This is a genomic window from Alcaligenes faecalis (genome assembly GCF_041521385.1).
Lineage (GTDB): Bacteria > Pseudomonadota > Gammaproteobacteria > Burkholderiales > Burkholderiaceae_B > Alcaligenes > Alcaligenes faecalis_E.
In genome coordinates this window covers 2,113,841-2,227,054 of the sequence record NZ_CP168006.1, presented here as the reverse complement: position 1 = coordinate 2,227,054, position 113,214 = coordinate 2,113,841, and the positions used below count along the sequence as shown (strand labels likewise).

109 protein-coding genes and 1 pseudogene (1 of these 110 running past the window's edge) are annotated in these 113,214 nt (G+C 55.6%); 80 read left to right on the top strand and 30 right to left on the bottom strand.

Annotated features, from left to right (window positions below; genetic code table 11):
* The 14 genes from tuf to rpsQ all read left to right on the top strand — a co-directional run.
* Positions 1-526, top strand: partial view of an elongation factor Tu gene (tuf, locus tag ACDI13_RS10085; protein ID WP_316989522.1) — the final stretch only. It extends 665 nt beyond the left edge of the window; only the last 526 of its 1,191 coding nucleotides appear in the window; its start codon lies off the left edge, out of view; its stop codon occupies positions 524-526.
* Between the two features lie 146 nt (positions 527-672).
* Positions 673-984, top strand: coding sequence for a 30S ribosomal protein S10 (gene rpsJ, locus ACDI13_RS10080; protein WP_003803053.1), 312 nt, complete (start codon positions 673-675; stop codon positions 982-984).
* A gap of 146 nt (positions 985-1,130) precedes the next feature.
* Entirely contained in the window at positions 1,131-3,062 is a 1,932-nt protein-coding gene (locus tag ACDI13_RS10075) for a glycine betaine ABC transporter substrate-binding protein (protein ID WP_372372424.1), read from the top strand.
* The gene (locus ACDI13_RS10070; RefSeq protein WP_316990713.1) at positions 3,059-3,901 is read left to right on the top strand and encodes an ATP-binding cassette domain-containing protein; all 843 of its coding nucleotides are present in this window, start codon (positions 3,059-3,061) and stop codon (positions 3,899-3,901) included. The genes ACDI13_RS10075 and ACDI13_RS10070 overlap by 4 nt, the downstream gene beginning before the upstream one ends.
* A gap of 240 nt (positions 3,902-4,141) precedes the next feature.
* Positions 4,142-4,816 (top strand): 50S ribosomal protein L3, encoded by a 675-nt coding sequence (gene rplC, locus ACDI13_RS10065; protein ID WP_003803046.1) that lies wholly within the window; start codon positions 4,142-4,144, stop codon positions 4,814-4,816.
* A 3-nt stretch (positions 4,817-4,819) separates the two neighbouring features.
* Entirely contained in the window at positions 4,820-5,440 is a 621-nt protein-coding gene (gene rplD / locus ACDI13_RS10060; protein WP_316990714.1) for a 50S ribosomal protein L4, read from the top strand.
* On the top strand, positions 5,437-5,733 hold the full coding sequence (rplW, locus tag ACDI13_RS10055) for a 50S ribosomal protein L23 (protein WP_003803043.1): 297 nt from the start codon (positions 5,437-5,439) through the stop codon (positions 5,731-5,733). The genes rplD and rplW overlap by 4 nt, the downstream gene beginning before the upstream one ends.
* A 1-nt stretch (position 5,734) precedes the next feature.
* Entirely contained in the window at positions 5,735-6,562 is an 828-nt protein-coding gene (rplB, locus tag ACDI13_RS10050) for a 50S ribosomal protein L2 (protein WP_316990715.1), read from the top strand.
* Positions 6,563-6,574: 12 nt separating this feature from the next.
* Positions 6,575-6,850, top strand: coding sequence for a 30S ribosomal protein S19 (gene rpsS / locus ACDI13_RS10045; protein ID WP_003803039.1), 276 nt, complete (start codon positions 6,575-6,577; stop codon positions 6,848-6,850).
* Between the two features lie 3 nt (positions 6,851-6,853).
* Positions 6,854-7,183 (top strand): 50S ribosomal protein L22, encoded by a 330-nt coding sequence (rplV, locus tag ACDI13_RS10040; protein ID WP_009462426.1) that lies wholly within the window; start codon positions 6,854-6,856, stop codon positions 7,181-7,183.
* A 9-nt stretch (positions 7,184-7,192) separates the two neighbouring features.
* On the top strand, positions 7,193-7,966 hold the full coding sequence (gene rpsC, locus ACDI13_RS10035; protein WP_003803035.1) for a 30S ribosomal protein S3: 774 nt from the start codon (positions 7,193-7,195) through the stop codon (positions 7,964-7,966).
* A gap of 3 nt (positions 7,967-7,969) precedes the next feature.
* Complete coding sequence (gene rplP, locus ACDI13_RS10030) at positions 7,970-8,386, top strand: 50S ribosomal protein L16 (protein WP_003803033.1); 417 nt, start codon at positions 7,970-7,972, stop codon at positions 8,384-8,386.
* A 9-nt stretch (positions 8,387-8,395) separates the two neighbouring features.
* Entirely contained in the window at positions 8,396-8,587 is a 192-nt protein-coding gene (rpmC, locus tag ACDI13_RS10025) for a 50S ribosomal protein L29 (protein ID WP_003803032.1), read from the top strand.
* A 1-nt stretch (position 8,588) separates the two neighbouring features.
* The gene (gene rpsQ / locus ACDI13_RS10020; protein WP_003803027.1) at positions 8,589-8,864 is read left to right on the top strand and encodes a 30S ribosomal protein S17; all 276 of its coding nucleotides are present in this window, start codon (positions 8,589-8,591) and stop codon (positions 8,862-8,864) included.
* Positions 8,865-9,169: 305 nt separating this feature from the next.
* On the opposite strand, the gene ACDI13_RS10015 is transcribed toward rpsQ, so the two are convergent.
* On the bottom strand, positions 9,170-10,138 hold the full coding sequence (locus tag ACDI13_RS10015) for an AraC family transcriptional regulator (RefSeq protein WP_316990716.1): 969 nt from the start codon (positions 10,136-10,138) through the stop codon (positions 9,170-9,172).
* A 129-nt stretch (positions 10,139-10,267) separates the two neighbouring features.
* On the opposite strand from ACDI13_RS10015, the gene ACDI13_RS10010 reads away from it, so the two are divergent.
* The 5 genes from ACDI13_RS10010 (at position 10,268) to ACDI13_RS09990 (ending at position 14,744) form a co-directional block, all read left to right on the top strand.
* Positions 10,268-10,828 (top strand): carboxymuconolactone decarboxylase family protein, encoded by a 561-nt coding sequence (locus ACDI13_RS10010; RefSeq protein WP_316990717.1) that lies wholly within the window; start codon positions 10,268-10,270, stop codon positions 10,826-10,828.
* The gene (locus ACDI13_RS10005; protein WP_316990718.1) at positions 10,813-11,904 is read left to right on the top strand and encodes an acyl-CoA dehydrogenase family protein; all 1,092 of its coding nucleotides are present in this window, start codon (positions 10,813-10,815) and stop codon (positions 11,902-11,904) included. Before ACDI13_RS10010 ends, ACDI13_RS10005 begins: the two co-directional genes overlap by 16 nt.
* Positions 11,901-12,710: an ATP-binding cassette domain-containing protein gene (locus tag ACDI13_RS10000; protein ID WP_316990719.1), complete on the top strand. Its 810-nt coding sequence runs from the start codon at positions 11,901-11,903 to the stop codon at positions 12,708-12,710. Before ACDI13_RS10005 ends, ACDI13_RS10000 begins: the two co-directional genes overlap by 4 nt.
* 10 nt (positions 12,711-12,720) lie before the next feature.
* On the top strand, positions 12,721-13,917 hold the full coding sequence (locus ACDI13_RS09995; protein WP_316990720.1) for an ABC transporter substrate-binding protein: 1,197 nt from the start codon (positions 12,721-12,723) through the stop codon (positions 13,915-13,917).
* A gap of 77 nt (positions 13,918-13,994) precedes the next feature.
* Complete coding sequence (locus tag ACDI13_RS09990) at positions 13,995-14,744, top strand: ABC transporter permease (protein ID WP_316990741.1); 750 nt, start codon at positions 13,995-13,997, stop codon at positions 14,742-14,744.
* A gap of 250 nt (positions 14,745-14,994) precedes the next feature.
* On the opposite strand, the gene cysG is transcribed toward ACDI13_RS09990, so the two are convergent.
* The 12 genes from cysG to ACDI13_RS09930 form a co-directional block, all read right to left on the bottom strand.
* Positions 14,995-16,449 (bottom strand): siroheme synthase CysG, encoded by a 1,455-nt coding sequence (cysG, locus tag ACDI13_RS09985; protein WP_316990721.1) that lies wholly within the window; start codon positions 16,447-16,449, stop codon positions 14,995-14,997.
* A 1-nt stretch (position 16,450) separates the two neighbouring features.
* Positions 16,451-18,160: an assimilatory sulfite reductase (NADPH) hemoprotein subunit gene (cysI, locus tag ACDI13_RS09980; RefSeq protein WP_316990722.1), complete on the bottom strand. Its 1,710-nt coding sequence runs from the start codon at positions 18,158-18,160 to the stop codon at positions 16,451-16,453.
* Between the two features lie 11 nt (positions 18,161-18,171).
* A complete protein-coding gene (locus ACDI13_RS09975; RefSeq protein WP_316990723.1) occupies positions 18,172-20,004 on the bottom strand; it encodes an assimilatory sulfite reductase (NADPH) flavoprotein subunit in 1,833 nt (610 codons plus the stop codon).
* Positions 20,005-20,158: 154 nt separating this feature from the next.
* Positions 20,159-21,823 (bottom strand): AMP-binding protein, encoded by a 1,665-nt coding sequence (locus tag ACDI13_RS09970; RefSeq protein ID WP_316990724.1) that lies wholly within the window; start codon positions 21,821-21,823, stop codon positions 20,159-20,161.
* 23 nt (positions 21,824-21,846) lie between these two features.
* Complete coding sequence (locus ACDI13_RS09965; RefSeq protein WP_316990725.1) at positions 21,847-22,419, bottom strand: chalcone isomerase family protein; 573 nt, start codon at positions 22,417-22,419, stop codon at positions 21,847-21,849.
* A gap of 19 nt (positions 22,420-22,438) precedes the next feature.
* Positions 22,439-22,957, bottom strand: a complete 519-nt coding sequence (locus ACDI13_RS09960; RefSeq protein ID WP_316990726.1) for a DUF4442 domain-containing protein — start codon at positions 22,955-22,957, stop codon at positions 22,439-22,441.
* A gap of 9 nt (positions 22,958-22,966) precedes the next feature.
* Entirely contained in the window at positions 22,967-24,292 is a 1,326-nt protein-coding gene (locus tag ACDI13_RS09955; protein WP_316990727.1) for an outer membrane protein transport protein, read from the bottom strand.
* Between the two features lie 125 nt (positions 24,293-24,417).
* A complete protein-coding gene (locus tag ACDI13_RS09950; RefSeq protein WP_316990728.1) occupies positions 24,418-26,361 on the bottom strand; it encodes a 3-hydroxyacyl-CoA dehydrogenase NAD-binding domain-containing protein in 1,944 nt (647 codons plus the stop codon).
* Positions 26,358-27,653: an acetyl-CoA C-acetyltransferase gene (locus ACDI13_RS09945; protein ID WP_316990729.1), complete on the bottom strand. Its 1,296-nt coding sequence runs from the start codon at positions 27,651-27,653 to the stop codon at positions 26,358-26,360. The genes ACDI13_RS09950 and ACDI13_RS09945 overlap by 4 nt, the downstream gene beginning before the upstream one ends.
* Positions 27,650-29,995, bottom strand: coding sequence for an acyl-CoA dehydrogenase (locus ACDI13_RS09940; protein ID WP_316990730.1), 2,346 nt, complete (start codon positions 29,993-29,995; stop codon positions 27,650-27,652). The genes ACDI13_RS09945 and ACDI13_RS09940 overlap by 4 nt, the downstream gene beginning before the upstream one ends.
* Positions 29,996-30,092: 97 nt before the next feature.
* Positions 30,093-30,746, bottom strand: a complete 654-nt coding sequence (locus ACDI13_RS09935; protein ID WP_316990731.1) for a TetR/AcrR family transcriptional regulator — start codon at positions 30,744-30,746, stop codon at positions 30,093-30,095.
* Positions 30,747-30,852: 106 nt separating this feature from the next.
* Complete coding sequence (locus ACDI13_RS09930; protein ID WP_316990732.1) at positions 30,853-32,280, bottom strand: NAD-dependent succinate-semialdehyde dehydrogenase; 1,428 nt, start codon at positions 32,278-32,280, stop codon at positions 30,853-30,855.
* 207 nt (positions 32,281-32,487) lie between these two features.
* Here ACDI13_RS09930 and ACDI13_RS09925 point away from each other — a divergent pair, with 207 nt between their 5' ends.
* The 33 genes from ACDI13_RS09925 to dsbD all read left to right on the top strand — a co-directional run bounded on the left by ACDI13_RS09925 (position 32,488) and on the right by dsbD (position 63,117).
* Positions 32,488-32,778, top strand: coding sequence for a hypothetical protein (locus ACDI13_RS09925; RefSeq protein ID WP_316990733.1), 291 nt, complete (start codon positions 32,488-32,490; stop codon positions 32,776-32,778).
* 367 nt (positions 32,779-33,145) lie between these two features.
* Positions 33,146-33,301, top strand: coding sequence for a hypothetical protein (locus ACDI13_RS09920; RefSeq protein ID WP_316990735.1), 156 nt, complete (start codon positions 33,146-33,148; stop codon positions 33,299-33,301).
* Between the two features lie 821 nt (positions 33,302-34,122).
* Positions 34,123-35,661 carry a TolC family outer membrane protein gene (locus ACDI13_RS09915; RefSeq protein ID WP_316990736.1) on the top strand — a complete coding sequence of 513 codons (1,539 nt, stop codon included), beginning with the start codon at positions 34,123-34,125 and terminating at the stop codon, positions 35,659-35,661.
* Positions 35,662-35,701: 40 nt separating this feature from the next.
* Positions 35,702-35,923: a hypothetical protein gene (locus tag ACDI13_RS09910; protein ID WP_094198149.1), complete on the top strand. Its 222-nt coding sequence runs from the start codon at positions 35,702-35,704 to the stop codon at positions 35,921-35,923.
* On the top strand, positions 35,901-38,090 hold the full coding sequence (locus tag ACDI13_RS09905) for a type I secretion system permease/ATPase (protein ID WP_316990737.1): 2,190 nt from the start codon (positions 35,901-35,903) through the stop codon (positions 38,088-38,090). Before ACDI13_RS09910 ends, ACDI13_RS09905 begins: the two co-directional genes overlap by 23 nt.
* The gene (locus ACDI13_RS09900) at positions 38,087-39,448 is read left to right on the top strand and encodes an HlyD family type I secretion periplasmic adaptor subunit (protein ID WP_316990738.1); all 1,362 of its coding nucleotides are present in this window, start codon (positions 38,087-38,089) and stop codon (positions 39,446-39,448) included. Before ACDI13_RS09905 ends, ACDI13_RS09900 begins: the two co-directional genes overlap by 4 nt.
* Positions 39,449-39,564: 116 nt before the next feature.
* Positions 39,565-40,179 carry a response regulator transcription factor gene (locus tag ACDI13_RS09895; protein WP_316990739.1) on the top strand — a complete coding sequence of 205 codons (615 nt, stop codon included), beginning with the start codon at positions 39,565-39,567 and terminating at the stop codon, positions 40,177-40,179.
* Between the two features lie 175 nt (positions 40,180-40,354).
* On the top strand, positions 40,355-44,989 hold the full coding sequence (locus ACDI13_RS09890) for a retention module-containing protein (RefSeq protein WP_372372421.1): 4,635 nt from the start codon (positions 40,355-40,357) through the stop codon (positions 44,987-44,989).
* Positions 44,990-45,324: 335 nt separating this feature from the next.
* Positions 45,325-45,951, top strand: coding sequence for a transglutaminase-like cysteine peptidase (locus ACDI13_RS09885; RefSeq protein ID WP_372372420.1), 627 nt, complete (start codon positions 45,325-45,327; stop codon positions 45,949-45,951).
* 101 nt (positions 45,952-46,052) lie between these two features.
* Positions 46,053-47,993, top strand: a complete 1,941-nt coding sequence (locus ACDI13_RS09880; protein WP_372372418.1) for a LapD/MoxY N-terminal periplasmic domain-containing protein — start codon at positions 46,053-46,055, stop codon at positions 47,991-47,993.
* A 281-nt stretch (positions 47,994-48,274) separates the two neighbouring features.
* Positions 48,275-48,643, top strand: coding sequence for a 50S ribosomal protein L14 (rplN, locus tag ACDI13_RS09875; protein WP_003805375.1), 369 nt, complete (start codon positions 48,275-48,277; stop codon positions 48,641-48,643).
* Between the two features lie 13 nt (positions 48,644-48,656).
* Positions 48,657-48,977: a 50S ribosomal protein L24 gene (gene rplX, locus ACDI13_RS09870; RefSeq protein WP_003805373.1), complete on the top strand. Its 321-nt coding sequence runs from the start codon at positions 48,657-48,659 to the stop codon at positions 48,975-48,977.
* 12 nt (positions 48,978-48,989) lie between these two features.
* A complete protein-coding gene (gene rplE / locus ACDI13_RS09865) occupies positions 48,990-49,529 on the top strand; it encodes a 50S ribosomal protein L5 (RefSeq protein ID WP_009459981.1) in 540 nt (179 codons plus the stop codon).
* A gap of 10 nt (positions 49,530-49,539) precedes the next feature.
* Positions 49,540-49,845 (top strand): 30S ribosomal protein S14, encoded by a 306-nt coding sequence (rpsN, locus tag ACDI13_RS09860; protein ID WP_042489405.1) that lies wholly within the window; start codon positions 49,540-49,542, stop codon positions 49,843-49,845.
* A gap of 11 nt (positions 49,846-49,856) precedes the next feature.
* The gene (gene rpsH / locus ACDI13_RS09855) at positions 49,857-50,252 is read left to right on the top strand and encodes a 30S ribosomal protein S8 (RefSeq protein ID WP_316990893.1); all 396 of its coding nucleotides are present in this window, start codon (positions 49,857-49,859) and stop codon (positions 50,250-50,252) included.
* Positions 50,253-50,264: 12 nt separating this feature from the next.
* Positions 50,265-50,798 (top strand): 50S ribosomal protein L6, encoded by a 534-nt coding sequence (gene rplF, locus ACDI13_RS09850; RefSeq protein ID WP_316990894.1) that lies wholly within the window; start codon positions 50,265-50,267, stop codon positions 50,796-50,798.
* Positions 50,799-50,819: 21 nt separating this feature from the next.
* Positions 50,820-51,173, top strand: coding sequence for a 50S ribosomal protein L18 (gene rplR, locus ACDI13_RS09845; RefSeq protein ID WP_316990895.1), 354 nt, complete (start codon positions 50,820-50,822; stop codon positions 51,171-51,173).
* A 12-nt stretch (positions 51,174-51,185) separates the two neighbouring features.
* Complete coding sequence (gene rpsE, locus ACDI13_RS09840; protein WP_316990896.1) at positions 51,186-51,707, top strand: 30S ribosomal protein S5; 522 nt, start codon at positions 51,186-51,188, stop codon at positions 51,705-51,707.
* Positions 51,708-51,710: 3 nt separating this feature from the next.
* A complete protein-coding gene (gene rpmD / locus ACDI13_RS09835) occupies positions 51,711-51,896 on the top strand; it encodes a 50S ribosomal protein L30 (RefSeq protein WP_003805366.1) in 186 nt (61 codons plus the stop codon).
* Positions 51,897-51,907: 11 nt separating this feature from the next.
* The gene (gene rplO / locus ACDI13_RS09830; protein ID WP_022983333.1) at positions 51,908-52,348 is read left to right on the top strand and encodes a 50S ribosomal protein L15; all 441 of its coding nucleotides are present in this window, start codon (positions 51,908-51,910) and stop codon (positions 52,346-52,348) included.
* 12 nt (positions 52,349-52,360) lie between these two features.
* Entirely contained in the window at positions 52,361-53,686 is a 1,326-nt protein-coding gene (gene secY, locus ACDI13_RS09825; protein WP_003805363.1) for a preprotein translocase subunit SecY, read from the top strand.
* Positions 53,687-53,695: 9 nt separating this feature from the next.
* On the top strand, positions 53,696-53,914 hold the full coding sequence (gene infA, locus ACDI13_RS09820; RefSeq protein WP_003805361.1) for a translation initiation factor IF-1: 219 nt from the start codon (positions 53,696-53,698) through the stop codon (positions 53,912-53,914).
* 32 nt (positions 53,915-53,946) lie between these two features.
* A complete protein-coding gene (gene rpmJ / locus ACDI13_RS09815) occupies positions 53,947-54,060 on the top strand; it encodes a 50S ribosomal protein L36 (RefSeq protein ID WP_003805360.1) in 114 nt (37 codons plus the stop codon).
* Positions 54,061-54,096: 36 nt separating this feature from the next.
* The gene (gene rpsM / locus ACDI13_RS09810) at positions 54,097-54,462 is read left to right on the top strand and encodes a 30S ribosomal protein S13 (RefSeq protein ID WP_003805346.1); all 366 of its coding nucleotides are present in this window, start codon (positions 54,097-54,099) and stop codon (positions 54,460-54,462) included.
* A 14-nt stretch (positions 54,463-54,476) separates the two neighbouring features.
* Positions 54,477-54,875, top strand: a complete 399-nt coding sequence (gene rpsK / locus ACDI13_RS09805; RefSeq protein ID WP_003805343.1) for a 30S ribosomal protein S11 — start codon at positions 54,477-54,479, stop codon at positions 54,873-54,875.
* 11 nt (positions 54,876-54,886) lie between these two features.
* Positions 54,887-55,510 carry a 30S ribosomal protein S4 gene (rpsD, locus tag ACDI13_RS09800; protein WP_094198138.1) on the top strand — a complete coding sequence of 208 codons (624 nt, stop codon included), beginning with the start codon at positions 54,887-54,889 and terminating at the stop codon, positions 55,508-55,510.
* Between the two features lie 153 nt (positions 55,511-55,663).
* Positions 55,664-56,647, top strand: a complete 984-nt coding sequence (gene rpoA / locus ACDI13_RS09795) for a DNA-directed RNA polymerase subunit alpha (protein ID WP_003805337.1) — start codon at positions 55,664-55,666, stop codon at positions 56,645-56,647.
* Positions 56,648-56,850: 203 nt separating this feature from the next.
* Entirely contained in the window at positions 56,851-57,237 is a 387-nt protein-coding gene (gene rplQ / locus ACDI13_RS09790) for a 50S ribosomal protein L17 (RefSeq protein WP_003805334.1), read from the top strand.
* Positions 57,238-57,863: 626 nt separating this feature from the next.
* Complete coding sequence (locus ACDI13_RS09785) at positions 57,864-58,949, top strand: LLM class flavin-dependent oxidoreductase (protein ID WP_316989356.1); 1,086 nt, start codon at positions 57,864-57,866, stop codon at positions 58,947-58,949.
* Between the two features lie 122 nt (positions 58,950-59,071).
* Positions 59,072-59,617: a flavin reductase family protein gene (locus ACDI13_RS09780; protein WP_316989357.1), complete on the top strand. Its 546-nt coding sequence runs from the start codon at positions 59,072-59,074 to the stop codon at positions 59,615-59,617.
* A gap of 122 nt (positions 59,618-59,739) precedes the next feature.
* The gene (locus ACDI13_RS09775) at positions 59,740-60,714 is read left to right on the top strand and encodes an AraC family transcriptional regulator (RefSeq protein WP_316989358.1); all 975 of its coding nucleotides are present in this window, start codon (positions 59,740-59,742) and stop codon (positions 60,712-60,714) included.
* A gap of 47 nt (positions 60,715-60,761) precedes the next feature.
* Positions 60,762-61,148 carry a divalent-cation tolerance protein CutA gene (gene cutA, locus ACDI13_RS09770; protein ID WP_316989359.1) on the top strand — a complete coding sequence of 129 codons (387 nt, stop codon included), beginning with the start codon at positions 60,762-60,764 and terminating at the stop codon, positions 61,146-61,148.
* Positions 61,149-61,185: 37 nt separating this feature from the next.
* On the top strand, positions 61,186-63,117 hold the full coding sequence (gene dsbD, locus ACDI13_RS09765; RefSeq protein ID WP_316989360.1) for a protein-disulfide reductase DsbD: 1,932 nt from the start codon (positions 61,186-61,188) through the stop codon (positions 63,115-63,117).
* 118 nt (positions 63,118-63,235) lie between these two features.
* Here the strand turns inward: dsbD and hemB are convergent, their stop codons facing one another.
* A complete protein-coding gene (gene hemB, locus ACDI13_RS09760; protein ID WP_316989361.1) occupies positions 63,236-64,255 on the bottom strand; it encodes a porphobilinogen synthase in 1,020 nt (339 codons plus the stop codon).
* Positions 64,252-64,875, bottom strand: a complete 624-nt coding sequence (gene yihA, locus ACDI13_RS09755) for a ribosome biogenesis GTP-binding protein YihA/YsxC (protein ID WP_316989362.1) — start codon at positions 64,873-64,875, stop codon at positions 64,252-64,254. Before yihA ends, hemB begins: the two co-directional genes overlap by 4 nt.
* A 157-nt stretch (positions 64,876-65,032) precedes the next feature.
* Here yihA and ACDI13_RS09750 point away from each other — a divergent pair, with 157 nt between their 5' ends.
* The 3 genes from ACDI13_RS09750 to ccsB all read left to right on the top strand — a co-directional run bounded on the left by ACDI13_RS09750 (position 65,033) and on the right by ccsB (position 69,382).
* Positions 65,033-65,737, top strand: a complete 705-nt coding sequence (locus tag ACDI13_RS09750; protein WP_316989363.1) for a c-type cytochrome — start codon at positions 65,033-65,035, stop codon at positions 65,735-65,737.
* Between the two features lie 228 nt (positions 65,738-65,965).
* Positions 65,966-68,008 (top strand): cytochrome c biogenesis protein ResB, encoded by a 2,043-nt coding sequence (locus ACDI13_RS09745; protein ID WP_316989364.1) that lies wholly within the window; start codon positions 65,966-65,968, stop codon positions 68,006-68,008.
* A gap of 15 nt (positions 68,009-68,023) precedes the next feature.
* A complete protein-coding gene (gene ccsB, locus ACDI13_RS09740; protein ID WP_316989365.1) occupies positions 68,024-69,382 on the top strand; it encodes a c-type cytochrome biogenesis protein CcsB in 1,359 nt (452 codons plus the stop codon).
* Positions 69,383-70,387: 1,005 nt separating this feature from the next.
* Here the strand turns inward: ccsB and ACDI13_RS09735 are convergent.
* From ACDI13_RS09735 to ACDI13_RS09720, 4 genes are all read right to left on the bottom strand, one after another.
* On the bottom strand, positions 70,388-73,300 hold the full coding sequence (locus ACDI13_RS09735; protein ID WP_316989366.1) for an EAL domain-containing protein: 2,913 nt from the start codon (positions 73,298-73,300) through the stop codon (positions 70,388-70,390).
* A 192-nt stretch (positions 73,301-73,492) separates the two neighbouring features.
* A complete protein-coding gene (gene lysA / locus ACDI13_RS09730) occupies positions 73,493-74,761 on the bottom strand; it encodes a diaminopimelate decarboxylase (protein ID WP_316989367.1) in 1,269 nt (422 codons plus the stop codon).
* A gap of 41 nt (positions 74,762-74,802) precedes the next feature.
* Positions 74,803-74,937 (bottom strand): lipoprotein, encoded by a 135-nt coding sequence (locus ACDI13_RS09725; protein ID WP_316989368.1) that lies wholly within the window; start codon positions 74,935-74,937, stop codon positions 74,803-74,805.
* Positions 74,938-75,033: 96 nt separating this feature from the next.
* On the bottom strand, positions 75,034-77,481 hold the full coding sequence (locus tag ACDI13_RS09720) for a PBP1A family penicillin-binding protein (protein ID WP_316989369.1): 2,448 nt from the start codon (positions 77,479-77,481) through the stop codon (positions 75,034-75,036).
* Positions 77,482-77,600: 119 nt separating this feature from the next.
* Here ACDI13_RS09720 and ACDI13_RS09715 point away from each other — a divergent pair, with 119 nt between their 5' ends.
* Genes ACDI13_RS09715 through ACDI13_RS09705 form a run of 3 tightly spaced genes read left to right on the top strand, consistent with a single transcriptional unit; the run spans position 77,601 to position 80,425 of the window.
* On the top strand, positions 77,601-78,206 hold the full coding sequence (locus tag ACDI13_RS09715) for a shikimate kinase (protein WP_316989370.1): 606 nt from the start codon (positions 77,601-77,603) through the stop codon (positions 78,204-78,206).
* Positions 78,207-79,295 carry a 3-dehydroquinate synthase gene (aroB, locus tag ACDI13_RS09710; protein WP_316989371.1) on the top strand — a complete coding sequence of 363 codons (1,089 nt, stop codon included), beginning with the start codon at positions 78,207-78,209 and terminating at the stop codon, positions 79,293-79,295.
* A 5-nt stretch (positions 79,296-79,300) separates the two neighbouring features.
* Positions 79,301-80,425 carry a deoxyguanosinetriphosphate triphosphohydrolase gene (locus tag ACDI13_RS09705; RefSeq protein ID WP_316989372.1) on the top strand — a complete coding sequence of 375 codons (1,125 nt, stop codon included), beginning with the start codon at positions 79,301-79,303 and terminating at the stop codon, positions 80,423-80,425.
* Positions 80,426-80,442: 17 nt separating this feature from the next.
* On the opposite strand, the gene uvrA is transcribed toward ACDI13_RS09705, so the two are convergent.
* Complete coding sequence (uvrA, locus tag ACDI13_RS09700) at positions 80,443-83,406, bottom strand: excinuclease ABC subunit UvrA (protein ID WP_316989373.1); 2,964 nt, start codon at positions 83,404-83,406, stop codon at positions 80,443-80,445.
* Positions 83,407-83,517: 111 nt separating this feature from the next.
* Here uvrA and ACDI13_RS09695 point away from each other — a divergent pair, with 111 nt between their 5' ends.
* Both ACDI13_RS09695 and ssb read left to right on the top strand, forming a co-directional pair.
* On the top strand, positions 83,518-84,729 hold the full coding sequence (locus ACDI13_RS09695; protein ID WP_022983677.1) for an MFS transporter: 1,212 nt from the start codon (positions 83,518-83,520) through the stop codon (positions 84,727-84,729).
* Between the two features lie 259 nt (positions 84,730-84,988).
* Entirely contained in the window at positions 84,989-85,504 is a 516-nt protein-coding gene (gene ssb, locus ACDI13_RS09690) for a single-stranded DNA-binding protein (RefSeq protein ID WP_372372416.1), read from the top strand.
* A 123-nt stretch (positions 85,505-85,627) separates the two neighbouring features.
* Here the strand turns inward: ssb and ACDI13_RS09685 are convergent, their stop codons facing one another.
* Together ACDI13_RS09685 and ACDI13_RS09680 are read right to left on the bottom strand one after the other, a co-directional pair.
* Positions 85,628-86,854 (bottom strand): MFS transporter, encoded by a 1,227-nt coding sequence (locus tag ACDI13_RS09685; protein WP_316990780.1) that lies wholly within the window; start codon positions 86,852-86,854, stop codon positions 85,628-85,630.
* The gene (locus tag ACDI13_RS09680) at positions 86,838-87,380 is read right to left on the bottom strand and encodes a Chromate resistance protein ChrB (RefSeq protein WP_316990749.1); all 543 of its coding nucleotides are present in this window, start codon (positions 87,378-87,380) and stop codon (positions 86,838-86,840) included. The genes ACDI13_RS09685 and ACDI13_RS09680 overlap by 17 nt, the downstream gene beginning before the upstream one ends.
* Before the next feature lie 527 nt (positions 87,381-87,907).
* On the opposite strand from ACDI13_RS09680, the gene ACDI13_RS09675 reads away from it, so the two are divergent.
* The 3 genes from ACDI13_RS09675 to ACDI13_RS09665 all read left to right on the top strand — a co-directional run bounded on the left by ACDI13_RS09675 (position 87,908) and on the right by ACDI13_RS09665 (position 90,533).
* Complete coding sequence (locus tag ACDI13_RS09675) at positions 87,908-88,456, top strand: ferritin-like domain-containing protein (protein ID WP_316990750.1); 549 nt, start codon at positions 87,908-87,910, stop codon at positions 88,454-88,456.
* Positions 88,457-88,638: 182 nt separating this feature from the next.
* On the top strand, positions 88,639-89,874 hold the full coding sequence (locus tag ACDI13_RS09670) for a multidrug effflux MFS transporter (protein ID WP_316990751.1): 1,236 nt from the start codon (positions 88,639-88,641) through the stop codon (positions 89,872-89,874).
* A gap of 68 nt (positions 89,875-89,942) precedes the next feature.
* On the top strand, positions 89,943-90,533 hold the full coding sequence (locus ACDI13_RS09665) for a TetR/AcrR family transcriptional regulator (protein ID WP_316990752.1): 591 nt from the start codon (positions 89,943-89,945) through the stop codon (positions 90,531-90,533).
* Here ACDI13_RS09665 and ACDI13_RS09660 read toward each other — a convergent pair whose 3' ends face one another.
* Both ACDI13_RS09660 and ACDI13_RS09655 read right to left on the bottom strand, forming a co-directional pair.
* Positions 90,534-91,241, bottom strand: coding sequence for a GntR family transcriptional regulator (locus tag ACDI13_RS09660; protein ID WP_316990753.1), 708 nt, complete (start codon positions 91,239-91,241; stop codon positions 90,534-90,536).
* 95 nt (positions 91,242-91,336) lie between these two features.
* Entirely contained in the window at positions 91,337-92,077 is a 741-nt protein-coding gene (locus ACDI13_RS09655) for a sulfite exporter TauE/SafE family protein (RefSeq protein WP_316990754.1), read from the bottom strand.
* Between the two features lie 169 nt (positions 92,078-92,246).
* On the opposite strand from ACDI13_RS09655, the gene ACDI13_RS09650 reads away from it, so the two are divergent.
* The 6 genes from ACDI13_RS09650 (at position 92,247) to ACDI13_RS09625 (ending at position 99,187) form a co-directional block, all read left to right on the top strand.
* Complete coding sequence (locus tag ACDI13_RS09650) at positions 92,247-93,764, top strand: hypothetical protein (protein WP_316990755.1); 1,518 nt, start codon at positions 92,247-92,249, stop codon at positions 93,762-93,764.
* Positions 93,765-93,775: 11 nt separating this feature from the next.
* The gene (locus ACDI13_RS09645) at positions 93,776-95,242 is read left to right on the top strand and encodes a gamma-glutamyltransferase family protein (RefSeq protein WP_372372414.1); all 1,467 of its coding nucleotides are present in this window, start codon (positions 93,776-93,778) and stop codon (positions 95,240-95,242) included.
* A gap of 123 nt (positions 95,243-95,365) precedes the next feature.
* Positions 95,366-96,100 carry an iron-containing redox enzyme family protein gene (locus ACDI13_RS09640; RefSeq protein WP_316990757.1) on the top strand — a complete coding sequence of 245 codons (735 nt, stop codon included), beginning with the start codon at positions 95,366-95,368 and terminating at the stop codon, positions 96,098-96,100.
* Between the two features lie 60 nt (positions 96,101-96,160).
* Positions 96,161-97,621: an aldehyde dehydrogenase family protein gene (locus tag ACDI13_RS09635; RefSeq protein WP_316990758.1), complete on the top strand. Its 1,461-nt coding sequence runs from the start codon at positions 96,161-96,163 to the stop codon at positions 97,619-97,621.
* Between the two features lie 31 nt (positions 97,622-97,652).
* Positions 97,653-98,132, top strand: coding sequence for a heme-binding protein (locus ACDI13_RS09630; protein ID WP_094198108.1), 480 nt, complete (start codon positions 97,653-97,655; stop codon positions 98,130-98,132).
* A gap of 20 nt (positions 98,133-98,152) precedes the next feature.
* Positions 98,153-99,187 carry a 2Fe-2S iron-sulfur cluster-binding protein gene (locus ACDI13_RS09625; RefSeq protein ID WP_316990759.1) on the top strand — a complete coding sequence of 345 codons (1,035 nt, stop codon included), beginning with the start codon at positions 98,153-98,155 and terminating at the stop codon, positions 99,185-99,187.
* On the opposite strand, the gene ACDI13_RS09620 is transcribed toward ACDI13_RS09625, so the two are convergent.
* Positions 99,184-99,375 (bottom strand): hypothetical protein, encoded by a 192-nt coding sequence (locus ACDI13_RS09620; RefSeq protein WP_316990760.1) that lies wholly within the window; start codon positions 99,373-99,375, stop codon positions 99,184-99,186. The genes ACDI13_RS09625 and ACDI13_RS09620 overlap by 4 nt on opposite strands.
* Positions 99,376-99,577: 202 nt before the next feature.
* Between ACDI13_RS09620 and ACDI13_RS09615 the strand changes: the two genes are divergently transcribed.
* The 8 genes from ACDI13_RS09615 to ACDI13_RS09580 all read left to right on the top strand — a co-directional run bounded on the left by ACDI13_RS09615 (position 99,578) and on the right by ACDI13_RS09580 (position 105,697).
* The gene (locus ACDI13_RS09615; protein ID WP_316990761.1) at positions 99,578-99,886 is read left to right on the top strand and encodes a 2Fe-2S iron-sulfur cluster-binding protein; all 309 of its coding nucleotides are present in this window, start codon (positions 99,578-99,580) and stop codon (positions 99,884-99,886) included.
* Positions 99,886-100,218 (top strand): ferredoxin, encoded by a 333-nt coding sequence (locus tag ACDI13_RS09610; protein WP_316990762.1) that lies wholly within the window; start codon positions 99,886-99,888, stop codon positions 100,216-100,218. The genes ACDI13_RS09615 and ACDI13_RS09610 overlap by 1 nt, the downstream gene beginning before the upstream one ends.
* 23 nt (positions 100,219-100,241) lie before the next feature.
* On the top strand, positions 100,242-100,520 hold the full coding sequence (locus ACDI13_RS09605; protein WP_222669144.1) for a 2Fe-2S iron-sulfur cluster-binding protein: 279 nt from the start codon (positions 100,242-100,244) through the stop codon (positions 100,518-100,520).
* A gap of 8 nt (positions 100,521-100,528) precedes the next feature.
* Complete coding sequence (locus ACDI13_RS09600; protein ID WP_316990763.1) at positions 100,529-101,476, top strand: ornithine cyclodeaminase family protein; 948 nt, start codon at positions 100,529-100,531, stop codon at positions 101,474-101,476.
* Positions 101,477-101,515: 39 nt separating this feature from the next.
* Entirely contained in the window at positions 101,516-101,866 is a 351-nt protein-coding gene (locus tag ACDI13_RS09595; protein ID WP_316990764.1) for a DUF2294 domain-containing protein, read from the top strand.
* 248 nt (positions 101,867-102,114) lie between these two features.
* On the top strand, positions 102,115-103,137 hold the full coding sequence (locus ACDI13_RS09590; RefSeq protein ID WP_316990765.1) for a Nif3-like dinuclear metal center hexameric protein: 1,023 nt from the start codon (positions 102,115-102,117) through the stop codon (positions 103,135-103,137).
* A 26-nt stretch (positions 103,138-103,163) separates the two neighbouring features.
* Positions 103,164-104,270, top strand: a complete 1,107-nt coding sequence (locus tag ACDI13_RS09585) for a hypothetical protein (RefSeq protein WP_316990766.1) — start codon at positions 103,164-103,166, stop codon at positions 104,268-104,270.
* Positions 104,271-104,596: 326 nt separating this feature from the next.
* Entirely contained in the window at positions 104,597-105,697 is a 1,101-nt protein-coding gene (locus tag ACDI13_RS09580) for an MBL fold metallo-hydrolase (protein WP_316990767.1), read from the top strand.
* Here the strand turns inward: ACDI13_RS09580 and ACDI13_RS09575 are convergent.
* Positions 105,694-106,566, bottom strand: coding sequence for a tyrosine-protein phosphatase (locus tag ACDI13_RS09575; protein WP_372372413.1), 873 nt, complete (start codon positions 106,564-106,566; stop codon positions 105,694-105,696). The two genes, ACDI13_RS09580 and ACDI13_RS09575, sit on opposite strands and share 4 nt — an antisense overlap.
* Positions 106,567-106,919: 353 nt before the next feature.
* Between ACDI13_RS09575 and ACDI13_RS09570 the strand changes: the two genes are divergently transcribed.
* Positions 106,920-108,113: an amino acid aminotransferase gene (locus tag ACDI13_RS09570; protein WP_316990769.1), complete on the top strand. Its 1,194-nt coding sequence runs from the start codon at positions 106,920-106,922 to the stop codon at positions 108,111-108,113.
* Between the two features lie 339 nt (positions 108,114-108,452).
* Here the strand turns inward: ACDI13_RS09570 and ACDI13_RS09565 are convergent, their stop codons facing one another.
* On the bottom strand, positions 108,453-109,403 hold the full coding sequence (locus ACDI13_RS09565; RefSeq protein WP_316990770.1) for a LysR substrate-binding domain-containing protein: 951 nt from the start codon (positions 109,401-109,403) through the stop codon (positions 108,453-108,455).
* Positions 109,404-109,682: 279 nt separating this feature from the next.
* On the opposite strand from ACDI13_RS09565, the gene ACDI13_RS09560 reads away from it, so the two are divergent.
* The gene (locus ACDI13_RS09560) at positions 109,683-110,726 is read left to right on the top strand and encodes an aromatic ring-hydroxylating dioxygenase subunit alpha (RefSeq protein ID WP_316990771.1); all 1,044 of its coding nucleotides are present in this window, start codon (positions 109,683-109,685) and stop codon (positions 110,724-110,726) included.
* A 5-nt stretch (positions 110,727-110,731) separates the two neighbouring features.
* On the top strand, positions 110,732-111,934 hold the full coding sequence (locus ACDI13_RS09555) for an FAD-binding oxidoreductase (RefSeq protein ID WP_316990772.1): 1,203 nt from the start codon (positions 110,732-110,734) through the stop codon (positions 111,932-111,934).
* Between the two features lie 187 nt (positions 111,935-112,121).
* On the opposite strand, the gene ACDI13_RS09550 is transcribed toward ACDI13_RS09555, so the two are convergent.
* From ACDI13_RS09550 to ACDI13_RS09540, 3 genes and pseudogenes are all read right to left on the bottom strand, one after another.
* Positions 112,122-112,295, bottom strand: a complete 174-nt coding sequence (locus ACDI13_RS09550; protein ID WP_372372412.1) for a hypothetical protein — start codon at positions 112,293-112,295, stop codon at positions 112,122-112,124.
* A pseudogene (locus tag ACDI13_RS09545) lies at positions 112,255-112,524 on the bottom strand (LysR substrate-binding domain-containing protein); the annotation flags it as partial. The gene ACDI13_RS09550 and the pseudogene ACDI13_RS09545, both read right to left, overlap by 41 nt.
* Positions 112,525-112,744: 220 nt before the next feature.
* Positions 112,745-113,011, bottom strand: coding sequence for a helix-turn-helix domain-containing protein (locus tag ACDI13_RS09540; RefSeq protein ID WP_372373111.1), 267 nt, complete (start codon positions 113,009-113,011; stop codon positions 112,745-112,747).
* Positions 113,012-113,214: the final 203 nt, after the last annotated feature.

The window sequence follows — 113,214 nt, the reverse complement described above, 5'->3', positions numbered from 1 at the left end:
GATCTCTGGCCGTGGTACGGTTGTGACCGGTCGTATTGAGCGCGGCATCATCAAGGTTGGCGAAGAAATCGAAATCGTGGGTATCAAAGACACGGTCAAGACCACTTGCACCGGCGTTGAAATGTTCCGCAAACTGCTGGACCAAGGCGAAGCTGGCGATAACGTCGGTCTGTTGCTGCGCGGTACCAAGCGTGAAGACGTGGAGCGTGGTCAGGTTCTGGCCAAGCCCGGTTCGATCATGCCTCATACCGACTTTGACGCCGAGGTGTACATTCTGTCCAAAGAAGAGGGTGGTCGTCACACGCCTTTCTTCAAGGGCTACCGTCCTCAGTTCTACTTCCGTACGACTGACGTGACCGGCACCATCGAGCTGCCCGAAGACAAGGAAATGGTTCTGCCAGGCGACAACATTTCGATGAAAGTGTCCCTGATCGCTCCTATCGCCATGGAAGAAGGTCTGCGCTTTGCGATTCGCGAAGGCGGCCGTACCGTTGGCGCTGGCGTGGTGGCAAAAATCATCAAGTAATAGGCCTTGATCGCGGTGTGAAGGTACCAACTTTCCCACCGCGTCTTTGCTACCCCCAAAAGGGATGCTTTTTAGTCAGAGTTTCTTCGAGTAATCGATAGGCCCAGGTAAAAAGCCCCTACTTATATCGTTCTTTAGGATTACCCATGAAAAACCAGAAAATCCGCATCCGTCTGAAGGCTTACGATTACAAGTTGATCGATCAGTCTGCTGCTGAGATCGTAGAAACCGCCAAGCGCACCGGCGCTGTTGTTCGTGGTCCAGTGCCACTGCCAACACGTATCCGTCGCTACGACATTCTGCGTTCGCCGCACGTCAACAAGACATCGCGCGATCAGTTTGAAATGCGTACCCACCAGCGTTTGATGGACATTGTCGATCCTACCGACAAGACCGTTGATGCTCTGATGCGTCTGGATTTGCCAGCCGGTGTTGACGTCGAAATCGCTCTGCAGTAATTCTGCCTAGCTGTTCGGGATACATCGAAAGAAACGCCATGCAACTGCATGGCGTTTTTTTTTGCCTGTCAGTTTGTTTTTTACGACCAGACACACTTTGACTGGGAAACAAATGCGACGATGGGCGGGGTTAAAGGAGGGCAAGAATGAGAATGCACAGAAATAAGCCGTATCTGGCCTTGTGGTATTTCATGGGCTTGTGGCTATGCCTATGGGGGGCTAGCGCATCCGCACAAGTGTGTGCAGACGGTAAATCCGTACGTTTGGCCGATCTGAGCTGGGAGAGTGCCGCGTTTAGCACCGAGCTGTATCAGCAGATTCTGGAGAAGGCCTACGGTTGCAAGACCGAACGGGTGCCAGGCTCCTCAGCCGCTCTGGAAAGTGCGCTGGCTCAAAACGATATTCAGGTAATTGGCGAGATCTGGTCAGGACGTACTGAGATCATTGAAAAAGCCATTGAAGCCGGTCAGGTTCAGGTGCTGGGCAATACCTTGAAAGGCGGGGCCGAGCAGGGCTGGTATGTGCCGGATTATGTCGTCGATGGCGATCTGGATAAGGGCGTCAAGCCAATTGCCCCGAATTTGCAGACAGTTCAGGATTTGAAACGCTACGCCGCCGTATTTAGGGACCCGGAGCAACCTGATAAGGGCCGCTTCTATAACTGTCCGTCCGGCTGGGTATGTGAAACCTTCAATAGCCGCCTGTTTGATCTCTATGGCCTGGGCGAACACTATCAAAACTTCCGACCTGGTACTGGCGCAGCTCTGGATGCAGCAATCAGTGCCGCCTATGACAGGCGTGTGCCAATTCTGTTCTATTACTGGCAACCTGCTGGCTTGATGGCCAAATACTCCTTCAAGAAGTTGGCCAGTGCCCCTTTCAATGAAAGCTGCTGGAAGGCGGCTGTTTCAGGCAAGGGTGAGATTTGTCCTACGGATTTCATCGTGGCGAATATAGGCGTGGCAGCTTCTACTCCCTTCGTGGAGTCTCACCCCGAGCTGGTGGCTTTGTTTGAGAAGATCCAGCTAGAGCCTGGGCAGATGAATGAGATCATTTTGGGCATGACCGAGGGTGGGCAAAACGCCAGCACGCAGGTACAGAAGTTCCTGAAAGAAAACGAAGAGCAATGGCGCCAGTGGATGCCGCTTGCCCAGGCAGATCGCTTGCAGGCCGCCTTGGAAGATGAAGTAGGAAAGCCAGTCGCCGTACAGTCCCGTTTTTTCCCGGAGTGGTCAGCCGCAGATTGGGTGAACCGTCAGTTGTTGGTTGCCGTGCAAGACTGGGGGACAGGCTTTCGCCAGATCAGTTCGTGGATTCTGACGTATGCCATCTTGCCGGTAGAGCGTGTGTTGCAGCAGGTGCCCGCATGGGCCATCCTGGTGTTGACGGGCTTGTTGGCCTGGTGGGGGCAGCGTCGTTTTCTGCCCGTACTGCTCTATGCGGGGGGCTTGTATCTGATCGGAGCCATGGGCTTGTGGGATAAGTTGATGCAAACCTTTACCCTGGTGTTGGTGGCGACTGTCTTCTCTGTCCTGATTGGTGTCCCGGTGGGTATTCTTAGTGCCCGCAGCCGTCTACTCAGAAAAGTGCTGACGCCGGTGCTGGATGTGATGCAAACCATGCCCAGCTTTGTGTACCTGATTCCGGTGCTGATGCTGTTCGGTCTGGGTAAAGTACCTGCGGTTCTTGCTACCGTTGTCTATGCTGTTCCACCCTTGATTCGCCTGACCAGTTTGGGCTTGCAACAGGTGGACAAGCATGTGATGGAGGCGGCGCAGGCCTACGGAGTCACGCGGTGGCAAATGCTGATGAAGGTTACCTTGCCCTTGGCGCGTCCCAGCATTATGGCGGGCATTAATCAAACCACCATGATGGCGCTGTCCATGGTGGTGGTGGCTTCCATGATTGGTGCTCAAGGCTTGGGTGAGGATGTGTTGGCCGGCATTCAGACACTGGATATAGGGCGTGGTTTGCAGGCAGGGGTCGCGATTGTGATCCTCGCTATTGTTATTGACCGGATTTCTCAATCCTTTGGTCGTTCTCAGCGTCATCGTCGCAAGGTCAGGAGGCAAGCATGAATACCCTATCTACTAGCTCGGGTGATCAGGTCTGCAAGATAGAGCTGCGAGACGTCTATAAGGTCTTTGGCAACCGGGCGACCGAAGCCGTGGACTTGTTGAAGCAGGGAGCCGACAAGTTGGCGGTGCAAAAGCAGACGGACTGCATCGTGGGGCTGGCCGGTGTGAATGCCTGCTTTCCCGCGCAGCAGATATCCTGCGTCATGGGCTTATCCGGTTCGGGTAAATCCACGCTAGTGCGTCACATCAACCGTTTGATCGATCCCAGTGCCGGGCAGGTGTTGGTGGATGGGCAGGACATATTGCAGCTGGACATGGCCAGTTTGCGACAGTTCCGCCGCTATGGAATCAGCATGGTCTTTCAGGCTTTTGGCCTGTTGCCCCATTTAACAGTGGTCGAGAACGTCGCCTTTGGCCTGGAAGTGCGAGGTGATAAACGCATGCAAGCCAGAGAGCAGGCTCGGCAATGGCTGGAGCGCGTGGGCCTGCAGGACTATGCCGATAACTACCCCGATGAATTGTCAGGCGGGATGCAGCAACGGGTTGGTCTGGCCCGAGCCTTGGCCGTTGATGCCGACATCCTGCTGATGGATGAGGCCTTCTCGGCTCTGGACCCTTTGATTCGTTACGAGATGCAGGACGAGCTGCTACGCCTGCAAAGCAGCCTGAACAAAACCATCATTTTTATTACGCACGATATTGATGAGGCTTTGCGGCTGGGTCAGCACATTGTGGTGCTGCGTGAGGGCAGGGTGGAACAAAGCGGTACTCCGGCTCAAATTCGTGATGAACCGGTGAACGAATACGTGGCTCGTTTTGTCAATAAGGCGCACCAATAGAAAATGCGCGGCAGATCAATTTTTCTGATTCAGACTGTGTAGCCAAGCACCCCGAATTCAAAAAAACTGTTGTCAATCAAGCAGTTTAGGGCCAATTTTTGCAGTAAATCTTGCTTGGCTTTACAGCCGCGTGCTATATTTACTAGCTTAGCCAAAAAGTTTTGGCTATGGTCGTCGCGCAAATCATTGCGTGTACTCTCAGTTAGCCCTGACCAATCGTAGTCAGGAATGGAGAAAACGATGTCGAACTCGACACCTACGCCTGCCGCGTGGCGGCTGGGCCTTGTTGGGCGTAAAGTTGGCATGACCCGTGTGTTTACAGAGGAAGGCGAGTCCATCCCTGTGACCGTGCTGGACGTGTCCAACAACCGCATCACCCAGGTCAAGACGCCCGCAGTTGACGGTTACGCCGCTGTACAGGTTGCCTTTGGCACCCGTCGTGCAACACGCGTTACCAAGCCCCAGGCAGGGCACTATGCAAAAGCTGGCGTTGAAGCTGGCAGCATCCTGAAAGAATTCCGCCTCGACCCCGCTGCTATCGCCGAGCTTTCCGCCGGTTCCGTAGTGGCTGTGGAAAGCATTTTCGAAGCGGGTCAGAAGGTTGACGTTACGGGCACCACGATCGGTAAAGGCTTTGCCGGTACCATCAAACGCCACAATTTTGGCGGCCAGCGTAACAGCCACGGTAACTCGCGCTCGCACCGCGTACCCGGTTCCATTGGTCAAGCCCAGGATCCAGGCCGTGTGTTCAAAGGTAAAAAAATGTCGGGCCATATGGGTGACGTTACCCGTACGGTTCAGAATCTTGACGTGATCCGCGTCGACGCCGAGCGTGGCTTGTTGCTGGTCCGGGGCGCTGTCCCAGGTCACAAGAATGCCAATATCGTTGTGCGCCCTGCTGTGAAAGGAGCCTAATCCATGGAACTGAAGCTCCTGAACGAACAAGGCCAAGCTGCAGCCACATTGCAGGCCAACGAAACCGTTTTCGGTCGTGAATTCAACGAAGCTCTGGTTCACCAGATCGTTGTTGCATACCAAGCCAATGCTCGCAGCGGTAACAGCAAGCAATTGACTCGTGCCGAAGTCAACCACAGCACCAAGAAGCCATGGCGCCAGAAAGGCACCGGCCGCGCTCGTGCTGGTATGACATCCTCGCCCGTGTGGCGTGGAGGCGGTCGTGCATTCCCCAACACCGGTGAAGAAAACTACGCACACAAGGTCAACAAGAAGATGTACCGCGCCGGTATCAGCGCGATTCTGTCTCAGTTGGTCCGTGACGAGCGTCTGTTGGTTGTTGATTCCTTCACTCTGGAAGCACCCAAGACCCGTCTGGCAGCCAACAAGCTGAAAGACCTGGGCCTGGAATCCGTGCTGATCATCACCGACGCGTTGGACGAGAACGTGTACCTGGCTACGCGTAACCTGCCTCACGTTGCTGTGGTTGAACCACGCTACGCCGACCCGCTGTCCCTGATCCACTACAAAAAAGTGTTGGTCACCAAAGCGGCTGTCGCTCAGTTTGAGGAGATGTTGGGATGAACGCCGAACGTCTATTGCAAGTCATTCTGGCTCCTGTCGTGACTGAAAAAGCCACGTACGTTGCCGAAAAAAATCAGCAAATCGCTTTCCGCGTCGCTCCTGATGCGACCAAGCCTGAAATCAAAGCTGCCATTGAACTGCTGTTCAAGGTAGAAGTTGAGTCGGTGCAGGTGCTCAATCAGAAGGGCAAAGAAAAGCGCTTTGGCCGTTTCATGGGTCGCCGCCGCAGTGTGCGCAAGGCATATGTCTCGCTCAAGCCCGGTCAGGAACTCGACTTTTCTGAGGTGAACTAATATGGCATTGGTAAAAGTAAAACCAACGTCGCCAGGTCGCCGTGGCATGATCAAAGTAGTTCACCCTGAACTGCACAAAGGCGCTCCTTACGCGGCTTTGCTGGAAAAGAAATCCAGCAGTGCTGGCCGTAACAACAACGGTCACATCACGGTTCGTCACCGTGGCGGCGGTCACAAGCAGCACTACCGTATTGTCGACTTCCGTCGCAACAAAGACGGTATTCCTGCGAAAGTAGAACGTCTGGAATACGACCCTAACCGCAGTGCTCACATCGCATTGGTGTGTTACGCAGACGGCGAACGTCGTTACATCATCGCCCCTCGTGGTCTGGAAGTGGGTGCAACAGTTGTCTCTGGCGCGGAAGCTCCTATCCGTTCCGGCAACACTTTGCCCATCCGCAACATTCCTGTGGGTCAAACCATTCACTGCATCGAGATGATGCCGGGTAAGGGTGCTCAGATCGCTCGTTCCGCTGGTGGTTCCGCTGTGTTGCTGGCTCGTGAAGGCACGTACGCTCAAGTGCGTCTGCGTTCCGGTGAAGTTCGCCGCATTCACATCGACTGCCGCGCCACGATTGGCGAAGTCAGCAACCACGATCACAGCCTGCGTCAAATCGGTAAAGCCGGTGCTGTTCGCTGGCGTGGTATTCGTCCTACCGTTCGCGGTGTGGCGATGAACCCAGTCGATCACCCCCACGGTGGTGGTGAAGGTCGTACGGGTGAAGGCCGTGAGCCAGTCAGCCCATGGGGTACGCCTGCCAAGGGCTACCGCACCCGTCGTAACAAGCGCACAGACAACATGATTGTTTCGCGCCGTAAGCGCAAGTAAGGGGCGAACACTATGTCACGTTCGATTAAAAAAGGCCCATTCGTTGATGCTCACCTGATCAAAAAGGTTGACGCAGCCGTTGTGGGTAACGACAAGCGACCAATCAAAACCTGGTCGCGCCGCTCTACCATCCTGCCCGAGTTCATTGGGCTGACGATTGCCGTTCACAATGGCCGTCAACACATTCCCGTTTACATCAACGAGAACATGGTTGGCCACAAGCTCGGCGAGTTCGCTTTGACCCGTACTTTCAAGGGTCACGCTGCGGACAAAAAGGCCCGGAGATAAGTGATGGAAACTACAGCAATTATTCGTGGAGTCCATATTTCGGCGCAAAAAGCACGTCTGGTTGCGGACATGGTCCGCGGCAAGTCCGTCGCTCACGCTCTGAATACGCTGACTTTCACTCCCAAGAAAGCCGCTGGCATCATCAAGAAAGCTCTGGAATCGGCGATTGCCAACGCTGAGCACAATGACGGCGCCGACATCGACGAACTGAAAGTCACCTCCATTTACGTGGACAAGGCTCAGTCGTTGAAGCGTTTTTCTGCACGAGCCAAAGGCCGCGGTAACCGTATTGAGAAGCAGACTTGCCACATTGTGGTCAAAGTCGGCGCTTAAGGAGTCACAATGGGACAGAAAATCCACCCAATTGGGTTCCGCCTGGCTGTTAACCGTAACTGGAGCTCGCGTTGGTACGCTGACGGTGCTGAGTTCGGTACGATGTTGGCTGACGACATCCGTGTGCGCGAATACCTGAAACGCAAGCTGAAAAGCGCGTCCGTTGGCCGTGTGGTCATCGAACGTCCTGCCAAGAATGCTCGTATCACTATTTACTCGGCTCGTCCTGGTGTAGTGATCGGCAAGCGTGGCGAGGATATCGAAAGCCTGAAGGCTGACCTGCAGCGCCTGTTGGGCGTGCCCGTGCACGTTAACATCGAAGAAATTCGCAAACCTGAAACCGACGCTCAACTGATCGCCGACTCCATTGCTCAGCAATTGGAAAAGCGCATCATGTTCCGTCGTGCGATGAAGCGTTCCATGCAAAACGCCATGCGTCTGGGTGCCCAAGGCATCAAGATCATGAGCTCGGGTCGCTTGAACGGCATCGAAATCGCTCGTACCGAATGGTACCGCGAAGGCCGTGTGCCTCTGCACACCCTGCGCGCTAACATCGATTACGGTACTTCCGAAGCGCACACGACGTACGGGATCATCGGTATCAAGGTCTGGGTCTACAAGGGCGACATGCTGCCTAACGGCGAAATGCCTGTTGACACCGTAGCCCCTGAAGAGCGCCGCCCACGTCGTCCACGTGGTGACCGCCCTGAAAACCGCCGTCCAGGTGGTCGTGGCCGCGGTCCTCGTAAAGACGCTGCTCCTGCTGCGTCCGAAGGAGAATAAAACATGCTGCAACCTTCTCGCAGAAAGTACCGCAAAGAGCACAAAGGCCGTAACACCGGTCTGGCAACTCGCGGTGCGCAAGTTTCGTTTGGCGAATTTGGTCTGAAAGCCACTGACCGTGGCCGTCTGACTGCTCGCCAGATCGAAGCAGCACGTCGTGCAATTAACCGTCACATCAAACGTGGTGGCCGCATCTGGATCCGTATCTTCCCCGATAAGCCAATTTCGCAGAAACCTGCCGAAGTTCGTATGGGTAACGGTAAGGGTAATCCAGAGTTCTGGGTCGCTGAGATTCAACCAGGCAAGGTCCTGTACGAAATGGAAGGTGTTAGCGAAGAGCTGGCACGCGAAGCATTCCGTCTGGCCGCTGCCAAGCTGCCTATCTCGACGACGTTCGTAACGCGTCAGATCGGTGCTTAAGGAGACGTCATGAAAGCCAGCGAACTCCGTACCAAAGATGCCGCCGAGCTCCAAAAAGAGCTCGAGAGCCTGTTGAAAGCACAATTTAACCTGCGCATGCAGCGTGCTACTCAACAGCTTTCCAACACCAGCCAATTGGGCAAAGTACGTCGCGACATCGCGCGCGTCCGTACTGTCATGGCTGAGACCGCAGGAAAGTAAGATGAGCGAAACTCAAACTACCGAAAAACGTCAACGTACCCTGATTGGTCAAGTTGTCAGCAACAAGATGGACAAAACTGTCGTCGTTCTGGTTGAACGCCGCGTTAAACATCCTTTGTATGGCAAGATCATCGTGCGCTCCAATAAATACAAAGCGCATGACGAGACCAACCAGTACAACGAAGGCGATACCGTTGAGATTTCCGAAGGCCGTCCTATCAGCCGCAGCAAGTCCTGGACTGTTGTGCGTCTGATCGAAGCAGCCCGCGTGATCTAAACGCTTGCTCAGATGTCAGGCTTCGGCCTGGCTCTGGTAGGTCAAAAAACCCCGATCTATTTACAGATCGGGGTTTTTTTATGTCCGCTTGTTTATCGACGGGCACTGGAACAGAAGAGTGATCGTATGGTGTGCCTGTTGCCAGCCTGAAGGTTGGAATTAGCGTTTGATTCCGAGTGGCCTGTGGGTTTTATGGCATCTTGCACAGGACATCGGCTATTCCTTATGGCTCGGGCCATTGACCTGCATGGATGATTGGGCTGAAAACAGAGGCTGGTTGCAGTCGTAAGCTGCATACTGGCGACTTAGCCACGTGTTTCCTGTTTGCGCCACTGAGCCGGGCTGACACCCACACTGCGCCTGAAAGCAGCACTGAAGGCGGCGGCGGAGCTATAACCGATACGCTCGGCAATCTGTTCCATGGTCAGCCCTTGTTCCAACTGACGTTTGGCCAACTGCATGCGTAGTTGCAATAGGACCTGAGCCGGTGCCATCCCGCACAGCAAGGTAAAGCGGCGGTGAAAAGCAGCGCGCGACATGTTCAGATAGGCAGCCATATCATCAACCGACCAGGCTTTGGCAGGCTCACGCAGTAGTTGCTCGATCAAGCCTCCAAACGCAGAATCGCTGGCCAGATGAATCAAGCCGGCAGGCAGGGCTCCGTCGGGCGGTGTCTGTCCGATTTGCTGACGTAAGGTATAGAACAACAACAGCTCCACCAGCTTCTCCAGCAGGCTGGAATTCGCTTGTGGCTGACGTCGCATCTCGGCCTGAATCAAGTCCAGTAAGGGACGTCCCGAATCGGCATCCGCCTGAGCACCATCAATCAATAAAACATCCGGCACGGTTGCCAGCAGCAATTCGCTCAAGCCGCGGCCCAGATCCAGAAATCCGCACAGCAAACCTGTGCTTTGCGGTACCTGGGGCTCCAGGTTCTGCATGGTTTGCCGCCGCATTGACACATTCCAGTCTGGCGGCGTGGGTGAAGAACTTAGGCGATGGGGCACATCCCGCAAGAAGAACACCGCGTCACCCGCCTGCAAGGCCCAAGCGTCCTGATGCTGAATATGCAGCCAGCACGGCCCATGCAAGACCACATGAAAGCCTGCCCGTTGATGCCCATGCAGGCTGCTTTCCCATTGGTTGCAGTACTGGCCCAAGTGAAACAGGCTGGCCGAGATCTCCAGCCCGGACAAGAGCAGTTCCTCCACAGGGTGTCCGGTGTCTTTGGAGTCGACAGCACAATGGCTGTCAGGAAGGGCAGAGTCGCTCATGCAAAAAATATGCTTATTTCTTTTCGTGGATATTTTTAATATGAATACCGCTATGTTCGCACATGGAGATAAGGCGTCAGTCAATCGACAATAAAACCTTCTCGGATTAACTAAGGAATTGTCGCCATCATGACCCGCTTAACTTTGCATACTGTGGACTCCGCACCAGAGGCGGTCAAACCAGCCCTTGAAAAAGCGGTGCGTGGTAGCGGCTTTTTGTCCAATTTGCTGGCTATTTTGGCCAATGCACCCGTTGCCCTGCAAGCCTATCAGGATATGTCCGCCCTGAACGCCACCGCCAGCCTGTCGCTGGTCGAGCGCGAGGTGGTGCAACTGGTTGCCGGCACCACTCACGGTTGCCGCTTCTGCGTGGCTGGTCACACTGCCATTGCGACCCATAAAGCCAAGCTGGACCCGGAAATCCTGGCTGCCTTGCGTGCGCGTGGCTTTGATCAGATCAACGACGAGCGCCTGCAAGCATTGGCTTTGTTCAGTCGCGCCGTGATCGATACCCGTGGTCAGGTATCCGACCAAGCCCTGGCTGATTTCCGTGCTGCCGGTTATGGCGACCAGCAGGCTTTGGAAGTGATTACCGGCATCGGCTTGGCGACGATCTGCAACTTTGCCAATAATCTGGCCCGTACGCCGCTCAATAGCCAGCTGGAGGCCTACGCATGGGAAACCCCTTAAAATGCGCTGAGCAGCCTGTGCTGGCCTCAGAGCGCCCTGTTTTGTCGCCCGGCTTGGCTCAGTGGCTGGAAGAGCACGCCCTGTCGCTGGATAGCGATGCCTCCCAGGCGCAGGCCTTGCTGCCTCGCCTGGCGCAAGACGGTTTGTTGAGCCTGGGCTTGAAAGCAGATTTTTCCGACTTTGGCGATGCCGTTCAATCCATCGTGGAAGTGGCTGAGCATTCGCTAGCAGCGGGTTTTGTCCTGTGGAGCCAGCGCACCTTTATTGAATACCTGCGTGACGTGCAGGACTCCGCCATGCGCGAGCGTTATCTACCCGGTTTGCTGGACGGCAGTATTGCCGGTGCGACGGGCCTGTCCAATGCCATCAAGTTTTTGGGTGGCATTGAAGAGTTGCAAGTGCGTGCTCAGCCCGAACAAGGGCAATGGCAGTTTGAAGGCCGCCTGCCCTGGATTACCAATCTGCGCCCCGGCAACTGCCTGGTCGCCATTGTGGCCGCCATGCCCGAGAATCAGGCTGGTATTTGGGTGGCAGAACTGGGTGATCCAGGATTGGAGCGTTCGGCAGACCTGGATCTGGTCGGACTACGTGGCAGCAATACCGCCGCCTTGACGTTCAATGCCGTGCGTCTGGGACAGGAGCGCTTGCTGCATCCCGATGCAGGCCACTTTGTGCGCACGGTACGCCCCCGTTTCATGGCGCTGCAATGCGGCATGACCATGGGCCTGGCGCGCCGTTCCTTGAAACAAGTGCTGGATGCGCCCCGCTGCCAATGGGTACAGGAACAGCCCGCTCGCCGTTTGCTGGATCGTGTACAGGAGTTGTCGGATGTGCTGGTTGATGCCGTACGTAAGCCTGGCTCGGCCACGCCGCCTGACCTGTTCAAAGTGCGTATCGAGCTAAGCAGTCTGGCGTCGCAGGCTGTGGCCTTGGAAAGCTCTGCAATTGGCGGGGCAACCTATATGCAGGGCAAGCATCCGCAACTGTTGCGCCGTTATCGTGAAGCCATGCTGGTGCCTTTGATCTCGCCCACGGTGGCGCAACTGAAAGCCGAACTTGGGCAGGATGCCGTATGAGTTCCGCCGCCCCCTCGCATACCGATTCTGAAGGGGCCGGGCTCTTGTCCGCACGGGGGATCAGTCTGGCCTACGGTGGCCAGACGATCTTGCAGAACCTGGACTTGAACGTGCGCGCGGGCGAGATCGTGGCGTTGCTGGGGCCCAGCGGGGTGGGCAAGTCCTCCTTGTTGCGGGTTCTGGCTGGTTTGCAAGCGCCTACTCAGGGCGAGGTGTCCTTTCTGGGGCAGGCCGTGCGTGGAGTTCATCCCGCTTTGGCCATGGCGTTTCAGGAAGCCATTCTCTTGCCGTGGCTGAACGTGCAGGCCAATACCGGCTTTGGCCTGGGCTTTGCGCGCCAACCTTCCGTATCGGCTGCAGAGCGCCGCCAGCGCGTTGAACAGGCGCTGCGTCAGGTCGGCCTCTATGAAAACCGCCATCAGCGTCCTGGCGCCTTGTCGGGCGGGATGGCACAGCGTGTTGCCATTGCGCGTTGTCTGGCTCGTCGTCCGCAGGTCTTGTTGATGGATGAGCCTTTTGGTGCGCTGGACGAAGTCACCCGTCGGCAGATGCAGGAGCTGATTCTGTCGATACGCGACCAGACTGGCTGCGCCATTGTGCTGGTCACTCACGATATTGATGAAGCCCTCTTGCTGGCGGACCGCGCCCTGCTTCTAGGTGGCCGTCCTGCCGGCTTGCAGCGTGAATGGAGCTGCCCGGCACATCCCCGATCTCATCTGGATAACTGGCTTCAGGCCATACGCCTGGAAATTGTGGCCAGCCTGGAGCAAAGCCTCGCCCAGGCGGTTCACGCTTCTGTTTTGTAAGGTGCACTTCATGATTGAATCTCCTACGTCCCGTACCCGTCGCGACCTGTTGAAACTGGCGTCCTTGTTGACGGTAGCGGGCGCTGCACCCTTGCTGGCCCAAGGGGCAGCCCGTGCACAAAGCGAGTCGAATGCGCCTTTGCGTATCGGCTATTTGCCGATTACCGATGCCACCGCCATGTTGGTCGCGCATCACAATGGATACTTTGAAGAAGCAGGCATTGCGGTGGAAAAGCCTGTGATGGTGCGCAGCTGGGCGCAACTGGTTGAGGCCTTTATCTCCGGTCAGGTCAATTTGGTGCATTTGCTCTCGCCCATGACGGTGTGGGCACGCTACGGCAGCAAAGTACCTGCAAAAGTGGTGGCCTGGAATCACATGAGTGGCTCCGCCATCACGGTGGCGCAGAACATCAGCTCGGCCGAGCAACTGGGCGGGCAGACAGTGGCGATTCCTTTCTGGTACTCGATTCACAATGTGGTGTTGCAGCATGTGCTCAAAGCACATGGCCTGACGCCAGTCGTGAAACACGCCGGTGCGCTGGCACCCAATGAGGTCAATCTGGTGGTGATGGCCCCTGCCGATATGCCTCCGGCCTTGGCTTCGGGTCGAATTGCCGGTTTTACTGTGGCTGAACCTTTCAATGCCTTGGCAGAAACTCAAGGTATGGGCCGCATCCTGCGCTTTACCGGCGACGTTTGGCGCGATCATGCCTGTTGCGTAGCCTTCATGCACGAGCAGGATTTGCAGACTCGACCCCAATGGTCGCAAGGCGTGGTGGATGGCCTGGTCAAGGCACAGATCTGGATACGCAGTAACCGTGCTGAGGCGGCCAAAATTCTGTCGCGCGAAGGGGGTAACCGTTATACCCCGCATACTCAGGAAAATCTGTTGAAAGTGCTGTCCCCGGACCCGGCAGATCGTGCGCAATATGTGAAGTCTGGCGTGATTCGTCATCCGGACTGGGACGACCAGCGTATCGATTTTCAACCTTATCCCTTCCCCAGCTACACCGAGTCTTTGGTGCAAATGCTGCAAGGGACCTTGATCCAGGGCGAACGTGGCTTTCTGGAAGGGCTGTCTCCTGAGCACGTAGCCAGTGATCTGGTGGATGACCGCTTTGTCCGTGCCGCGTTGGAAAAGCAGGGTGGTCTGGCGCAGTTTGGCTTGTCCGAGCAATACAGCCGCAACGAGAGCATTGTTGTATGAGTTTGAGTGTGTCTGCTTCTTCTTCGCCATTGGCGCAGTCCGATCCGCGATCGGCTGCGTCTTTGCGACGTCCAAAATTGAATGCCTGGATTGCCAGCACCCTGTGGGGTCTGGGCGGTTTGTTGACGGGAGTCGTGCTGTGGTACCTGGCCACGGCCTGGTCCAGCAGCGCTTTAATGCAGCAATTCGGTCCTGCAGCCGCGTTTCATAGCTTGCTGGACATACTGGGCTGGTCAGAGACCTGGATGCATGTAGGCGCCAGCTTGCAGCGTATTGTTGTGGGCTTGGCCATTTCATTGGGTGTCGGCGTGCCGGCTGGTTTGCTGCTGGGTTTGTCAGCCCGAGCCCACGCCGCATTGACTCCCTTGTTCCAGTTCTTGCGCATGATCTCGCCCTTGTCCTGGATGCCCATTGCTGTCATGGCCTTCGGGATTGGGGATGCACCGATTTATTTTCTGCTGGGTGTGGCTGGTGTCTGGCCTGTCTTGCTGAATACGGCTTCGGGTGTACGTCATTTGAATCCGCGTTGGCTGATGCTGGGGCGCAGTCTGGCAGCCACCAAGATGGAAACGCTTGTGTATTTGATTCTGCCCGGCATTGTCGGCTCGGTACTGACGGGTAGCCGACTGGCCATCGGTGTCTTGTGGATTGTGCTGGTGCCCTGCGAAATGCTGGGTGTGTCAGCCGGTTTGGGTTACCTGATTCTGGATACGCGTGATCGCATGGCGTATTCCGAGTTGATGGCCGTGATTGTCCTGATTGGTCTGATTGGCTATCTGCTGGATAGTGCGTTGCGAGCCATGTTTGCGGCTTTTGGACAGCGTTAAAAACATACGCTTGCCCTTCGACTTCAAGGGGGGAAGCAGTTGACTGCTCAGTGCTTTCAGGAAGTGCAGGGTAGCGAAAATGAGCACGGAACCCGCCGTTTCACACTTTTGCTGCATCGCTTGGGTGGTGTGCGTGTTTGGCGGTTGTTGCAGAAACACCGGAATACCGACTGGAAAGGCCCTCAACAAGACATGTTGAGGGCCTTTTTATGTTCATCTTGGTGCCGCTATTACTCTGGGGACGGCGGGTTCAGGCTGCGACTAGCGTACTATCCGCATCCTGCTCAATCGCCATACGTGGGCTTAGCTGATCGATCAACTCGCCATACCAGGACAAGGTAGCGCCCAAGGTCGCCACCTGACCAATCACCAAAATGCAGGGGCTGGCAAACTGATATTGCTGGGCATCCTGGGCAATATTTTCCAGTGTGGACAACAAGGTGCGCTGTTCGGGGCGTGAGCCGTTTTCAATCAAGGCGCAGGGCGTAGCGGCACTGCGGCCACGCTGTACCAGCTCATGGCTAAACCCCAGAATTTGCTGCAGGCCCATGTACACAGCTACCGTCTGGCTGGTATCGAGTAGCGGGTTCCAATCCTCGATACCGTGACCACTTTTACGATGTGCCGTCACAAACTGTACGGACTGGGCGTGATCGCGGTGTGTCAGAGGAATGCCGCTATAAGCCGCACAGGCAAGGGCAGCCGTGATGCCGGGCACCACTTCAAAGGCGACACCGTGCTCGGCCAGATATTCCAGCTCTTCACCGCCCCGGCCAAAGATAAAGCCATCGCCGCCTTTCAGGCGCACCACAGTTTGGCCGGCGCGGGCATGTTCAATCATGAGCTGATGAATACGGTTCTGAGTTTGATGATGGTCTTCGCCCAACTGCTTACCGACAAAAATGCGGTGCGCATCGCGACGGGCTAGTTCCATCACCTGATCGGATACCAGCCTATCGTACAGAATCACATCAGCACGGTTCAGTGCGCGCAAGGCATGCAGCGTCAGCAGACCTGGATCGCCTGGGCCGGCGCCCACCAGAATCACACGGCCTTGTGTGGCGCGAGGCGATTCCGGCTGTTGCAGCGCGCTTTCCAGACTAAGGCGTGCCTGTTCATTTTGATGGCTACGTAGTGCCGCCCCCACCGGGCCATCCAGCAGCCAGTCGTAGAAACGGCGGCGCGCACCCAGCTCGGGGCGAGCGCGCCGAATGGCGCTGCGGTATTCCTGCGCCAGACGGCTGATCGCACCCAGGCTGTGGTCCAACATGGTTTCCAATTGCTCCCGTACTCGCCGTGCCAACATGGGAGCTGACCCCGCTGAGGAAATCGCAATAATCAGCGGAGAACGATCCACAATGGCCGGCACCTGAAAACTGGACAATTCGGGGTCGTCCACTACATTGACCAGAATGCGTGCTTCTTGTGCATCCTGGGCAATGACCTGATTCACGTTCCGCTTGTCAGTAGCGGCAATAATCAGCCAGGCCCCTTGCAGATGCTGGGCCTGATAGCACTGCCGAATCAGGGTGATGCGCCCTTGGTTCGCCAGCTCTTGCAGACTGTCCACCACATAGGGGGCGATCAATGTGACCTGGGCACCCGCAGCCAGGACCAGACGCACTTTGCGCTCGGCGATTTCTCCACCACCGATCACTAGTACGGCGCGCTGCTTCAAGTTGGCGAATAAAGGAAAGAGGTTCATATCAGGCTGGTTGTAAAACCAAAGGAATCAATCGGCTTGAAGGTTCGGCAACCACGCCAGCGCGAACCAGGAAATCACCAAAATGTTCGCCCTTCAGACGCTCGGCAGCGAAGCGGCCAAACAGCTCGTCCAGAATGCTCAGAATTTCAGGTTCATCAATATTCTGGCGGTAGATGACGTTCAGGCGTTCGCCGCTGAAGTTCGCACCCAAACGTAGGTCATAGCGACCCAGGGCACGGCCCACCAGGGCAATCTCACCCAGGTACGGACGGGCGCAGCCGTTGGGGCAGCCGGAGATACGCAGCACAATGCGCTCGTCACGCAACTGGTACTTGTCCAGCAGAGTTTCCAGCTTGGGCAGCAAGATGGGGGCGTAGCGTTCACTCTCGGCCATGGCCAGGCCGCAGGTTGGCAGAGAGACACAGGCAATCGTGCTGCTGCGTATGCCGCTTTGTGTCTGGTACACATCCAGCTTGTGGTCGGCAACCAGCTTGTCGATCTTGGCCTTATTCGCTTCAGGTACATCAGCAATGATCAGGTTCTGGTTGCAGGTCAGGCGGAACTGTCCTTGGTGAATCTTGGCAATTTCACGCATACCCGTCAGCCAGGGGCCGACTTCGGTATCCATGATGCGGCCCGAATCGATACGCAGGCTCAGGTGCCAGCGGCCATTGCTGCCCTGGGTCCAACCGAAGCGGTCGCCATTGTGGTCAAAGTGATAGGGGCGCGACGGCTCCAGTGTTTGACCACTGCGGTTTTGGACCTCTTCCAGGAACCAGTCGGCACCCAGCTTATCCACGGTGTATTTCAGACGGGCATGACGGCGCTCGTCGCGGTTGCCGTGGTCTCGTTGTGTGGTGATAACGGCTTCGCAAACAGCCAGCAATTGCTCGGGGCGGACAAAGCCGATTACGCTGCCCAGTCGCGGGTAGGTGGTGTCGTCGCCATGTGTGGCACCCATGCCGCCGCCAATGGCGACGTTAAAGCCCAGCAACTGATTGTTTTCAATAATTGCGATCAGGCCGATGTCCTGCGCAAACACGTCCACATCATTCAAGGGAGGCACGGCAATGCCGATCTTGAATTTGCGGGGCAGGTAAGTCTTGCCGTAAATCGGTTCAAAGTCTTCGCCATCAATCGCGTCTTCGACTTTTTTGCCGTCCAGCCAGATTTCGGCATAGGCGCGAGTTTTGGGCAGGAAGGTTTCGGAAATCTTGTCAGCCCACTCTTGGACCAGACCGTGCTGTTCGGACAGCAAGGGGTTGGTGGCGCTGACCACCTGGCGGTTCACGTCGCCGCAAGTGGCCAATGTCGTGGACATGGCCTTGTTGATGGCTTGCAGGGTGGGCTTTAAAAAGGGCTTGCGCACGCCGTGCCACTGAAAGGTCTGGCGGGTGGTAATGCGCAGGCCAAACTGGGCCCAGTCACAGGCGATCTGGTCAAAGGCCAGCCACTGGGCGGGCGTGACTACGCCGCCGGGCAAGCGGGCACGAATCATGAAGCTGAACGCCGGTTCCAGCTTTTGTTTGCGACGCTCTTCGCGCTGGTCGCGGTCGTCTTGCTGATAGCTGCCGTGAAACTTCAGCAGCTTGTTGTCGTCTTCGCTGATGGCGCCGGTAATCGGGTCAGCCAGACCCTCGGTAATGCCACCGCGCAGATAGCGGCTATCAATTTTTACCTGCTCGATAGCGGCGATTTTCTTTGTTGTCATGTCCTTGCTTCTCAGTAAACGTCGCGGGCGTAGCGGCCCTGCGCCGAGAGTTCCTCCAACCAGCTGCGAGCCTGGTCTGCGTCCAATCCACCTTCCTGGCGGGCAATTTCTTGCAGGGTCTGGTGTACGTCCCTGGCCATCTGCTTGGCATCACCGCACACATAAATGTGGGCGCCGCCCTGAACCCAGGCATAGACCTCGGCTGCTTTTTCCAGCAAGCGGTGCTGGACGTAAACCTTGTTTTCCTGATCGCGCGAGAACGCCAGGTCCAGGTGCTGTAACTGGCCGTCCTGCAAGGCGCGTTGCCATTCGGTCTGGTAGAGAAAATCGGAGTGAAAGTGCGGGTTACCAAAGAACAGCCAATTACGGCCTTCACCACCCTGAACGCTGCGTTCCTGCACAAAGGCACGGAAGGGGGCGACGCCGGTGCCGGGACCAATCATGATCACGTCGCGGTTGGTATCTTCAGGCAGGCGGAAGCGAGTATTGGGGTCGATAAAGACGGGAACCGTATCGCCTTCACTGAGGCGGGCCAGATAGTCGGAAGCCACGCCCCAACGATCCTGCTCGTTGAACTGGTAGCGCACATTAGCCACAGTCAGATGCACTTCTTCGTCCACCTCGGACTGGCTGGAGGCAATGGAGTACATGCGGGGTGCTAGAGGGCGCAGGGCTTGCACCAACTCGGTGGCGCTCCAGGTGGCGGGGAAGCGTTCCAGTACGTCCAGCACTTGATGGGTTTTCAGCAACTCTTGCAGGGTACTCAAACCATCTGGGCCCACAGCCGTTTGCAGCACGGTATCGTTGTTGCGCTTGGCCAGTTCCACCAGGAAAGGCTTGGTCAGTTGTGTCAGCTCACGGTAGTGGCTCAGCCACGCTTGCAGCGTATGCGACTTGTCCTGAAGGGTGACGGTCTCTTGCGGGTCCAGCCTTAAGGTCTGGATAACGGCTTGGACCAGCTTGGCGTTTTGCGTAGGCCAAACACCCAATGCATCACCGGGTTGGTAGTTCAGGCCACTGCCTTCCAGCGACAACTCGTAGTGATAGATATCGCGGGTGCTGTTGCGGCCCGTAATGCTTTGGCTTTGCAGCACGGTGGCTTGGAATGGATTGTCGCGGGTGAAGTTGCTGCGATTCTGGGTTTCCAGCACCGTCACATTGCTGGATTGGGCGGCAGGAACGGTTGACGCGGCGTGGGCCTGGTGATCCGTTTCCAGAAAACCAAAGGCTCTGTCCTGCCAGGGGGCGGCAACCGTATCAATATCCAGATCGGCCAGGCCTGCGTCCAGAATGCGTTGCGCACCCAGAGCCAGCAGACGTTGATCGATCTTTTCCGCGATCCCACAGAACAGGGGGTAGCTGGAATCACCCAAGCCCAGCACACCGAATTTCAGCTCGGGCAGCTTGGGAGCACGGGCACCGGACAGAAACTCGAAAAACGCGATAGAGTCGTCTGGCGGGTCGCCTTCACCCTGGGTGCTGATAATGATGTACAGCAGACGCTCTTCTTTCAGCTCGCGCGTGGGGTAACGGTCGGCGCGCAGCAGGCGCACGGGGATACCGGCGGCTTCGCAGCGTTGGGCAAAGGCTTCGGCGACGCGTTGGGCATTGCCTGTCTGACTGCCAAACACAATGGTGGCGGGTCGTTGGGCGGGTGCAGCGGCGGCGGGCACCAAAGACAGTTCAGGGGAAGCAGGCGCTTGAGCGGGAAGGCCGGTGTGGCGTACTTGCGCGACACCTGCGAGATAGCCGGATAGCCAGTTCAGGGAAAGCGGATCGAGCTCGTCGGTAATGTGGGCAATCGCGGTGCGATTGGCCTCTGAGAGGCGGGACAGGGCGTGCATTCTGACACTCGCTTATATCAATAGTTTGTCCCATTCTAAAGAGCGGTATCAGGGCGACGAACGATCCGATTCTTATTTGTTTATGAATACGTCGGTTAATGAAAAAGGGGCATAAGCCCCTTTCATCCTGGTCTAAGCGTGTGCACCAGACATGCTATGGACGCAGCTCCCGACGCAGGATTTTGCCCACGTTGGTACGCGGTAAATCGTCGCGGAATTCGACACTGCGTGGGGCCTTGTAGCCGGTCAGGTTCTTGCGGCAGAAGGCGATCACGTCTTGTTCCGTCAAATCGGGATTCCGGCTGATGACATACAGTTTGACGACCTCACCTGCTTTTTCATCGGGAACACCGACGGCAGCGGCCTCGACAATATCCGGATGCTGAGCGGCCACGGCTTCGACTTCATTGGGATAGACGTTAAAGCCCGAGACCAGAATCATGTCCTTTTTGCGATCCAGCAGGAAGACATAGCCTTGCTCGTCCATATAGCCGATATCACCCGTGCGTAAAAAGCCATCGCGATCAAAAACCTTGGCGGTTTCATCAGGGCGCTGCCAGTAACCCGGAGTGACTTGCGGGCCACGAATGCACAACTCGCCCGTCTCGCCCAGGGGCAAATCGTTCTGGTCTTCGTCGCGTATGCGTATGTCGGTAGATGGAATGGGCAGACCAATGGAGCCGGTGAACTCTTGTTTATCCAGTGGATTGATGGTCGCGGCGGGGGAGGTTTCAGTCAGGCCATACGCTTGGGCCAAAGGTTTGCCCGTGGCTTGCAGCCAACGCTGGGCGACCACTTCCTGCACTGCCATGCCGCCGCCCAGTGTAAAGCGCAGGGAGGAGAAATCCAGCTTGCGGAACTCGGCATTGTTCAACATGGCATTGAACAGGGTGTTCACCCCGGTAATGGCGGTAAACCGTATTTTGGACATGTCCTTGATCATGGCTGGAATGTCGCGAGCATTGATGATCAGCAGGTTCTCTGCGCCCAGACGCAGAAACACCAGCAGGTTCGCGGTGAAGGCGAAGATATGGTAGAGCGGCAAAGCAGTGACAATGCAGTCAATCTGGCCTTCTTTCAGATTGGGGCGAATCCAGGCCAGCGCCTGGCTCAGGTTGGAGACCAGATTGCCGTGGGTCAGGATGGCCCCTTTGGCCACGCCTGTGGTACCCCCCGTGTATTGCAGGCAGGCAATGTCATCGTGAGTCAGTGTGACGGGGGCGGGTACGCGGCCACGACCTTGGGCCAGTACCGTCTTGAACGAGACGGAGGTAGGCAAAGACCAGGCAGGTACTCCTTTTTTAATGTGGCGCACCACCTGATTGACCAGCCAGCCCTTGAAGCCGCCCAAGCAATCGCCCACGCTGGTCACAATGATTCGCTTGATAGGTGTTTCGTGTAAAACCTCTTGCAGCACGTGAGCAAAATTTTCCGCAATGATGATGGTTTCAGCGCCGCTGTCTTGCAACTGGTGACGCAGCTCACGGGCGGTATACAGCGGGTTGGTATTGATAATCGTGGCCCCGCTGCGCAATACCCCATACAGGCTGATGGGGTATTGCAGCATATTGGGCATCATCAGGGCGACGCGGTCGCCTTTTTTCACACCTTGACTTTGCAGCCAACTGGCCAGGGCCAAGGCATTGTCCGACAGTTCGCGGTAGCTCATGCGTTTGCCCATGCTGATATAGGCCGTGCGCTGCGCGAACTCGGTACAACTTTGTTCAAATACATCCAGCAAGGACGAGTACTGCTGGGCCTGATCTTCGATAGTGGCAGGAATACCAGTGGGGTAGTTTTGCAGCCAGACTTTATCCATGAATCGCTCCAGGGCGAGTAGGTTCAAGACAATCCCAGCAGGGCCTTTTTGAGCGATTCTTGGGCAGGTTTCTTGCCTAGCCAGATTTTCAACAAAGCAGGGGAGAGATCAGGGTGAGAGAGCTGCCCCAAAACCTTGTCGTTAAACAGAATCGTGACCTGGGGGGCATTCATGTTCAGTATGACGATGTCGCCTTCTTTGGCTTGGCCAACCTGTCGCATCAAGTCTTCAAATTGCGTGATCACGGCGGCCAATTCCTGCTTTTCAGGATCCGTCAGGTTGCTGTGAATACCGTCTTTCAGGGCATCGATCAGGGTTTGGGCATCCAGGTCGCGTTTGAGAACCATCCGTACTTGATGTGGGCCGGGAGCCTGAATCAGGGCGTCGGCATCCTGGGAAGGAGACGCGGTATAAAGGGCTGCAACGTACACATCAAAAACAATTTTCTTACGCAGACCTGCCCCATTCAGTTTCAGGCTTTGCTGCTGAACGGTAACCATGTCTGGCACGGTGACAGTGGCAACAGTAGCGGCCTGAGCGGCGGTTAACCCTAGGGACAGACTTAAAATCAGGGCGGCACAGCGGGGGGTAAACATGAAGCGGTCCTCCGACAAATTAGCGTGATTGTGATTTCTGCTGGTAGAAGTGGGCGTCGGCGATATAGATGGTGCGTTCTACCGTGGTGTAGACCTGGCCTTCAGGGTCCTGGATCTGCACGGTAAATGTGGCTTCAGCCTCGTGGTATTGGTCTAGCTGTCCTCGTATGGCGTCCAGTTCATCTGGATTGATTTGAAAGTTGGCATACAGCGTCTGGTAGCCTGGACGGCGATACTGAATCTCTGCATTCTTGTCCCAGACAACAACATGGCGCTGCAAGCCAGCCAGAAGCATGGCGGCGTGTACGCCGTCGGTGATGGCAAACAGGGATCCACCAAATAAAGAGCCATTGATGTTGCGAGTACGTCGACGCAATGGCAGGCGTACGACGATGTGTTGCAAGTTCGCTGAAACTTTGTGGACCCGCCCGCCGGTTGCCCGGAAGGCGGGGTGCCAGTTAAAGCCCAGCTGCAAAAAGCGCGCACGCCATGCGGGGGGAAGGCGTGCGAGCAGCTCCATGCGGCGACTGCGGGCCATAGTCCATCCTTAGAAGCGATAGCTGAACTGCACGCCCAGGATGTCCCCACTGTTTTTGTACGTCCCACGTGTCAAACCACGCGCGCCGACATCGGTGTTGTTGTTCATGTCGGTGTTTTTCAGGAACAAGTGGGTGTAGCCAATATCCCAAGTCGCGTTTTTGCTGGGACGGTACTGGGCACCCAGGGACACCCAGTAACGGTCGCTATCAGGCAGGGCGGTGGGGCGGTAGTTCTTGTCGCGTACGGGCGATTGATCCCACGCTACACCACCCTTGAAGGTCCACTGCTCGTTGTAGTGGTAGTTGGCACCCAGAGCCACGCGCCATGCGTCTTTGAATTTCAGCTCCAGACCGGAATCCTTGGCACCGGGGCCGCTGTTTTCAATGGTCAGGCGTGGAATGCTGCTCCAGCCTGTCCAGGACACATCGGCCAGCAATTGCCAGCGCGAGTTCAGGTCGTGCACCAAGCTGACAATGGCGGTGTCAGGCAGCTTGATGGTGGCTTCTGCATCCCAGTTGATGTTGGGGGCAGGAATGCCGGCGGGGATGTTGCGGTTGCGCAGTTTGGTGTCGCCGTCAGCGGTAACTTTGATTTGCGAGCGATAGGACACACCCAAACGTGTGCTGGGGGTAATTTGATACAGCAAGCCAGCGTTCCAGCCCCAAGCATCGCCTTTCATCTTGACGCGGGTGTTCATGTCCAGTGGCCCCAGCGCGGGATGGTAACCAACGGGTGTTGCCAGACGGTAGTCCGCATCAATGTGCAGCCAGTTCACCCCCACACCGAAGGACAGTTGATCGTTGACTTTGTAAGCCACCGACGGGTTGACGTTGATGGTTTCAATGGCGAACTTTTCGGAGTGGTAACGGCCAACCCAGCCTTCGTCGTATTCAGTTGTCAGGCCAAACGGGACACCAATGCCTAGACCTACCCACCACTTGGGCGAGAGCTGGTGGGACAGATAAATATTGGGAACAGCAGCGACTTTACCGGCATCACCACCCGAGCCACCGGTGGCGGGGCGGCTGGCACCACCTGTCAGGGCCAAGGGGTCGGTACTGCCTTTATCGGAGAACTTGAACGTAGGTTTAATCACGTTCAAACCCGCCGAGAAGTTCGTCTCGGGTAGCAAGGTCATGCCAGCCGGGTTGAAGTAGATCGTGCTGGCATTGTCACCAATGGCGGCCGAGCCTGCGTAGGCATTACCCAGGCCGCTCGCATTTTGCTCCAGCAAGTTAAAACCAGCCGCTTGGGCTTGACCCATTCCCATACTCATTCCCAGAGGAATCAGCAAGGCGGGGATGGTACGCAAAGCTACAACCGTCTTTTTCATGTCTCTTCTCCAAGATATAGGTGCGACGTCTGACAGAGGCTTGGGACAGGTTTTAAAACACCTGTTTGTTTTCTATGGTGCATGACCTAGGCCAATCGGCGTATAGGTGTTTGTGCCAATCCGAACTAATTGCGTTGTTTTTGTGTTGCTTTGTAGTGCAGAGGACCCCCTCTGAATGGGGCAAAGCCGGTGCCGAAAATGACACCTGCATCGGCCAGATCGTCGTCCTGCACAACCCCGATGCGAACCTGCTGTTCGGTCTGCTCGATCAGTGGTTTGATCAAGCGATCAGCCAGACCGCTTGGGACTGTTCCCGCAGGAGATTTTTGGGCTTTGCAATCTTTCCAGGTGTAGAAACCCTGGCCAGTTTTACGGCCCAGTTCCTGACGCTCCAGATGAGTTTTCAGGCAGGCTGGCATAGCCGCCTGCTGGCTAAGTTGCGCGCCTGCATCACGGGCAATATCCAGGCCCACGGTATCGGCCAATTCAAGCGGGCCCATGGGCATGCCGAATTGCAGCATGGCTTTGTCTACGGTGGCCGGGTCCAGTCCTTCATCCACGCAGCGCATGGCTTCCAACATATAGGGAGCCAGGACGGCATTGACCAGAAAGCCGGGGCTGTCTTTAACGGGCAGGGGCAGCTTGCCAATCTGGTTGACAAAGGCATAGGCGACGCTGCGTACGTCCGGGTCCAGGAGTTCGCTTTCCACCACTTCAACCAATGGCATACGAGAGACCGGGTTAAAGAAGTGAATGCCGACCAACCGTTGCGGATTGATCAGGTTCAGGCTGAGTTCGGACAGTGGCAGGCTGGAGGTATTGGTCGCCAGCACGGCACCGGGCTTTAGCATAGGCTCAATGGTGGTGTACAGGCTGCGTTTGGCATCGGCGTTCTCGAAGATCGCTTCCAGGACCAGATCTGCCGAAGGGATGCCGTGGCCGTCCGGGTCCGGGATCAATCGATCCAGTGCGGCTTGTACCAGCCTGCGGTCTTTCAGGCGACGCTGAAACAGCTTGGCGGCACGACCTTGAGCTTGGGCGATACGTTTGCGGTCCTGATCCTGCAGGGTCACACGCATGCCTTTCAATGCACATACGGCAGCAATATCGCCTCCCATGACACCGGCGCCAACCACATGGATATGGCTGATTTCTTGCGTCGATGAGTGTTTGCCCACGCTTTTCAGACGCTCTTGCAGATGGAATACACGCAGCAGATTGGCCGCGGTGTTGGAGCGGGTGATTTGCTCGATCAGCTCGGGAGCTTTCAAGGCGTTGCCGTTGTGTTTTTCCCAGATCTCCAAAATGGCGCGAGGGGCCTGATAGTGTTGATACGGATCGCGCTTTTCCAACTGCTTGCGTACTTGGCCAGCCACCAGGGGGCGCAGCAGCTTGGTATTCATCAAGCGTGGCAGACCTTTGGCACGACGTGGCTTCTTGCCACTGAGTACTTGCTTGACGGCGGCTTGCTTGGCCAGACGGACAGGGACGCAAGCATCGACCATGCCTAGACGGGCGGCCTTGCGGGCATCCACGCTTTTGCCACTGAGCATCAAGTCCATGGCAGCGGCAGGGCCTATATATTCAGGCAGGCGCAACATGCCGCCCCAGCCGGGGAAAATACCCAGCATCACTTCGGGCAGAGCCAGTCGTGTGTCTTTCTGCTCCACCGCCAAGCAGTAGCGGCAGGCCAGGGCCAGTTCCAGACCACCGCCCAAGCAGTGGCCTTGTACCAAGGCCAGTGTGGGGTAGCTTTGTTTCGCTAGCTTGTTGAATACGGTCCAGCCCCGTGTGACTAGTGCCAGCCCTTTCTCTGGGTTGTTACCGTGTTCGGAGAACTCATCGATATCGGCACCGGCAATAAAACCGGTTGCTTTGCCGGAGTAAATGATCAGTGCTTTAGGAGGATGGCTGCCCAGGTAGTCCAGCGCCTGATTCAGTTCCTGTAGAACCGCTGCCGAGAGTCGGTTGACTGAACTGCCCACACAATCGATTTTCAGCCAGGCAATATGCTGATCGTCCGTGTACAGCGTGAAGTTTTGCAGATCCAAGGTAGCGACGGGCATCATGATTCAGTTCCTTGCAGCGATTCGATCAGCATGGCGCCGCCTTGACCGCCGCCAATACAAATAGCGGCCATGCCTAGGCGCAGGTTGCGACGACGCAGGGCGTTCAAGCAATGCAGCACAATTCGGGCGCCGGAGGCACCCACTGGGTGGCCGATCGCAATGGCGCCGCCGTCCACATTGAGCTTGTCCATATCCAGCAGTCCCAACGCATCACGATCCAGGTGTTTTTGGCACCACTCCTGGTCGTCCCATGCAGCACGACATGCTAGGACTTGTGCTGCAAAGGCCTCGTTGATTTCCCACAAATCCGGGCCATTTAAGGCAAGACGGTTGCGCTCCAAAATAGGCGTTGCGGCAAAAACGGGGCCCAGGCCCATGGTGGCTGGGTCCAGGCCGGCCCATTGTGCATCCACAATGCGGCCAATGGGCTTGAGCTGATGTTCCTTGACGGCAGCTTCGCTGGCCAGAATCAGCAGGGCTGCGCCGTCAGTGACCTGCGAGCTGTTGCCGGCTGTGATATTGCCCCAGGGCGGGTCAAAGACTGGGCGCAGCTTGGCCAGTTTTTCGGGGTTGGAGTCTTCGCGTACGCCATCATCTTGCGGGTAGTTATTCCCGCGCGTGTCGCTAAGCGGCACGATTTCCTCAAACGCGTTTTCTTGCTGTGCGCGCAGTGCCAGGCGATGGCTGCGGGCCGCAAATTCGTCCATGTCCTGACGGGTAATGCCAAACTCGTGTGCCAGATTTTCAGCGGTCTGGCCCATGGACAAACCGACCACGGGATCGGTCAACCCTTTGAGCAGGCCGATGACAGGTTTCAAGTAGGACAGGCGTAGACTGCGCAGGGCTTTCAGGCGTGCGCCTACACTGCGGGCCTTGCCCCAGGTGGCCAGCCAGCGCACCATGTCATCGCTGAACAGGATGGGGGCGTGAGACAGCGCATCGACGCCACCGGCCAGCACCAGATCCGAACGGCCGGTTTGAATGGCCTGTACGCCAGAGTCCAGCGCCTGCATGCCCGAGGCGCAGTTTCGCATGACCGTCCAGCCGGGCACTTTGTGACCTGTGCCCAGACGCAGCCCCAAAACCCGGCCAATATTGGTTTCATCGGGCGAGGGGGCGGCGCAGCCCAGAATGACCTCGCTGAGCTGCGGGGCCTCAAAGGGTTGGCGCAGCAGCAGCTCGCGTCCGGTTTGCACGGCCAGATCTCCAGCGGAGAAAGGGCCGGGCGCATTACGCGCTTTCAGAAACGGGCTGCGTGCACCGTCAATAATATAGACCGGTTGAAAACTCATGCCTGGCTCCCACTGGCAGCTTCAGCGGCGGGATTTTCCCGACGCAGATCGAAGGGGAAATCATCTACAGCAATAACGCGGTCACGTACGATGTCCCGAGCCTGAATTTGTTCGTATTCCTGAGCGGTGATGCCACCGGCCTGGAAGACGGCTTCGGCCAGATCGCGCACGTTGGCTTTGGGGTTGTCCTGCAATTGACCACTTTTCTCGAACTGACGGATTTTGGCGTCAATATCGCGAGTGTTCAGCGTCGCCAGCAAGGCAGCTTCAATCGCGCCGACGGGTTCCATATCGTCCTCAGGCAAGTAGGTGTCATACGTCAGGCGATCACGAGTAGCACCGGGCTTGGTTAGCAGTTTGGCAACGGTGTGATCCAGCTTGTCATCCGGACCCAGACGGCGCATACCCAGAGGGAAAACCAGGAAGCGCAGCACGGCCGCCAAAGGACGGTTCGGGAAGTTTTCCAGTACCTTGTCCAGAGCGTGTTGAGCGCGCATCAAGGCATCTTGAGCCGCCCAGTGCGCTAGAGGAGCATCTTCCTGCTGGCGACCTTCGTCCTGGTAACGCTTGAGCACGGCACTCAACATGTACAGTTCGGAGAGCACGTCCCCCAGACGGGAGGACAGACGCTCACGCATTTTCAGGGAGCCGCCCAGAACCAGCATGGAGGCGTCAGCCAGCAAGGAGAAAGCGGCACTGTAGCGGCTGGCCTGGCTGTAATAGGTATGCATGGCCTTGGAGGTGCCGGTGGGGCCACTGAGCAAGCGCCAGCCACCCAGACCCAACCAGAAGGAGCGGCCTGTATTGGCCAGTGTGTAGCGGATGTGCGCCCAGAAAGCCTGGTCAAATTTATGCAAACCGGCTTCACGATCAGGGTCCAGGGCGGCTGTCATCTCTTCAAGGATGAAAGGATGGCAACGGATGGCGCCTTGACCGAAGATGATCAGGCTGCGCGTCAGAATATTGGCGCCTTCCACCGTAATACCGACGGGGATCTGTTGGTAAGCACGGCCCAGGAAGTTTGATGGGCCAAGGCAAATACCTTTACCACCAATCACGTCCATACCGTCGTTCACTACAATGCGCCCACGTTCAGTCACGTGGTATTTGACGATGGCCGAGACTACGGAAGGTTTCTCGCCCAGGTCCACGGCAGCAGCCGTCATGGTGCGGGCGGCATCCATGGCATAGGTATGGCCAGCAATGCGAGCCAGTGCTTCTTCCACACCTTCAAACTTGCTGATGGCGCTGCGAAATTGGGTACGTACAGCGGAGTAACCGCCCACGGCGCGGCTGGTCAGCTTGGCCATGCCGGTAAAGGAGGAGGGCAGGGAGATGGAGCGGCCGGCTGCCAGACATTCCATCAACATGCGCCAGCCTTGGCCGGCCATGTCGGGGCCACCAATGATGAATTCCAGCGGCATGAATACATCTTTGCCACGGGTGGGGCCATTCATGAACATGGCGTTCAAGGGGAAGTGACGACGGCCAGTGTCCACGCCGGGGTGGTCGCTTGGTACCAAGGCGCAGGTAATGCCTATGTCTTTTTCGCCACCCAACAAACCGTCCGGGTCATAAAGGCGGAAGGCCAGACCCAACAAGGTGCACACCGGAGCCAGGGTGATGTAGCGTTTGTCCCAGGTGACGCGCATGCCCAGCACTTCCTGACCTTCCCATTCGCCTTTGCAGACAATTCCTACGTCAGGAATGGAGGCGGCATCGGAACCAGCCCAAGGGCTGGTCAGTGCGAAAGCGGGAATGTCACGGCCATCAGCCAGGCGGGGCAGATAGTGTTGTTTCTGCTCGTCAGTACCGTAGTGCAGCAGCAATTCTGCCGGGCCCAGCGAGTTGGGTACCATCACCGACACGGACAAGGCTGAGTTCCGGGTGGACAGCTTGGCTACAACCGCCGAGTGCGCTTGCGCCGAAAAACCGCGACCACCGTATTCCTTGGGAATAATCAGGCTGAAGAAGCGGTTTTCTTTCAGGTAATTCCAGACCTCGGCAGGCATGTCGAAGTCTTCCTGGCTGACTTGCCAGTCGTCAATCATGGCGCAAGCCACATTGACTTCATTGTCCAGGAACTTGCGCTCTTCATCAGTCAGCCGGTAGGCTGGATAAGAGCTCAGGGTATTCCAGTTGGGTTTGCCGCGAAACAGCTCACTTTCCCACCAGACCGTACCTGCTTCCAGCGCATCGCGCTCGGTTTGGGACATGGCAGGCAGAACGCTGGAAAAAGCGCGGTAAATTGGTCGGCTTAGCCACTTGGTACGTAGATTCCGGTTTTTGAGAACGTAGACGCAGCCAAGCACTAGCACTATCAATAGCAAGGTCACAAACATAGCAACTCCGGACTAGCTCAGAAAAAAAAGAAGGGTGCCCCCACGCAGCGCCTTCGGCTTGGCCTGACGGCCCTCACGGTCAGTCAGGCTGGGCAACTCAGGTGCTGGCGGGTAAAGGCGCTCGTAATCCACCCAGCAGGAAACTCATCAAGCGGTCTTGCAGTTGTTGCTCACTTTCCGGGCTGTCGCTAAGGGGTAATTGCAAGGCCCGACGCAGTGATTGGGTGCCCATTAATGCGTAAGACGTGGCACCCAGCATGAAATGGAATCGCCAGATGATTTCTTCTTCAGGCACGGTAGGCAGGGCTTCATGTAAAGCCTGCTTGAATGGCAGGAAGATGGCGACTTGTTCGTCCCAACAAATGGATTGGATGAAATCTTGCGGTGCTGGGCGGTCCTGCCCTGGCAAAGGAATAAACGAGCGTGGTGTGCCTTTGCCAGAACCCGCCAGGCGGATCAGTGGCCCAAAAAAAGCATCCACCACTTGTGAGGCTTTCAACGGACCTTCACCAGCTTGCTGGCGATACAAAGCCAGCTTTTCCAGGCGCTCTTGATTGATGCTGTTCAGGCGGCGTTGGAACACAGCCTGCGTCAGTCCGTCTTTACTGCCAAAGTGATAATTGACGGCAGACAGGTTGACCTTGGCCTGCGCCGTAATTTGGCGCATGGAGGTGTTTTCGTGTCCATACAGCGCGAAAAGATGTTCGGCTGCATCGAGAATGGCGGACTGTGTCCGATCAGAGCGTTTCACCGTTGTTTCCTAATTTCAAACGAGTGTTTGAATAATGTAACGGGAATGCGTAGTTAGTACAGTAGGGGTTCACCCTAGCCCCGCAAAGCGAGGCCAGGGGCCAGTCTTAGATCTGGGTCACAAATTTGGTGACTAAGTATCCGTCAAAGGTTTCAGCACCCCCTTCGCTCCCTATGCCGCTGTCCTTGACGCCGCCAAAGGGAGTCTCAGGCAAAGAGCTGCCAAAGTGGTTGATATTGACCATACCAGACTCTAGCTCGGTACCCAGTCGATGCGCGTCTTGCAAGGATTGCGTGAAGGCATAGGCCGACAAACCGTAGGGTAGGCTGTTGGCACGGGCGATGGCATCGTCCAGATCGCTGTAGCGAGTCAAGGGGGCGATGGGGCCGAAGGGCTCCTCGGTCATGACCAGGGCATCATCAGGTAAATCCGTCAGCACCGTGGGCGAGAAAAAGAAGCCGTCGCGCTTGATCTGCTCACCGCCCAACAACACTTTGCCGCCCAGAGAACGGGCGTTGTCGACAAACTTTTGCATCATGGGCAGGCGGCGCTCGTGAGCCAAGGGGCCCATCTGCGTATCCGGGTCCAGACCATCACCTACTTTTACATTGGCCAGTTCTTCGGTGAAGCGGTCCACAAACGCCGTGTAAATATCGTTGTGGATATAAAAACGGGTGGGCGAAATGCAAACTTGGCCTGCGTTACGAATCTTGAAACGAGCCAACTGACGAGCAGCCCGGGCTACATCGGCATCTGGCAAGACCAGTACGGGCGAGTGACCGCCCAATTCCATGGTGATGCGCTTCATATGAGCACCGGCTAGTGCAGCCAGTTGCTTGCCTACAGGCACAGATCCGGTAAAGGAGACTTTACGTACGATGGGCGAACGGATCAGGTAGTCCGACACTTCCTGTGGCACACCCCAGACAATGTTCAGCACACCGGGCGGCAGGCCGGCATCGTGGAAGGCTTGGGCAATGGCCATGACGGCGCTGGGAGAGTCCTCGGGACCTTTCAGAATGATGGTGCAGCCAGCACCAATAGCCGCGCAGATTTTACGAATGGCTTGGTTATAGGGGAAATTCCAGGGTGTAAAGGCGGCGCAGACCCCAATGGGCTCACGCAATACCATTTGCTGCACGTTGGGGTTGCGGGCGGGGATGACGCGGCCATAAATACGGCGGCATTCCTCGGCGTGCCAATCTGCATGGTCAGCGCAGGACAGGATTTCGCCTACCGCCTCGGCCAAGGGCTTGCCTTGGTCCAGTGTCAGATTGCGGCCAATTTCCTGGGCGCGTTCACGCGACAGTTCCGCGACCTTGCGCAGAATCGCACTGCGATCCATGGGCGAGCTATGGCGCCAGCTTTTGAACGCGGCTTGGGCGGCATCCAGAGCGGCATCCAGATCTGCCTGGGATGCCAGCGGCAGTTGGCCCAAGGTGCTGCCACTGGCAGGGTTGATGACAGCCTGGGTCTGGCGACCTTGCCCGTCCAGGAATTGGCCATTGATATAGAGGGCCAGATGTTGATACATGTGCTTTTCTCCAGAGTGGACTGTGTAGATATCGAATGCAGGACACCGAAGGGGCAGGGCCAGTCGTGAGTGCTTAATGAACATATGCCGTTTATCATCTGGCTTATGCTCCTACTGTCATGTCGGCTCGTTAAAATAGCAGGATCATCCTGTATGGCCGTCTTTGACTCATAGTAAAACTCTCCTGTCTGAAATCCAATTCCTGTCATGGTCACCACGAAACGTACACGCCGTAGCCCACCCGAGGCAGAGTCTCCTCGCAGCACTCCTCAGGCCATGCTGGCGCGGATTCGGAGTTTGTTACCGACCATGGGGGCGGCTTCGCAGCGCATTGGTGAGTTTGTCATTAACTACCCAGCAGACGTGGTCCATATGTCGGTCAGTGAAGTGGCTGAACGCACACAATGCAGCGAGGGAAGCGTCGTCGGATTTTGCAAACTGCTGGGTGCAACAGGTTTTCAGCAATTGAAAATCTCGCTGGCCCAGCAAATGGTGTAACCCGTCTAGTACATTCAGAGGATCTGGAGTCGAGTGACTCAATTGATCGGGTTGTGAGCAAGATCTTTCACAGCAATATTCAAGCCTTGCAAGAAACAGAGTCGGTGCTTGATCCCGTCGTTTTAGCCAAGGCGGTCGCCTTGATCCGTCAGGCGGATCGGCGCGTGGGGGTAGGCCGACCAATAGATAGGCAATCCTAGGCTGATGGTATTGAATGCATCGGTGACATGCTTAATGGGCAAGCCCGGACGTGGCAAGCCTTCCCTAAACACATTGCTTGCGGCTTACCCAGAATTTCAACCTGCGCCCCAGGGATACAGGCTAATACTGCCTGCAATAACTCGCCTGTTTCCGGAGTGAGTAGGCCTTGAGGACCTGGGTAGATCAGGTCAGCATTACTGATCAGAAGTGTGGCGCCTTGGCCAAGCTCACGGATCACTTGCTGCAAAGTTACATAGTTGAAATGGTGATCTCGCGTCAGCAGGACGATATCGGCATTCCACTGTATCAGGGTCAAACCTAGTCCGATGGCCAGCGCCTGCGAGGCACACCGCAAAAGCGGGCTGTTTATCAGCCCGCTTTCTCGTTTGTAGATTGAGAGTGGCCTAGCTACAAGATGGAGTTGGTTGCGCGTCGACTGTACCTGTTACGCACAGCAGGAAACTCAATGATTGTTATAAGTTTTTGATTGTTAATTTCTTTTTAGATACTGCTTGATGTGGCGGACAGAGGTCATTACAGTGTCATAAGTAAAAGTTACAAATGTGGCATTTACAATAAGCAGGTTAACGAGATGTATGACAAGAAAATTATTTTTATTGCATGTTAAAAATTTTGTTGGCTATTGATGTAACCTAAATGCTTATTAAAGTGAAAGATTTTTGTAGATTCTTACGGAGTAGTCTAGAAGTCGGGCAGGATACCGCTATTACTTGTTAAGCCCCTAACTTCTTAAAATCGTTTAATTTCAGAGTTTTGTTGCCCTTTTTGTCACAGGCTATTTATCATTTTTAACATTGTCATCGACGAAAGCCCTTGTAATCTAAGATACAATTTGTCCCGTGATTTGTGTGATGAATATAGAGTGTCATCGTGTAAAAAGTCACAATTAGACACAAGGTTATGCTCCAAGAATACAGGCCAGAAGCCTGTAGCTCCGCCTTGTCTTGCCCCGGTCCATTATGAACATACTGCTGCGGCTGGCGATGTATTTACCAGCCTTAGATGTAAAGCCCATGTGCAATACATAGGTGTTGGGCCCTCGGGTGGTGTTTCATTCGCTTTGTTTAGGCGGCACACCGAACCCATTCTTCTTTCATTTTTGTACTTAAATTTGATCTGGCAATGCGTTACAACGCTGAGGTGATGTTCTCCGTTGTGGGCGCAGCACAGGATCTTACGGAGGCCGACGTGCGTGGTAAAAAAACTCTAACGGTAAGCTCGCTGCTGACAGCTCTTGTACTGGCTCAGCCAGTTCAGGCGCAGGAAAACAGCTTGAGCTTTAAAGACAGTATCGAGCGGGCAATTATGTCTAACCCTGAACTTGGTGCCCGCTTCCAAGACTTTCAGTCTGCGTTGGAAGGGCAAAATGTCAGCCGTGGCGCGTTATTGCCCGAGGTCAATGCTGAAGGATGGGTAGGTCGGGAGTGGCGCGGCAGCACGTCCAGTGCATCGTCAGTGAACTGGTCTCGCAGTGGCTATAGCCTGCAGTTACGTCAGTTGATTTTTGATGGTTTCTCGTCAATTAATCAAGTGCGCCAGTTGGGCTACGAGAAATTGGCCACATACTATGATTTATTGGCTTCCGTAGACTCTTTGGCGCTGGAGGCGGCGAATGCTCATATTGACGTACTGCGTTACCGCGAAATGGAAAGGCTGGCGCGTGAAAATTACAATCTGCACCTGAATATTCTCAAGCAGATCGAGGAGCGTTCCAACTCTGGTGTCGGGCGTGGTGTCGATTTGGAACAGGCATATGGCCGCCAGTCTTTGGCTCAAAGTAACGTTATGACCGAGTCCGGGAACTTGAATGACGTTTTGCAGCGTTATCGTCGTATCGTTGGGGTGGCGGCTCCCGAAGTGTTGCAGCCCGCTCCTTCCTTGAGCGAATCCCTGCCCACGAAAACCAGCGATTTTTTGCCGTCTTTGCGCAACAGTCCTTCCATCTTGGCTAAACAGGCTCTGTATCAAGCGGCTGAGTATGGCAAGCATGTGGCTCAAGGGCGTATGTCCCCCAAACTGGAGTTCCGTGCGGCAACAGGTAAAGACAAAAATGATCCGCCCGGATCGTCTTACCGTGATGCCCAAAACTCTAATGTGCAGTTAGTGCTGTCCTATAACCTGTTCCGTGGTGGGGCAGATATGGCACGCATCCGCCAGACTACTGCCCAGCAATATGCTGCGCGGGACGTTCGTGACTATACATGCCGTAACGTGCAACAGGACTTGTCCGTGGCGTGGAATAACATTCAACGTTTGCGCGCTCAGTTACCTTTCCTGCAACAACATGAGCTGGCTACGTCTAAAGTTCGTGTGGCCTATATGCAGCAATTCCAGATTGGCCAGCGTTCTTTGCTGGACTTGTTGGATACTGAAAACGAATTGTTTGATGCCCGTCGTGCGTTGGCCAATGCCACCTATGATCTGCAACAGGCCGAGTACAGCTGGCTGATGCTGTCGCACCGTCTGGTATCAGCGGTTGGTTTGGCGCAGCCCTACTCGGAGCAACCTGACGAAGCAGCCAAACTGGATTTCCCGGAAGAGGCCTTTCAAGCATGCATGACACCTGTGCCGGATACCAGCAATTTGACTCCGGTAACCGTTGACTATCGTGACGATATGGCCCCACCGGTCTTGCGTGAAAAAACAGCGGGGCTGAACTAGTTGGTTTTGTCTGAGCGTATTTGAAGGTTAGGGGGGCGATATGAGTCCAGAAGAAGAAGGCTACAAACAAGAGCTGTCAGTCTCGGATGCCAGTTTTATTCGGGTCCTGGAAGACTTGATTGACGCCTTGATTGCGAACGGTGTTCTTCGCATGACTGATTTGCCCCCTGAGGCCTTGGCTAAATTAAACGAGCGCAAACAAACCCGTCAGCGCCTGCGAGATTCGCTGGATTTGATTAATGACGACGAACCACTCATCTGAAAATCCAACACCACAGAGCGAGACATTCAGTATTCCGCCTCATCTGACCCATGATGACCCCTTACTGAATTGTTTGGTAGAGATTACCCGTATTCACGGCAATCCATGTACGGCTCAGCATTTGTCCACTGGTCTGCCCTTGCAGAAAGGGCGTTTGACGCCCGCTCTTTTGAGTCGGGCTGCAGCGCGTGGGCATTGCACCTCGCGTATCTGGCGCCGCTCGTTTGAGGAGCTCAATCCCAATCTGTTGCCAGCCATTTTGCTGCTGAACGATAGCCGGGCTTGTGTTTTGTTGGGCTACGAGGGTGATCGTGTCCTTGTGCATTTTCCAGAAAGCGGCAGCCCCAGTGAAATTGATCTGGAGCAATTGCAGGAGCTGTATTCTGGTTTGCTCGCGATCATACAACCTGACTTTCGGGTCGAGGTACGAGCAACAGAGGGCATAACACCCCTGAAAGGTAAGCATTGGTTCTGGGCGACCGTATCGCAGAACTGGAAGTTATATCGGGATGCGCTCGGAGCGGCATTTCTGATCAACGTGTTTGCCTTGGCTATCCCCCTATACACCATGAATGTGTATGACCGGGTGGTGCCTAACAATGCAATAGAAACCTTGTGGGTGCTGTCTATAGGGATAGGTTTGGTGCTGGTGCTGAACCTTATATTGACCAGCGTACGTGCGTATGTGGTTGATGCGGCCAGCAAGCGGGTGGATGTTCAGTTATCCGCACGCATCATGGAGCGGGTGTTGGATTTGCGCATGGAGAATCGACCGCCTTCGGTGGGCTCTTTTGCCGCTAACTTACGCTCGTTTGAGTCTGTGCGCGACTTTATTGCATCGGCCAGTCTTACGACGCTGGTCGATTTGCCGTTTGTCTTCCTGTTTCTTGCCGTGCTGGCCTGGATATCACCCTGGATGGTAATACCGCCGGTCGTGGCTATCGTGATTGTTCTTGTCGTGTCCTGGTTTGCCCAGGCTCGGATGGAGCGGCTGACCAAGCAAACATTTCAAGCGGCTGCGCAGCGAAATGCCGGCTTGGTGGAATCCTTGGCCGGGCTTGAGACCTTGAAGGTGCTGAATGCGCAGAGCAATGCTCAGCGAGCTTGGGAGCAGTCCACAGAGTATCTGGCTCGACAAGGGGCCAGAATCAAGATGACTTCGGCGGTAACGGTAAGCACCGTGCAGATGTTGACCCAAATGGTCACGATTTGCGTAATTATTATCGGGGTATATCTGATTCAGGACGCGCAGTTGTCGATGGGGGGCATTATTGCCTCCTCCATGATTGCTGGCCGTTGTCTTGCTCCATTGGGGCAAGTAGCCGGGCTGATGATGCAGTATCAGAATGCGCGTACGTCCCTGGATTCAATCGGTATGTATATGGAGCTACCGATCGAACATCCTGATGATCGCAATTTTGTGCCTCGGCCTTATCTCGAAGGTGCCATCGAGTTCCGTGGTGTTAGTTTTGCTTATCCCGGTGCAACGCAGAATGTGCTCAATCAGCTCAGCTTTTCGCTCAAGGCAGGGGAAAAAGTGGCCATTATCGGGCGTATAGGTTCGGGTAAGACCACTTTGTCCAAGCTGATTCTGGGTTTGTATAAACCGACGTCGGGCACGATCGTGTTAGAAGGTATCGATAATCAGCAGATTGACCCGGCGGATGTACGTCGCTCTATGGGGTATGTCTCACAAGATCCGATGCTGTTTTATGGCACCCTGAAACATAATCTGACCATGGGTTCACCCTACGTTACGGATGACCAGATGTTGGCTGCCGCCAAGTTGGCAGGTGTGGATGATTTTGCTCGTCGGCATCCAGATGGTTACGACATGATAATTGGTGAGCGTGGTGATTCGCTCTCTGGTGGTCAACGTCAAGCGGTTGCAGTGGCCCGGGCCTTGATGGGAAATCCCTCTATTCTGTTGCTCGATGAGCCCAGTAGCAACATGGATAATCAAAGTGAGTCTGCTTTGCGCAATAGTTTGCTCACTGAATGTGAGGGCAAGACGGTGGTGTTGGTTACGCATCGTACAGCCCTGCTGGACTTGGTCGATCGTGTGATTGTCATGGATATGGGGCGAATTGTGGCCGATGGTCCCAAGGAGCAGGTTATTACAGCATTGCGTAGTGGGCAGATTGGCAAGGCCCGGAGCGCGACATGACGAAAAAAAGTTTGTTTTCCCGGATACGGGCAAGGCTGAAGGCCGATGCTGGGCCTGCTCCCAGCAGAAGTGTTCTCAAAAATGCAGCTTGGACGGCACGCCAGCAAGAGGTGCGTGGTTCGCGTTTGTTGATCTGGTTGACGTTGTTGGCAATTTGCGTGCTGATTGTTTGGGCAAGCTTGGCCAATATTGATGAGGTTGTGCGTGGAGAAGGGAAGGTGGTGCCTTCTCGGCAGGTGCAGATCGTTCAAAGCCTGGACGGTGGTGTTGTTGAGGAAATTCTTGTCAGGCCCGGGCAATCGGTTGAGCAGGGCGAAGTGCTATTGCGCATTGATCCTACGCGAGCATCGTCTTCTTTGGGTGAGAACGAAGCAGAGTCTTTGTCTTTGTTGGCCAAGGCTGCCCGGCTTGAGGCCATTGCGGCTGATCAAGCTTTAGATATGCCTGCCGAGGTTTTGGAAAAGGCGCCGGATCTTGCTGAAATGGAGCGACGCGTCTGGCAAGCTCGTACAGAAGAGCTGCGCTCCAATATCTCTGTCGCCCAGGAGCAACTTCATCAACGTCAGCAAGAGCTACGAGAAACGCAGGCCAATCGGGATCAGGCGGCATCGAGTTGTGGCCTGACATCGCAAGAATTGAGAATGACGCGGCCTTTGCTGAAAAGCGGTGCTGTCTCTGAAGTGGATTTGCTGCGTTTGCAGCGCGATGTAGCGCGTTATTGCGGAGAGCAACGAGCCGCTACGGCGCAAATAAGCAGGATTGAGGCCTCTATACAAGAGGCGCAAAACAAGATTGGTGACGTCGAAATTACATTTCGCAATCAGGCTCGCACAGAGCTGGCAGAAACTCGCGCCAAACTGGCTTCTTTAGAACAAGGGCAACGCGCCTTGGCGGATCGCGTTCGATTGGCTGAAGTGCGCTCGCCAGTACGTGGAACGATTAAAACTCTTGCCGCGAATACGGTGGGAGGGGTTGTGCAACCTGGCAAGGATATTTTGGAGATCGTGCCAACTGATGACTCCTTGTTGCTGGAGGTGCGTATCCAGCCGCGTGACATCGGATTTCTTCATCCGGGTCAATCTGCTGAAGTTAAGTTTACTGCCTATGACTTTGCGATTTATGGCGGTCTTGCTGGGGTGCTGGAGCAAACCAGTGCCGATACGATTACCGATGAAAAGGGTAATTCATTTTATATAGCGAAAGTGCGCACTGACACCGTTTATGTGGGTGATGATAATCGGCCTATTTTGCCTGGCATGGTGGCAGAGGTTCATATCCTCACGGGTAAACGCACAGTCATGCAGTATTTACTCAAACCTATTCTCAGGGCCCGCTCCAACGCTTTTACAGAGCGTTAAAGCGGCAGGGGTGGCCTGTACGGGGGGAGTAGTGCTGACGATAGAGGATCAATACTCCCACGTCAGCCTCAGAGCTGATGGCGTTTAGCTCGTGTTACCAGTAAGGGAAAAGCGGTATGCGACAAGTAAATTCGGTTTTATTTCTGACGAACGATGAGGCCTTATGGCAGCATTGGAGTCACCAGGATTCCGTAACCTACTTGCCTGCCCGAGGGCGGGGTATGGAGGATTTGTTACGGTGGAAACAGCAACATCGTGAGCTTGTCGTCATGGACAGTGCGCTTGCGTTATGGAATGACCCGCAATGGGCACAAGCAGTAAAAGGGATGAAGGTAGTGGTCGCCAGCCCTAGGCCTGTTGACGCTGAGGGGCAAGCCGTATTGGCCTTGGGTGCCCGAGGTTATATTCACGCGTACAGCTCGTCGGCTCTACTGGAGCAAGCGTTGGAGCACGTAGCCTCGGGTCAGGTGTGGGTGGGCGAGTCTTTGCTAAATCGCCTGCTCAGTGATGTGACTCGTCACTTGGCAATTCGCACAGGTTGGGAAAGCAACTTGACCAGCCGTGAAATCGAGGTGGCGCAACGCGCCTCGTTGGGGCATTCCAATCAGTTGATTGCCCAGGATCTTGGCATCACTGAACGAACAGTGCGCGCCCACCTCCAAGCTATTTTTGAAAAGCTTGGTGTAACTGATCGTTTAATGTTGGCGCTAAAAGTACACGGCATTTCCTAAGCCTGTTTGAGCCGTCCAGTCCTGCATTGTCAACTTGCGTCAAGAATCGCAAGTAAAGCGGCGAACTGGCGGCAGCGCCAATATCCCATAGCAGATCAACTCGCTATTCTCATACCAAAGAAAGTCAATTTCAGATGGTCGCGTTGCGACGGTCTTTTTTAGGAATCAGACAGTTATGGCACTGGATACCGTTTTAGTGACACGCGTTGAGGGTACAGCATGGATGCGTACCAGCGATGGCTCAAAAGTAGCGGTCAAAGAGGGAATGCGTGTTCCCGTAAACGCCGAGATCATTACCGAAACAGGTGCATTTGTCGAGCTCGAGATTCCGGGCGGGCCGCCTATGACCATTTCCGATAATCGGGAATTTTTACTTAGTGACGATGTTGCCCAGACGGATGTTGATCCTGCTGTGGCCGCCCTGACCAATCCTGATGACCCAGCGATTGCTGCCGTATTGGCAGCACTGGAAGCAGGTAATGACCCATTCGAGCAGCTAGATCCTACTGCCGCGGTACTGACTGGTGGCGGAGAAGGTGGCAGTAGCTTTGTGCGTTTGGTCAGTATTGTTGAGACAACCCGACCATTGGCACTGGAATATCCCAAACCAGGCGTGTTGGGCACAGAGTTGCCTCGTTTTGGTGGCGGTGGTGGCGATGAGACGGACCCAACGCTCGTGGCTGGTACATCGACAGTGACATTGGAAACACCAGAGCGAGTCACGGAAGGTGAGCCATTTGAAATCATTGCGCGCGTAGACAACCCAGTTACTGGGCAAGATCTGGTCATCACGCTGACCAATGGCAGCACTATTACGATTCCGGTTGGCAGTACGGAAGGCCGGGTGGTGGTTGATAATCCGTATCCAGATGATGCTTACACCCAAGGCGATCGTCCAGAGGATATTGGTATCAGTACCACAACGGGCGGTAACTACGAGAATCTGGATACGAGCAGTACATCCAGCAGCACTATCACGGACGATGATGATGCTACAAAAATTACTCTGGAAGGCCCCGAGACAGTTGTCGAAGGTGAGGACATCACCATTACCGCAACAGTTGAAAATCCCCCGCAGGGCGGAGACCTGGTGATTAAACTGACTAATGGTCAGGAAATTATCATCAAAGAAGGTCAGACTAGCGGTTCTGTCACGTATCCAGCTCGTCCTGATGATGGAACAGTGCAAGGCAATATCCCAGAAAATGTGGGGATTGAAAGCAGTACGGGCGGTAACTACGAGAAGGTTGAGTACGGCGATCCGGTAACGACTACCGTTGAAGATAACGATGTACCTGCGATTACTGTGTCCGATACGGTTATCAGCGAAGGTGGTTCGGGTACCTTCAGCGTGAATTTTGGTAAACCAGTCGATAACGAGACCACGGTTACGCTGCAATTGGGACATGGCTCCACGGACGATGGCGATATTGCTCTTGATCAGCCCCCAGTTGTGCAATTGCCTAATGGTGATACGGTTCCTGTCACGCAAAATAGTGATGGCACATACAGTTTCACACTGCCTCCCGGTGTCACTGACGTCACAGTAACCGTAGATACTGAAGACGATGATGTTTTTGAAGGTGAAGAAGACTTCACCTTGACTGTTACGCAAGAAGGCGAGACACAGAACGGTACCCCTGTTGATAAAGTCCAGGGTGAAGGTACAGGCACAATTGTTGATGATGGCAGCGGCCCTGGTCCTAACCCTGACAATGACAAGCCAACGCTGTCGGTGACAGGCGGTGGCGTGGTGGACGAGGGCAGTGATGCGCAGTTCACGGTGACGCTGAGCAATCCGACTGAAGCGGATGTGGTGCTGAATCTGGGCATCACGCCAACGGGCACGAACCCGACCGAGGCCGGTGACCTGGGCAAGATGGTGGTGACGTATGTGGATGCCGATGGCAATACCCAGACGCTGACGGTTGACGATCAGGGTAATGTGACGGTTCCTGCTGGCGTGACCGATCTGAATGTGACGGTTCCGACGATTCAGGATGGTGTCTATGAGGGTCAGGAGACCTTCGATCTGGTGGCGACCGACGAGCATGATGTCACGACCAATGGCAGTGCCCAGGCTGGTGCGACCGTGATGGATATGAGCGAAGTTTTCGCGATTATCTCTGTGGACAATACCCAGGTTTCCGAAGGAGGCGAGCTACATTACACCGTTAAATTGGTCGATGGTGCGGGCAATGCAGTCACAGTACCTGCTGGTCAAAGTATTGATGTGACGCTTGATTGGAGTGGCGCTGCCGCGAATGCAGGCGATACAGGCACCTTGCCGGATAGTGTGACTATTCAGGGCGGAACCTCTGAAACTGAATTTACGGTTAACACGGTAGATGACGTTTATAAAGAGCCCAATGAAGGCTTGCAGGTAGAGATTACGGGTGTGGTGGATGCCAATGATGCCTTCGAGCATCTGTCTGTGGGCACTCAGGATTCTGCAAGTACGGTTATTGTGGATGATTTTGACCCAACGTCGGTCAGCATTAAGGCAACGGTCACCAAGACTTCGACCATTGATGTGGGCAATGTTGGCGATACTGACAGCTTTACTGTGACGGCTACAGATAAAAATGGTCAGACTACTAATGTCTCTACAGTGACAGGTACGGACCATGATGGGTTTGGTGTGTCTGGACAGGCCGGAAATGGCGACGATAAAGAGCTTGGCTATGGTGAGACGCTCACGGTTGAGTTCAACAATGAGGTCAAATCCTTTGATGTTCAGTTTGCCTGGAGAGCCAACTCTGAAAAAGCCAAGGTTGAGTTCTTTGATGCGGCTGGTAACTCAGTTGGCTGGGCCATCATTTCTGGTGGTGGTTCCAACACCCAAGCCTTGGTTACGTACTATGACGCGAATGGTGATGTGACCAAGACCGAACGGGTGGCAGGCGGTTCAGACAAAGTCGATTTGGCGTATACCTTTGAGCCAGGTAGTGGACAAAACTTTACGAAAGCAGAGTTCACGGCCCCTGGAGCTACCGATGATTATCTGGTGCATTCCATTTCCTATAAAGAAGTGGTTAATGATGATGCAACCAGTATTCCAGGAATGGAATCCGAAGTTGTATTTGATATCGAGACTTCGAATCCGCCTGATCCTAGCAAGTACGACTTTGAGACTACCTTCCCGACGGCAACGGTAGAAATCGACGGTCAAACGTACGAGGTAACGCTGGACAGGAATGGCAAAGGCTCGGTGACTGTGACAACCGATGGCACTAAGGACCTGACTGCCGAGGTAGTTGCGGTGGACGGAAACTTTGAGGATGTCCAGGTTCCTGTCAGCCTGACGCTGCATCATGGTGAGGTCTATGACGGCGACAACAGTGGTGGCACGCTGCAAGGTAGTCAGGGTGATGACATTATTCTGGCGGATATCGGTGGCACAGTTACGAATGTTGAGCCCGGCAAGAACTACAACATTGCGTTGGTGGTAGATACGTCTGGCAGTATGGGATACGCATCTGGTACTCCAGGTTTGACCCGTATGCAGTTGGCCATCAATGCTTTGAAGAATCTGGCCGAGGATTTGAAGGGTCACGATGGCATCGTCAATGTGGTTTTGGTTGATTTTGATACCACAGCCTCTTCGCCAGTGAAGTTGGATAATCTGTCTTCAGCCAATGTGCAGACATTGATTAATGCACTCAACCGTTTGAGTGCAGGAGGTGGTACCAACTACGAGGCAGCATTTAACCAGGCCGTGACATGGTTTAACGAACAAAGTGCCAAACAGCAGTCCGGCGCCCAGTTCGAAAATCTTACTTACTTCCTGACTGACGGTAACCCGACTTATTACCTCAACAACTCAGGCAGAGTCCGGGGCGATGGTAGCTCTACCGATGACAAAACGATGGAAGAGTCCATTGAGGCGTTTGTAGCTTTGAGTAATACTGGCGCCGTTCATGGTATTGGCATCGGCAGTGGGGTGAGTGAAAACTACCTGCAGTTTTTCGATAACACCCCGTCTACTGGTAACAAGTGGGTTCAAGTCGATGGCGATTGGGTATCCGGCCCTGCTGGTACACCTGACATCGTGCATACCGCTGAAGACTTGGCGGCTGCCTTGCAGGGTGGTTCGAGCAGCAGCGAGTTGCTGGACGTGGGCGATGACACCGTATTGGGTGGTGACGGTAACGACATCATCTTTGGTGATGCGATTAATACCGATGGTGATGTATTGCCATGGTATGAAATCCCAGGTGGTCGTCCTGCTGACCTGCCTGATGGTGCCGGCTTGAAGGCGCTGGCGGTGTTCCTTGAGCTCAAGAATGGGTCTGCTCCAAGCAACACGGACTTGTACGCTTACATCAAGGGAAATCACGAAGCTTTCAATGTGACTGGTGATACTCGTGGCGGTAATGACACGCTGGATGGCGGTAGCGGTAACGACATCTTGTATGGTCAAGGCGGCAACGACACATTGATCGGCGGTGCTGGTGACGACATCCTGTTCGGTGGTGCCGGCAATGATACCTTCCAGTGGAATGCGGGTGACCAGGGCAATGTTGCCAAGCCTGCTGTAGACCATGTGATGGACTTTGGTGTTGCTGGTGAAGACACCCTGGACATTAGCGATCTGTTAAGTGGTTACGACGGTAGTGATGCCAACCTGAGCAAGTACTTGTCAGTGAAAGAGTCGGATAGTGGCAAGATGGAAATCGGTATCAGCACTCAGGGTAATAGCCAGGTTGACCAGAAGATCATTTTGGAAAATGTCGACTTTGATGCGGAAAAAGCAATTCAGATTGCTAATTCGCTGAAAGATGGCACCTTAAAGAGTAGCGATTTTTAAATTGTGCCTTCTTTGAACGTTACGGTAGTTAGTAACGTCTTGAACCCCGCAAGTCCGTAAGGGCTTGTGGGGTTTTATTTGGCCTGTCGTTTCTGCCAATAGCCTCCTGCTGTATTTGTGCCTATGATTTGTTTGTCTGACCGGCTTGGATGTCAACAGGGATCAGGCGGGGGCTGTTGCCCAGGCCTTAGCGGTCAAATACCGTTTATCAAGTGTTTACTAAACAGGCACGCTATAAGGCCGTTATAAGGGTTTGCTTATTTGGAATTGACGTGCTCTTGTCTTTTGCCTGGCTACGCCTTTTTCTTCGATCCAGGGTTGCGCTGCTAGCGTTGATGGCGCTGCTTGTTTTTGTGTGGCTGCCTTTATCGGTGCCAGCCTTGCAGTTCGAGGCAAGCAAGATTCGCCAGACTGCCGTCTCCCGTTTCGGAGCCCGTGCTGGAACTGCCGTGGATCGGTGGATAGCCAACCTGGGCTCTGCCCGCGGTTTAAGCGAGCGCCGCCAACTGGATGTCGTTAATGATTTCTGGAACGCGAATGCGATGGCTGGCGAGGATATTCATATCTGGGGGCAGTTGGATTATTGGGCGACACCGATTGAAACTTTGGGCAAGATGGCGGCCGATTGCGAGGATTTTGTAATCGGCAAATATTTTTCCTTGTTACATCTGGGTGTACCCAATGAAAAATTAAGATTGATTTATGTACGGGCACAAGTGGGCGGCCAGAGTATTGCGCACATGGTGCTGGGCTACTACCCCACACCGCAGTCCGAGCCTTTGTTGCTGGATAATTTAAGCGGTTCGATTCGCCCTGCCAGCCAGCGTCCTGATTTGACTCCGGTGTTCAGCTTCAATTCCCAAGGCGTGTATGTGGGTAACGCTCAGAAGGGTTCGGTAGATAGCATCAGCCGCTGGCGGGGCTTACTGGAAAAAATGCGTAAGGAAGGGTTTGTTCCTTGATGATGTGCCAGCCCCTGGGCTTGAGCCCCGATCAGAAACAGATCTCAGGACACCCTTGTTGGGTGGGCTAGAGCGGAATTTATGGAGTATACGGAAGCGTTATGTCTTTACTTAAACAGCTCCTGCTAAGTGTCTCGTGCGCGATTCTTGCTATCTTGATTGGCACACTGTGGTTCAGTGTCGACTCGGCAAGACAGTATTTGAGCAGTCAGTTGCAGGCTCAAGGTGAGTCGGCGGCCACGTCGCTGGCCTTGACCTTGTCTCAGCCCAGCAACCAGGACCCGGTGACCCAAGAGCTGCTGATCGCTGCTTTGTACGATACCGGGCAATTTGAGCGTATTCGTTTTGTTGATACCTCCGGCACGATCTTGGTGGAGCGGAGTGCTCAGCAAGAAACGCAGATCAGCGGATCTTCGCCTGCGTGGTTCGCCAATTCTTTGCCGATTGATGTACCTGTGGCCTCGGCCCATGTCAGTAATGGCTGGAACCAGATTGGTACGGTCGAAGTAAACCCCGCCGACGAGTACGCCCGCGCCAGTTTGTGGAAAAGTTTTGTGCGCGTCACCTTGTTGGTGCTGGGCGCCGGGATTGCCTGGGGCGTGTTTGTATTGATGGTCATGGCGTGGTTGCGCCGGGCTTTGCGTGAACACGTGCAGTTCGAGCTGCAAAGGATGGATCAAAGCGAGTCTGTGCCCAGCCGCAAGAAAGTGCGCACGATTCCCGAACTGGAAGCGGTCACACATACTTTAAGTACGGTGCAAAAACGCATCCGTGTCAGCAGTCAGGAACAAAATGCCCGAATCGAGCAGTTGCAGCTGGAGTTGAACTGCGACCCGGTGACGGGCCTGGCCAATCGTAAGTACTTTGTGAATATGTTCCGTCAGGTGCTGCAACAGGAAAAGGGCGGCCATGTGCTGTTGTTCCGTCAGCGGGACTTGTTGCCATTGAATACCTCCTTGTCTCGTGACGCGGTGGATGCCTGGCTGAAACTAGTGACTCAGCGTTGTACGGAGCTATTGCAGAAAAATGGTATGGACGCGGGCAATCTGGCGCGCTTGAATGGTTCCGACTTTATCGTGCTGCTCAAGGGCCAGATGGGTCCTCAAGTGATGGGTTTTGCCCAGGAACTGCGTACTGCCTTGCAGGAGCTGCGCCAGCCCCTGCCCGATGGCAGTCTGTGCCGCTGGTCGATGGCAATGACGAACTACGAAGGGCAGGATACGCTTAGCGCCGTGATGACGCGCTTGGACAATGCCTTGATGCGTGCTGAAGGGGCAGGGCACCAGGAGGTGGAGTACCGTCCGTCCGAAGGGGCTCATTCCGAGGCGGGATCGTCCATTGGCGAGCAGGAATGGCATTTACGTATTGAGCGCGGCCTGGAACAAGGTCGGATTGAATTGAATGTGAAACCTGGCGTCGAAGTTTGGGGTAAGGCAGGTCAGATTTACGATGCAACCTTGAATTTGTTGCCCGAGCAACCGGGACAGGCCAGTTTGCCTGCCTATTTGTTCATTCCGGTGGCGGTGCGTCTGGGTTTGTCGTGGCAATGTGACTTGCGTACGATGAAGCTGGCAAGCGACTGGTTAGCCGATAACGAGGGCAGCTTGAGTATCCGCGTCTCCTGGGCATCAGTGATCAAGCCCGGTTTTGCGGATCAGGCGGCTGAAGTTTTGGCCAAGGCCGGGGACAAGGCCCAACGTCTGATTATTGAATTGGATGCGTATTGTCTGAGCGAATACGATGTGGAAACGGTCGCTTTTGTAGATGCATTGCGTCCTTCGGGCGTGCAGTTTGGTCTGCGCCGTGTTCTGGAGCAGCCTGAATCGATTCTGTGGCTGCATATGATGGCGCTCAAATACATCGTTCTGGACGACGAGCGTGTCCAGACTTTGCAGGCCGAGGTTGGCGGCCGACATTTGTTGACGGCCTTTCTACAAAGCCTGCAGGAACTGGGGATTGGTTTGCGTCGGGTGACACGAGTCAGCAATAGTGCCCAGCTAGACGAGTTGTTGCGTGAAAACGCCGTCTCGCCAAGGCCTTAGCAAATAAATCCTTGTTTTTCTGGGGCTTATTTGCTAGTATATGTGGCTTACCTCTTTATTTTGACCGGAGAGGCTTGGTAGTTGCCTATCCGGATTGAAGTTGGTAATACAACGTTTTGTCTCTCGCAAGATTTCAACCTAGGGTTCGGCTTGCCGGACCAGATCGAGATCGGGTTTACGGTATCGAACTGGCTGGATCCGAATCTGACGGGACCAAAACTGGTTGTGTGACCCAGTCATTTTGGCTGGATCGTTGCAATTAAGTTGGAACAGGAAAAATCATGATTCAAATGCAGACCACGCTGGACGTGGCCGACAACACAGGTGCGCGTTCCGTAATGTGCATCAAGGTGCTGGGCGGCTCGAAGCGCCGTTATGCCGCAATTGGTGACATCATCAAAGTTACCGTTAAAGAAGCGGCCCCGCGCGGACGCGTCAAAAAAGGCGAAATCTACAACGCTGTAGTGGTTCGTACCGCTAAGGGCGTGCGCCGTAAAGACGGTTCGCTGATTCGTTTCGGTGGCAATGCCGCCGTATTGCTCAATGCCAAGCTGGAACCCATCGGCACCCGTATCTTCGGACCCGTTACGCGTGAACTGCGTACCGAGAAGTTCATGAAGATCGTGTCCTTGGCTCCCGAAGTGCTGTAAGGAGCGCGAAAAAATGCAAAAAATTCGTAAAGGCGACGAAGTTATTGTGCTGACCGGCCGTGATAAAAAACGCCGTGGCACAGTACTGCAACGCGTCGATGCAGACCACGTCATCGTGGAAGGCATCAACGTAGTCAAAAAACACGTTAAAGCCAATCCTATGGCTGGCACGCAGGGTGGTATCGTCGACAAGACCATGCCTATCCACATCTCGAACGTTGCACTGTTCAACCCAGAAACCGGCAAGGGCGACCGTGTTGGTATCCAGGTGATCGACGGTCAGAAGACGCGTGTTTATCGTTCCAGCGGCAAAGCCGTTGGCGCCAAGGCTTAAGGGGCGGATAACATGGCACGTTTACAAGAGTTCTACCGCGAAAAAGTGGTTGCCGATCTGCAAAAGCAGTTCGAGTACAAGAGCATTATGGAAGTACCCCGCATCACCAAGATCACTCTGAACATGGGTGTCTCGGAAGCGGTTGCTGACAAGAAGATTATCGAGAACGCGGTATCGGACATGACCAAAATTGCTGGTCAGAAGCCCGTTATCACGAAAACCCGCAAAGCTATTGCCGGTTTTAAGATTCGCGAAGATTACCCGATCGGTTGTATGGTGACCCTGCGCGGTCAACGCATGTACGAATTCCTGGATCGTCTGGTCGCTGTGGCTCTGCCACGCGTTCGTGACTTCCGTGGTGTGTCGGGTCGTGCGTTTGACGGCCGTGGCAACTACAACATGGGGGTTAAAGAGCAAATCATTTTCCCCGAAATCGAGTACGACAAAATCGACGCAGTGCGTGGTCTGAACATCAGTATCACTACTTCTGCCAAGACGGACGAAGAGGCCAAGGCGCTGCTTAGCGCGTTCAGCTTCCCGTTCCGCAACTAAGGGGCGCAACGTGGCTAAACTTTCCCTCATCAATCGCGACATCAAGCGCGCCAAGCTGGCTGAGAAATTCGCCGCCAAGCGTGCAGCACTGAAAGCGACTATTGACGACCAGTCCAAGTCTGACGAAGAACGCTACGAGGCTCGTTTGCAGTTGCAACAATTGCCACGCAACGCGAACCCGACCCGTCAACGCAACCGTTGCGTTATCACCGGTCGCCCTCGTGGTGTTTTCAAGAAATTCGGTTTGACTCGCCATAAAGTGCGCGAAATGGCAATGCGCGGCGAGATCCCCGGTATGACCAAGGCCAGCTGGTAGGAGAAATACATATGAGCATGAGCGATCCAATCGCCGATATGTTGACCCGTGTGCGCAACGCGCAAATGGTCAACAAGACATCGGTCAGCATGCCCTCCTCGAAGCTGAAAGCAGCGATTGCTGCTGTGCTGAAAGACGAAGGCTACATCGAAGATTTCCGCATCGTTGGCGAAACAGCCAAGCCAGAGCTGGAAGTTACCCTGAAATACTATGCCGGCCAGCCAGTCATCGAGCGCATCGACCGCGTTTCGCGTCCTGGACTGCGCATCTACAAAGGCAGCACAAATATCCCTCAAGTCATGAACGGCTTGGGTGTTGCCATCGTGTCTACGTCTCGCGGCGTGATGACCGATCGCAAAGCACGTGCAGCTGGCGTCGGTGGCGAAGTGCTGTGCTACGTGGCATAAGGAGAACATCATATGTCACGTATCGCTAAGTATCCCGTTTCCCTGCCCAAGGGCGTAGAAACGACTATTGCCGCTGATCAGATCACGGTCAAAGGCCCTCTGGGCACTTTGGTTCAACCTCTGACTGGCGACGTCACTATTGAACTTCAAGACGGTCAGCTGTCTTTTGCTGCTGCGAACGAAACTCGTCACGCAAACGCAATGTCCGGCACCGTGCGCCAACTGGTCAACAACATGGTTGTTGGCGTGAGCGCCGGTTTCGAGCGCAAGCTGAGTCTGATTGGCGTGGGCTTTCGTGCCTCCGTCCAGGGTAATGCCTTGAAGTTGCAACTGGGTTTCTCGCACGACATCGTGCACGACCTGCCTGAAGGCGTTAAAGCCGAGTGCCCCACTCCGACAGAAGTTGTGATCAAGGGTTCGAACAAGCAGGTGGTTGGTCAGGTTGCCGCTGAAATTCGTGGCTATCGTCCACCAGAGCCTTACAAAGGCAAGGGTGTACGTTACGTCGGCGAACGCGTCATCCTCAAGGAAACCAAGAAGAAATAAGCCCGCAGGCAAGGACGAATCATGGACAAGAAACAATCCCGTATGCGTCGTGCAGTGGCTACTCGCCGCAAGATCGCCGAACTGCGCGTACACCGCCTGTCGGTGCATCGCACGAATACGCATATTTACGCGAGCATCATCTCGCCCGAAGGCGACCGCGTTCTGGTCAGTGCTTCCACTGTCGAGACCGACGTTCGCAAAGAATTGGCCGTTGGCAGCAACGTAGCGGCAGCCAGCCTGGTTGGCAAGCGCGTCGCCGAAAAGGCGAAGGCTGCGGGCATTGAGACGGTTGCTTTTGACCGCTCGGGCTTCCGTTACCATGGCCGCGTGAAAGCGCTGGCCGAGGCCGCGCGTGAAGCCGGCTTGAAATTCTAAAGGAATTATCAAATGGCTAAAGCACAAGGCAGACAGGCTCCAGAGCAAGAGCGCGATGACGGCCTGAAAGAAAAGATGATTGCGGTTAACCGCGTCAGCAAAGTCGTTAAAGGTGGTCGCACCATGAGCTTTGCTTCGCTGGCCGTAGTCGGTGATGGCGATGGTCGTATCGGCATGGGTAAGGGCAAAGCCCGCGAAGTACCCGTTGCTGTTCAAAAGGCAATGGAACAGGCCCGTCGCGGTCTGATCAAAGTGCCTCTGAAAAACGGCACTTTGCATCATACTGTTGTTGGTAAGCACGGTGCATCCACCGTTCTGATCTCGCCCGCCGCTGAAGGTACCGGCGTTATCGCTGGTGGCCCAATGCGCGCTATCTTCGAAGTGATGGGCGTGCGCAACGTCGTAGCCAAGAGCCTGGGTTCCAGCAACCCATACAACATGGTTCGCGCTACATTGAACGGTTTGCGTGCTTGCTCGACACCGGCTGACATTGCTGCCAAGCGCGGCAAGACAGTTGAAGAAATTCTGGGGTAAGTCATGGCACAGAAACAAATCAAAGTTACGTTGGTGCGTTCGGTCATCGGCACAAAGCAAAGCCATCGCGACACCGTTCGCGGCCTGGGTCTGCGCCGAGTCAACACCAGCCGTGTATTGGTTGATACTCCTGAGGTTCGTGGGATGATCCGCAAGGTGGATTATCTGGTTACGGTCTCGGAAGCCTGAAAGGAATCGGGATGTCTGAATTGCAATTGAACAATCTCAAGCCCGCCGCTGGCGCCAAACACGCAGCACGTCGTGTTGGTCGCGGTGTCGGTTCCGGCTTGGGCAAAACCGGCGGACGTGGTCATAAAGGCCAGAAATCCCGCTCGGGTGGTTTTCATAAAGTCGGTTTCGAAGGCGGTCAAATGCCTTTGCAACGTCGTTTGCCCAAGCGTGGTTTCACCACCCTGGACGACCACCTGTACGCAGAAGTACGTCTGTCCGAACTGCAAAAAATGGATGCCGAAGTTATCGACGTCCAGGCACTGAAGCAGGCTGGCGTGGTTGGCCAAATGGTGCGTTACGCTAAAGTCATCAAGTCCGGTGAACTTTCCCGTAAAGTTGCGCTGAAAGGCATTAATGCAACGGCCGGCGCTCGCGCCGCGATCGAAGCAGCCGGCGGCTCGCTGGAATAAAAAGGGGTCACGGTGGCAAAAGCTCAGGCACAGAGTAAGTCGGGTCCGCGCTACGGCGATTTGAAACGTCGTCTCGTTTTCCTGTTGCTCGCCCTGATTGTCTACCGCTTGGGTACGCACATTCCGGTACCAGGCATCAATCCTGATGCCTTGTCCGAACTGTTTACTCAAAACCAGAGTGGTATTCTGGGTTTGTTTAACATGTTCTCCGGTGGTGCTTTAGAGCGATTCTCAGTGTTCGCACTGGGAATCATGCCCTACATCTCTGCGTCCATCATCATGCAATTGATGACCGCTGTGGTGCCCACGCTGGAAGCAATCAAGAAAGAGGGTGAGTCGGGTCGTCGCAAGATCACGCAATACACCCGTTACGGAACGGTCTTTTTGGCTTTGTTCCAGGGAGTTGGGATTTCCATCGCTCTAGAATCGCAGCCCGGTCTGGTTATCGACCCAGGGATGCTGTTTCGCTTCACGACAGTGGTAACACTGGTCACTGGCACCATGTTCGTCATGTGGCTGGGTGAACAGATCACTGAACGTGGATTGGGTAATGGTATTTCCATCCTGATCTTCGCCGGTATCGTAGCGGGTCTGCCTAATGCTTTGGGCGGCATGCTTGATCTGGTGCGTACGGATTCCATGTCGATTCTATCGGCACTGTTTATCCTCGTTTTAGTAGCCGCCGTCACGTACTTCGTCGTCTTTGTCGAGCGTGGTCAGCGTCGTATCACGGTCAACTACGCCAAACGGCAAGTAGGTAACCGTATCTATGGTGGTCAAAGCTCGCATTTGCCGCTGAAACTGAACATGGCTGGTGTGATCCCTCCGATCTTCGCTTCGTCCATCATTCTGTTGCCAGCGACAATTGCTAATTGGTTCTCCAGCACACCCGGTCTGGGTTGGTTGCGTGAAATCGAGGCTGCTTTGTCGCCGCGTCAGCCGCTTTACATTACTTTGTTCTCCGCGCTGATCATCTTGTTCTGCTTTTTCTATACGGCCCTGGTGTTCAACAGCCGCGAAACTGCAGACAACCTGAAAAAGAGTGGAGCCTTCGTACCAGGGATTCGTCCCGGTGATCAGACAGCGCGTTATATCGACAAGATCTTGATGCGTCTGACTTTGGCCGGTGCGATCTACATTACCTTGGTGTGTTTGGTACCAGAGTTCTTGCAAATGCGCTGGAATGTACCGTTCTATTTTGGCGGCACATCCTTGCTGATTATTGTTGTAGTAACCATGGACTTCATGGCGCAGGCCCAGGCCTATGTCATGTCACAACAATACGACTCGCTGCTCAAGAAGGCTAACTTCAAAGGCTCGAGCTTGCCGATGCGGTAATTCACGAAAATGGCAAAGGACGACGTCATTCAAATGCAGGGACAGGTTCTTGAGAACCTTCCCAACGCAACTTTTCGCGTCAAGCTGGAAAATGGTCACGTAGTGCTCGGATACATTTCAGGCAAAATGCGTATGCACTATATCCGGATTCTGCCGGGCGATAAGGTCACTGTGGAGCTCACGCCCTATGATCTATCCCGAGCACGAATTGTGTTCCGCTCCAAATAAGCGGCCGGTTACAGGAAACTAGGAGTCAAACCATGAAGGTAATGGCATCAGTAAAGCGGATCTGCCGCAACTGCAAAATCATTAAACGTCATGGCGTGGTGCGTGTCATCTGCACCGATCCACGTCATAAGCAGCGTCAAGGCTAAGTTGCCGAAACGCAACCGATTTAACAAGGAATAACCATGGCCCGTATTGCCGGCATTAACATCCCGCCGCATCAACACGCCGAAATCGGTCTTACCGCGATTTTCGGCATCGGTCGCACCCGCGCTCGCAAGATTTGCGAAGCATCGGGTATTGAATACTCCAAGAAGGTCAAAGATCTGACCGACGCGGAACTCGAGCGCATTCGCGAACAGATCGGCTTGTTCACTGTAGAAGGTGACCTGCGTCGTGAAGTTCAGCTCTCGATCAAGCGTTTGGCTGACTTGGGAACTTACCGTGGCATGCGTCATCGTCGCGGTCTGCCAGTGCGCGGCCAACGTACACGCACTAACGCTCGCACCCGTAAAGGTCCGCGTCGTGCCGCCGCGTCCCTGAAGAAATAATCGAGGAATAGAAGATGGCCAAAGCTTCTAGCAGCGCTTCACGCGCACGCAAGAAAGTCAAAAAAAGCGTGTCGGACGGGATTGCTCACGTCCACGCTTCTTTTAACAACACGATCATCACCATTACTGACCGTCAGGGCAACGCATTGTCCTGGGCTACGTCGGGTGGCGCGGGCTTTAAAGGCTCTCGTAAATCCACGCCGTTTGCCGCGCAGGTTGCCGCTGAAACAGCCGGCCGTACTGCCATGGAATACGGTATTAAAAATCTTGAAGTTCGCATCAAGGGCCCCGGTCCAGGCCGTGAATCGTCTGTGCGTGCTCTGAATGCTCTGGGTATCAAGATCACCAGCATTGCAGACATCACACCGGTTCCGCATAACGGCTGCCGTCCGCCCAAGCGTCGTCGCATCTAAGGGGAAGCGAAGTGGCTCGTTATATTGGACCAAAATGCAAACTCTCGCGTCGCGAGGGTACCGATCTGTTTTTGAAGAGCGCCCGTCGCTCGCTGGATTCCAAGTGCAAACTGGAATCGCGTCCTGGTCAGCACGGCCGCACCTCCGGTGCTCGTACGTCTGACTTCGGTCTGCAGCTGCGCGAAAAGCAAAAGCTCAAGCGCATGTACGGTGTGCTGGAAAAGCAATTCCGCAAATACTACGTTGAAGCTGACCGCCGCCGTGGCAACACCGGTGAAACGCTGATTCAATTGCTGGAATCGCGTCTGGACAACGTGGTTTACCGCATGGGTTTCGGCTCTACACGTGCTGAAGCTCGCCAACTGGTTAACCACCGTGCTATCGAAGTCAACGGTCACACCGCTGACATCGCTTCCATGCTGATCAAGGCTGGTGACGTCGTTGCCGTCCGCGAAAAAGCTAAATCCCAAGGCCGTATCAAGGAATCCCTGGATCTGGCCACTGGCATTGGTTTGCCTCAGTGGGTGGAAGTGGACGCTGCCAAGCTGTCCGGCGTGTTCAAGCAAGTTCCCGATCGCGCTGACGTCGCTCAAGACGTTAACGAATCGCTGGTTGTTGAGTTGTACTCGCGTTAATTTTGTACGCGAAGACCGCTTACGCAATACAGTAATCGCAGGCCCACTTCCCGGTTTTCGGCAAGTGGGCTTTGCGATACTATCCCGCTGGCTTTGCCAGTTTCCGTCAGCCTTATCGGTGTAACGAGCCGAGGGTATTGAAAAGGAAATCGAATGTCTCAAGGTTTTTTGAAACCCCGTTCCATCGAAGTTGAACCGATCAGCAAAAATCACGCCAAAGTGATCATGGAGCCTTTCGAGCGCGGCTACGGCCACACTCTGGGCAACGCACTGCGTCGTATCTTGCTGTCCTCCATGACTGGCTATGCACCCACTGAAGTGCAGATTACCGGTGTGGTGCACGAGTACTCCACGCTGCCAGGCGTGGGCGAGGACGTGGTTGATATCTTGATGAACCTGAAGGGCGTGGTCTTCAAGCTGCACAGCCGTGAAGAAGTTACCCTGATCCTGCGCAAGGAAGGCGCCGGCCAGGTTTTGGCCAGCGACATCGAATTGCCGCACGACGTTGAAATCATCAACCCCAATCATGTGATTGCCACCTTGACCGACGACGGCAAGCTGGAAATGCAGATCAAGGTTGAGCAAGGCCGTGGCTACGTGCCTGGTAACGTGCGCGCCCTGGCTGATGATCGCACCCACACGATCGGTCGTATCGTGCTGGACGCGTCTTACAGCCCAGTGCGTCGTGTTAGCTACGCGGTCGAAAACGCCCGTGTGGAACAGCGTACTGACCTGGACAAGCTGGTTCTGGACATTGAAACCAACGGCGTGATCTCGCCCGAGGAAGCCGTGCGCCAGTCCGCTCGCATCCTGATGGATCAGATCTCTGTGTTTGCTGCTCTGGAAGGTGTGGGCGATGCCTACGAAGCTCCAGTGCGTGGCGCTCCACAGATCGATCCTGTGTTGCTGCGTCCTGTCGACGATCTGGAACTGACTGTTCGTTCCGCAAACTGCCTGAAAGCCGAAAATATCTACTACATCGGCGATCTGATCCAGCGTACCGAAAACGAACTGTTGAAGACTCCAAACCTGGGCCGCAAGTCCTTGAACGAAATCAAGGAAGTGTTGGCTGCACGTGGTCTGACTTTGGGCATGAAGCTCGAAAACTGGCCACCACTGGGTCTTGAGCGCCCATAAGTAGTCAGCAAGACAGACGTTTCTTAGACGCCGCTTACACTTTTTCGGGTGTTGTACACCTACAAAAAGTGTGAGTGGCGGCTGAAAATGTGCTATTGTTTTGCGCTGTCCATCTGGTCCGCAGCTTAGCTGATAGAAGAACCGGATTTACGCATGTCGCATCAGCGGCGTGCCAATTAGATTCATTATTTAGGAAAATCATCATGCGTCACCGTCACGGTCTACGTAAACTGAATCGTACCAGCAGCCACCGTTTGGCCATGTTCCGCAACATGTCCGTGTCCCTGCTGACCCACGAAGCCATCAAAACCACCCTGCCTAAAGCTAAAGAGCTGCGCCGTGTGGTTGAGCCTCTGATCACTTTGGCTAAAAACCCAACCTTGGCAAACCGTCGTCTGGCTTTCGCCCGTCTGCGCGACCGCGATGCAGTGACCAAGCTGTTTGAAGTTTTTGGCCCACGTTACCAAGAGCGTAACGGCGGCTACACCCGCATCCTGAAAATGGGTTTCCGTCAGGGTGACAACGCTCCTATGGCATTCATGGAGCTGGTGGATCGTCCAGAAGTTCAGGAAGAAGCCGCTGCTGAATAAGCGCCGCTTGTTTCTACCGTAGTATTGAAAACGGACTCTCAGGAGTCCGTTTTTTTATTCCAGCGGTCGTTGCTGCACCAAGGGATGATGCTTTATAGGGTGGCCCTGGGACTGGCTGTTATCCTGGGGCCTGCTTTGACCCTGATTCTCCTCCTTCTACTACTGCTGCTGCTTTGCTTGTTGCCGTGCCAGGCGCTGAGGATCTGGGTGTCTCGCTCCCACCGCTACCTGTTTGCTTCTTCTTGCGCAGCAGCTCCTATTTTAGGCTTTGACGTCGTAGACCCTGCGTGCCCATTCTGGGCTGTGTCTTTCCCTCAGCAAGGCTGCCTGGGATGGATGTCAAATAAGTACACCCGACTGATCTCCACGTTCAGCCTAAAGGCCTGGAGCATTCGCTTTGCAAATAGGAAAAAGTAGCGTTTCATTTGACGTCAACGCATTGTTATATAAGGGTTTCTACTGGATTTTCTGATCTGAATAACTTTATGGTTCAAATAATTGCAGGCAATTGATAAAACCAGCAGTGATCCGATAGTGGACAGTAAAGCCACTCCCTAAAATTTGTGCTATGTCAGCTTCGCCATGGTGGTGAGCTGTAAATAACAACGATTTTCAGGAGACTGGCGATGGCACAGAATACATTGCTTACACACGATAAGTTTCTGCTAGGTACGTTTGCCACTAACTGCGGCGGCGGCATGACGGTATCGACCTTGCCGGATCGCTGGCAAGCTACGTGGGAAAACAATCTGAAGCTGGGCAAGCTGCTGGATGATGCCGGCATCGACTTCATGCTGCCTATCGCCCGTTGGATTGGTTACGGTGGCGAAACCGATTTCCACGGCTATGTTCTGGAAACCGTTACCTGGGCGACCGCTTTGCTGGCTAATACCCGCAATATCAGCGTGTTTGCTACTGTGCACACGGTTGCAAACCACCCTGTGGTGATCGCCAAGCAGATCGCTACCATGGCCCAAATCAGTAGCAACCGGGTCGGTTTGAATATCGTGGCAGGTTGGAACAAGCCCGAGTACGATGCCCTGGGCGTGAAACTGCCGGATGATCACGAAACTCGCTATGGTTACGCGCAGGAATGGTTCGATCTGATCAAGAAGATCTGGCACCACGATGGCCGTTTCGATTGGGATGGCAAGTACTTTCAGGCCAAGGGCGTGTATGGCAATCCTCGCCCTGAGTTTGACCCGCCTATCTTTAACGCTGCGGGTTCCGGCCAAGGCCGTGAGTTTGCCAGCCGCAATGCCAACTTCCTGTTCACGCCCGCCATGGAGCTGGACCGCTCCAGGAAAGAGGTGGCGGAGCTTAAGGCACAAGGCCTCGCGCAAGGCCGCAAGGTTGATGTGATGACCTTCTCGCATGTAGTGTGCCGTCCTACGGAGGCCGAGGCCAAGGCCGAGTGGGAACGCATCATGGGCAATATCGACAATGGTGCCGTGGATAATCTGATGAATTTACAGTTTGCGCATGCCCATTCCTTCCCGCACGAGCTGCTGGAGCAGATCCGCGAGCGCATGGCGGCTGGCCACGGCGGTTTCCCACTGGTGGGGACACCCGAGCAAGTGGCCGACGGTTTGTGTGCGCTGCACGAAGCCGGTTTCCGGGGAACAACCTTGTCCTTTGTGGACTATGTAAAGGAATTCCCTTATTTCCGTGATACTGTGCTGCCTTTGTTGCAGCAGCGTGGAATTCGCTAAGAGCGATCTGTTGGCTATCAGGCAGGCTTTGGTTTGCCCAGGGGGATAGCCAGTTTATGTACGCCACGCAGGCAGCACCGTCCTGATGACTGTGCTGCCCATAAGATTAGAAAAGGTGAATCATGCCTGTGGAATTGGCTTCCTTGCCGACAGACCAAGCGCCACACGCGCCTGGGGTTTCTGCCGAGCAATTCAAATTTGCTATGCGCCATCTGGGTGGCACGGCCAATGTAATTACGGTCGAACACCAGGGCCAGCGCAGCGGCCTGACCGCGACCTCGGTCACTTCAGTCGCCGCCGATCCGGCAGAGCTGCTGGTCTGTGTGAATCAAAGCTCCTCGTCCTGGCCCTTGATGCGTGACAGCGGTCTGTTTGGGGTGAATATCCTGGGTATTGAGCAGGCGGGTATGGCTTTGCAGTTTGCCGGCTTTAAAGGCGAGCAAGGTGATGCGCGTTATGCAGGACACGATTGGCTGCGTACCGAGCACGGTATCTGGCTTGCACGCCAAGCTCCCGCCGCCTTGGCCTGCCAGGTTGTGGACGTGATTGAGCGTCATAGCCACGCCTTGGTATTGGGGCGTGTATTGCAGGTGCACCATGCGGAGCAGGAACAGGAGTCGCCCTTGCTGTACTGGCAAGGACGCTTTGGCTGCTTTCAGGGCCAGTAACTCGTCGGGATTGCTGTCCCTGGCTTGGCGGTTGAGCCGAGCCTAGGGATTGTCTCGATGTTGCAATGCAAGAGGCTGTGCCACACTAAGGCACAGCTTTTTTATCGCTTGTTGCGACGCTCATGACCTCCATACTGAATCGCTATGCCCAGCTGCATTCGCAGGATGTGGACTGCGTTCAGCACTACATCTCCCAGGTTTTCTGCCCGCATAGTTTGACCCTGGCGGACACGCGTCAGCGACTGAATGCACGCCTGTATTTACGCCAGGGCCAGGACGTGGCTTATGGCCGCTTGCGCTATGGCGCGCAGGTGCAGATTGCGCCCCAGCCATTGGACGATTTCTACCTCCTGCAAATTCCCCTGGCGGGACAAGAGCAGATTCATACGGCGCACGGACGTTTCGCGTCTACCTCGCGCCTGGCTTCCATTATCAGCCCGACCCAAGCCTTCAGCATGGAACACAGCCTGGAGGCCGATAAGCTGTTTGTGCGTATTGGACGACAAGGGCTGGAGCGCCATTATCAGGAGTATTTTGCGCAACCTGTGCGTGGCTCGTTGGAGTTTCAGCCTTCTATTCCTTTGGATGCGCCCGGCGGGGCCAGTTTGCGTCGATTGCTGGATTGGCAGTTTGCTGAAGTGTCAGATGGCACGATGTTTGATCAGCCTCGTCAGGTGCGCCAGTTCGAGCAGACTCTGATTTACGCCTTGTTCGAGCTGCATCAGCACAATCAGCCTGCCCATAAGACTACGGCAGCCTTGCCGCATGTTTTGCGACGTGCTCTGGATTTCATGGAAAGTCAGACCGGCCAGCCGCTCACTATTGGCGATATTGCCCAGGCGGCGGGTGTCAGCGTACGCAGTCTGTATGCCGGGTTCCGGGAGCATCTGGGTGTCGCACCGATGGCGCGTTTGAAACAAATGCGTCTGGAAGCCGCCCGGCGGCATTTGCAAGAAGGTGGCATGTCAGTCACCGAGGTGGCCCTGGCCTGTGGTTTTACCCACCTGGGACAGTTCTCTGCTGACTATCGCCATCGCTATGGCGAGCGCCCCTCTGAAACATTAAGCGGCCTGACTCGGTCCCGATCCAGCATCTAAGCGCCGGCATCCGGCGCTACACTAAGGGCTCTGATTAGGAGCCCTGCATGTCCTCTGAGAATTCCTCCAGTTCCAAACCCAAACTGGCATTCACCTTGCCCGATCTGGATGCACAGCATTTGGTGCTGGTGCAGACGACCGTGCCCGATATGATGCTGGCCAAATACCTGGCTCATCACTTGGTTGAGGATGGAATTGCCGCTTGTGCGAACCTTGCGCCAGTCAGTTTGTCTATGTACATGTGGCAAGGGGAGTTACAGGGCGATGAGGAAATCACGCTGACTTTCAAAACCACAGTGGCCCGGCTACCGGAACTGGCAGATCGCTTGCGGGAGCAGCATCCTTACGAGCTGCCCGAATTGATTGTGCTTCCGGTGGTTGGTGGTTTCACCGCTTATCTGGATTGGGTCCGCACCCAGACGCGTCCTGCGTGATCTCAGATAACCCAGCCTAAAAAACCGGAATAGATTTGTGCCTTTGTCTTTGAAGCGTTCCCCGTTTTCTGCCCAGCGTCTTGGCGCTTGGTTTGCTGTGTTCTTTGTCCTGATGCTGGCCTGGCTGGCAGCGCCGTTGACGGCACAGGCAGAAGAAGAGTTTTTGGACCCGGAACAGGCTTTTGTACTGACCGCGGCCATGAGCCAGCCCGACCAACTGGATATCCATTTCCAGATTGCGCCTGAATACTACATGTATCGCAAGCGTTTCGGGGTCTCGACCGAGAAGGCCGAGCAACTGGGTAGTCCCCAGCTTCCCGATGGTGAAAAGGTGTACGACCCTACTTTTGACGAAGTGATGGAGGTCTACCGAAACTCGGTCACCCTGCGCGTGCCCGTCCTGGCCGATAGTTCGATTGGCCAGGATCTGAAAATTGATGTGCTCAGCCAGGGTTGTGCCGATGCTGGCTTGTGCTATTCCCCCTCTACGCAAACCTTGACCTTGATCCCCACCGGACAGGGCTGGGAAGTGGCGGGTCCTTTTGGCGTCCTGTCGGTGCCTGCACCGGCTAAAGACTCGGGCCAGAAAACAGATACGGTTGCAACGGCTGCTACCTCCACATCCTCCTCTGCCAGTACAGGTGGGGTAGCGTCGGCACTGAACTTGAGTGATGTGGGCCTGGCCGATTACCTCAAGCAGGCTGGCTGGGGCCAGATTGTGCTGCTGAGCTTTGTGTTCGGCTTGCTGCTGTCCTTTACGCCTTGCGTCCTGCCGATGGTACCGATTTTGCTGTCCATCATCGCTGGACGTAATCAGCCTGCACCATCGCGCTGGCATGGTCTGAAAATGGCTTTTGCCTTTGTGTTGGGCTTGTCTCTGGTCTATACCATCCTGGGGGTGGCAGCAGGTTTGCTGGGTGCGGGTTTGGCAAGTTGGTTGCAGAACCCATGGGTCTTGGGCCTGTTTGCTCTGATTTTGGTGGCGCTGGCCTTGTCCATGCTGGACGTCTTTACGGTTCAGGCCCCAGCGGCGCTACAAAATCGCTTGAATGAAACCATGAACCGTTTGCCGGGCGGGCAGATGGGTGGCGTGTTCCTGATGGGCATGCTGTCCGCGCTGATTGTCGGCCCTTGCGTGGCAGCGCCTCTGGCTGGCGTGCTGCTGTTTATCTCGCAGACGGGTGATGTGGTCCTGGGTGGCTCGGCGCTGTTTGCCTTGGCCTGGGGGTCGGGCGTCTTGCTGCTGATCGTAGGTGCGGGTTCGGGCAGTGTGTTACCCAAGGCCGGTGCCTGGATGGAAAGTGTCAAAACCGCGTTTGGTGTGTTGCTGTTGGCCACAGCCTGGTGGATGGTCTCGCCCTTGATGTCCGGTACGATCGCCGTCTTTGGCTGGGTTGTCCTGGCTTTGTGGGCTGCTGCTTTGCTGGGCGCGTTCGGACGCGGCACGGCGACACGTACTCCTTGGTCGGGCTTGCGACAGGGTGTGGGCATGATGCTGGCGGTCTGGGCCATCATGATGATGATCAGCATTGCCCTGGGTCGCCCCAGTGTGATTCGCCCTCTGGAAGGGCTGAAGTCGTCCGGTACGGTAGCCGCTGCGCAAAGCAAGGTGGAGTTTCAGCGTGTGAGCAGTTTGCAGGAGCTGGAAGAACGCCTGGCCAAGGCTACCCGCCCTGTCATGCTGGATTTCTACGCAGACTGGTGCGTGTCCTGCATTGAGATGGAGAACTTTACCTTTAGTGATCCCGCGGTCGCCCAGCGCATGGCGCAGTTTGAGTTGCTGCAGGTGGATGTGACGGCCAATACGCCAGAGGATCGTGAACTGCTCAAACATTTCCGCCTGTTCGGGCCTCCAGGCATCATGTTTTTTGATTCCAAGGGGCAACAACTGGAGCAGCTACGTGTGATCGGTTTTCAGGACGCCAGCCGCTTTTCCAACGTGCTGGATGAGGCTTTAGCCGGTGCCTGAAGCCTCTGGTTTGCCCGAAATCGGGCTTATCAGGGCCTAACAGACAATAGATCGTCGCGTACACACAACAAAAAACGCAGCTCACGGGCTGCGTTTTTTGCGTTCTGATTGATGTGAATCAGCAGTTCTGTTCGCGCATCAGCTTAGCGGCTTCGATGGCGAAATAGGTCAGGATGCCGTCGCCACCCGCACGCTTGAAGGCCAGCAGAGACTCCATCATGACCTTGTCGTGATCCAGCCAGCCATTCTGGGCGGCGGCTTTGATCATCGCGTACTCACCACTGACTTGGTAGGCGTAGGTTGGCATGCCAAAGGCGTCTTTCACATCGCGCAGGATGTCCAGGTACGGCAGGCCGGGTTTGACCATGACCATATCGGCACCTTCGCGGATGTCGGCAGCCACTTCGCGCAGGGCTTCGTTACGGTTGGCCGGGTCCATCTGGTAGGTGTTCTTGTTGGAACGCCCCAGATTGGCGGCCGAACCCACCGCGTCGCGGAAGGGGCCGTAAAAGGCGCTGGCGTACTTGGCCGAGTACGCCATGATGCGGGTGTGGATGAACTGGTCCTTGTCCAAAGCGGCACGGATGGAGCCGATACGACCGTCCATCATGTCGCTGGGGGCCACCATGTCCACGCCAGCCTGAGCTTGCGCCTGGGCCTGGCGAATCAGCATGGCGACCGTCTCTTCGTTCAGGATGTGACCGGCTTCGTCCAAAATACCGTCCTGGCCGTGGCTGGTGTAGGGGTCCAGGGCCACATCAGTTAGTACGCCCAGCTCGGGGAATTGCTGCTTGAGCATGCCCACAATGCGGGGAATCAGGCCATTGGGGTTGGCGGCTTCGCTGCCATCCGGGGTTTTCAGGGACGGGTCAATGGATGGGAACAGCGACAGTACAGGGATACCCAGTTCCAGACATTGTTCGGCCACGCGCATCAGTTCATCAGGCGAATAGCGCATGACGCCTGGCATGGAGCCGACTTGCTCCTGAACTTTCTCGCCTTCACGCACAAAGACCGGGTAGATCAGGTCGTCGGTGGACAGGCGGTTTTCGCGCACCAGACGGCGGGAAAACTCGTCGCGGCGGTTACGGCGCAGGCGAGTGTTAGGAAAGTCGGCAGGAGGAATAAAACGAGTCATGGAACAACCTTCGGAGAAATCCAGTTTTCGATGCATTCGGTCGCTTCGGGCAAGCCGATACGATCAGTGGAGGAGAAGGGCAGCGCATGCAGGGCGCCAATTTCCCGGAGCTGGCGGCGTACTTCGGCTACCGCCTTGATACGTTGACCATAAGGCAGTTTGTCGGCCTTGGTCAAAAGCGCCAGGACGGGCTTGCCGGTAGGCGCAATCCAATCGGCCAGACGCATATCCAGGTCGGTCACGCCGCGCCGGATGTCAATTAGCAACACAATACCGGCAATTGAGGGGCGGGTAGCCAGGTAGTCGCCCAGAATTTCGGCCCAGTCCTGCTTTTCGTGGCGGGCCACGGCGGCGTAGCCATAGCCGGGCAAGTCTACCAGGTGGCCCAGAAAGTCGCCCGGCGAGAGCGGGTCGGGGATGCCGAACATATTGATCAGGCGTGTTCGTCCCGGCGTTTTACTGGAAAAAGCCAGTTTTTTTTGGTTGGCCAACACATTGATGGCGGAGGATTTGCCCGCATTGGAGCGCCCCACAAAACAGACCTCTGGCGGTCCGGGAGGAGGCAGCTGATCGATCTGAGCAGCTGAAATCGTGAAGTGAGCGCGGTGCAGTATCGACATGGTTGCAGCGTAATTCCATATTGGTTCAGCGCCTATTGTATAATCTCTCGATTTGAAACAGTAATGTCGTAGTCCACTGGGTACTGACCAGCGGCTTACGGTGGCTTTTGCGGGGCGCATGCGGCACCCCGATTGATTCGCGATTATCGAGGTCCAAATGAAGCGTGCGCTTTCCCGAGTCGTTATCGCAAGCAGCCTGACGATGGCTTGCTCTGTGGTTTTTACCGCTAACGTGGCCCATGCAGCTGGTCTGCCCAAGCCAGATGCCGCCAAAGGCGAGCAGCTCTACCTGCAAGGTGAGATGTCGCGTGGCGTGCTGGCCTGTGTGACCTGTCACGGGGATGGCGGCAACAGTATTATTCCGGTTAACCCGTCGCTGTCTCACCAGCCGTACGAGTATCTGGTCAAGCAATTGCACGATTTCCGTGCAAAAGATGAAAAATCCGTTCCTGCTCGTCGTGGCCCTGAAGGCGCCAACAGCCTGATGACTGCCATTGCAGCGGGCATGACTGAAGACGACATCAAGAACGTGGCGTTTTACTTGTCTCAACAGGCGGTGAACTGGGACCAGGCTGCTAACGCCACCAAAGAAGACACCATGGAACGGGGTCAGAAGATTTGGCGCGGTGGTTTGCCCGAGCGTGGTGTTCCTGCCTGTGCCGCTTGCCACTCGCCTGATGGTGCTGGCATGCCAGGTCAATATCCTCGTCTGGCCGGTCAACACCCTGGCTACATTATTGAACAGCTCAAACTGTTCCGTAGTAGTGACCGTGCCAATAGTGCTGAAATGCACGACATTGCCGATCGCATGTCGGATGCTGACATTGCCGCCGTGTCGGATTTCGCCGCTGGCCTGCGTTAATCAGCCCCAGGGGGCCGCCGGCCCCCTGACTGCCTAAGGCCTGACATTCACCTTGTGGCCCCAGCTTCCGTTGATGGTTGTGGCGGTTTGGGTGCCTTGACACCGGGCAGTGCCGATTTGGGCCGGGTCTTGTGTTGGCATTTTGTCCAGTAATCGAACTTGTGGCACATTTTGTGTTCAAAGTCTGGATGGTTCCGGTGAACCCCCCCATCTCCTAAGCTAGCCTTTGTGAAAAAAGTATCTTCCGTGCGTCGCTTTGCGGCCGATTTCCTGGAATTGATCGGCTCGATGCGCTTTGCCATCAGCTTGCTGATGTTCATTTGCGTAGCCAGCCTGATCGGAACTGTTCTGGCGCAAAATCAACCCGCTAACACGTATATCGATCAGTTCGGCCCTTATTGGTTTGAATTGTTCGATCACTTCTCGATCTGGTCCATCTACAACAGTGGATGGTTCATGGTCATCATGACGTTTCTGGTGGTCTCGACCACGCTGTGCGTCATCCGCAATGCTCCCAAGATGATCCGTGAAATGCGTACCTTCAAGGAGCATGTGCGCGGTGGCAGTCTGAAAGCTTTTCCTCATCGTGTTGAGCTGGAAAGTGCAGGTGCTCCCGAGCATAACCGGGAGCAGGTGCAGGGTTGGTTGCAGTCCCAGGGGTACGCGGTGCGCGTGCGCAAGGACGACGATGGCAGCATGATGATGGCGGCCAAAAAGGGCAGTGCCAACAAGCTGGGTTACATTTTTGCTCACCTGGCCATTGTGGTGATCTGTGTGGGTGGCCTGCTTGACAGCGAATTGCCCGTGCGCCTGCAGGTGTGGCTGGGCGGCAAACAGCCCATTACTGAAAACATGCTGATTTCCCAGGTGCCCGAGTCGGGTCGACTTGGCCTGGGCAATCCCAGCTTTCGCGCCAATATGCTGGTGCCAGAAGGTGCCCGTACCGCCACCGCCGTGGTCAATTCCGGTGAAGGCGTCCTGATCCAGCCCCTGCCGTTTGCCTTGGAGCTCAAGCGTTTTCTGGTGGAGTACTACTCCACGGGCATGCCCAGCAGCTTCAAGAGCGAAGTGGAAGTCACCGATCCCGTCACGGGCGATACCTTCGAGCGCACGATTGAGGTGAACGAGCCACTGCGCTACAAGGGCGTCACGGTCTATCAGTCTGGTTTTGATGATGGCGGTAGTATTCTCAGCCTGAAGGGTTATCCCTTGGTAGGCCCTGGCTCCAAGACCTTTGCCCTGAGCGGCAAAGTGGGCGAGACCGTCGGTATTGCGGCTCAGGAAAGCCCCAATGAACATGCTTTGACGGTTCAGTTGACCGAGCTGCGCCCCATCAATGTGGAAAACCTGACTGAGGGTGATCCTCAGCCCAAAGCCATGATTGAACACGTGGCGGCTGTGACTGGTAGTGCAGCCAACAAGAAAGACCAGAATCTGAAGAATGTGGGTCCCAGCGTGAACTACCGCCTGATCGACGATCAAGGCCAGTCCCGCGAGTTTGTGAACTATATGTTGCCAGTGGAGCTGGACGGCACCCTGGTGTTTCTGGCTGGGATGCGTTTTTCGCCCGTCGAGCCGTTTCGTTACGTGCGTTTCCCGGCTGACGACAAGGGTTCCTTGAAAGAATTCATGGATTTGCGTGCGGCTACGCAGAACGAGGCTCTGGTGACCCAGGCGGCCGAGCGTTTTGCCGAGCGTAATTCTTCTTCGCCCGAGCAAAAAGAGCTGATGCTCTCCGCTTCCCGAACCGCCTTGCAGACATTTGTGCGTGCCGGTTTTGATGGCCTGATCAGCCGTGTCCCCGAGGCCGAGCGTGAGCGTATCCTGGGTTTTGCAATTCCCATGATTCAGTTCACATTGTCGGAATTGCGTGATTTGGTCAGACAGCAACAAGGTTTGCCAGAGTTGGATTACAGTCAGGAAAATAACGATGCCAATCGTTGGATTCAGTCTGCTGTACTGGCGTTTGCCAACCTGCCCGACTACCCAGCCCCCGTTATGTTGACCTTGGACAGCTTTGAGCAAGTTCAGGCCAGCGTATTTCAGGTGGCGCGCAGCCCAGGCATGTACATTGTGTACTTGGGTTGCTTGTTTCTGATTATTGGCGTGTTCTCGATGTTTTATATTCGGGATCGCCGTGTGTGGGTCTGGATTCGCCCTCACAAGCTAGGTAGCAGCGTAATGGCTGCCATGACATCCCAACGTCGCAACATGGACTTTAACCTCGAGTTTGATCGCCTGAAAGCGGCGTTCAACCGGCTATCTGTCTGACAAGGTGTAGCTACTATGGCGCAGACCCTTTCTTCGGCCACTCCAACGATGTGGCAAGACAATATCGCTTCCAGTGGCGACCGGCGCGGTATCCGTGGCCGTCCGGACTGGTCGGATGTGCTGTTTCTGGTGGTGCTGGCTTTGGGTGCGGCGTATGCGCTCAATGCCTACAGCACCAGCATGGATTACTACGAGAAGATCATTCTGGTGGCGTTTGTCCCCTTTGTGGCCTGGCTGGGATGGTTGTGGCGTCCGCTGCGTACCTTGTTGGTACTGTCCGGCTTGACGGCGTTGTTGGCGATCTGGCTGTACAGCACGGGCGATGGCTTGGGCACGGGTGATATTGAAAAGGCCGATTCGGTTTTTCTGTTGAAATATTTGTTCTCGTCCCAATCCGCTATTTTGTGGATGTGCGCGCTGTTTATTCTGGGCACAGTCATGTATTGGGCTGGGTTTTTCAGCAATACCGCTGCCTGGATGGGCTCGGGTCTGACCTGGGCGGCAGTCTATGCTGGCACGACAGGCTTGTTGGTGCGTTGGCGCGAAGGTCACTTGCTGGGTCCGGATATTGGTCATATTCCAGTCAGTAATCTGTATGAAGTGTTTGTCTTGTTGGCGCTGATTACGGCTTTGTTTTATCTGTATTACGAGCGTCGTTACAACACGCGTGCCTTGGGTGGCTTTGTGCTGTTGGCGATCAGCTCTTTGGTTATTTTCCTGCTGTGGTATTCCTTTACGCGCGATGCACATCAGATTCAGCCTTTGGTACCTGCACTGAAAAGCTGGTGGATGAAGTTGCATGTGCCGGCCAACTTTATTGGTTATGGCACCTTCTCCTTGGCGGCCATGGTGGGCTTTGCGTATTTGGTTAAAGAAAATGGTGAGACACGTTCGCGTGCCAAGCTGATCCCGGTGTTTTTACTGGGTGCCATTCTGTGTGCCGAACCTATGATTTTTGGCTCGCGGGAGTTATCACCAACCTGGATGCTGTATTTCGGTATCGGTAGTGTGATGGTGGGCACGATTTTGTATTTCCGTGGCCCGATTTCGCGCAAGCTGCCTTCCTTGGAAGTGCTCGATGACATCATGTACCGCGCAATTGCGGTGGGTTTTGCCTTCTTTACGGTGGCGACGGTGTTGGGGGCGTTGTGGGCCGCTGATGCCTGGGGGACGTACTGGCAGTGGGACCCGAAAGAGACCTGGGCCTTGATTGTGTGGCTGAACTATGCGGCTTGGTTGCACTTGCGTTTGCTTAAAGGTCTGCGTGGCACGATGGCGGCGTACTGGGCGCTGGGTGGGCTGCTGATTACCAGTTTTGCGTTCCTGGGCGTGAATATGTTCTTGTCGGGGCTGCATTCCTACGGGGAGCTGTAAGTCTTTTTGCTGTTCTGGGGCTGGGGGATTGGTTTCAGAATGCTTGGTTGAAAATGGAAAACCCGAGTTTGGCTGGATGCCGGACTCGGGTTTTTTGCCGCTGGAGCGTCCCAAGTCTCGGCACCCTCGACAACGAAGGGGCAGCAAGCCGAAGGCGTAGCGTGGGGGGGACCGCTATTTGCTTGTTTTTTTGGTGGATCTTGAAGGGTGTTTTCGGGGGTGGCACAAGCGCCGGAAGACGCCGCTGGTGTGCGGGTCAGGGTGTCGGGGCTTGAGCACTTGCCGGTGCTGCGCACCGGTACCCTTGTCGAAGTATGGCTACGGGCGCACCGTTAACTTGCCCGGTTGAGTGTCCCCCAGACACTCAACAAGCGTCGGGCGCGAACAGAACGGTGCTTGCATCCCTGCGCCATACTCCGCCCGCGGCAAGCTCTCTGAATCGCCACGACACCCTGACCCGCACACCAGCGGCTCATAGTGTTTACTTATGGCCCCTCTGACTTCAGAGTGGGTGAGTAGCAAGCGAACGATGGAAGGGAAAATTGCGCTTTTTTCTGTGTAGGGTGTGACCGGGCGCTGCTTGTTCCAAGATCGACTGGCTTAGCCTGTTGCAGAGTTAGAGTTAGAGTTAGAGTTAGAGTCAGAGTCAGAGCCCCAAAACAAAGCTAGCGTGGCGGCGGTATCTATTCCTTGAACCTGTTTCCAGCGTGACGCTTAGACATCGGTCTGTGTTTGGACAGGATTGCTCTCTGTATTAGGTGAGGCTACCTGGCCAGACTCAGGGCTGTGATGCGGTCGGGTGTTGGGGCTTGTTCTGACTGTGATGCGTATCTTGGCGTGGCTTGCTGTAGATAACGGGAAAGTGAGCTGACTATTGGGGCGACGATGGCGACAAAACCTTTGTAGCGCCCCTATGGCATCTGAGACGAGTGTGCGTCCGTTAGGTGGCGCAAGGCCTTGTCATGGGCCACCAGGGCCTGCTGTGGGCCTTGGGTGACTATCTATTTACATGGTTGGCGGGAATTTATCTTGCGACTCGATCAGGAACTGTTTGGCCGCGCTGTCGTGGACCAGGTCGGTGATGGCTTGGGCGTTGAGCAGCTCTGTTGGAGTGCAGGCTTTGGAGATAATGAAGCCTTGTACGTAGTCTACGCCCAGTTCTTGCAGGGCTTTCAGGGTGGGGACGTCTTCTACCCATTCGGCGATGCTGATCATGCCCAGGTTGTTGGCCAGTTCGACGATGGTGCGCACGATGGCAACGTTGGTCTCTTTTTTGAGCATGTCGCAGATGAGTGCGCCGTCGATTTTGATGGCGTCGGCGGGCAGTTCGCGCAGGTAGGAGAAGGACGTGTAGCCCGCCCCAAAATCGTCCAGGGCGATGCGTACGCCCATTTTCTGCAGGCGCCGCATGAAGTTGCGGGTGTGTTCCAGATCGTCCAGTGCCACGCCTTCGGTGATTTCAACGCATAATCGGCGGGCCAGGTGCTCGAAGCGGGCCAGAATGTCGAAGAGCCATTTGATGAAGGTGTCGTCGTTCAGGGACACACCGCTCAGGTTGATGGTGACCCACTGGGTCTTGCTTAGTTGGGCTTCGTGTTTGGACATCCACTCCAGAGTGGCGGAGAACACCCATTTGTCGATGATGGTGATGGTGCCGCTTTCTTCGGCCGCCGAAATGATGCGGCCGGTAGGGATGAGCTGGCCGGAGGAGTCGCGCACGCGTAGCAGGGCCTCGAAGTTCAGGCTGTCCATGGGGCGGCGCAAGGCGGCGATAGGTTGCATTTCCAGGTAGAGCGCGCGAGAAGACCCCCCTTCCAGCTCTTCAAACAGGCGTAACTCCTCGGCGTGTTCTTGTAGGGCGTTGGAGTCCTGTCCGTAGATGATCATGTCTTGATGCAGGCGTCGCGCGTCGCGGGAGGCTCGGCTGGCGGCGGAAATGGCTTCTTGTGGGGCCGTGCCGGGAGCGACTTCGACCAGCCCCAGTGTGCTGCGTAGGTTAAAGCTGCGGTTGCCAGCCAGGACTGGGTTTTTGTTCAGCGATTCCAGGACGTCATTGGCCAGAGCGCGGGCTTGGTCCGGTTCGCAGTCTTCAAAGATAATGACAAATTCATCGCTGCCGATGCGGCCGATCTTGTCCTTGCTGCGAAGAACGGATTCCAGTTGTTCGCAGACTTTAAGCAGCAGGGCATCGCCTGATGAGTGGCCAAACGTACCGTTCACATATTTGATGTGGTTCAGGTCCAGATAAGCCAATAGGCAGGGTTTGTCGTTCTGGCTGCGATTGAGCAGACCATCCAAGGCTTTTTCGATTCCTCGCTGGTTCAGGACGTTGGTGACCGGGTCGTTGTCGGCCATCAGGCGCAGTTGGCGGTAGGTTTCGGCGCGGGCGGTCACATCTTGCAGGGAGCCTTCAATACACTGATTGACAATGGCGACGCGCAGGGCGAATTGGCATGGTTGTGCATTCGCGTCGTAGTGGGTAATGGTGACATCCTGGCCGTCCTGGGTGCTTTGCGCGACGGCAGTCCAGTCTTGCTCGGGGAAGAAGTCCGTCCAGTAAATGGGACTTTCGCTGGGGTCTGCTTCTATGCGGAGCATGCGGCTCAACATGGGGCTGATGCGCAAAAAAACACCGGACTCGTTCAGGGTGAACATGCCGACAGGGGTGACAAGGTAGTGCGCCATCAGCTCGTTACGGGCGCGTAGGGATTCGCTGCGATCCTCTCGCAAGCGTTCGCCGACAGCGAGGGCCACCATCAGGTTAGAGAGCAGGAAGGCGATGACGCCGTTAAAGTTCTCCACAAAGCTGGAACGACCAAACGTCACCAGAAAGACGGATGAAATGAGCATGCACAGGGCCATGCTCAGCAGTACCAGTTGCCACAGCAAGATGCGCGAGCGGGTATGCAAGAGAACGGATAGCAGCACGGCCGAGACGCAGCACAGCGCGTAGATGGTGCTGATCCACATGAGGGGCTGGAACACTGAGGCTGGGGCGAGCAGGGATACGGGCAGCAGGATCAAGCCCAGTATGCCGACCGTGGGTAGCAAGCGTTGCAGACGGGCGGTGGTGATGGAGTTGCCCAGCAAGACGGTGAACAGGGAATAGCTCAGGATGAAGTAGCAGGCGATGGTGACCTGGCGCAGTATGGGCATGTACTGGGAGGGCAGGATCTGGCCTAGCCATTGGGTATCCCAACCCATGGCCATCGAACCCAGGCGCAGATTGCCAATCAGCCAGACAGACAGCAGCAGGTAAATCCAGGCGCGGTTGGTCGCAGCCAGCACCAGCATGAACATGGCCATGGTCAGCAAGCCGCCTTCCAGCAGCCCTATGCCACGGCTAAAGTGAATCGAAGAGTTGGTGACGTCAGAGCTGGCCCAGAGCTGGGCTTGCAGCAAGGTGGGACGTGAGGTCTGGACACGACACAGAACGGTGGTGGTGTGGCTTGTCTGGTCCAGTTCCAGGGTGTAGCTTTTGACCGGGGTCGGTGATAGGGCAGCAGGTGGGGACAGCTCGCTATTGCGTAGAGTCTGGCCACTACGGGCATCTTCACAGTGCAGCGAGGAAATCGGGGAAGCAGGAAAGTGCAGGACTTGCTCTTGCTCAGGCAAGGGGGCTGGCAGGGTTAACAGCAGCCAATGGGGCTTGCTCAGGTGTAGCCGTTGCTGGGACGGTGCATTTTCCAATTGCGTCAATAACTCTGGATCCGCATGCTCTTGTTGGCTGGCCAGTGCTTGAATACCTAAATTTTGACCGGGAACGCTAGGGTAGCGATTGGGCAGAAACAACAATACCCATAAAGTGAGCATGATCAGAAACAAAGGGATGACGTACAGACTTAAGCCGCGAATCAAGCGTTCGCTAGCCGATGTAATGGGCTCAAAGCTGTGGGTCGGTATCCCTGGGGTGGTCATGATGGTGGTACAGCCTCCAGCGCTTACCATCGAACTGTCTGGCCACTGACAGCGAAATCTGTGCTTGTCCGGCTAGGACGCAACAGGCCGGGATTGCACCTGCTGTTGGCAGTGCAGTCCCGGCCTGTTTTACGGTCAGATTCGAGAGTTCTTTAAGGCTGAATTGTTGCTGTCCGCATTCTTGCCCCGGCTTTAGGGGAGCAATCGTTCGCTGGCAAACAAACTCTCCAGCGTTTCGCGGGGGCGGATCACATGGACTTGATCCCCATCGACCAGAATTTCAGCCGCACGGGGGCGGGTGTTGTACTGGCTGGCCATGGTAAAGGCGTAGGCACCGGCAGACATAATGGCGATCAGATCAGCTTGTTGCAGCGCCAGTTGGCGGTCACGGGCCAGCCAGTCGCCGCTTTCGCAGATAGGGCCAACCAGATCGTAATGGGGGGTGTCCTTGCCGACGGGACGAGGGTCTACCGCTTCCACGCTGTGCCATGCATCGTACAGGGTGGGGCGGATCAAGTCGTTCATGGCGGCATCAATAATGGCGAAGTTCTTGGTCTCGCCATGCTTGAGGTATTCCACGCGGCTTAGCAGCACCCCGGCATTGCCTACCATAGAGCGACCGGGCTCCAGCACGATCTCCAGATGGCCCAGGCCGTTCTTGTCCAAAGCGGCAAAGACTTCGGTCAGCAGTTGGGTGGGGGTAACCAAGGTTTCGTCGGTATAGCGAATGCCCAGACCACCGCCCAAATCCAGATGAATCAGGTTCACGCCTTGCTCTTTCAGAGCCAGGATCAGCTTGATCAGCTTGTCCAGTGCATCCAGATAGGGGCTGACTTCGGTAATCTGCGAGCCGATATGACAGTCCACACCCACAATGTCCAGGCTGGGCAGTTCTTGGGCGCGTGCGTAGATGCGGGGCGCTTGATCAATGGGCACGCCGAACTTGTTGTCTTTTAGACCAGTGGAAATATAGGGATGGGTGCGGGCATCCACGTCCGGATTCACGCGCAAGGAAACAGGCGCTTTCACATTCATGCGTTCTGCAACCTGGGCAATGCGTTCCAGCTCGCTTTCGGATTCGATGTTAAAACACTTTACGCCTGCTTTCAGGGCTGCTTCGATTTCCCAAACCTGTTTCCCAACACCGGAGAACACCACTTTACCTGGGTCGCCACCCGCAGCAATGACACGGGCCAGCTCTCCGCCCGAGACGATATCAAAGCCGGTGCCCAGGCGGGCAAATTCTTGCAGAATGGCCAGATTGGAGTTGGCTTTCATGCCATAGCACACCAACAACTTGCGGCCCTGGCCGGCTACTCGATAGGACTCCCAGGCGTCGCGCAAGGCTTGGCGGGAATACACATACAGAGGGGTGCCGAATTCTTCAGCCAGCTTGTTCAGGGGAACTTGCTCGGCGTGCAGCGTGTTGTTCTGAAATTGGAAGTGAGGTGCAACGGTCATGGTGTCGTCAAATAACAGAGGTTAAGCGAGCAGGGCGGAAATCAGCGTGGCGCTGTTTGGGCGTCCGCCGCTTCCTGCGCAGGAGGGTGATACAAGGGGCCTTTGTAGCCGCAAGCGCCAAGAAAAACGCTAAGTGTCAGCAAGGCCAGCAGGCGGGAAGAACGTCGTTTGTTCATAAGGTATTAAGCGAGTGCGGACAATGCAGAACATTATGCCATTGTGAAGGGCAAAGCATAAAAAACGCCGGCTGTGCCGGCGTTCAGATAATGGAGCTAGAAGGGGACAAAGGGTTGTGTTTCAGCGCCCGAGGAGCCGGAGTCAGCATCCAGTTGCCGCAGCAGGTCGCCAATCCCATCGTTTTGATCGCCACCGCCCTGTTGCAGGAAACCGTCACCCGGAGCGGGTAGACCAACACGGGCAATGGCCTGTCCGGGCGGGAACTCGTCAAAGTAGAAGTCCCCATTGATGCGCGACAGTCCAGAAGGCATAGGACCGGGAGGTACGATGGGCTTGTCCTTGAGTGCAGTGCGCATGTAGTTGATCCAGATAGGCATGGAGGCACCACCGCCGGTTTCACCCGAACCCAGGCTGCGAGGTTTGTCAAAGCCCATCCAGGCAATACCGACCAGATCGGGCGTGTAACCGGCAAACCAAGCGTCATGAGAGTCGTTGGTGGTGCCCGTTTTGCCGCCAATGTCTGTTCGCTTCAAGGTGCGCGAGGAACGGGCACCGGTACCGGAAGTCGCCACCCCACGTAACAAGTCGTTCATGACGTAAGCGGTGCGGGTGTCGATGGCGCGTGCAGCGGCATCACCTGCCACAATGGGTTTGGCGCGCATGATGACTTTATTGGTGCTGTCGGTGACGTAGTCGATCAGGTAGGGCTCGGTACGGTAACCGCCATTGGCAAAGACTGAGTAGGCACCCGCCATTTGCAGGGGGGTCACGCTACCTGCACCCAGAGCCAGTGGCAGAACCGCAGGCTGGCGGGCCTTGTCGAAACCAAAGCGAGCCACATAATCTTGTACGTACTTGGGGCCGACGGCCTGCATGATACGGATGGATACCATGTTTCTGGATTTGTACAAACCTTGACGCATGGTCAGCATGGGTTCGTACCTGCGTCCGTAGTTTTTGGGCGTCCAGGGTTTGGAGCCGGTCTGGGCGGCAGTCAGAACAAAGGGTTCGTCCGAAATCTGGGTAGCAGGGGTCAAGCCGCGTTCCAGCGAAGAGGCGTAGATGAAGGGCTTGAAGGCCGAACCGGGTTGACGCCAGGCCTGGGTGACACGGTTGAACTTTCCGTCTGAAAAGTGAAAGCCGCCTACCATGGCTTGAATAGCGCCGTCTTGCGGGCGTACCGACACAAAAGCGGCTTGCACCGCAGGCATATTGATTACTTCCCAGTAATCGTCATTGCGGAACAGATAGACGACTGAACCACGCTGAATACGTACGTCTGCTTTGGCATTTTTTACCAGTCCGCGAGCAACGATCTTCAAGGCGCGCTTGTCGTTGACATCAATCACTTGCTGGGCGGTACGGGCAACGCGAATTTGGTTTGGGCTGGCGTCCAGCACCACACCCGTCAGCAGGTCGCCCGTATCGGGGTACTTGTCCTGCAAGTCGTCCAGAATGGCATCCAATTGAGCGTGGTCGTTTTCAATATCAGCGGGCAGATCCACCTGGCCTTGGGGGCCGGTGTAAGGTGCTCGGCGGGTGTAATCCAGAATACCGTTGCGCACGGCCAGGTAAGCCGCTTCCTGGTCGGCGGACTTGATCGTTGTGTAGATATTGAAACCGCGCGAGTACACATTGTCCTGGTAGACACCGTACAGTAGCTGGCGAGCCAGCTCAGCCGCGTATTCACCGTGGATGGCATAGCCACCGGCGGGGGTACCCAAGGCCGATTTCACAACGATTTCCTGTGCCAGGGCGTCTTGGTACTCTTGCTCAGTGATGTAGCCCAGTGAGCGCATGCGGCCCAGCACGTAGGCTTGACGGGTTTTGGCACGCTCGAAGTTGGCAATCGGGTTAAAGCGCGAGGGTGCTTTGGGAATGCCGGCCAGCATGGCAGCTTCTGCCGTTGTGATCTCGCCTAGCGGCTTGCCCAGATAGGTTCGCGACGCGGCTGCAAAACCATACGCACGGTGGCCCAGATAAATCTGGTTCATGTACAGGTCCAGAATCTGGTTCTTGGACAGTGTCGCTTCAATCTTGAAGGTCAGCAATAGTTCGTAGAACTTGCGGGTATAGGTCTTTTCTGATGACAGGTAGAAGTTACGCGCTACCTGCATGGTGATCGTACTGGCCCCTTGTGTCTTGGACATGTGGGTCATATTGGCCAGGGCAGCGCGGCCCACACCCATCCAGTCAATACCGCCGTGCTGGTAGAAACGGTCATCCTCGGCCGCCAGAATGGCCGATTTCATGACGTCGGGGATTTCGTCGAAACGCAGTACATTGCGGCGTTCTTCACCAAATTCACCGATCAGCACCTTGTCTGCCGTGTAAATACGCAGCGGCACCCGTGGGCGATAGTCGATCATGGCGCTGAGATCGGGAAGGTTGGGCCAGGCTAAGGCCAGCGCCAGTGATCCGAGCAGGGCGGCACACAGACCAAGCCCCACAAAAAAGACCGAGGTCTTGATGATGAGGCGGGCAAGCCAGGAACCGGAGCGTTGCTCGGGCTTAGAATTGGGGGAGCGGGAAGAAGAACTCATTAGGGCTGATTTTAAAGTCCAAACGCAGCAGGACTAGGCCTCAAACCAAGTATCAATGTAACAAAATAATACTAAGCAAGCGGACTGTGCTTAGGGAAGGCTAATGGGATAATACACAAATGAACCACTCTTTACCCGCCGAGCTGATGCCTGTAGAACATCCTGATCCCTTATCAGACGCCGAGCTGCTCCATTTACAACAAACTGGCCCACGTCCCATTATTTTGGTGGGCATGATGGGAGCCGGTAAAACGACCATTGGCCGTCAATTGGCGCGGGAACTCAAGCGCGAGTTTATGGACCTGGACCACGAGCTGGAAGCCCGTAGCGGCGTGCGAGTGTCCACGATCTTTGAGTTCGAAGGCGAGCAAGGGTTCCGCAAACGCGAATCGGCGGTGCTCGATATTTGCTCGCGCCAGAGCGGTATTGTGCTGGCAACGGGAGGCGGGGCTATTTTGTCCGAGGCCAATCGCCAGATCATCAAAGATCGCGGTATCGTAGTGTACTTGTGCGCCACCGTAGACGAGCTGTACCGTCGTGTGGCCCGAGACCGTAACCGACCGCTGCTGCAAACAGCGGACCCACGCGCCCGCATCCAGGAACTGTTGCAAGCGCGCGAACCCCTCTATGAAGAAGTGGCTGATGTTCGCTTTGAAACTGGCTCGGCGCCAGTTCATCATGCGGTGCGCCATTTATTGTCCCAGTTGAAAGAACGAGGTTGCTAAATGTCTGTAGTGCATGTTGACACCCAGGGTGGCACTTACTCCATCCATATTGCCGCCGGGCGTCTGGCGCAGCTTGCAGATACGGTGCCAGCCGATACCTCTGCCATTGCGATTGTCACCAATCCTACGGTGGCGGCTTTGTACCTGGCGCCTGTGCAGCAAGCCCTGGCTGCAACAGGCAAACCCGTCCATGTGATCGAGCTGCCCGATGGCGAGGCCTACAAGAACTGGGAGTCTCTGAACCTGATTTTTGATGCGTTGCTGGGTCGCCACCTGGATCGCAAGGCCTTGATCGTGGCCTTGGGCGGTGGCGTGATTGGCGATATGGCCGGCTTTGCGGCAGCTTGTTTCATGCGTGGTGTGCGTTTTGTACAAGTGCCAACAACTTTGTTGGCGCAGGTAGACTCCTCAGTGGGGGGCAAAACGGCCATCAACCACCCGCTCGGCAAGAATATGGTGGGAGCGTTCTACCAACCCATCGCCGTGGAGGTGGATACGGATGTACTCAAGACCCTGCCTGCCCGCGAAATCTCCGCTGGTCTGGCGGAAGTGATCAAATACGGCATGATCTACGATCTGGATTTCTTCACGTGGTGTGAGGAACAGGTTGACCCCATGCGTACGCTGGAACAAGAACAAATCGTCTATGCGATTCGTCGCTCCTGCGAGGTCAAAGCCGAAGTCGTTTCCCAGGACGAACGCGAGTCTGGACTGCGTGCTATTTTGAATTTTGGCCACACGTTTGGCCATGCGATTGAGTCTGGCATGGGCTACGGCCAATGGCTGCATGGCGAAGCCGTGGGTTGCGGCATGGTGATGGCTGCTGAGCTGTCCGCTCTGGTTTGCGGCTTGCCGGCTCAGGATGTCGCTCGCATCAAAGCCCTGGTGCAAGCTAGCGGATGCCCGATCACGCCACCACAATGGCCTGCAGACCGCTGGCTGGAATTGATGCAGGTGGACAAGAAAAATGAAGGTGGCCAGTTGCGCTTTGTGCTGCTGGATCAATTAGGCCATGCCAAGGTGCAGGCGGTTGCGCCTGATGTCGTGCGCCAGGCATTGGCCCGCTTTACAACAGTGGAACAGGAGTAAAACCGATGCAAATGCTTGCCGCTTATGCCTGTCACCCTGAACAGTCCCGCGGTCGGCGTTATGCAGAGGCGGCACCCCAAGGCCGTAACGCTTTCCAGCGGGACCGCGACCGAATTATTCACTGCAATGCCTTTCGCTTGTTGGAGTACAAGACCCAGGTTTTCATTAACCACGAAGGTGATTTATTCCGAACACGATTGACGCATAGTCTGGAAGTGGCCCAACTGGCGCGGGCCATTGCCCGCAATCTGGGCTTGCACGAAGACCTTATCGAAGCCATCTCCCTGGCCCATGATCTGGGCCACACCCCTTTTGGTCATGCAGGCCAGGACACCTTGAATAGCTGCATGCAAAGCCTGCGTCCCGAGGCCGGGGGCTTTGAACACAATCTGCAAAGCTTGCGGGTGGTGGACGAGCTGGAAGAACGCTATGCCGCTTTCAATGGCCTGAACCTGTGCTTTGAAACCCGCGAGGGGATTTTGAAGCATTGTTCGCTGAAGCATGCGCGTGAATTGGGCGAGGTCGGCCAGCGTTTTATTGATCGCACCCAGCCGTCGCTGGAAGCCCAAATGGCCAATCTGGCTGATGAAATTGCTTACAACAATCACGATATTGACGACGGCCTGCGCTCCGGCCTGATTCGCTTGGAGCAGTTGCTGGAGCTACGTCTGTTCCGTGCGCATTACGAGCATGTGCAGACCCAGTATCCAGGTTTGAGTGGTCAGCGGCTGGTCGCTGAGATCATCCGCGGCATGATCAATACCTTGGTGGTGGATTTAACAGAAACTACACGTGCCAAGCTGGAAGAGCATCGTCCTGATAGCGTGGATGCGATCCGGAATCTGCCGCGCCTGGCCGGTTTTTCGCCAGAGCTGCGCGCCCAGGCGGATGAGCTGAAACGCTTTTTGCACGCCAACCTGTATCGTCACTACAAAGTGGTGCGCATGATGAACAAGGCACAAAATATTGTGCGTGAACTGTTCCACGCTTTTCTGGACGATCCGCGCCTGCTGGCGGCGGAGCATCGTCGTGAAGACCCGATTGCTCAGGCCCGTGCCATTGCCGATTATATTGCCGGCATGACGGACCGCCATGCTATTCGCGAGCACGACGCTATTTTCAAGATGTAGGTTGTGCAGGCTTTGCTTTAACGCTGCAGCAAAGGCTTCAAATAATGCCCGGTATGGCTTTGTTCACAGGCAGCCACCGTTTCCGGGGTGCCTTGCACCACGATCTGCCCACCGCCCTGGCCGCCTTCCGGCCCCATGTCCACAATCCAGTCTGCGGTTTTGATCACATCCAGATTGTGCTCGATCACGACCACGCTGTTGCCGGACTCAACCAGCTTGTCCAACACTTCCAGCAGAACAGCAATGTCCTGAAAGTGCAGACCAGTTGTCGGTTCGTCCAGCACGTACAGCGTCTGGCCGGTGCTGCGTTTGGACAGCTCCAGTGATAATTTCACCCGCTGCGCTTCACCACCAGACAGGGTGGTCGCGCTTTGACCCAGGCGGATGTAGGACAGACCTACATCAATCAAGGTGGTCAGTTTGCGCGCAACCGCAGGGACCGCATCAAAGTACTCTAGTGCCTGCTCAACCGTCAGATCCAGCACTTCGCTGATATTGCGGCCCCGGTAGCGAATATCCAGCGTCTCGCGGTTGTAGCGGCGGCCTTGGCAGACATCACACGGTACGTACACGTCCGGCAGGAAGTGCATCTCTACCTTGACCACGCCGTCGCCCTGGCAGGCTTCGCAGCGGCCGCCCTTGACGTTAAAGGAGAAGCGACCTGGGTCGTAGCCACGCAAACGCGCCTCGGGCACGCTGGCGAACAGCTCACGAATAGCAGTGAACATGCCCGTGTAGGTGGCCGGATTACTGCGCGGGGTACGACCAATCGGGGTTTGATCGACGTTGATGATCTTGTCGAAATGCTCCAGCCCTTCCATGCGCTCGTAGGGCGCCGGTTCGGCGTGGGCACGGTGCAGCAAATGCGAGAAGGCGGTTGCCAGCGTGTCGTTGATCAGCGTGGACTTGCCTGAACCGGACACGCCTGTAATGCAGACCAGCCGCCCAGCCGGAATCGCCAAATCAACAGACTTCAGGTTATTGCCGCTGGCACCGTACAGACGCAGCCAGTTCAGGCTGTCATTCACCTGGCGACGCTTGGGGATGGCAATCTGGCGCTTGCCGGACAGGTACTGGCCGGTCAGAGATTCGGGGTTCTGGGCCAGTTCGGCGGGTGAACCTTGAGCGGTAATTTGACCGCCATGTTCGCCAGCGCCGGGGCCCATGTCGATGACATAGTCGGCGGTGCGTATCATGTCTTCGTCGTGCTCGACCACAATCACGCTATTGCCCAGATCCCGTAGGTGTTGCAGGGTCTGGATCAGCTTGTCGTTATCGCGCTGGTGCAGGCCAATGGAGGGCTCGTCCAGAACATACATCACGCCGGTCAGACCGGAGCCGATCTGGCTGGCCAGACGAATACGCTGTGCCTCGCCACCGGAAATGGTGTCGGCGCTGCGGTCCAGAGACAGATAGTTCAGACCCACATTGTTCAGAAATTCCAGCCGCAGCCGGATTTCACGCACGATGCGGTCGGCAATTTCTTTTTTCGCGCCTGTTAGTGACAGACGCTCGAACCAGGCCAGGCAGTCAGACAGAGCCAGGGCTTCGACTTCATAAATGGCCAGACCCTTGGCTTGTCCCTGAGTTGTGGAGCTGGTTTGCGTGCACTGTGCAGCATTGTCAGACAGCGTGTCGACATGGATGGCTGCTGGGTTGGCAGACGCGGTGCCTGCATGATGCTTGCACCCTGCATGGCTGGGAACGGGATCGTCCCCAATGCGGACGTGACGCGCCTCCAGACGCAGACGTGCGCCATGGCAGGCCGGGCAGGTCTGGGTGCGACGCAGCTTGTTCAGTTCCTCGCGCACGGCGCTGGAATCGGTTTCCGCCCAGCGACGCTGCAGATTCGGAATCACCCCTTCAAATGGGTGCGTTTTTACCGTGGTGCGGCCCTTCTCATTCAAATAGAGAAAGGGAATTTCCTCCGCGCCGGAGCCATACAGCACGGTGCGGCGCAGTTCTTCGGGTAGAGACTCGAAGGGAGCCTCTATATCAAAGTGATAATGAGCCGCCAGACTGGTCAGCAAGGTGTAGGTAAAGGCATTGCGTCGGTCCCAGCCCGCAATGGCACCGCCCGCCAGACTCAGTTCCGGGAAGGCCACCACGCGTTCGGGATCAAATACATCTACTTGCCCCAGGCCACTACAGTCCGGGCAGGCACCTGCCGGATTGTTGAAGCTGAACAGGCGTGGCTCCAGCTCGGGCAGGGAATAGTCACAGACCGGGCAGGCGTAGTGGCTGGAATAGGGCTGCTCCACTCCATTGTCCAGATTGACCACCAGACAACGGCCATTGCTGGTGGACAGGGCGGTTTCCAGGCTTTCTGCCAGACGTTGCTGGCTATCGGGCCGGATACGCAGCCGGTCTATCACCAGGTCCAGATCGTGCGCCTGCTGGGCATCAAGCGCAGGCAGATCTTCAATACTGGAAATTTCGCCGTCTACCCGTACCCGCACAAAGCCCTGGGCTTGCAGGCCACGCAGCTCCAGTTGCAGATCACCCACCAGACCGCGATGCATGGGAGCCAGTACGGCAATGCGGGTTTCAGGCTCCCATTGCAGAATCTGGTCTACCATCTGGCTCACGCTATGAGCTTGCAGGGCCAAGTGGTGTTCCGGACAGTAAGGAGTGCCGACGCGCGCGTACAATAGACGCAAATAATCGTGGATTTCAGTAGTGGTTCCCACGGTGGAACGCGGGTTATGGCCTGCTGCCTTTTGCTCGATGGCGATGGCAGGCGACAAACCTTCGATCAAGTCCACATCTGGCTTGTCCATCAGTTGCAAAAACTGACGTGCATAAGCGGACAGGCTTTCCACATAGCGCCGCTGGCCCTCGGCATACAAAGTGTCGAAGGCAAGAGAGGATTTCCCAGAACCGGACAGCCCCGTCAGCACGACCAACTGGTGGCGTGGCAGGTCTACGGAGACATTTTTCAGGTTGTGGGTACGGGCACCACGAATGCGGATGGCTTCCATCGCTTTATTTAGGCTTGTCAAAAGGCAACTTGCTACTATAGCGCGTTGCGTCAGAATTTATGTGAACGGGTATCCGGGCTCTCTGCTAGCCCAGTTGTGACAGAGTATTAAATGAGTACACACCAAACCATGAATACGGCCGGATCGCGCCCAGCGCGCCTGAGTCTGACTCAGCAAGAGCGCAAGGCCAGCATCCTGCTTGCCCTGTTGTTTGCCTGTCGAATGCTGGGTCTGTTTTTGCTGACCCCGGTCTTTGCGGTTGCAGCCCATTCCCTGCCCGGCGGTAACGACGCCGCCCGAGTGGGTCTGGCATTGGGTGCCTATGGTCTGACACAGGCTGTCTTGCAGATTCCCTTGGGGATGGCATCGGACCGTTTTGGACGCAGGCCGATTATCGTCATCGGCATGGCCTTGTTCGTGATCGGTGGGGTGATCTCCGCGCTGGCCCAGAATATTGACTGGGTGACGGTAGGCCGCTGTATTCAAGGTCTGGGGGCGGTGTCAGCAGCCATTTCCGCCTGGGTAGCCGACTCCACTCGCCCCGAAGTACGTACACGCGCCATGGCCATGGTGGGCGGCTCGATTGGTCTGTCTTTTGCCGTATCGCTGGTGCTCTCGCCAGTGCTGGTGGGGCAATTTGGTTTGTCGGGACTGTTCTGGGCTATCAGCTTGCTGGGCTTTGTCTGCTTGTTGATTGCCGCTTTTGTCGTGCCCAGCGCGCCTAAAGCACCAGCCTCGATTGTGCAGGTTACCGCCGGACAGGTGTTGCGTCATTTGGACTTGCTGCGCCTGAACTTTGGCGTGTTCTGTCTGCACTTTATCTTGATGTCTCTGTTCATTGTGGTGCCGGGCATTCTGGCTACCTTGGGGGGCTACGGCACTCAGGATTTGTGGAAGGTGTACCTGCCCGTTATCCTGGTTTCCTTTGTGCTGATGGTGCCAGCGGTGTTCTGGACAGAGACCCGCAAGCGTCACAAGCATGCGCTGGAACTGTCTGTGTTGCTGCTGATTGTGGTGCTGGCCGTGATGCCATGGGCGCGCGATTCGCTGGTTCCCATGGTGGCCGCGCTGACCTTTTTCTTTATCGGCTTTAATGTGCTGGAAGCCTTGCAGCCTTCTTTGGTGTCGCGTGTGGCGCCACCAGAATACAAAGGTTTGGCGCTGGGTTTTTACAACACCTCCCAGTCCCTGGGCGTGTTTGCTGGCGGCCTGATCGGCGGCATCCTGGCAGGGCGAGGGCTCACCCAATGGGTCTTGTGGACCGGCGCAGCCCTGGCTTTGCTCTGGTTGCTGACAGCGCGTGGTTTCAAGGATAAATACTAGAAAGCATCGCCTGTTACGCTTGTGCAAAGACGTGGCAGGCAGCAACACGTAAAGTGGCCGGATTGGCCTCAAGAATCAAGAGCTGAGCGTAACTGGCGACACTGCCAGGTGCTTAGCCAGATACGCTGTTCAAGGTGCCGTAACGGGATCGTTTGCATGGACAAAACGGCCCTTCCTGGAGTGGGGAGGGAGTGTTAATTACGGCACGAATCCACGATAATACGGCTTGATATTGAATTTTTGACTACAGGATTTTTTCATGGCATCGGTAAATAAAGTCATTCTGGTGGGCAATCTTGGCCGCGACCCAGAAGTACGCTACAGCGCAGAAGGCTCGGCCATCTGCAATATTTCCATTGCCACGACTTCGCAGTGGAAAGACCGTACCTCCGGCGAGCGCCGCGAGGAAACGGAATGGCACCGTGTGGTGTTCTACAACCGTCTGGCTGAAATCGCGGGTGAATACCTGCGCAAAGGCCGTCCTGTCTATGTAGAAGGTCGTTTGCGCACCCGTAAGTGGACGGGCCAGGACGGGCAGGAGCGTTTCACCACGGAAATCATCGCCGAGCAAATGCAAATGCTGGGTGGTCGCGACGGTGGTGGTGATATGGGCGGTGGCAGCATGGGCGGTAGCGAATACGGTGGCGGCGCACCCGCACCGCAACGTGCTCAGCGTCCCGCGCCTCAGCAGCAACAGCAGCAACAACAGGCTCCGCGTAATACCGCTCCTGTGTCGGATAATCTGGCCGATATGGATGACGATATTCCGTTCTAATTCCGAGCCAGTCAAAGCTCAAAGGCCCTTGCCAGTACCGTGCTGGCAAGGGCCTTTTTGTCGGGTCTCGAAACAAGTCAATGGCCAATAGTGACCTGTCGCCTGAGAGACTCAGGCCGTGGCTTAGAACGCTCCTTGGGCTGAACGTCGTAGTATGACCAAACCCACGCCAGTCAAAAGCGCAAACAGTGCGCCAGCGGCAAAGGTGCCTTGAAAGCCGATGGTGTCCCAGAGCACACCAGCAATAACACTGGCCAGTAGCAAGGCGATGCCGGTTAGCAGATGGAACAGACCAAAGGCGGTGCCACGCAGTTCGGCGGGGGCGTTGTCGGCAATCAGAACGCTGAACAGACCTTGGGTAAAGCCCATATGCAGGCCCCACAAGGCAACGCCCAGGCCCAGACCCATCAAGCCGGGGACGAAGGCCAGCACCAGATCGGCAGCAATCAGCAGGGTCACGCCGATCAGGAGCAGGTCGGTTTTACGCATGCGATCCGACAGTACCCCTGCAGGGTACGCAGACAGGGAAAAGGCCAGCCCCATGACAACCAGGACGGCAGGGGCCCACATGGGCGGCAAGCCGCTGGCTTCTGCGCGTAGAAGAAGGAAGGCTTCGCTGAAACGGGCCAGGGTAAAGGCCAGGCCAATGGCCACAACCCACCAATAGCGGGCACCCAAACGGCTTAAGTCTGCCCGATTCAGGGGGAGTGTGCGGGGGCGGGTGTTGGCGGGTAATTTAGGCTCGCGCACAAAAAACACCAGAATGGCGATGGCGGCAAAGGCAGGCAACACGGCAACCCAGAAGATCAACTGGTAATTATTGGCTGTCCACCACATCAGCCCAATTGCCAGCAGGGGGCCAACAAAGGCGCCAATGGTATCCAGTGTTTGCCGCAAGCCGTAGGCCGCGCCACGCGATTCGGAGGCAGTGACATCGGCGATCAGGGCGTCACGGGGGGCACCGCGTATGCCTTTGCCGATGCGGTCTACAAAGCGGGCACCGACCAGCCAGTCCAATGAGTTCGCCAGAGGAAAAATGGGTTTGGTCAGGGCCGCCAGCCCATAGCCAATGACGGCCAACAGTTTGCGCTTTCCAAAACGGTCGCTGATCGCTCCGGAAAACACCTTCATGATGGAAGCGGTGGCTTCGGCAATCCCTTCAATAAAGCCCACCGCAAGCACGGAGGTGCCTAGTACAGTGACCATATAAATGGGCAGCAGGGCGTGGATCAGCTCCGATGAAATGTCCATGAACATGGACACGAAGCCCAGTGCCCAGACGCTGCGGTGAATTTTGGCTCGTGGCACGTCGGCAGCCGGTGTGAACGCCGGATTAGCGGTTTTCTTCATGAGCGTCGTAGACCATTTGGGCGTACTCATCCAGCCGTGCCTTGCAGTCTTGCAGGCGCTCTTGAGCGACCTGTGCCAGGGGGGCGCCGTAAAAATCCAGTTTCTGAATTTTCTCGAACCAGTTCTCCAGTTTTTTCAGATCGGTCTCTTCCTCGTCCAGCTCGGCGTAGGTGAACTTCTGGATCGAAATCTCCTTGGCGATTTCGACTTCAAAATCCTTACAGCGGCCCAGCAGCTCCTGGTACTGCTCGTTGCGGTCGTCTGTGAAACGGGTAATCACTTTGTCTTCCTGGGCCTTGTCTAATGCAATGGTTTCCAGCAGGACGCATTCGCCTTCCATGGTGGCGATATCGTTTTCCAATACCTTCAGGCGGCGTACATGCTCGTCCGTTTTGGGCAGCACGCATACCCCGTTTTGTAAATACACTGCGCCCAGGGCTTTCAGGCGTCGCCATAGGGCGAGTCGTTTTGCACTGGGTTCAGAGGGGACCTTATAGGTCAGAAGTAGCCAACTGATTGAAGTCATTGTTCTGATTGGAAGTAACGATCGTTTCATATTATCTGAAATTATATGTGCTTTAGAGGGGAGGTGATAAATAAAAAAATGTGTCGATACTGGATTGAGACAGACCGTTGACAGTGCCGATCCTGTATCCAAGTGTTTGAGCTTGTATCTCTGCTTGAGGAGGAGCGCGGCCGTTTCTATTGGGGAAAACCAGTAATGAATTTCGCTTCTAGCCTGCATGGATGGTGATTTTGAGCAACTCTCACGCGGTCTGGTTTTTAGTTGCTTCTTGTCGAACGACCTGCCGTTTTGCCATTGGAGGAGGCAGTTGGGCGCTTTCCAAGCCAAGGGGCAATCGTTACCATGAAAAGCACCTATTCACTTTGTTCAGTTTCTTGCACGATCGGTCTCGACCACCCGCAGCGTGCAGACTTCAAACCCAGGTTTAGGGCAGGCACTTGTTGGTTATGGAGTCCGTGTGTTCGTTTCCGGTTGTTGCGCGATACTGCGCCGCGCTGTCGCGGTGGGAATCAATACGGAGGAATGCAATGAGTAAGCAGAAAGCTGTCAAACCAAGCCAAGGTCCTATCGATGTTGCTGCTATCCGCGCGGCTGCCAAGAAATTTGTGGACGATGGTGCGGTGGCATCTGGCTACAAGGGCAATCGTGAAGAGATCATTCAAATGCTTAATGAAGCTCTGGCCACGGAGCTAGTCTGTGTGATGCGCTACAAGCGCCACTACTTCACCGCTACCGGCTTGAACAATGAGCCTATCAAAGCCGAGTTTCTGGAGCATGCCCAGCAAGAGGCCGAGCATGCCGACCGTATTGCTGAACGTATTGTGCAGTTGAACGGCGAGCCGGACTTCAATCCTAAAAACCTGGCCCAACGCAGTCATGCGGAATATGACGATAACAGCGACATCAAATCCATGATTCGCGCTAACCTGATTGCCGAGCGTATTGCCATTGAGTCCTATCGCCAGATGATCGAACGTATTGGCGACACAGATCCAACCACTCGCCAGATGCTGGTTGAAATCATGGCTGTAGAGGAAGAGCATGCTGACGACATGGGCGACTTGTTGGACATCTAAGTTTTAGCGGTGCAGGTGTTTAGAAACCCTGGATTTTCCGGGGTTTTTTTTCGCCCAAATCCTGAAAAGTAGTACAGTCACAAATTACCTACCTAACGGTAGGTAATTTTAGTGGGAATTGTGATAGATGGGGGTGTAAGCGTGTTTGAGTTTTTGTTTTTCCGCACAGTAGGGAGCGCACTATGAGCGATTTGTCCCGTACCAGGAGCCTGACATGGTCCTTGATCTTGCTGCTGGCCATGTTGACGGCATTGGATGCGATGGCAATTGATATGTATTTGCCGGGTATGCCAGCCATTGCGCAGGAGCTGGGCGTGTCCTCGGGCCGGATTCAGCAGACTCTGTCTATCTTTCTGGCGGGCCTGGCGTTGGGGCAAGGCATGTATGGCCCTTTGCTGGATCGCTTTGGGCGTCGTGCTCCCTTGCTGTTGGGCGTAGTAATCTTTGTGATCGGTTCGATCTTGGGTGCTCTGGCCACATCGGTTGAGGCTTTGCTTGTTGCGCGTTTTATCCAGGCCTTGGGGGCGGCGGCAGGCTTGGTCACACCGCGTGCCATTGTGGCGGACTTGTGCGATGTAAAAGAGTCGGCAAGCATCTTTTCCCTGTTGATGCAGGTGATGATGATTGCACCGATTGTGGCTCCCATTCTGGGTGCCTATCTATTGAGCCATGCAGATTGGCGTGCCATCTTCTGGATGCTGGCTGCATTAGGGATGATCGGGCTGCTTTGGGGGCTGAAGGCCATACCGGACTCTTTGCCCGTGACGCAGCGTGTGCCTTTGAACCCCGGCCATATTATTCGCGCCTATGGACGCGAACTGGGCAATAAGCCGTTCATGGCGTATACCGGCTCCGGTGGCTTTGCACTGGCTGCCTTGTTTGTCTATATCAGTGGCTCGGCTTTTGTATTTACGCAATATTTTGCTTTATCGCCTGCTGTGTTCAGCTACGTCTTTGCCGGTAACTCGGTGGCGTTGGTCCTGGGTGGGGTTGTCAGCAATTACGTGTTGAAGGCCGGGATGCCCACCTCTCGGGTGCTGGCTCTAGGACTGATTGTCCATACGGTGTCGGCCTGGCTCTTGTATATGGCCGTGCAAGCAAACGCGGCTGGCCTGATTCTGTATGCTGCCTTGATTGCCGTTTCGGTCGGCTCTTTAGGGATGGTTTTTGGCAATGTGACGGCCTTGACCATGGATGTGGCTGGCCCGCAGGCGGGGACGGCGGCGGCCTTGATGGGCATGTTCCACTACCTGATTTCGGCTGTGGTAGGTTACATCGTCAGTCTGGCTGTGCCTGGGCCGCAGGTTTTGCCCTTGGCGATTGGCGGCTGCGGTCTGCTGTCGGTTCTGTTGTATGTTCTGGCGGGCCGTTGCCGTTCGGTAGCAAGATCGGTTGGGGGACTGGGGGCTGTAAAATAAGTATTTGCAGCGGGCCGCGAAAGCGGCCCTGATCATTGGCCTTTTTGACACTGAGAGCGTGTTGGACTGTGAGCAAAACCACAACTGAAAAACTACAGGATGCCGCATTGGCGCGCTTTGCTGTGCAGGGCTTTGATGCCACCACCATGAACGAGATCGCGGCGGATGTGGGTATTAAAAAACCCTCGGTCTATGCCCATTTCCGTAACAAGGATGAGCTGTTTCTGAGCCTGATTCCAAAGATTGTGGACGATGAACTGAACCATGCTCGTCAGGTTCTGCAAGGAGGCGATGGCATTGAGCTGCAGTTGCGAACCTATCTGGAAGGGATACAGGAACGCTTTGAGCAGTCGCCTCAAGTGCGCTTCTGGATTCGCAGCCTATTTGCTCCGCCCGTGCATCTGTACGATGTGGTGATGAAACCCATGCATGTGTTCATGGATGATCTGGAAGGCATCATCTATCAGGCCATGGTGCAGTCTGACCTGGCCAAACCCGAGACGGGTTTACGTGTAGATACCTTGGCCATGACTTACATGGCCTTGATTGACAGTCTGCAAAGCGAGCTGTTGTTTGGTGGAGCGCACAAGTACCAGCGGCGTCTGGCATCGGTTTGGATGGTCTTTGAGGCAGCCTTGAGAGCGGGCCGCCCTGCCTGATCAGGCTTTTTCGCCGTTTTGGGCATCCTGATAAGCCTTGGCCGCATTGTGTACGTGCTGGGTCGCCAGCAGGTTGGCCAGATCACTGTTACCGGCCACAACTGCGTTCAGGATTTGGGCGTGATCTTCCCAGTTCTGACGGATGCGCTGCAGATTGCTGGGCGCAAAGAGCAGCGCGGTGCGATCACGCAGGGAGCGCATCAACTCGGTCAGGACGATATTGCCTGACATGGTGGCCAGGGTTTCATGAAATTGCCGGTTCAGGGATTTGAGCAAATCCAGATTGCCGGCATCCATGGCCTCATGTCCCTGAGTCAGGATGGATTGTAGTTTCTCAATATTGGCCGGATCTTGGCGTTGGGCGGCCAACTTGGCATTAAGCCCCTCAAGGGTGGCACGCACTTCAGCCATGTTGTAGGCAATCTCGGCCGATAGCACCGCGACCGAGGCACCACGGCGTGGCTCAATCGTAACCAGCCCTTCGGAGGCCAGCTCGCGCAGGGCTTCCCGAACTGGGATGCGCGAGACACCCAGTTCGCTTGCCAGTTTGCCCTCCACCAGGCGGTCACCCGGATGGAATTCACCACTCAGAATACGCTCGCGCAATTGGTCGCGTATCACCGCAAACAAGGAGGCATGCTGATCACCCAAGCGGCGCTTATCCGCATCGATAAGGGAGTTGGGAAGATTGAAACTGGGGATATTCATGGTACGACCTGTGCAATCGGGCAAAAGGGCCAGACATGATTATACGGTGTAGGCGCACTTTACTGAATATGGTATACAGTTTGGTGGCTAAGTGTTTACTGCCACAGTGTGCGTGCAATCAAGACCAGGGCACTGATGCAACAGATACCCAATAGCAGCCTGCGCATTAATGGCAGACTGACTTTATGACGTAATTGCCCTGATAGAGCAAAACCCAGCAACATGAACGGGTAGAGCACGATGCTGAGCATGGCTTGCTGCAAGGAGAACAGGTTAACCAGAATCAGCAATATCAACGACAGACTCGCGCCCAGAAAGAGAATAAGGCCGAGTGACGCACGTAGCTGTGCAGGCGCCAGATTCTGCATGGCAATTGCCAAGGCAGGAGCGCCAACCGAGGTTAGGGTGCCCATGATGCCCGATGCTATGCCAGCCAGAATCATGTTGCGTTTGGAGGGCAATATTCGTAGACCCCAGGCGCTGAGAGCGACTGCGCCCAGAATGGCAAATGCAAAACCCAGATTGACGGCGGCTATCGGTAGTTGCGTCATGCCCAAGACAGCGATAAGCGAGCCTGTGGCCCTCCCGCCCAGTGCGCAGACCACGACATTAGGCACGATATGTTGACGCTCTCGCAGGGCCGCCAGTAAAGAGACGCTACCGCCCAAGGCCAGCAGCGGCCCGGGTACTAGCTGTGGGAAGATCAGGGCGGCAATGGGTGCCACCAGCATGGCAAATCCAATCCCGCCCACCCCTTGTAAAAACGCGGCCAAAACCACCAGACAGGCCATCAGCAGCCAGGATAGCGGGTCCACGAGGTCGATTAAAGCCGCCATAACAATCCTTTTATTTGTATAAGGTATTCAATCTAAGTGTTTCAAACATAAAATCCTTAGAGTTTTCCCCAGTTTTTGATAAATTTTTCTGATAGATAACAATAATTGAAGATAGTATACCGTTTAAGGTGTGCTTAATATTCAGAAAAAGAGAAGGAAAGGGGGACACATGCAAAGCGACGTGGTGCTCGGTGCGGCGCACTGGGCTTATTTGATCAGCGTTCTGGTGATCATCATTACGATGATTTTCCGGGCCAACGTGGTGGTGCCATCCGTCATTGGGACTTTGGCGGTCGTCACGGCCATAACGGGCAGCCCTATCCAGGGCTTAATCAGTATTTTTTCGGCCAGCTTTGTGGCGGCGCAGGAGTTGTTCAATATTTTCCTGGTCATCACGTTCATGACGGCCTTGCTGAACTCGTTAAAGAGGTTGGAGGCCGATGTAAAGATGGTGGCTCCCTTCCGTAAGGTCATGGTCAATAGTGCATCGTCCTTTCTGATGATTGCCGCGGCCACTTACTTTATTTCCCTGTTCTTCTGGCCGACACCCGCCGTGCCTCTGGTGTCGGCCATTTTGCTGCCAGCGGCTATTGCGGCTGGTTTGCCTCCCCTGGTCGGAGCGATGGCGATCGCGATCTGTGGGCAGGGCATGGCGCTATCGTCGGACTACATCATTGGGGTGGCTCCGGGTATCAGCGCCAAGGCGGCGGGTGTCGGTGCGGATGTTGCTGTGCTGGCCGATCGTGCGCTGGTGCTTTCCTGGATTACAGGTGGCGTTGCGTTGACGTTGACGTTTTTACTGATGCGTCGCTATTTCAAACCGGCTGATAGCCGTTTGCTGGATGCCTGGATGCGCCAGGCGCCGGACAGCACCCTGGATGAAGTGGAAACCCAAGGTACCTATGACAAGGCAGAGATTGCCCGTGGTACGGCGGGTAATGAGCACACGGTGCACTCCGGCTTAAGCGCCAAGGAAGAGCGGTATTCACGCATTCTGGCCTGGATCACACCACTGGCGTTTCTGGCGGTGATTGGCATCATGCTGCTGCCCCGCTTCATTCCGTCCCTACCTGTTCTGCGCGGTGGAGATGCCGCCGGTCTGGTTGGGGGCGTCGCCTTTGTGTTGATGATGATTGCCACCTGTATGGCTGAAGGTCCGCGGCGCATGCTGGATACCTGCCCGGATCACATGACTGATGGTTTTGTATTCGCGTTTCGTGCCATGGGTTCGGTATTGCCCATCGCCGGCTTCTTCTTCCTAGGCGCCAGTGAAGCAACGTCTGCCATTTTGGGCACCCCACTGGAACAAACACCCAGCCTTCTGTTTGAGTTGATTTCAGCCGGCCAGCACCTGATTCCGGACAATCATTTTCTGGTGGCGTTTGGGGTTCTGTTGGTGGGCATGATCTCGGGCATTGATGGCTCGGGTTTTTCGGGTCTGCCTCTGACAGGCACCCTGGCGTCAGCCTTGAGTCCCGTGTCGGGCCTGGACATCGAAACCTTGGCAGCAGTGGGGCAGATTGGTGCGATCTGGACCGGCGGTGGCACCCTGATTGCCTGGTCTTCATTGATTGCGGTGGCGGGTTTTGCTCGGGTGCATGTGCTTGATCTGGTGCGGGCCTTGACGGTACCGGTACTGACCGGGATGGCTATCTCGACAATCTGTGCCGTACTGGTGTTTGGATAAGCGGTATGGGAATGACAGCGTATAGCGCAGGTGAAAAACAGGGCCTGGGGAAACAGTGGGCCGTCGCTGCCGGACACCCTTTGGCGGTGCGGGCCGCGCAGGCCATGCTGGAGCTCAAAGGCAGTGCGGTGGATGCGGCCATTGCTGCCGATGCTGTCATGGGTGTCGTTGAGCCCATGGCAACGGGTATAGGCGGCGACTTGTTGGCGATGGTTGCACAGCCAGGCAGCGCCCCGCTGGCTTATAACGGTAGTGGTGCGGCCCCCTTGCTGTTGCGCGCGGACCATGTTCAGGCTTTGCCTGGGGCGAGGATTCCAGAGCGTCACGTGTTGTCCATCACGACACCTGGTTTGGTACGGGGTTGGTGGGATATGCACCAGCGTTACGGTCGTCTGGATTGGGCTCGTTTGTTTCAGCCCGCCATCCAGGCAGCACAGGAAGGGTTTGCGGTAGCGTCAGTGGCGGCGCGTGAATGGCAAATCTTCGATTTTGTGTTGCATCGTGATCCTGTGTGTGCCGCCCTTTATAGGGCGGGCAAGCCGCCCAAGGCAGGGGAGCGGTATCTGAATCCGGAATTAGCGGCTGTCTTGCAGGACATCGCTACGCAAGGCCCCGATGCTTTCTATCTGGGACGCCCCGCGCAGCAGGCTGAACAAGCAATGGAGCTGGCACAGGGGCTGTTGCGGGCTGAGGACTTTCGTCGGCATAAAGGATTCTTTTGTGAGCCCGTCAGCGCATCACTGGGCGAGTTCAGTCTGTATGAATGTCCGCCCAATACACATGGAGTGGCTGTGTTGGACGCGATTCAAAGCGCCTGGAACCGATCGCCGGATGATGATGAGGCTGAATTGGCATTGATCCAGGCGACTGAAGCGGCAATGGCTCATGCCGCTCAGGTCGTGTGTGATCCGGCAGGCAATACGGTTTGCACGGTTGTGGTGGACGAGGACGGGTTGGCCGTCACGTTCATGTCCAGCATTTTCAAACGGTTCGGCTCCGGTTATGCCGTGCCTGGCTGTGGGTTTGTACTGCAAAACCGAGGCTTTGGTTTCTCCGAGCCTGGGCATGTGAATGGCCCTGGGCCGGGAAAACGTCCGTATCACACGGTTGTCCCGTCTCTGGCCATGAAGTCCGGCAAGTTTCATATGGGATTGGGCGTGGTGGGTGGCTTGATGCAACCCCAGGGCCAGATACAGATATGGACTCGTGTCTTGCGCGATGGCTGGCCGTTGGATAAGGCCTTGTTTGAACCGCGCTGGCGCTTGGAAGGGGCGGGACGATTGGCGCTGGAAGATGGTTTTGATGCAAACCGTAGGACTTTTTTGCGTGAGTATGGGTATGCGTCGCCCGACCAGGGGGTAGGCGAGCTGGCTGGCCGCAGCGATTTTGGCGGGGCCCAAGCGGTCGAGCGCCTGGCGGATGGCCGCTTGAAAGCTGTGTCCGATCCGCGTAAGGATGGGTGTGTGGCGTTGGTTTGACCAATAGGCAGGGTTATTCCCTACTTTCTAAAATAGCAGACGGTATACAATATACATAAATAGTCCAAACTTCATATTTCGTCGGCTGCTGTCAGGGCGACGTCTTTCAACAAGGAAACAGTCATGGAAAAACTGCTGAATCGCGATGAATTTCGCACCGCATTGGAAACCGCCATTAAAGGGAAAAGCGCCAATACTTCCCCTTTCAGCATTGCCTGGGCCAGCGGCAAATTAAGTCGGGAGCATCTGGCCCGCTGGGCGGAAAACCATTACCACTACGTTGGCCCTTTTGCCGATTACCTGGCTTATCTGTATGCCCGCACGCCCGCCCAGTACGTGGAGGCCAAAGATTTCTTGCTGGCCAATATGTACGAAGAGGAAATTGGCGGTGATCGCCATACCGATTTGCTGATCCGCTTTGGCGAAGCCTGCGGTACGACACGGGCGCGCATTGAAGATCCCGACAATATGAATGCCACCACCCGTGCCTTGCAAGCTTGGTGTTACGCCATTGCCATGCGTGAAGATCCGGTCGTCGCGGTGGCAGGGCTGGTGGTGGGCCTGGAATCCCAAGTGCCATCTATCTACCGCAAGCAGACACCAACTTTGCGTGAAAAATACGGCTTCACGGACGAAGAAGTGGAGTTTTTCGACCTGCACATTGTGTCGGACGAAATCCACGGCGAGCGTGGTTATCAGATCGTGCTCGAGCACGCCAATACCGTGGAACTGCAGCAGCGTTGCTTGCGTATTTGCGAAATTGGTGCCGAGATGCGTCTACTGTATACCACCTCCCTGTACAACGATTACGTCAAAGACGAGATCAGTCTGCAAGAACTGCAGTTGGAAGCAGCCTAAGCCAGAAAGCCAGGCGGGCAGATGGGCTGCCCGCCGACCTAGATACAAGGAAGTACAGCGGTGGACAATCTCAAGGACGTCGTTTTCGACAATTACATTAATGGGCAATGGCAGCCCAGCCAGAGCGGGCGCACGACGCCTAATTTGAATCCGGCCGATCGGGATGATGTCGTGGGGGCGTTCCCGCTGTCCACGGAACACGATGCGCAGGCCGCGGTTGCGGCAGCGCAAGCTGCTTTTGCGGGATGGCGAGCAACGCCGATTTCCACCCGGGCCCGTGTGCTGACTGCAGCGGCAGCCTGGCTTGATGCCAATGTGGACCGTATCGCTCAGGGTCTGACGCGGGAAGAGGGCAAAACGCTGGCGCAAAGCAAGATGGAAGTCGGACGCTCGGCCCAGACCCTGCGTTTTTATGCGGTTGAAGGCCAGACCTATACCGGCGAGACCTTTCCGCAGGATGATGCGCAGCAACTGGTGTATACCCAGCGCGAGCCCTTGGGCGTGGTGTCCGTGATTGCGCCATGGAATTTTCCGATTTCCATTCCGGCACGCAAAATTGCGCCTGCCTTGATTACTGGCAATACCGTCGTGTTCAAACCTTCGTCGGATACACCGTTGACGGGTTATTACCTGTGCGAGGCCTTTGCTCAGGCAGGGATTCCGGCTGGTGTGCTGAATCTGGTGCATGGCCGGGCCAGGGAAGTCGGGCCCACGCTGGTGCAATCTCCTCAGGTACGCGCCATTTCGTTTACTGGCTCGACCCAGGCGGGTGAAGACATTTGCCGCCAAGCACGCATGAGTACTCGCACCCAGATGGAGCTGGGTGGCAAAAACCCCTTGATTGTCATGGAAGACGCCGACCTGGATCTGGCCGTCAAGCTGGTGGTTCAAGGTGGGTTTTCGCTAAGTGGTCAGGCCTGCACGGGCACCAGCCGTGTACTGGTGCATCGTCAGGTCAAAGAAGAGTTCACGCGGCGCTTGGTAGAGAAAGTTAGCGTCTTGACTGTGGGTAACGGCTTGAATGGCAACCCCGATCTGGGCCCCATTGCCACCGAAAGCCAGTTGGAAAGCATTCTGGACTATGTGGCCATCGGCAAGCAGGAAGCCACCCATTTGCTGGGCGGCGAACGCTTGACCGAAGGTGAATATGCACGTGGCTTGTTCATGCGGCCGGCTTTGTTTACAGACGTAACCCAGCAGATGCGTATTGCTCGCGAAGAAATTTTTGGTCCGGTGATTGCCTTGCTGGAAATCGACTCCTACGAGCAGGCACTGGCCATGGCCAATGACACCGAATACGGCTTGTCCGCCGCCATTGTGACGCGCAGTGCTGAATATGCGCATCGCTTCGCCAATGACATTGAGGCCGGCACGGTCAAGATCAATCGCACGACAACCGGCAATTTGATCAATGCTCCTTTTGGTGGACTGAAACAGTCCAGCACCTCCACCTTCCGTGAGTCGGGTCGGGCGGGCCTGGAGTTCTATACCCAGATCAAGACCGTGTATCGCGGTATCTGAATTTTATTAACTCGAAATACAGAGAAGACTTATGAAAAAAATCCTACGTCTCGAACAGCGCGAAGCGCGCTTGATGGTGGACGCGGCGATTGCCAAATCCAAAGAGATTGGCGTGCTGGAGACCGTTTGCGTGGTGGACGAAGGGGGCTACCCCATCGTGATGGAACGCATGGACGGGGCGCGTATTACTGGTGCACAAATTGCCTGGAACAAGGCGTTTACCGCCGCGGGTCACAAACGCTCTACCCATTTGTTCACGCAAGCGCCTAATGGCCCCGCACTGCCTGGTAACGAGGCCTTCGGGATTCAGTTGAGCTTTGAGGGACGCTTTGCGGCCTTTGTGGGCGGCTATCCCATTGTGGTCAATGGTGAAGTCATTGGTGGCATCGGTCTGAGTGGCGGTAACGGCGAGCAGGACACGGCAGCCGGTGTGGCCGGCTTGCAGGCGCTGGCCGAGGCCTTGAAGGCAGAGGGTCTGGACGTGCTGGTTCAGGCGGACATCAAGAAATAGTGGCATCAGGAGGACGGGTCATGGCCCATCGTGTCGACATCAAGGAAACCGGCGAGCAGTTCTGGGTAGAACCGCAAGAGACTATCTTGCAGGCCGCCCAGCGCCAAGGCGTGCGCATCTATAGCGACTGTGAGTTTGGCGGTTGCGGTACCTGCCGCATTCAGGTCACTCGCGGGAAGGTTTGTTATGAGGATGACTGCCTGCCCATGAGTATTGCCGATGAAGAACATGAGCAGGGTCATGCCGCCGCCTGCCAGGCTCGACTGGATGCGGATATTGAAATCAGTCTGGCCGCTCATCGTGATGAGCTGCCAGACACGGAGCAAGTCAAGGCGCAGGTACATAGCGTGGAGCGGGCGTGCCAAGGAATCTGGCGCTTGACCTTGCAGTTGCCCCAGGACGTGCAAGTGCAGTTTCGTCCTGGTCAGTATCTGAACATCTTGTTCGAGGACGGGCGTGCGCGCAGTTTTTCCATGGCCAATGCTGATGCCGCACAGGGTCGTATTGAACTGCATGTGCGAGAAGTGGAAGGCGGCCGTTTTACCCAAGTGTGTTTGCCCGGCCTGAAGGCCGGAGACGAGTTGCTGCTGGAGATGCCCTTGGGTGTGTTCTATTGGCGCGAACGCGATTGGCGGCCCATGGTTATGGTGGCAACCGGCACGGGTATCGCACCGATCAAGGCGATTTTGGAATCCTTGTTGGATAAGGATGACTGCCCGCCCGTGAGCCTGTACTGGGGCATGAACCGACCCGAGGATTTGTATCTGGCTCAGGAAATCGAATCTTGGGCAGACCGCTTGTGCGAATTCCGTTTCGTGCCCGTGCTCTCGCATGCTGACGAGAGCTGGCAAGGCGCTCGGGGCTATGTGCAACAACAGGTCTGCCAGGATGAGCCTGACCTGTCCGAGCATGCCATTTACTTGTGTGGCTCGCCCGTGATGATTGAGCAGGCGCGTGGCTTGTTCAAGGAGCACGGTGCCAATGAGCAGTTCATGTATGCCGATGCCTTCAACTTTCAGTCCGATACCAGCCCGGCAGAGCCTTCTCTTGCTTAGGCCTGGTGCGCAAGCGGATCTTGGGCTGCTTCGGGTTCGCGCTTTTTTCGGCTGCCAAACAGTTCAGTGAGCGAGGGCAGATTGATGAGTGGAATACGACGGCGCAGATGCTTGCGCTGAGCCAGATGAGGCAGCAACTGCTCGCCGACGGGACGCTGCAGATAGCGAAGTTCGACGGGGGTTTTCATGATGATCTCGTTAAGGAATTTGAATTGAATTAAGTATACCGCAATAGGGGTTTCTACTCAAATTGACGGAGATTTGTGTCTAAAAACAAGAAAAACTGTTGCTTGAAGGTTGCGGTTTTTATCTTGGTATACCGTTCTTGGTTTTTTCAGGCGGTCAGGGCTCGCAATCCGGTCGCATCATTGGCAGCAAGCAGGAGGCCTTATGCCAACCATTACTTTTCATAAAAACGGCCAGACTCATGTGGGCGAGGTACAGGAGAACACCAATTTGGTGGTCCGGGCAGGGATCAAGCAGTTTCCTTTTCCTTATCTGACCTATGGCTGTGGCATGGGCAAGTGCGCCAAATGTGCGTGTCGTGTGCTGGAGGGGGCCGAGCATCTGCCTGCCGCCAACTGGAAAGAGAAAAAGCAGTTGGGCGAGCGTCTGGATCAGGGCTGGCGGCTGGCGTGTCAGTTGTGGATTACGCAGGACATCGTTCTGGAGCAGGCAGAAATACAGGAGGTGCAGTGATGTATGTGGTGCTAACGAGCAAGCCAGGGGAATACCGAACGGAGCCGGGCGTGGGCGTGGAAATAGTGGCGGCGTATGAATACCATTTTCAGGGTCGTTTCAAAGCGGTGTTTGCCATTGCGCGTATTCAGGAAGGGTCGCGGGTTCGCATTGTGGAAGAGACGCCCAATGGAACCGTCAATGACATTCCTACCCGGCAAATGGAAAAGTTTGCGACAGCCGAGCAGGCTTATGAAGAGCTGGCCGGATTGACGCAGTTTGGCAGCATACAGGCCGAGTTGCGTCAGTGTGAGGTCGCCGGTCACAAGGCCGGGGCCCAGGCCCCGGTATAGCAGCAATCCTGAGGTAGCAGAATATGGTTCAGATTACATTTGCATCGAACAATGATTTGGTTGTGTCCGCCGCTGAAAACAGCAATTTGCTGCGGGTATCGATTCGGGAGCGGGGTGGCATTCCGTTCAAGTGCGGGGGCGGTATCTGCGGGACGTGTAAATGCCGCATTACCGAAGGCTTGGACAATACGGATGAGGTCAAAGCCAAAGAGCATAAACACTTGTCTGAGCAGGATCTGGCAGAGGGGTTTCGCATGGCCTGCCAGACGTTTGTACGTGGTGATGTCACGGTGACCTGGTAGGGACTGACATGCTGCATTTAACCGATAGCCAATTACACATGTTGCTGGATGCACCTGCAGTACAGGAGGTGCTGGAGCAGGCTTTTATCGAGTTTGGGCAGGGGCAGGCGGCGCAACAACGTCGTGTGCGCACGCAGGTGGGCGATACGCGCTTGTCGACCTTGGGGGCGGTCATTCCAGGTCAGCAAGTGGCTGGCGCCAAGATTTATACGACCGTGCATGGCAAGTTCAACTTTGTGATTGTGTTGTTCGATGCGCGTAGTGGGCAAACCTTGGCAACGCTGGATGCTGGTGCGATCACGCAGTGGCGTACTGCGGCGTGCTCGGTGTTGGCTGCACAGCGGGGGGCAGATCCTCAATCTCACACCTTGGGCGTGCTGGGGCTCGGGGCTCAGGGCACTGCGCATGTCCAGCAGTTTTGCCAGGCGTTTGATTTGCGCCGTGTGCTGGTCTGGAGCCCGAATGTTGATCAGGAGCGTTGCCGCAAGCTGGAGCTGGACTGTGGCGTACCGGTGCTGGCTATGCGTCCCGAAGAGATCGCGGTTCAGGCCGATATTCTGGTGACGGCCAGTCGCAGCCGTGAACCCTTGTTTGATGGGCGTACGCTCAAACCAGGCTGCTTTGTGGCGGCTGTTGGTTCCAGCCTGCCCACTGCGCGGGAGCTGGATGATGTTTGCTTGCAACGGGCAGGCAAGATCATTGTGGAGTGGGGGGAGCAGACGCTCTTGGAGGCGGGGGACTTGATTCAGGCCGCAGCGGATTGCAGCATTCAGGGCAAGGTGTGTGAGCTAAGCGATTGGTTGCAATTGGACCGTGGACAAGGCTACGACGCACAGGGAATTTGCGTGTATAAATCAGTGGGTGTGGCGATTGAAGATATTGCCGTTGCTGGTTTGGCGTATCGCCGTTATCAGCATGGCAAGATGGGGCAGGAGGCGGTCGCTGAACACGGGTAAACGACAATAATTCAAATAGGTTGGGGGTAGGCAATGGTGATGGCAGGCTTTTCTTCCATGGGCGAATTCAAGCAGGCGCTGACCCGGGACTACAACCGCATCAACAGCCGTATTTTTGCGTCAGGTGTGGTGACACTGAAGATTGATGTGCTCGATGACAGGATCAGCATGTTGGCGGTTCATAAACGCCAGCCTGCCTTGCAAACGTTGAGCCGTGAGAACGCACATATTGCCGATCTGGCCGATCTGTACCTGATCAAGGCTTTCAAAAAGGAGATGAAGCAGGTTTTGGTGGAGGAGTATGGCCTGGATGTGGTGGCCATATTCAAGGACTACGACGCGACAGCGCAGTTGTCTTCCACCATGGTGTTGTTGCAAAAAGGAGTGTGAATGCAGTGGCGCCGGTGCAAACCGCTGCCCTGAGTTCCGAATCGATAAAAAGAAGCTGACTGGTAGACAGTCTTGTTGTCCTTCCGTCCAGAGTGGATTGCCTGATGTGCAATTTGCCCTGGAGCCAAGCCCAGGCCCTGACCGGCCTGCTTGGGGAAGTTGCCGACAGGAAGTGCTTGCATACCGCCGGCCTCGGACTCTGGGATTTCCCAGGGCCCGAGGCCGGCTTTTTATTTGGAGACAAAATCATGGCCTATGTAGCCGATTTGCTGGATGCGTTGAACGTCATTACGGGGGGACGCATGGTGTCCTGTATGGATGAGGTCAAGTGTGGCCATCATCCTTTCGTGATCTGGAAGTCCTCTGGGATTTACGGTAAGGAAGTGCTGGAAATTCCAGGGCTGATTCATGGAGATCCCAACAAGGAAGTGCGCAAGGTGGCCGTGTGTATGACCATGTCCGAACTGAGTATTGAGTTGGCTGGCGCGACCGGGGTGGATGCCATTGTGGCACACCACCCCATTGCCGATGCCGCCAGTTGTGGGGGCGTGACCCTGAAGGACTATCTGGATCTGTATGGGGTGGCGGCGCTGGAGTGTCATGAGGCATTTCATGGCTTGCATCCGGGCATTGCGTATCTGCATGGCCACAAAGTGGCTAAAAGTGATATTGCCTATGGAGGTATTCATGGCAATGTAATGTTCGTGGGCGAGCCCTTGCAAGGCGTAAACACCTTGGGCGATATGCTCGATAGGCTGGATGGTTTCATGGGGTTGGATCTGGAGGATCAGGTCTTGCAGGCCGAGCGCCGCATCAAGGACAACGAGAATATTCTGGAGACCAGTACCTTGACGCGCGGTGCGATTCGACTGGGCGAACGTAGCAGCCCAGTCAGCCGTATTTTGCATATCTTTCCGCATACGGGATTCAGTCCTGAGCATCTGCACCAGGCAGTGGCTGAAAACCCTGGTGTGGATACGGTACTGGCGTCGATTAGCCGAGTCTACGACGGCCATGCCTTGATTGAATGCGCCCGTGAACTGGGACTGAATTTTCTGGTGGGTAACAGCCATGTACTGGAAATTCTGGAGAACGGACTGCCACTGGCCTATGCCTTGAGCGCCTTGCTCGATGGTGTCGAGGTGGTGATGTTCCGTGATCGGGTGACGTCTACGCCGGTGCATCAAGTGGGGGGTGTCCGCTTGCGTGAATACGCCCAGCATTTCTCGACAGCTCATCTCATGGGCAAGAACGTGCTGAGCTTTCAGTAAATCCAGCTTCCTGAACGGAGACAGACATGGATAACAAAACAATAGAAATCGATAAGGTTGTGCATTCACCCCCTGCGGGCCGCCGTCCTTTGGAACGTATCGAGGTGGTGGGCCTGAGCTTGCTGGCTGCGGCCATGCTGACGCTGTTTTTCTTTCCCGCGACCTTGTCCGGTGCCTTTGATACCGTGCTGAACAAGGTCAAGCCCGTTGTCGTGGATGTGTTTTTGACCGGGCAGGTCGGGGTTGCAGTCATTATTAGCGTCATTATTGGGCGGCTGCTGGAGCGTCTGGGCTTTACCGATGCCATGATGCGGGTTTTCATGCCGGCGATGCGGGCTATCGGGATCAATCCCGCCGTGATCATTCCCAGCGTGTACAACATTTTTGGCGATATCAATGCGGCTGGCCGGATCTCGGGGCCCTTGCTGCGCCAGGCAGGGGCGACCAAAGACGAGCAGAAAATTGCGGTCGCCACGATGGTGCAGTCTCAGCAATCTTTCTCAACGTTCATGCTGGGCATGATGGCATTGACCTTTGCTGGGGTGAATGTCTTTGCCGTGGTGCTGATTGCGGTCTTTGGGCCCTTGTTACTGTCACCCCTGCTGTTGTCACGGCTGGTTTATCGTAACGTCCGCTCAGTGGATTTGCTGGCTGCGCCTCGTTTCACGCCGGATATTGATTTTGCCCCCATGCTGTTCAAAGCGGCCCGTGAAGGGGTGGAATTGTTGCTGCTGATCCTGATTCCGGCTGTGGCCCTGGTGTTCTGTGTCATTGGCTTGCTTGAACATATCGGCATTTGGGCTCCGATCAGCGATGTCCTTGAACGGGGTTTGCTGGCGTTGAACATTCATCCCGAAACGGGCGTGTTGGCCATCCTGGTCAGCCCGACACTGGCAATGGGTAAATTGCAGGCTATTGCCTCGACACTGGACCCTTCCCTGGTCGTGGGGGCGTTCGTTCTGGCCTCGTCCGGCCTGCCCTTGTCGGCGGTATTTGGACAGATCCCGGTGGTCTGGGCCGAATGTTCAGACCTGAATGAAAAAGAAGTCATGCTGGCTGCGGCCTTGGGGATTGTCATGCGTTTGGTGATGGCCGTGATTCTGGCCGTATTTCTGACACCTCTCATTATTTAAGTTCCTGTTTGTAGTCCCCCTTTTCAGGAGCGTCGATCTGGCGCTCTTTTTTTCGGCCCGGCACTGCCATCGAACTGCCATAAAACTGTAACTGGGCTGAAAGAACACTTGTTTAACCTGATCCTGTCGTCGTTTTTTTAAGGCAGGGCACCTCGGTGGCTCTGGTTCTTTAAGTTGATGCCTTTCTCTGTCCGGCAGCGTGCGCTGCGGCCCATTGAGCTTGTTGATACTTTGCTTTTGTGTCCGGTGTTGCACCGTGCGGCAAAGCAGAGTGCCGGGTGTGTTTTGGCGATGTATTGGCCACAATGCCTTGTAGGGGACGGAGTATGAACCAGACACGAGTGACGGTGTTAAGCGGCTACGGAGGCAAAGCCCCAGCCGCCATTCTCGTGCAGGCATGTGGTTTGCGATTGCTGCTGGATGCGGGCGGGCCCTTGTACCCTGGTCAAGTGTGCGATTGGTATGAGGGGCTGGAGGTGGATGCCATTTTGGTGACGCACGATCACCAGGATCATATGGGCTCCTTATCCAAACTGCCCGAGCATATTCCTGTTTACGCTACGGCCTCGACCGCGCGCAGTCTGCCTGCAGGCCGGATATGGCGTGAACTGCCGACACGCGGTACGACTTATATTGGTGATATTGCCGTTCGTACTGGTTTGTCCGGCCATGCCCTGGGTGGTGTCTGGCTGCACCTGGATGTGGGTGGCGGTCTGTTTTATAGCGGGGACTTTTCCTGCGAATCCTTGCTGTTTCCCTTTGATTTGCCGCCGCCTGCCGATTTGGCGTTACTGGATGCGTCTTACGGTCTGTATGATCAGTCTCATCACGTCGCCTGGAGCATTCTGGAGTCCTTGCTGGAGTCTCACCCTGCCTTGTTGCCGGTACCGCCTTCAGGCCGGGCGATCGAGATTGCCTTGTGGCGTCAGCAACAAGGTTTTGAGGACTGGAGCATGGACGCGTCCTGCTACGAAAACCTGACTCGCATGATCAGCCAAAGCAGTGACTTGTTGCTGCCGGGCGTGCAGCAATCCTTGCGTGAACTGATGCCACGTGCCGCCACGTTTGATGCACAAGCACACCTGCTTTTGGCGGGGGAACCGGACGGTTGTCAGGGCAAGGCGGGAGAGTTGATTCGTGAGCAGCAGGCGCGGGCCTCAGATCCCAATACCGAGCCTGGTGACCGCTTGTTGATTCATACCGGCTATGTGGCCCCGCATGCTCCGCGCGGCACGCACACCTTGTGCTGGAATGTACACCCGCGTTTGACGGATTTGCGCTGGCTGGTGGATATGGTGCAGCCACGTTATTGCATGCCTTTGTTTACGCAAATGCATGATCTGCCCACTTGGCGCAATGTGATAGGGCCAGCCTTGAGCCTGGACGGTCACTGGGAGTTGCCAGCGACCTCCGTAGGCGTGGTTTAGGCGGTGTAGCGTTCCAGCAAGGCCTCGCGTCGGGCGGGGCTGAGCTTCAAGGCGTGCTGGAAGAAATTCTCCAGGTTGCTGTGTGTCTTATCAATGGTCTTGAAGGCGGTTTCCAGAAACTCGGGCTGCACACCCCAGAGAATATCCAGTACTTCGTCGCTGATGCCACGGTTGTCGGGCAGATTGGGGCGGCGGAAGAATTGATTGGTGAGCAGATAGTCGTGCATCACATCATCAGGATGTACGCCCGCGGCGCGGTGCAGCAAGGCGACGGCAAAGCCGGTGCGATCTTTCCCCGCCGTGCAGTGCATGACGACAGGGGTATCGGTTTCCAGCAACTGGTCAAAGACCCGTCCAAACGTAGCGGCATGTCCAGTCACGAATTCCGTGTAGGTCTTGTTCATGGTGCCGTAGGCAGCTTTGACGTCCACTTCGCCCTTGGCAAGCATGTCCAGAAAATCAGGCAATACGGTGGGTTCGACGGTCAGCGCATGACTGGTCAGAAAGCTGTACTGGTAGGGAGAGCGTTTGCGTTCGTGTGCTCCACGGAAGTCCAGTGAGCAGGCAATGCCCAGTTCCTGCAGAGTGTCCAGATCCTGGCGGCTTAAATCCGCTAAATGGTCCGAGCGGTAGACGCGGCCTGTACGAAAGAACCCGGAGCCTGTGGCATAGCCGCCAATATCACGGAAGTTGCTGGCCCCTTCTAAAGGGCAGGATACGGGACTGGGCAGCGGCGATACGGACACGGCGGACTCCTGATGAAACGGTGAAAGTCCCATGTTAACGGTCTTGAGCGGGATCTGCATATGACAATGCGGTGTCAGGTGGGCAACGCTGGCGGAGCAAAAGCAGAATGAATGAAAGTGCATGGTTCTGTATCGCCAGAAAGCCATGTATATTCGTTGCTGGCAAGGCCCAGGCAGACAAGCTGGTACACCGTGTTTACGTTCTTGAACCTTCGGTTTGCGGGAGGTGTGAACAGGCTGCATGGTGACGCGGGGGTTTGACTGCCTGCACCGACTAGACAAGAACAGGTGTCGCGCCAAGCCATGGGGGGACAAGTCTGATGACGCATTCATGCATCGCTCGCGTGCTCATGTGCTGCAAAAAGATCCCCAAGATATTGGCTAAATGTAGGCCCAAGGTATAAGGTCAATGCTTATGTGAATAGACCGTCGACCAGACCGGACGGCCCACAACCGTAATTTTTCAAGGAACAAGCATGTTTGAGCATTTGCAGGCCTATGGTGGTGATCCGATTTTTCGTTTGAACGAGGCATTTCACGCCGATCCGCGCGATCGCAAGGTCAACCTGACCATTGGTTTGTATTACGACGAGCAAGGCCGTCTGCCTTTGCTGGATGTGGCTCGCCGCGCCGAAGAACAATGGGCGGCCAAGGGCCAGCCCCGTGGCTATCTGCCTATTGAAGGTTTGGCTTCGTACCGCAGCGCCGTGCAAAAACTGGTTTTTGGTGCCGACAGCAAAGTGCTGCAAGAAGGTCGTGTGGCGACCATTCAGACTCTGGGTGGTTCGGGTGCCTTGAAAGTGGGTGGCGATTTCCTGCACGAAGCCTACCCCAATAGCGAAATGTGGATCAGCGATCCAGCCTGGGATAATCACCACTCCATTTTCCGTGGATCGGGCATTCCTACCCACACTTACCGTTACTACGATCCAGCCACGCGTGGTCTGGATTTCACTGGCCTGATGGAAGACATCTCCGTCCTGCCCGAGCACAGCATTGTCTTGCTGCACCCTTGCTGCCATAACCCCACCGGAGCGGATCTGAGCGACGAGCAGTGGCTGCAACTGATTCCTGTGCTGCAACAGCGCAAGCTGATTCCTTTCCTGGACATGGCTTACCAGGGTTTTGGTCGTAGCCTGGATGAAGACGCTTTCGCCGTGCGTGCCATGGTCGATGCAGGCCTGACTTTCTTGCTGGCCAACTCTTTCTCCAAGAACTTTTCTTACTACTCCGAGCGTTGTGGTGGTTTGTCAGTGGTGTGCAAGAGCGCGGACGAAGCTGATCGCGTCCTGGGCCAGCTTAAAGCCGTGGTGCGTCGCATCTACTCCAACCCGCCTTCGCACGGTGGACAGGCTATTGCCTCCGTCTTGTCCGATGAGTCCTTGCTGGCTGAGTGGACCGCAGACGTGGAAACCATGCGTCAGCGTATCGCCGCCATGCGCAAGCGCGTACGCGATCGCCTGAAAGAACTGGCTCCTCAGTACGACAGCAGCTACTTCGTCAAACAGCAAGGCATGTTCTGCTACACCGGCCTGACCAAAGAGCAGATCCAGAAACTGCGTGACGATTTCGGCGTGTATGTTCTGGAGTCGGGCCGCATCAGCGTGCCGGGTCTGAACCAGTCCAACGTGGATTACTTCGCGGAGTCGCTGGCTGCCGTAGTGGCCTAAGGCGCTGAGGTCTTTTCAGCGGGATTAAAAAGCGTGTTGATGGCCCCCTTTGGGGGGGTCAACACGCTTTTTTTGATGCTGAGAATGTATCTGCAGGTGCGTTGATCGGGTGGCAGAAGCCGCTTGTACGTACTTGTCTGATTTATGCGTTCGACTTGCTTTGGCCACTTGGCTGGAGGCTTGAGCCTGACCTAAAAAGCGCAATGGTGTAGAGCTAAACCATTGAATAGCCTTGCGCTTACGTAGCCGAAGCACTCAATGGTTTATGAGTGCTTAGCCATGGCCAGGCAAACAGGTCAATCGGCAGGCTGACCGTATTTCGCTGTGCTGCGACATTGCTCAGACTAATGCTTGCAGCAACAGCGCCTGATTAATCTGCTCCTGCTGTCGCGCCCGATTCAATAAGTAGCGATGAAAATCCTGGCTATGAGGCGACTCAAACGCACCTGCCCGTCGGGTCAGCACATAAGGCCAGGGCAGGGGTAAGGAATGGGAGAAGGGCAGGATCAACTGCCCGCTGCGTACTTCTTTTTCTATCATCGAGCATTGCGCCAATACAAAACCCTGACCGGCCACGGCGGACTCCAGCGCCATATGCGACAGGGAAAAAACCCGGAAGCGGTCCAGGGGGGTATCACCTATGTCTATAGCCAAAGATTCAAACCAATCGCGCCAGGATGGCGGCGAGGTAAAGCGCGGCTGCCAGTCCGAGGACAGCAAGGGATAGCTCAATAGATCGCGGGGATGCCGCAAGGCGGCTTGTCCTTGCAGTAGGGCCGGGCTGCAAGCGGGTACGACACGGTCGGTATAAAGCTCGGTAAAGCTGCGGGGGCGGGCGGCGGCCTGACCGTAGGTAATTCGAAAATCGATTTGCTCGGCCTCCAGGTCGGGTTCGGCGTGGCTGCCTTTCAGGTGCAGTGTCAGCTCCGGGTCGTACTGCTCCTGCCAGTGAAACGCCAGCGGAGCCATCCAGGTTTTAAGCAGGGACGGCAAAGCACTGATTGAAAGCAGGCTGGTGTTGCGCGACCGCTCCATTTCTTGCTGGCCGTCGCGCAACAGCTCAAACGCCTGGGTACAGATTTCATGAAAGCGCACCCCCGCCGCTGTCAGCCGCAAGCGTTTGCCTTCTTTGTACGTCAAGCTACAGCCCAGCGTGTCCTCCAGCAGGCGCAATTGCTGGCTGATGGCACCGGGCGTAATTTTCAGGCGACGGGCCGCTTCTTGCAGGCTTTGGCTATGGCCCAGCGTCTCAAAGACTTGCAGCGCGCGTAAAGGAGGCAAGGTATCCATGATGCTCAGACCCCGTCCAGAAAAGTAATTGAACTTTAGAAATTCTAAACGATATGGATGGTAGGCTGAATTTGATTGCGATTATGATGAACAAGAACTTAAGCGCAAGTCTCGCCGCAGTTGGCGAGCTCAAGCGGGGCCAGATTGATATGGTGCTCTAGGCGTTCCCGCACAGTGGCGCAGAAGCCCTGGCCATCGGGCCGGAGCGCTTCAAAGACAAGAGAGCATGAATAGGCTCGTTCAGCCGTCATGCACCGCATTCAGAGTTGGGGGTAAATCATGTTTGTACGCAATGCCTGGTATGTAGGCGCATTGGCTACGCAGCTCGGTCGCAGCCTGCAGCCCGTGCGTATGCTTAGCGAAAACCTGGTGCTGTATCGTCGTGAAGACGGCCAGCCAGTCGCCCTGGAAGATTCCTGTCCGCACCGTCGACTGCCTTTGTCCAAAGGCCGTTTAATTGGCGATCAGGTGGAGTGTGGCTACCACGGCCTGACGTTTGATTGCAGCGGCTCCTGTACTAAGGCACCCGGTGTGGCGCAAATCCCTAAAAGCGCGGTGGTGCGCAGCTACCCCTGTACGGAGCGTTTTGGCCTGGTCTGGGTCTGGATGGGTGATCCTGAATTGGCAGATTCGTCCAAACTGATCGACATTCCCGAGTGGGACAATCCCGAATGGGGTGTGAACCGTGGTGATGCCATGGAGTTGGACTGCAATTACCTGTACGTCACTGACAATTTGCTGGACCCCTCGCACGTGTCCTGGGTACACCAAAGCTCGTTTGGCAGCCCCGACATCATCGGCCTGCCTTTGGCCGTCAAGGTTGAGGACAATGGCGTGACGGTCTCGCGCTGGTCAAAAAATGTGGAAGTTGCGCCGTTTTACAAGCAGTTTGTGAAATTTGAAGGCAATTGCGACCGAAAACAGCAATACGAAGTGCGCTTCCCGTCGCTGGCCGTGATCAAGGCCATCTTTCTGCCCGCCGGTGCGGCGACTGAGGAGCCTAGCGAGTACCACCAGGACGTTTTCCTGATGGATTCCTATAACTTCTTGACGCCTATCGACGAGGAACACACCCGCTACTTCTGGTTCCAGCTGCGCAATTTCAGCCCGGATGACGAGGCCATCTCCAAGATTTTCAACGAAGACGTGCGCCACGCTTTCCTGGAAGACAAAGTGGTTCTGGAGGAAGTGCACAAAGCCCTGAAAGAGCGTCCTGCCGCTTTGGACTTGCCCTTGGATTCCGGCCCCTTGCGCTTCCGTCGCAAGATCAGCCAGATGATCCTGGCCGAGCAAGCCGTCGCCAGCGAGACCGCAACGGCTTGAGTGTGATGAATACGACTGCATCATCTGCGTCTACGGAGACTACGGCCAACCGCCGTTTCCGGGATTATCGCGTCCTGGACAAGCAGCACGAAAGCGACGTGATTACTTCGTTTGTACTGCAGCCGGTGGACGGTGTTGTGCCGCCTTATCAGCCGGGTCAGTATCTGGTGTTCCGTCTGGAGATTGACGGGCAAACCGTGCTGCGTAATTACAGTGTATCGGGGGACCCCGATTGCACGGATCGTCTGCGTATTTCTGTCAAACACGAGAAGGCCCCGGCAGGCTTGAGCGTGGCCGATGGTTTGGCCTCCTCCTATCTGCACCAACAGGTGCAGCCGGGCGATGTGCTGAGTGCGGCTGGGCCGATGGGCGAGTTTGTGCTGGACGAGAGCAGCCAACGGCCTGTGGTGCTGCTTAGCGGCGGCGTGGGCCAGACTCCTTTGCTGGCCATGCTGCATCGTTTGCTTAAACGCAGTCAGCGTAAAGTGTATGTAATCCATGCCTGTGATAACAGCGCGGTGCATGCCTTTGCCGATGAGATGCGCGAGCTGGTGGCACAACGCGACGGCGTGCAGCTTTATTTCTGCTATCGCAACCCGACTGAAAATGATGAACAAGCCGGTTTGCATCATGTGGCCGGACTGATTACACGTGAGCAGTTGCAGCGTTGGCTACCGCTGGATGATTACGAGTTTTACCTGTGTGGGCCCAGTGCCTTCATGCAGAGCAATTACGGTGTGCTGCGTAGTCTGGGGGTGGAGCAAGAGCGGATTCACTACGAGTTTTTTGGCCCGGCCACGGTGCTGGAAAACACCCTGGACGGTGATGTTGCGGCCAGCGTTGTTCAGCCAGAGCCGTCAGGGGCAGGGCCTGACGTGCTTGGCAGTGCGATTGCAAGTGTGTCAGAGCTGGAGTCGCCCGCCGTCGTGGATGAAACCGCCACGGATGCCACGCAGACCGTGACGTTCTTGCCCGACGGTCGTCAGGCTCAATGGCATGAGGATTGTCCTTCCTTGCTGGATCTGGCTGAAGAAACGGGCTTGAGTCCGGACTTCAATTGCCGTGCGGGCCTGTGCAATACCTGCATGTGCACTCTGGTATCGGGCGAGGTCGATTATTTTGAAGAGCCTCTGGACCCTGTGCCAGAGGGCAAAGTGTTGTTGTGCTGTTCCCGTCCCCGTGGCCCGGTGGCTGTGGAAGTGCCTTAAGCGTTTTTCACTTGCTTGTTGAGGTTTGCCCCGTCCTGTTGGGACGGGGTTTTTTTTCAAAAAAAATCATATGCTTCCTGGTTGGAAGTCAGGCGGATTTTCGATGTCTGGAGCTGGGGGCGTGATATCGGGACTGTTGAAGTGGTGGTGCTACATAGGCTGGATGGGGAAGCGATCACGCACTGTTTTATTTTCCCTTCTGCGCTGAGATAGCAGTCATTATTACCACCACCACTACTACTACAGCAGCAGCAGCAGCAGCAGCAGCAGCAGCAGCAGCAGCAGCAGCAGCAGCAGCAGGAAGAAGCCTGGCTACCTTGCTATAGCTGTGCCTGTTCAATGATCCAATCACTAAAGGCACGGACCTCTGCTCTTTGCGTTGTACCGGGCAAGGTCACCAAGTAGTAGGCAAAGTGGGCTGGCCAGGGCTTGTCCAGTACTTGCACCAAGCGGCCTGCGGCGATTTCATCTTGTGCATACTCCTGCGGTATCAAGGCCAGTCCCAGGCCCGCAATCGCACCGCGAATCAGTAAGTAATCATCCTCGAAAGCCGTGCCTCTGTCGGCGCGCGCATCGGCCTTTACCCCGTGGGTAGAACAGCCGGCAACCGATGGTATTCAGATCCGGGATTTGCAACCGTACGACCGGGTCGATTGGGAACGGCTGTATCGGCAGTACGCCGAGTTCTACAAAGAACCCATGAATGAAGAGATCCTGCTCGTACCTGGTCCTGCTTGCTGGATGCGCAGCATCCTTTGCTGGGCAAATACAGCAAGCTTACTGGGTGGCCGGCTGTATGGATTGCGCGGTTTAGAAGTCATATTTGCCCTTGGCTGGAGCGATGCTGGCCGTATTCGATACATTCTTCCTGGAGACACGCTGTACCTTGTTGGCATTGTTGAAGCTCCGCAGAGCGCCGGACTGCTCTGTGAGCAGATCCAGCAAGGTAAGTTCGGGCTCAATGGCATGGAGGTAGCGCAGGATCTGAGACATCGTTCGGCTTTCATTGCCTTGCTCAAGCAGGGCGGCCGTGGACCGAGAAGTACCAGCACGAGCAGCTACATCGCTTTGAGTCATTCCATGGGCGATGCGCAGTTGCTGGAGCTTCTGACCAATGGCGCTGGCTTCCTGCAAGCGTTTAGGGGGGGGGCGTTGTGCCTCATCGTATTTCATCGTTGGCCTTTTCTGCCATGTTCGCCATGGACAAATCTGTGAAACATGTAGCGTCAAAGACTTCTGATTTATTGACCGTAATATCCGTCTTTATTGTTTATCAAGAT

What these genes read in the sequence shown, in the direction of transcription:
- rpsJ (WP_003803053.1), top strand. Translation starts at nt 673, where the DNA reads ATGAAAAACCAGAAAATCCGCATCCGTCTGAAGGCTTACGATTACAAG.
- ACDI13_RS10075 (WP_372372424.1), top strand. Translation starts at nt 1,131, where the DNA reads ATGAGAATGCACAGAAATAAGCCGTATCTGGCCTTGTGGTATTTCATG.
- ACDI13_RS10070 (WP_316990713.1), top strand. Translation starts at nt 3,059, where the DNA reads ATGAATACCCTATCTACTAGCTCGGGTGATCAGGTCTGCAAGATAGAG.
- rplC (WP_003803046.1), top strand. Translation starts at nt 4,142, where the DNA reads ATGTCGAACTCGACACCTACGCCTGCCGCGTGGCGGCTGGGCCTTGTT.
- rplD (WP_316990714.1), top strand. Translation starts at nt 4,820, where the DNA reads ATGGAACTGAAGCTCCTGAACGAACAAGGCCAAGCTGCAGCCACATTG.
- rplW (WP_003803043.1), top strand. Translation starts at nt 5,437, where the DNA reads ATGAACGCCGAACGTCTATTGCAAGTCATTCTGGCTCCTGTCGTGACT.
- rplB (WP_316990715.1), top strand. Translation starts at nt 5,735, where the DNA reads ATGGCATTGGTAAAAGTAAAACCAACGTCGCCAGGTCGCCGTGGCATG.
- rpsS (WP_003803039.1), top strand. Translation starts at nt 6,575, where the DNA reads ATGTCACGTTCGATTAAAAAAGGCCCATTCGTTGATGCTCACCTGATC.
- rplV (WP_009462426.1), top strand. Translation starts at nt 6,854, where the DNA reads ATGGAAACTACAGCAATTATTCGTGGAGTCCATATTTCGGCGCAAAAA.
- rpsC (WP_003803035.1), top strand. Translation starts at nt 7,193, where the DNA reads ATGGGACAGAAAATCCACCCAATTGGGTTCCGCCTGGCTGTTAACCGT.
- rplP (WP_003803033.1), top strand. Translation starts at nt 7,970, where the DNA reads ATGCTGCAACCTTCTCGCAGAAAGTACCGCAAAGAGCACAAAGGCCGT.
- rpmC (WP_003803032.1), top strand. Translation starts at nt 8,396, where the DNA reads ATGAAAGCCAGCGAACTCCGTACCAAAGATGCCGCCGAGCTCCAAAAA.
- rpsQ (WP_003803027.1), top strand. Translation starts at nt 8,589, where the DNA reads ATGAGCGAAACTCAAACTACCGAAAAACGTCAACGTACCCTGATTGGT.
- ACDI13_RS10015 (WP_316990716.1), bottom strand. Translation starts at nt 10,138, where the DNA reads ATGAGCGACTCTGCCCTTCCTGACAGCCATTGTGCTGTCGACTCCAAA.
- ACDI13_RS10010 (WP_316990717.1), top strand. Translation starts at nt 10,268, where the DNA reads ATGACCCGCTTAACTTTGCATACTGTGGACTCCGCACCAGAGGCGGTC.
- ACDI13_RS10005 (WP_316990718.1), top strand. Translation starts at nt 10,813, where the DNA reads ATGGGAAACCCCTTAAAATGCGCTGAGCAGCCTGTGCTGGCCTCAGAG.
- ACDI13_RS10000 (WP_316990719.1), top strand. Translation starts at nt 11,901, where the DNA reads ATGAGTTCCGCCGCCCCCTCGCATACCGATTCTGAAGGGGCCGGGCTC.
- ACDI13_RS09995 (WP_316990720.1), top strand. Translation starts at nt 12,721, where the DNA reads ATGATTGAATCTCCTACGTCCCGTACCCGTCGCGACCTGTTGAAACTG.
- cysG (WP_316990721.1), bottom strand. Translation starts at nt 16,449, where the DNA reads ATGAACCTCTTTCCTTTATTCGCCAACTTGAAGCAGCGCGCCGTACTA.
- cysI (WP_316990722.1), bottom strand. Translation starts at nt 18,160, where the DNA reads ATGACAACAAAGAAAATCGCCGCTATCGAGCAGGTAAAAATTGATAGC.
- ACDI13_RS09975 (WP_316990723.1), bottom strand. Translation starts at nt 20,004, where the DNA reads ATGCACGCCCTGTCCCGCCTCTCAGAGGCCAATCGCACCGCGATTGCC.
- ACDI13_RS09970 (WP_316990724.1), bottom strand. Translation starts at nt 21,823, where the DNA reads ATGGATAAAGTCTGGCTGCAAAACTACCCCACTGGTATTCCTGCCACT.
- ACDI13_RS09965 (WP_316990725.1), bottom strand. Translation starts at nt 22,419, where the DNA reads ATGTTTACCCCCCGCTGTGCCGCCCTGATTTTAAGTCTGTCCCTAGGG.
- ACDI13_RS09960 (WP_316990726.1), bottom strand. Translation starts at nt 22,957, where the DNA reads ATGGCCCGCAGTCGCCGCATGGAGCTGCTCGCACGCCTTCCCCCCGCA.
- ACDI13_RS09955 (WP_316990727.1), bottom strand. Translation starts at nt 24,292, where the DNA reads ATGAAAAAGACGGTTGTAGCTTTGCGTACCATCCCCGCCTTGCTGATT.
- ACDI13_RS09950 (WP_316990728.1), bottom strand. Translation starts at nt 26,361, where the DNA reads ATGATGCCCGTCGCTACCTTGGATCTGCAAAACTTCACGCTGTACACG.
- ACDI13_RS09945 (WP_316990729.1), bottom strand. Translation starts at nt 27,653, where the DNA reads ATGAGTTTTCAACCGGTCTATATTATTGACGGTGCACGCAGCCCGTTT.
- ACDI13_RS09940 (WP_316990730.1), bottom strand. Translation starts at nt 29,995, where the DNA reads ATGTTTGTGACCTTGCTATTGATAGTGCTAGTGCTTGGCTGCGTCTAC.
- ACDI13_RS09930 (WP_316990732.1), bottom strand. Translation starts at nt 32,280, where the DNA reads ATGTATCAACATCTGGCCCTCTATATCAATGGCCAATTCCTGGACGGG.
- ACDI13_RS09925 (WP_316990733.1), top strand. Translation starts at nt 32,488, where the DNA reads ATGGTCACCACGAAACGTACACGCCGTAGCCCACCCGAGGCAGAGTCT.
- ACDI13_RS09915 (WP_316990736.1), top strand. Translation starts at nt 34,123, where the DNA reads ATGCGTTACAACGCTGAGGTGATGTTCTCCGTTGTGGGCGCAGCACAG.
- ACDI13_RS09910 (WP_094198149.1), top strand. Translation starts at nt 35,702, where the DNA reads ATGAGTCCAGAAGAAGAAGGCTACAAACAAGAGCTGTCAGTCTCGGAT.
- ACDI13_RS09905 (WP_316990737.1), top strand. Translation starts at nt 35,901, where the DNA reads ATGACGACGAACCACTCATCTGAAAATCCAACACCACAGAGCGAGACA.
- ACDI13_RS09900 (WP_316990738.1), top strand. Translation starts at nt 38,087, where the DNA reads ATGACGAAAAAAAGTTTGTTTTCCCGGATACGGGCAAGGCTGAAGGCC.
- ACDI13_RS09895 (WP_316990739.1), top strand. Translation starts at nt 39,565, where the DNA reads ATGCGACAAGTAAATTCGGTTTTATTTCTGACGAACGATGAGGCCTTA.
- ACDI13_RS09890 (WP_372372421.1), top strand. Translation starts at nt 40,355, where the DNA reads ATGGCACTGGATACCGTTTTAGTGACACGCGTTGAGGGTACAGCATGG.
- ACDI13_RS09885 (WP_372372420.1), top strand. Translation starts at nt 45,325, where the DNA reads ATGGCGCTGCTTGTTTTTGTGTGGCTGCCTTTATCGGTGCCAGCCTTG.
- ACDI13_RS09880 (WP_372372418.1), top strand. Translation starts at nt 46,053, where the DNA reads ATGTCTTTACTTAAACAGCTCCTGCTAAGTGTCTCGTGCGCGATTCTT.
- rplN (WP_003805375.1), top strand. Translation starts at nt 48,275, where the DNA reads ATGATTCAAATGCAGACCACGCTGGACGTGGCCGACAACACAGGTGCG.
- rplX (WP_003805373.1), top strand. Translation starts at nt 48,657, where the DNA reads ATGCAAAAAATTCGTAAAGGCGACGAAGTTATTGTGCTGACCGGCCGT.
- rplE (WP_009459981.1), top strand. Translation starts at nt 48,990, where the DNA reads ATGGCACGTTTACAAGAGTTCTACCGCGAAAAAGTGGTTGCCGATCTG.
- rpsH (WP_316990893.1), top strand. Translation starts at nt 49,857, where the DNA reads ATGAGCATGAGCGATCCAATCGCCGATATGTTGACCCGTGTGCGCAAC.
- rplF (WP_316990894.1), top strand. Translation starts at nt 50,265, where the DNA reads ATGTCACGTATCGCTAAGTATCCCGTTTCCCTGCCCAAGGGCGTAGAA.
- rplR (WP_316990895.1), top strand. Translation starts at nt 50,820, where the DNA reads ATGGACAAGAAACAATCCCGTATGCGTCGTGCAGTGGCTACTCGCCGC.
- rpsE (WP_316990896.1), top strand. Translation starts at nt 51,186, where the DNA reads ATGGCTAAAGCACAAGGCAGACAGGCTCCAGAGCAAGAGCGCGATGAC.
- rpmD (WP_003805366.1), top strand. Translation starts at nt 51,711, where the DNA reads ATGGCACAGAAACAAATCAAAGTTACGTTGGTGCGTTCGGTCATCGGC.
- rplO (WP_022983333.1), top strand. Translation starts at nt 51,908, where the DNA reads ATGTCTGAATTGCAATTGAACAATCTCAAGCCCGCCGCTGGCGCCAAA.
- infA (WP_003805361.1), top strand. Translation starts at nt 53,696, where the DNA reads ATGGCAAAGGACGACGTCATTCAAATGCAGGGACAGGTTCTTGAGAAC.
- rpmJ (WP_003805360.1), top strand. Translation starts at nt 53,947, where the DNA reads ATGAAGGTAATGGCATCAGTAAAGCGGATCTGCCGCAACTGCAAAATC.
- rpsM (WP_003805346.1), top strand. Translation starts at nt 54,097, where the DNA reads ATGGCCCGTATTGCCGGCATTAACATCCCGCCGCATCAACACGCCGAA.
- rpsK (WP_003805343.1), top strand. Translation starts at nt 54,477, where the DNA reads ATGGCCAAAGCTTCTAGCAGCGCTTCACGCGCACGCAAGAAAGTCAAA.
- rpoA (WP_003805337.1), top strand. Translation starts at nt 55,664, where the DNA reads ATGTCTCAAGGTTTTTTGAAACCCCGTTCCATCGAAGTTGAACCGATC.
- rplQ (WP_003805334.1), top strand. Translation starts at nt 56,851, where the DNA reads ATGCGTCACCGTCACGGTCTACGTAAACTGAATCGTACCAGCAGCCAC.
- ACDI13_RS09785 (WP_316989356.1), top strand. Translation starts at nt 57,864, where the DNA reads ATGGCACAGAATACATTGCTTACACACGATAAGTTTCTGCTAGGTACG.
- ACDI13_RS09780 (WP_316989357.1), top strand. Translation starts at nt 59,072, where the DNA reads ATGCCTGTGGAATTGGCTTCCTTGCCGACAGACCAAGCGCCACACGCG.
- ACDI13_RS09775 (WP_316989358.1), top strand. Translation starts at nt 59,740, where the DNA reads ATGACCTCCATACTGAATCGCTATGCCCAGCTGCATTCGCAGGATGTG.
- cutA (WP_316989359.1), top strand. Translation starts at nt 60,762, where the DNA reads ATGTCCTCTGAGAATTCCTCCAGTTCCAAACCCAAACTGGCATTCACC.
- hemB (WP_316989361.1), bottom strand. Translation starts at nt 64,255, where the DNA reads ATGACTCGTTTTATTCCTCCTGCCGACTTTCCTAACACTCGCCTGCGC.
- yihA (WP_316989362.1), bottom strand. Translation starts at nt 64,875, where the DNA reads ATGTCGATACTGCACCGCGCTCACTTCACGATTTCAGCTGCTCAGATC.
- ACDI13_RS09750 (WP_316989363.1), top strand. Translation starts at nt 65,033, where the DNA reads ATGAAGCGTGCGCTTTCCCGAGTCGTTATCGCAAGCAGCCTGACGATG.
- ccsB (WP_316989365.1), top strand. Translation starts at nt 68,024, where the DNA reads ATGGCGCAGACCCTTTCTTCGGCCACTCCAACGATGTGGCAAGACAAT.
- ACDI13_RS09735 (WP_316989366.1), bottom strand. Translation starts at nt 73,300, where the DNA reads ATGACCACCCCAGGGATACCGACCCACAGCTTTGAGCCCATTACATCG.
- lysA (WP_316989367.1), bottom strand. Translation starts at nt 74,761, where the DNA reads ATGACCGTTGCACCTCACTTCCAATTTCAGAACAACACGCTGCACGCC.
- ACDI13_RS09725 (WP_316989368.1), bottom strand. Translation starts at nt 74,937, where the DNA reads ATGAACAAACGACGTTCTTCCCGCCTGCTGGCCTTGCTGACACTTAGC.
- ACDI13_RS09720 (WP_316989369.1), bottom strand. Translation starts at nt 77,481, where the DNA reads ATGAGTTCTTCTTCCCGCTCCCCCAATTCTAAGCCCGAGCAACGCTCC.
- ACDI13_RS09715 (WP_316989370.1), top strand. Translation starts at nt 77,601, where the DNA reads ATGAACCACTCTTTACCCGCCGAGCTGATGCCTGTAGAACATCCTGAT.
- aroB (WP_316989371.1), top strand. Translation starts at nt 78,207, where the DNA reads ATGTCTGTAGTGCATGTTGACACCCAGGGTGGCACTTACTCCATCCAT.
- ACDI13_RS09705 (WP_316989372.1), top strand. Translation starts at nt 79,301, where the DNA reads ATGCAAATGCTTGCCGCTTATGCCTGTCACCCTGAACAGTCCCGCGGT.
- uvrA (WP_316989373.1), bottom strand. Translation starts at nt 83,406, where the DNA reads ATGGAAGCCATCCGCATTCGTGGTGCCCGTACCCACAACCTGAAAAAT.
- ACDI13_RS09695 (WP_022983677.1), top strand. Translation starts at nt 83,518, where the DNA reads ATGAGTACACACCAAACCATGAATACGGCCGGATCGCGCCCAGCGCGC.
- ssb (WP_372372416.1), top strand. Translation starts at nt 84,989, where the DNA reads ATGGCATCGGTAAATAAAGTCATTCTGGTGGGCAATCTTGGCCGCGAC.
- ACDI13_RS09685 (WP_316990780.1), bottom strand. Translation starts at nt 86,854, where the DNA reads ATGAAGAAAACCGCTAATCCGGCGTTCACACCGGCTGCCGACGTGCCA.
- ACDI13_RS09680 (WP_316990749.1), bottom strand. Translation starts at nt 87,380, where the DNA reads ATGACTTCAATCAGTTGGCTACTTCTGACCTATAAGGTCCCCTCTGAA.
- ACDI13_RS09675 (WP_316990750.1), top strand. Translation starts at nt 87,908, where the DNA reads ATGAGTAAGCAGAAAGCTGTCAAACCAAGCCAAGGTCCTATCGATGTT.
- ACDI13_RS09670 (WP_316990751.1), top strand. Translation starts at nt 88,639, where the DNA reads ATGAGCGATTTGTCCCGTACCAGGAGCCTGACATGGTCCTTGATCTTG.
- ACDI13_RS09660 (WP_316990753.1), bottom strand. Translation starts at nt 91,241, where the DNA reads ATGAATATCCCCAGTTTCAATCTTCCCAACTCCCTTATCGATGCGGAT.
- ACDI13_RS09655 (WP_316990754.1), bottom strand. Translation starts at nt 92,077, where the DNA reads ATGGCGGCTTTAATCGACCTCGTGGACCCGCTATCCTGGCTGCTGATG.
- ACDI13_RS09650 (WP_316990755.1), top strand. Translation starts at nt 92,247, where the DNA reads ATGCAAAGCGACGTGGTGCTCGGTGCGGCGCACTGGGCTTATTTGATC.
- ACDI13_RS09645 (WP_372372414.1), top strand. Translation starts at nt 93,776, where the DNA reads ATGACAGCGTATAGCGCAGGTGAAAAACAGGGCCTGGGGAAACAGTGG.
- ACDI13_RS09640 (WP_316990757.1), top strand. Translation starts at nt 95,366, where the DNA reads ATGGAAAAACTGCTGAATCGCGATGAATTTCGCACCGCATTGGAAACC.
- ACDI13_RS09630 (WP_094198108.1), top strand. Translation starts at nt 97,653, where the DNA reads ATGAAAAAAATCCTACGTCTCGAACAGCGCGAAGCGCGCTTGATGGTG.
- ACDI13_RS09625 (WP_316990759.1), top strand. Translation starts at nt 98,153, where the DNA reads ATGGCCCATCGTGTCGACATCAAGGAAACCGGCGAGCAGTTCTGGGTA.
- ACDI13_RS09620 (WP_316990760.1), bottom strand. Translation starts at nt 99,375, where the DNA reads ATGAAAACCCCCGTCGAACTTCGCTATCTGCAGCGTCCCGTCGGCGAG.
- ACDI13_RS09615 (WP_316990761.1), top strand. Translation starts at nt 99,578, where the DNA reads ATGCCAACCATTACTTTTCATAAAAACGGCCAGACTCATGTGGGCGAG.
- ACDI13_RS09610 (WP_316990762.1), top strand. Translation starts at nt 99,886, where the DNA reads ATGTATGTGGTGCTAACGAGCAAGCCAGGGGAATACCGAACGGAGCCG.
- ACDI13_RS09605 (WP_222669144.1), top strand. Translation starts at nt 100,242, where the DNA reads ATGGTTCAGATTACATTTGCATCGAACAATGATTTGGTTGTGTCCGCC.
- ACDI13_RS09600 (WP_316990763.1), top strand. Translation starts at nt 100,529, where the DNA reads ATGCTGCATTTAACCGATAGCCAATTACACATGTTGCTGGATGCACCT.
- ACDI13_RS09595 (WP_316990764.1), top strand. Translation starts at nt 101,516, where the DNA reads ATGGCAGGCTTTTCTTCCATGGGCGAATTCAAGCAGGCGCTGACCCGG.
- ACDI13_RS09590 (WP_316990765.1), top strand. Translation starts at nt 102,115, where the DNA reads ATGGCCTATGTAGCCGATTTGCTGGATGCGTTGAACGTCATTACGGGG.
- ACDI13_RS09585 (WP_316990766.1), top strand. Translation starts at nt 103,164, where the DNA reads ATGGATAACAAAACAATAGAAATCGATAAGGTTGTGCATTCACCCCCT.
- ACDI13_RS09580 (WP_316990767.1), top strand. Translation starts at nt 104,597, where the DNA reads ATGAACCAGACACGAGTGACGGTGTTAAGCGGCTACGGAGGCAAAGCC.
- ACDI13_RS09575 (WP_372372413.1), bottom strand. Translation starts at nt 106,566, where the DNA reads ATGCACTTTCATTCATTCTGCTTTTGCTCCGCCAGCGTTGCCCACCTG.
- ACDI13_RS09570 (WP_316990769.1), top strand. Translation starts at nt 106,920, where the DNA reads ATGTTTGAGCATTTGCAGGCCTATGGTGGTGATCCGATTTTTCGTTTG.
- ACDI13_RS09565 (WP_316990770.1), bottom strand. Translation starts at nt 109,403, where the DNA reads ATGGATACCTTGCCTCCTTTACGCGCGCTGCAAGTCTTTGAGACGCTG.
- ACDI13_RS09560 (WP_316990771.1), top strand. Translation starts at nt 109,683, where the DNA reads ATGTTTGTACGCAATGCCTGGTATGTAGGCGCATTGGCTACGCAGCTC.
- ACDI13_RS09555 (WP_316990772.1), top strand. Translation starts at nt 110,732, where the DNA reads ATGAATACGACTGCATCATCTGCGTCTACGGAGACTACGGCCAACCGC.
- ACDI13_RS09540 (WP_372373111.1), bottom strand. Translation starts at nt 113,011, where the DNA reads ATGACTCAAAGCGATGTAGCTGCTCGTGCTGGTACTTCTCGGTCCACG.